This is a genomic window from Flavobacterium sp. Sr18 (assembly GCF_011064265.1).
GTDB lineage: Bacteria > Bacteroidota > Bacteroidia > Flavobacteriales > Flavobacteriaceae > Flavobacterium > Flavobacterium petrolei.
This window is the reverse complement of the sequence record NZ_CP049329.1, coordinates 346,029-461,371: the sequence shown is the minus strand read 5'-3', so window position 1 is coordinate 461,371 and position 115,343 is coordinate 346,029. Positions and strand designations below refer to the sequence as shown.

Here is a 115,343-nt window from a genome sequence, read left to right as displayed (position 1 = left end):
TGAAAACGATTGAGAATCCAAGAGAAGAGATGTTATTGGCACATTTTATTGTTATTTGGCAAATAAAAGACAATAAATTATTTCGAGGGTATCAAATGAGTCAATTATCATAATTTAGTGTCAAAAAACTGAATGCCGAAGATTGATTAGTGCTTACTATTTTATACTTTTGCATAACCATTTTAAAAACTACATAAAAAATATATCATGAGTGTTTTAGTTAATAAAGATTCCAAAATAATTGTTCAAGGTTTTACAGGAAGCGAAGGAACTTTCCATGCTTCTCAAATGATTGAGTACGGTACTAACGTTGTTGGTGGTGTAACTCCAGGAAAAGGGGGAACAACTCATTTAGACAGACCAGTTTTCAATACTGTAAAAGACGCTGTAGAACAAGCGGGTGCTGATACAACTATCATTTTTGTACCGCCGGCTTTTGCTGCAGATGCAATTATGGAAGCTGCAGATGCTGGTATAAAAGTGATTATTGCAATTACTGAAGGAATTCCTGTTGCTGACATGATAAAAGCAAATAGTTACGTTAAAGAAAGAAACGCAAGATTAATCGGTCCGAACTGTCCTGGAATTATTACTCCGGGTGAAGCTAAAGTTGGTATTATGCCAGGTTTTGTTTTTAAGAAAGGAACCGTTGGTATTGTTTCTAAATCTGGAACATTAACGTATGAAGCTGCTGACCAAGTTGTAAAACAAGGATTAGGAATCACTACTGCAATTGGTATTGGTGGAGATCCAATCATTGGAACTACTACAAAAGAAGCGGTTGAATTATTGATGAATGACCCAGAAACAGAATGTATCGTAATGATCGGTGAAATTGGTGGACAATTAGAAGCGGATGCTGCTCATTGGATTAAAGCTGATGGTAACCGTAAACCAGTTGTGGGTTTCATCGCAGGAGTTACGGCTCCTCCAGGACGTACAATGGGACATGCTGGTGCAATCGTTGGTGGATCTGATGATACTGCTGAAGCTAAAAAACAAATCATGAGAGAATGTGGAATTCACGTAGTAGATTCTCCAGCTGAAATTGGTAAAAAAGTAAAAGAAGTTTTAGGTTAATCTAAACTCCAATTAAATATTTTTAAAAGCCTCACAATTTGTGGGGCTTTTTTATTATTAATTGAATTAAAGAAATATCTTTGCACTTTATTAAATATTTCTGTTTTTGCAGATTCAATTGTAATAAGAACAAACATAAACGAATGGTTTCTAATGGACCTCACGATTTTGTGGGGTATTTTTTTGTCGAAACCAGTTCAAATAAAAATAAAATAATATGTACAAAGAGTTAAAAAATTTCAAGGTTACCAATCAGTTTTCATTTACTACAGAAGATAGTTTAGCAGAAGTTTGCAACGCATCAGAAGGTTCTGGAGTATTTTTAGTGTATTCAGTAGGTGATGAAAAAGAACTAATTATGGTTGGTTCTACTGGAACTGTTCAAAATAATGGAACTTTGAAAATTAAAAATGGTGGTTTGAACGATAAAATCGTTGAAGGACACCAATTTGCAAAAACAGGAAGAAAATATTCTTGGCCAGCACAAATGAAAATTGAAAATATCAGCACGCTAGAAGTAGTTTGGTATGAAACATTCAATGATGAAACTAAAGTGATTCCAACATTCGTAGAAGGACAAGTTTTACAAAACTTTCTTGATGAAAATGGAAGATTACCAAAATGGAATGTAGCTTTCTAAAAGTTAACAACTGTTTTTCAGTATTTTATATTTAAGCGCTACATTTTTATGTGGCGCTTTTTTTGTTTTATTATTTTTTTGAATGAAATTCAAAATATTTCATAAATAATTAATTACTTTTGCACCCGTTATCACGAATCCTTCAATAGGATAGCAACCTGCAACAACAAGCAAGGTGCTAAAACGATAAGCCAAATCCTTTGGAAAAAATGTTGTTTACATTCCCATATTTAGCTTTGTTTTTCGTCATAATTTTTAATTTAAAATTATTTTTATGACTTTATTTTCTAAAGAAAAAGGAAATGCCTTTGCCTTGATTCCTTTATTTGTTTTTATTTTTACTTTTTTAGGAGCGGGAATTATTTTGAATGATTTTTATGCTTTCCCATCTCCAGTAGCTGTTTTAGTTGGTATAATCGCCGCTTTTTTATTATTCAAATCCTCAACTGAGGATAAAGTTGAAACGTTAATCGCAGGTTGTGGCGAAAGTAAAATCATGACCATGTGTTTAATTTACTTGCTAGCGGGAGCGTTCGCAGTGGTAAGTAAAGCAATGGGCGGAGTTGACGCTGTGGTGAATCTTGGAATAAATACTATCGACGTTGCTTACTTTCCGTTAGGTATTTTCTTGATTGCTTCTTTTTTATCAACTGCTACAGGAACTTCAGTAGGTGCAATTGTAGCGATTGGTCCAATCGCTGTCGCATTAGCTGATAAAAGTGGCGCTTCATTACCGCTTATATCTGGCGCTTTATTAGGTGGTTCTATGCTTGGTGACAATCTTTCCATGATTTCTGATACTACTATTGCAGCAACGCAATCCTTAGGATGTGATCTAAAAGACAAGTTCAAAATCAACTTGTTTATTGCTTTTCCAGCTGCAGTTTTTACTATTCTGGTTTTCTTTTATCTTGGTTTGAACTCGGATATTGTGACTGTTGCCATTGCAAAAAGTGATTTTTCTTGGATTGCAATCGTACCTTATATTTTAGTAATCGTATTGGCTGTTGTGGGTGTTAATGTATTTTCAACATTGCTTATTGGTACTTTATTAGCAGGTATTATAGGATATTTTGGTGGTTCATTTACGCTGATGGAATTTACGCAAAAGATATATGAAGGTTTTACCAGTATGACCGATATTTTCTTATTGTCAATGCTAACGGGTGGTTTAGCTGCTATGGTAGATAAAGCGGGTGGAATAACGTATTTATTAGTTCAAATTAAAAAAAGAATTAAAAGTAAAAAATCAGCTCAAGCGGGAATTGGCGCTATAGTAGGTTTTGCTAATTTAGCTATAGCGAATAATACGGTTTCTATTGTAATTACAGGGCCAATTGCTAAAGAAATTAATGATGAGTACGAATTAAATCCTAAAAAAACGGCTGCAATTCTGGATATTTTCTCGTGTATAATTCAAGGGATTTTACCTTATGGCGCTCAAGTATTGCTTATATTGAGCTACGCTAACGGGAAATTAGATTTCTTTGACTTAATTAGTAATGCATGGTATCATCTATTTCTACTAGTTTTTACATTAGTGGCTATTTACAGTTCGTTTTGGGACAAATGGACAAAGCGATTCTTTAAAATTTAAGAGTTGAATTTTGACTGTTATTGCTTTTGAATTTTTTTTAAAAAGGGAATTATTATATATTTGACGGGTGTAAGATAGCCCTGATAGCAGTGAAAATCCTTTTATGTAAGCGATAGCGGTCATAAAAGATTGAAGCGGATAGCAGGAATAGCTCCAAATAAAATTTAAACTAATTTTTGAATATGAAATTACTAGAAGGAAAAGTTGCCATAATTACTGGTGCGAGTAGAGGAATTGGAAAAGGAATTGCTGAAGTTTTTGCAAAACATGGTGCAAATGTAGCCTTTACATATAGTTCATCAGTAGAATCTGCTTTGGCTCTTGAAAATGAATTGAATGCTCTTGGAATTAAAGCCAAAGGATATCAATCGAATGCAGCCGATTTTAATGAAGCGCAAACTCTTGTAGACGCGGTTATAGCTGAATTTGGAACGGTTGATATTCTTATAAACAATGCCGGAATTACCAAAGACAATCTTTTGATGCGTATGTCTGAAGGCGATTTTGATCAAGTAATTGATGTTAACTTGAAATCGGTTTTTAATATGACTAAAGCCATCCAACGTACTTTCTTGAAACAACGTTCTGGCTCAATTATCAATATGAGTTCTGTTGTGGGAGTAAAAGGAAATGCTGGACAAACGAATTATGCTGCTTCAAAAGCGGGAGTTATTGGTTTTTCTAAATCAGTAGCATTGGAATTAGGATCACGTAATATTCGTTGTAATGTAATTGCTCCAGGATTTATAGAAACAGAAATGACGGCTAAATTAAACGAAGATGTTGTAAAAGGGTGGAGAGATGGAATTCCGTTGAAACGTGGCGGAACGACTGAAGATGTGGCTAATGCATGTCTTTTCTTTGCTTCAGATATGAGCGCGTATGTAACTGGACAGGTTATGAATGTTTGTGGGGGAATGCTTACTTAAAAATTAATTGAAAGATTGTAAAATTCAAAGATTTAAAGATTTTTGAACTATGTAATTAATTTTTAATCATTAAATCCTTCAATCTTTTAATAAAGAATAAATGACAACAAACACGCTACTATTATTACTGCTTTCTTTACTAATAGCTGGCGGATTGTCGTTTTTTCAATACATCTACAAAGCCAAAAACAAATCGAAAATCGGTTGGTTTTTGGCTTTTTTGCGTTTTTCATCCATTTTTGGAATTTTATTGTTGTTGATTAATCCAATAGTAACTAAAAATACGCTTGAAACGGTAAAAACGCCTTTGCCTATTGTTGTTGATAATTCGAGTTCTATTTCTTTTTTGAATGCCAATGAAAAAGCATTAGAATTGTATAAAAAAATACAATCAAACTCTGATTTACAAGAGAAATTTGATGTGCAATCGTATCAGTTTTCCGATGACTTTGAACTTACAGAAGCTTTTGATTTTAAAGGAACTCAAACTAATATTGATGTTGTTGCCAAAAATCTAAAAAGCATTTATAAAAATACAACATATCCAACGGTTTTGATTACAGATGGAAATCAAACTTCGGGTAATGATTATGTCTACAGTTTTGATGCTGTAAATAAAGTATATCCTGTGATTGTAGGCGATACAACGACTTTTTTAGATTTCAAAATCAATCAACTAAACGTTAATAAATATGCTTTTCATAAGAATAAATTTCCTGTAGAAGCTTTTTTACAGTATTCAGGAACCAAAAGTGTAACTGCTGATTTTGTTATTTCACAGGGAAATTCGGTGTTTAGTAAACAATCAATTACTTTTTCTCCCTCTAAGAAAACAGCAACTGTAAACATACTTTTACCGGCTGATAAAATAGGATTGCAGGTTTTTAAAGCTACAATATTATCAAAAGAAAAAGAAAAAAACACGTATAATAACACTAAGAATTTTGCGGTTGAAGTCATAGACCAAAAAACAAATATTGCTATTATTTCAGCTATAAGTCATCCTGATTTAGGCGCGATGAAAAGAGCAATTGAATCGAATGTACAGCGTAAAGTAACGATTGTTAAACCAAATGAAATCAAATCATTACAAGATTATAATGTTTTGATTTTATACCAACCAACGACTGAATTCAAAACTATTTTTGAGAATAATAAAGTTGTCGGAATTAATACATTTATTATTACTGGAAACAACACTGATTTTAATTTTCTGAATCAGCAGCAAGATAATTTGAACTTTAAAATGAGCGGACAAAAAGAAGATTATTTGTCGGTTTTTAATGGGCAGTTTAATTTATTTGCAGCTGACAATATTGGGTTTGAAAATTTACCGCCTTTGCAAAATGCTTTTGGAACTGTAACTACAAAAGGAGTGGTGTCTGTTTTACTTTCGTCCAAAATCAGAGCTATAGATACTAATTCACCTTTGTTGGCTTTTGCCGAAAATCAGGGCAAAAGAGCCGCTTATCTTTTAGGAGAAAACAGTTGGAAATGGCGTTTACAAACCCATGTCAACAATCAATCCTTTGAAAAATATGATGTTTTCATCGATAAGATTATTCAATTTTTGGCTTCTAATAATTCTAAAAAATCACTGGTGGTTGAACATGAAAGCTTCTATAATTCAGGTGAAGCCATTGAAATAACCGCTCAATTTTTTAATAAAAATTATGAGTTCGATGAAAAAGCCCGTTTGACAATTGCGGTGACCAATACCAAAACGAAGCAAACTAAAAATTACGATTTATTAAAAGGAAATAATTCCTATAAAGTCAATCTTGATGGATTGAAAGCGGGTTCTTATGCGTTTACTGTCAAAGAATTGAATTCAAAAACGACCTATTCCAGTAATTTTGAAATTCTTGATTTTAATATCGAAAAGCAATTCGTCAATCCCGATGTGGAGAAATTGACACAATTAGCCACGCAAACGCAAGGAAAAGCTTTTTTCACAGACCAAGTTGATGTGTTGATTAAAACGCTTTTAGAAAATGACGAATACAAAGCGATAGAGAAGAACATTGTTACTAAAACTCCTTTGATAGATTGGATTTGGTTATTGGTTTTAATTTCATTTTTGTTGGCAACGGAATGGTTTGTTCGAAAATACAACGGATTACTCTAATACAATTAAACAACATGGATTTTAGACTGAAAGTATTTTATACTGTTGCAAATCGTTTGAGTTTTACAAAAGCCGCAACGGAATTGTTCATTACGCAACCTGCGATTTCCAAACATATTCAAGAGTTAGAAGAGCAATATAAAATCAAATTGTTTGACAGGAATGGTTCCAAAATCGCATTGACAATTGCTGGTGAAGTATTATTGAAACACACCAAAAATATTTTCGAACTATATCGCGAGATCGATTTTGATATGAGCACTCTTATTAATCAACGTTCCGGATTGTTGCGATTAGGCGCCAGTACGACAATTTCTCAGTACATAATTCCGCCACTTTTAGCCCGTTTCCATCAAAAATTGGAAGATGTAAAAGTGAGTTTACTTAATGGAAACACCGAACAAATAGAAAATGCTTTACTAAACCAGGAAATTGAAATAGGAATTGTTGAAGGGCAATCAAAAAATAAATCTATTAAATATACCGAGTTTTTAAAAGATGAATTGGTTCTAGTTTGTAAGAGTTCCAATCCGTTAGTAAGTCTTGATGAAGTGACTCAGGAAGATCTTAAAAACATGCATTTTTTAATGAGGGAACAGGGTTCTGGAACACTTGAAGTTATTGAACATGCGTTAAAACCATTTGAAATTAAACTATCAGAACTACAAATTGAAATGCAATTAGGAAGTACCGAAAGTATAAAATCCTATTTGATAAACTCTGACTGCGTGGCTTTTATATCCATTCATGCGATAAAAAAAGAACTTCAAAACAATGAATTGGCTATATTAGATATTAAAGATTTAGTTATAGAACGTTACTTTTACGTCATTACATTACAAGGAAAAACGGATTCGCTATCGGATTTGTTTATCCAGAATATTTCCAACCATTATAATTTAAAGTTATAGCAGATTATAATTTGCGATTGGCTTAAATAGATTTATCTGCTGACCTTTGTACTGTACTAATTCAACAACTTTACATTGGAAACGCATCAAAAAGTCATACAAAAAGAATCTTTTATTTTTTTTAAAGTAAATGCCCCTTTGCAGCAACTTATTTTTGTTGTCTTGCTATTGTTTTGTACCACAATTTTTGTTTCTCCGCCGATTGCTTTAGTATTAGGATTGATTGTCGCCAACCTTTTTGGGCATCCTTTTTTAGAGTTGAATCACAAAGCGACCAATTATCTATTGCAGTTTTCAGTAGTTGGTTTAGGCTTTGGAATGAATGTTCACAGTGCTGTTTCTGCAGGAAAAGAAGGCTTTTTGTTTACCATTATTTCTATTGTGAGTACTTTAATTTTAGGAACTTTTTTAGGAAAATGGTTTAAAACGGATAAGAAAACATCTCATTTAATTTCTTGTGGCACTGCAATTTGTGGAGGAAGTGCCATTGCTGCGATTGCTCCAGTAATTAAATCGAATGAAAAACAAACCTCAGTTGCTTTAGGAGTGATATTCATTCTGAATTCGGTGGCGCTGTTTTTATTTCCTGCCGTGGGTCATTGGTTGGATTTAACTCAAAAAGAGTTCGGATTATGGTGCGCTATTGCTATTCATGACACGAGTTCTGTGGTAGGAGCGGCGAGTAAATTTGGCCCCGAAGCCTTGCAAATTGCTACAACGGTAAAATTAGCCCGAGCGTTATGGATTATTCCTGTCGCACTGATTACAGCATTTATTTTTAAAAATAAATCAGGTAAATTAAAAATCCCTTATTTTATCGGATTGTTTATTTTGGCGATGATTGCCAATACTTATTTGCCACAAATGGAGAGTGTAGCGCCACACTTGGTTTCCGTTTCTAAAATAGGTTTGACAATAACTTTGTTTCTTATTGGAGCCGGACTAAATAGAAATGTATTGAAGTCAGTGGGATTAAAACCACTGGTGCAGGGTGTTTTGCTTTGGACATTCATTGCAATTGCGACTTTGATTTCGATTATTTATCTAAAATAGTTTTGTGACGGAAGGTTTTTCGTTTGATCACATGAAATTGCAATCGGATATAATCATACAAAAGCGCAAACAACAAAAAGGTTGCAGCAACAAAAAGTGTTTCCATTTCCAGTAAATTATAAAGAAAACCACCCAAAATACAGCCTAAAAAAAAGAAAATAATAATCGATAATCGGAGGTAAATACTGGTTTTTAATTTCTTATTCTCTTCGGGTTTTTTATAAAAGAACAACTGCGACAGTTCTATTCCTAAATCAGTAAAAAGCCCCGTTAAATGGGTTGTTCGGACAGTAGATTGAGAAATTTTAGTTACCAAAGAATTTTGTATTCCCATCGCGAAAAGCATTGCAAAAGCAATCCATTTCCCTTCAATACTGGATAATGCAGATTGTGCTCCGAAAATCCCAACACTAATCAAAATAATCATTTCCAAAGAAATAGGAATAACATGAGATAAATTGGGATGTTTTCTCGAAATTAATTCAGCTAAAAAATTAGAAGTAAAGGCGCCAAACAAAAAGAAAATAGTGAATACAAAAAAGGTGATTGCGGCTGCGTAATCTCGCTTCATGATTTCTTCTGCAAAATAGGCGAAATGTCCTGTAACATTTGTTGTCAATGTTTGTACTGATAAAACTCCCGTAACATTTACAATTCCGGCAACAAAAGATAATAAAGTGGCTAAACGAAGATTGTGAATAAAAGTTCTGTTTTTTCCTTGATGACGAAACATATTTGTTGTTTTCTTTTTTTAATTAACAGAATCTTAAACCCAATTTTTTCTAATAACGATTTAAAGAAATACATTTGTACTTCAAAAAAATAAATTTAATGAAAAATTTTAAAATTAGACCTACACTAATCACTTTATCTGCTCTAGGAGTTGCACTTTTTCTTTTGTCATGGGGAGTTATTGGTCATGAACGAATCAACAGAGCGGCAGTAATGGCACTTCCAAAACCATTGCAGACTTTCTTTTACAATCATATTGATTTTATAACTCAGGAATCTACCGTTCCGGATTTAAGAAGAAATGTTTTGAATGATAAAATGGAACCACCACGTCATTATTTTGATATGGAAAACTTTGGTGATGTGGCTACATTTCCTAAGACTATGGACGAAGCGAAGCTAAAATACGACGAAAAATTCTTGACCAAAAACGGAATTTTACCTTGGCATATTCAAGATTTAATGGTGAAACTTACCAAAGCATTTAAGGAAAAAAGGAAAAATGAAATACTATTTATTGCAGGTGATTTAGGACATTATATTGCTGATGGTCACATGCCATTGCACACATCTGATAATCACGATGGGCAAAATACCAACCAAAAAGGAATTCACTCTTTATGGGAAAGCCGTTTGCCGGAATTGTTTGCAAAGAATTATAAATTCAACGTACCTCAAGGCGTTTATCTTGAAAATGTAGAAAAAGCAACATGGGACATGATTTTTGACACGCATAGTTTAGTGGAACCTCTATTAGCGATAGATAAAAAATTGAGAACTGCAACACCTGAAAATAAAATATTTGTGACTGATGCTAGTTGGGAAATTGTAAAAAATAAATACGGAGGAACCATGTATTCTGATGAGTATGCCAAACAATTGCATGCTGATATGAACGGAATGGTTCAACAACAAATGAGAAAAGCCATTACAGTTACGGCAAGTTTTTGGTACACTGCCTGGGTTAATGCCGGTAAACCCGATTTAAGTAATCTTGATACTCCAGCGTTAACTAAGAGAAACGGCAAACTTCTAAAAAAAGATATGAAGACGTATGCTAAAGGAAATCTTTTTGGTTTGACAAACGAAAAAGAGTAACTATATATTTCCAATTAAAAAACGGGTGAAACTTCAATTTCACCCGTTTTTTTATGCTAATTAATTTTTTGATATTTCTTTTTCTTCAATATATCCGAGGCTGTTTGATAGTATGAAATCGTTTCGTTTACTAAATCCGTTCTTTCTTTTGTGAGCGGTATTTGATCGTAGAATATTTGAAAATCGGGAACTACTTTTTGGTTGGGTTTTAAAGTCAATTGAAATTGCTTGACGGTTTGTTTGGGTGAAATTATCGTCAAAACATTGTCCTTAATCAATCCTAAATCCTGATAAGTAGCAATTAAAGCTCGGGGTTTGTATTCTGGTTTTAAAACATCCTGACCAAAGAATTTACTTTGGTAATCAAAGTTCAATAACCCAAAAACGGTTGGCATTACATCAATTTGCGACATTAAATTATTGTATTTTCTAGGTTCAATAAAACCAGGACTGTAAATCATTGCCGGAATCCTGTATTTATCTGCTGGAAGTTCTGTTTTTCCTGCACTTGAAGCACAATGATCGGCTAGAATCACAAAAACTGTATTGTTAAACCAAGGCTGTTTTTTGGCCATTTCAAAGAATTTTCTCATCGCATAATCCGTGTACTTTACACCGCCATCACGAGATTTTGCATCACCTGGAATATCAATTTTCCCATTGGGATACGTAAATGGTCTGTGATTGCTCACGGTCATAATGTGATTGAAGAAAGACTTATTTGCCGCTGCTTCTTTGTTCATTTCTTTGATGGCTTTATTGTACATATCCTCATCGCAAACGCCCCAAATATTAGCAAAAGTAATTTCGTTGGGTTCAAATGTTTTTTTGTCTACAATTTCATAACCATTTCCAGAAAAGAAATCTCCCATGTTATCAAAAAAGGAATCGCCACCATACATGAATTTTACAGCATAGCCTTTTTGCTTAAAGATGCTTCCGGTAGAAAATTTATTTTTATTATCTTCTCGTTTTACCACACTTTCTCCTGCTGTAGGAGGAAAACACAAAGTAACGGCTTCAAGACCGCGAACCGTTCTGTTTCCCACGGCATAAAGGTTGGTGAAAACTAAACTTTTGTTTGCTAAACTATCAAGAAACGGAGTGATATTTCCCTCGTTTCCATACATTTTCATAAATTCAGCGCTGTAACTTTCAATAGTTATCAGAACAACATTTTTATGATTTTCGGCAGCTTCATTTTTTATTTGTCTTAAAGTCGTTTCACCTGAAATGGAAGAAATTTGTTGTTTTAATTGAGCAAACGCTTTGTTAGTAGGAACTGTTTTATAGAACTTAAAATAATCTAATTCACTTTTCATAAATGCCAAGTAAAACTTATAAAGTCCATTGGCTTGTAATTCATTGGCAAATATATTTTGGGAATTTTCTCTGGCAGATAAAGCGGGAACTGCTAATAATGATAATCCGAAAAGAAGCAGGTAAACTCCTGAAATTTGGATTTTTTGCACAAAAGCAGGAATGCTTTCAATATAGTTTTTTGATTTTTTTACAATGAAATAGGTAACAAGTCCTGCAATAATAAACAGCGCTGAAAACAACGGAATAACAGGATAGGATTCCATGATATTTCCGATAACTTCATTGGTGTAAACCAAGTAATTTACTGCAATAAAATTGTATCTCACCCCAAATTCGTTCCAAAAGAAATATTCGCTGATTGCGTTTTGCAGAATTAATACGACGTAAAGGAAAATGACGAAGGAAAATAACCAAAACCTGATTTGGTTTCTATATTTTGGTAAGAAAAGTAGCAGTCCAAATAATATCGTTTTTATGGAAAGAAAAGCGGTTATGATTTTAGGTAACGCACTGCCATATTCGTTAAGTATCGTGTTTCCAAATGCAACGTAAAGCAATAAGGCAATCAACAATCCAAAAATTAGATATCCGTAGGGCTTATAATATTTTGCATTGGATATAAAAATAAGATATAGCCATAAAAATCCACTAACTAAAACAAATATAAATATATCGGAAATTAACCCTAATACAAATAAAGACAGCGTATCAACCCAAATAAATGATGCTTGTGTTATGGGATGAAAGAAAAGAATAACTCTAACAATAAAACTTATGCTAATGTAAAACAGTAATAAGTAATAGAATGGAGAGACTTTTTGTAACAATTTCATAATTATAAATTTAAAACAAAAGTATATATAATTTTCATCGCTATTTTTTAAGAATTGCTTAATATTTTATCAAAATTAATATTAGCTTAAAATCAGAGAACAAGAGATTAAAATTGGCATAAAATGAATAATTTTACTTAAATTTAAAAAGGTAATGCAATGAAAAAAAATATTATAATTCTGTTTCTTTTCATGGGAACTTTAGGCTATTCTCAAAATTGGAAAACGAATTTTGAAGAAGCAAAAACGCAAGCCAATAAAGAAAATAAAAATATTCTTCTTGTTTTTTCAGGATCAGATTGGTGTGCGCCTTGTATTAAATTAGAAAATACCATTTGGAAATCAGAAGATTTTAAAAAAGAAGCAGAACAGAAATGGGTCATATACAAAGCTGACTTTCCTAAGAAAAAAGCAAATTTACTATCAGCAGAACTAACTGTTAGTAATAAAAAATTGGCAGAGCAATATAACAAATCAGGAAATTTTCCATTAGTGCTGCTTTTGGATCAATCAGGAAGTGTTTTAGGAATCACTGGTTACAAAAACGTAACTCCTCAAGCATACATTCAAATCATTCATTCCTTTGAGAAATAATGAAAAAAATACTCTTCATAACTTTGCTATTTGCAAGTGTAATCGCCACTTCACAGATTACGCACAAAAGAAGGTTGTTTATGTTAGGAAGTCCTTTTGAGGTTACTGCTGTTGCAAAAGACACTATAAAAGCCAATGAATATATTGATTTGGCTATAGTTGAAGTAAAACGAATTGAAAATTTAATTTCCGATTGGATCCCAACCACACAAATATCCGAAGTTAATCGCAATGCAGGAATAAAACCTGTAAAAGTCGATACCGAAGTTTTTGAATTGGTCGAAAGAGCGATAAAAATATCCCAAATTACCAATGGTGCCTTTGATATTTCTTATGCTTCGATGGACAAAATATGGAAGTTTGATGGTTCGATGAAAGTAATGCCAACTGAAGAAGCCATAAAGAAATCAGTAGCAAAAATTGGATACAAGAATATTATTCTAAATCCAAAACAACACACCATTTTTCTGAAATTAGAAGGAATGAAGTTAGGATTGGGTGGTATAGGACAAGGATATATAGCAGATAAAGTGAAAGATTTATTGTTTTCAAAAGGCTGTGTTTCTGGAATTATAAATGTTTCTGGCGATATAAATGCTTGGGGAAAACAACCGGATGGAAAACCTTGGACTGTAGGAATTGTAAATCCTTTGAACAAAAATAAAATTTTTGCCACTTTCCCAATAGAAGACAGCGCGGTGGAAACTTCTGGCAGTTATGAAAAATATGTGATTTTTAATGGAATCCGTTATTCACATATTATTGATCCTAGAACGGGCTATCCGGCAAAAGGTGTGGTCAGTGTCTCTGTTTTTGCTAAACAAACAGAAATCGCTGATGCGTTGGCCACTGGGATTTTTGTCCTTGGAGTAGATGTAGGCTTGGATCTTGTGAATCAAATTAAAGGTATTGAATGCATTATTGTTGATGATAAAGGCAAAATTCATTCTTCAAATGGAATTGATATCAAAAAATATAATTAATTAAAAAATACAATTATGAAAGAAAAAATAGCCTTTGTGTTTTTTACACTTTTGATTTTGCAATCGTGCAGCTCCGTAAAAGAATATGAAAAAGAGAAAATAAATGATCCTGATATGAAGCTTTCTGCCCGAACTGCGGAACGGTATGAAACGTCTTTTCAAGTATATCGTGAAGCTGCGGCAGGTGCTAATGGGGGAAAATCAGGTGGCGGTTGCGGTTGCAATTAATTTAAAGTATCAATTCAGATTGTAAATTTCAATCCATTAGAAAATGAAAATAAAAATTTTATCTCTTTTTATCCTAATTACGGTAACTGCTTTTTCTCAAGAAAACAGTAAAGAGCCAGTTTTCAAAAAAAGAGTGTTAGAAAGCACGGAAGTTGACTTTCTAGCCAGTTATTACAACCAAGACGGATCAAGATCAGCCGTTTCAGGTGGAATTGGTTCGGAGAAACTGACTGATGTAGCCTCCAATATTGTTGTTGCAATGCCTTTGAATGATGATGATGTTTTGACTATTGATTTAGGAATATCAGCCTATTCATCAGCATCTTCCAGTAACATAAATCCTTTTAATTCTACTGGAGCTTCTGGCGCAGGCGGAGATGATGATGATAGAATTGCTGGCGGTCAAAAAGCTGCGGCTACGGGACCTTACGGAACGCCTTGGCAAGCTTCTTCGGGTGCTTCTAAAAGTGATCAGCTGGTTTCTGTAGTTGCAAATTACAGTCATAGCAGTGATTCCAGGAATTTTATTTGGAATACCGATGTTTCTTTTTCAAATGAATACGATTATACTTCTGTTGGTTTTGGTGGAGGAATCGCGAGTCTTTTTAACGAAAAAAACACGGAATTGAGCTTGAAAGTAAATGCATATTTGGACCAATGGAGACCTATTTATCCTACTGAATTGCACGAATATTCAAAATATGGTTCTAATTTTTTAAATCAAGGCTATTTTAACGGAGTATCCGTTTTGGATCAAAATGGACAATCTACAACCAATTATTTACCTTCAGCATTTCAAACGGTAAACGCGGTTAACCGAAATTCTTTCTCTGCTTCTGTAGGGCTTTCTCAAGTTATAACTAAAAAATTACAAGTTTCTGTTTTCTTTGATGTATTGCAACAACAAGGATTATTGTCTTCTCCTTATCACCGTATTTATTTTGCCGACAAAGCCAATTTTTATATTGGACAACCGCAATATATAAGCAATTACGAAAGTTCAACCAATACCGGAGTTTACAAATTAGCAGATGATATCGAAAGATTGCCGGATTCACGTTTTAAACTTCCAGTTGGAGCGCGTTTGAATTATTACATCAATGAGCGTTTTATAGTGCGTACTTATTATCGTTTTTATTCTGATAACTGGGACATACAATCCCATACAGCCAGCATAGAACTTCCTGTGAAATTATCCGATAAGTTTACTGTTTTTCCAATGTATCGTTATTATACACAAACGGCTTCTAAATATTATGCACCTTACGAAACCCATTTGTCAACAGAAAAATTTTATACTTCGGATGCTGATTTAGCAACATTTGATGCAAACCAATACGGTTTTGGTGTAAATTACACCGATATTTTTACTGCGGGTAAAATCTGGAAATTTGGTTTGAAAAATATTGACTTTAGATTCAACCATTACAAACGAAGTGATAATCTGAATGCTAATATTGCTACAATCGCTTTCAAATTTATTATGCAATAATAACCTAAATTTACAAAAAAAAACGATAAAATGCACATATTAATTGTAGAAGATGAAGCCGGAATTGTTCAATTTCTGCAACAAGGATTAGAGGAAGAAGGATATACAATTACCAGTGCTTCGGATGGTTTGAAAGGGTTTGAGTTATCACAAAAGGAAAATTTTGATCTGATTTTATTGGATTGGATGTTACCAAAAATGACCGGATTGGAACTCTGTAAATCCATTCGATTAAAAAATACTACGACTCCAATCATTTTTCTGACAGCAAAAGATACCGTTCAAGAAACAATTGAAGGGTTAAAAGCGGGCGCCAATGATTACATCAAGAAGCCTTTTAGTTTTGATGAATTGGTGGAGCGCATCAAAATTCATTTCAGAAACCAAAATGAAGATGAAATTCTGACTCTTGGTACTATCAAAATTGATATTCCACAACACCGTGTTTTAGTAAATGAAGCTGAAGTGGCATTGACACAGCGTGAATTTGAACTATTAATGTATTTGGTAAAAAACAAAGGAAAAGTGTGTACCAGAACTCAGATTATTGAAGACGTTTGGGACATTCATTTTGAATATGACACAGGCGTTATTGATGTTTTTATCAATGCGATTCGCAAAAAATTAAATTTAAAAATTGAACAAGACTACATAAAAACGGTTCGTGGTGTAGGTTATATTGCTAACGATTAAATAAAAATGCAACAACTTTCCTTTAAAAATAGAATTGCTTCTAACTATATTTTTACCACAGCTTTATTGATTTTTGTGGTTTTCTGTATCATTTATTCTATTGTTAAATTCAGTGTATACAGTCATGTTAACAATGATATTACGAGTGAAGTTGACAAACATCTCAATGAAATTGTAATTGTTGGCGATAGTTTTCATTTGATTCATGAGGAAGAATGGAAGGAACGGGAACACAATACGCTAGACGTAAATCCCGTATTTATTCAGTTTGTAGATCACAATAGAAATGTGATTGAAAAATCGCCCAATCTTAAAAAATCTACTTTAATTTTTGATAAAGAAAATGCGGAGAACAAACTTTTTGATACCAAATTAGCGAATAACGCAATCCGTCAAATTCAAGTTCCTATTTATCAAAAAAACAAAAGAATTGGATATATCATGATTGCCATGTCACTGGAAGATGCAACGATGGTACTCAACAATTTATCGGAAGTATTGATAATTGCCTATCCTGTAATTCTGATATTGTTGTTTTTTATTGCACGTTTTTTCGCTGGAAAGAGTATAAAACCGATTAGTTCGATTATCACAACTTCTAATATTATTACCAAAGACAATCTTAGTTCCCGAATTCCGTTACCGCAAAATCGAGACGAATTGTTTGTATTATCGCAAACCATCAACAATTTATTAGACCGAATAGAAACTGCTGTTGAACGAGAAAAGCAGTTCACTTCCGATGCTTCGCATGAATTAAGAACGCCACTAACGGTAATCAAAGGAACTTTGGAAGTCTTGATTCGGAAACCCAGAGAACACGCTGAATATGAAGAAAAAATTAATTTTTGCGTTACAGAAGTCAATCGGTTGAATCATTTGGTAGATCAATTACTCTTATTGGCTCGATTTGAAAACCAAAAGCAAACCTTAAAAACGGAGAAAGTATATTTAAATGCTTTATTTTTAGATACAATTGCTAGATATTCTACTGTAATTCAATCCAAAAAAATCACTGTTTTGACTGAATTTGATCAGGATTATTACTTAGAAACTGATAATTATTTATTTTCGATAGTGATTAATAATTTGATATCGAATGCATTAAAATATTCGAATCAAAACGGGAATCTGGAAGTTACCATAAAAACTATGGATTCTAAAATTGAATGTCAGATCACTGATTCTGGAATTGGAATCCCTGCAGAGGACTTAGAAAAAATATTCAATCAATTTTACCGCTCAAAATCCACTAATCATCCAGAAATAAAAGGAACAGGTTTAGGATTGTCTATCGTAAAAAGATTGTGTTCTTTACTCAATATTGAAATTGCAATTAGCAGTAAAGAAAATAATGGAACCACTGTAATTTTAAGTTTATTTGAAGCAGACCTTAAGTAGTTCTTAAGGAAATCCTTATCTTTAAACTTTACTTTTGAAGTATAAATAAGATAAAAATGCTCGAAAAAATTATTGCTTTTAGCTTAAAAAACAAACTGATTGTCTTACTCTTTACTTTGGGAGTTTTCGGATTTGGTTTGTTTTCTGTTTTCCAAATATCCATTGGAGCAGTTCCTGATGTGACGAATAACCAAGTTCAGGTAATTACGACTTCTAGAAACCTTTCTACACAAGATATCGAACAGTTTATCACGTATCCTGTTGAGATTGAAATGGCGAATTTGCCAGGTGTCAAAGAAATTCGGTCTATTTCAAAATTTGGTTTATCTGTTGTCACGATTGTTTTTGATGAAAATTTAGGAACCTATCTTCCCAGACAACTTATTGCGGAGAAAATAAAAACTGCCTCGGAGAAGATTCCGCAGGGTTTTGGAACACCGGAAATGGGTCCAATCACTACAGGACTTGGAGAAATCTATCAATATACTTTAGAAGTTAAACCAGAATTTAAGAATAATTATTCCGTTACTGATTTACGAACCATACAGGATTGGGTCGTAAAACGTCAATTGTCAGGTATAAAAGGTGTTGTAGAAATTAATACTTGGGGTGGTTTTTTAAAACAATACGAAATTGCCATCAATCCTTCACGGTTGAAAGCGATGAATATCACAACAGCTGATGTTTTTACAGCGCTGGAAAAAAACAATAGTATTGCCGGTGGAGCTTACATCGAAAAAGTGAACCAAAGTTATTTTATCAGAGGCGAAGGAAAAGTAAATTCGCTGGAAGATATTGGGAATATTGTTGTTACAAATGCTAATGGATTGCCAGTTTATATCAAGAATGTAGCGCAAGTTCGTTTTGGTCATGCTAATCGTTTTGGTGCAATCACGGGTAACGGCGAAGGCGAAAAAGTCCTGGGACAAGTGATGATGCTCAAAGGTGGAAATTCTAAACAGGTAATTGATGATGTTAAGAATAGAGTTGCTGAAATCCAAAAAACATTACCTGATGGTGTTTACATTAATGGATTTTTGGAACGAAGCGAATTAGTGGGAAAAACGACTTTTACAGTTGCCGAAAACTTGATTTTAGGATGTTTAATCGTAATTTTTGTTGTCATTCTGTTATTAGGAAACTGGCGTTCCGGATTGGTCGTGGCTTCTGTGATTCCGTTGTGTTTATTATTCGCCATTTCGTTTATGAATATTTTTGGTATCGATGCCAATTTAATGAGTCTTGGTGCTATTGATTTTGGAATAATTATCGATGGTGCTGTAATTATTGTTGAGTTCATAGCTTTCCAAATCGCCAGTAAATCCGCTCATTTAGTAAATCTCAGCAAGGAAGAACGCCAGTTGGAAATTGACCAAATTACCTATAAAAGTGCTTCCAAAATGATGAATTCGGCTATTTTTGGACAATTGATTATCCTGATTGTTTTTATTCCAATTCTCTCCTTATCTGGAATTGAAGGTAAAATGTTCAAACCGATGGCGATGACGTTTAGTTTTGCATTATTAGGTGCGATGATCTTTTGTTTCACCTATGTTCCTGTCGTTTCTTCTTTATTTCTAAAACCAAAAGCAGAAAATCCAAATTCATTATCTAGTAAATTAATCCATAAACTGAATTCCTGGTATTTGCCTATTATTACCTGGGCGGTAAGCAATACCAAAAAAGTAATGTATGGCGCATTAGGATTATTATTGCTGGCCGTGGGATTATTTGCAACCATGGGAGGAGAATTTATTCCTACGCTTGACGAAGGTGATTTTGTGATTCAGCCGGTTTTAAAAACGGGAACATCTTTAACAAAAACAATAGCCATAACGACCAAAATAGAAAAAATTATCCTCAATAACTTCCCGGAGGTCACACAAGTTGTCAGCAGAATTGGAGCTGCCGAAGTGCCTACAGACCCAATGTCTATGGAAGAAAGTGATATTATTGTAAAATTGAAACCCAAATCAGAATGGACTTCAGCTTCCACCAAAGATGAATTGGCAGATAAAATAAAAGCAGCATTAGAAAAACAAATCCCGAATATGGAAATCGAATTTACGCAACCTATCGAAATGCGTTTTAACGAATTAATTTCTGGAACAAGATCTGATGTGGCGGTTAAAGTTTTTGGCGAAGACTTGAATATTTTGGCACAAAAAGCACACGAAATCAAAAATGCTATTGCAAAAGTAGAAGGCGCTTCGGATATTATTATCGAAAAAACTGAAGGTTTACCACAAATGTCAGTCGTTTATAATCGTTCGAAAATTGCCCGTTACGGTTTGAATATTGCTGATTTGAACGAAATGATTGCGCTGGGCTTTGCCGGAAAAACCGTTGGAAATGTTTTTGAAGGAGAAAAGCGTTTTGATATGGTAATCCGTTTGGATCAAGCAAACCGGCATGATATTGAAGATTTGCGTAATTTATATGTTCCAACGCCTAACGGAGAACAAATTCCGTTGAGTGAACTCGCTTCTATCGAATATACTGAAGGTCCCGCAAAAATTTCTAGAGACAATACTAATAGAAGAATTGTAGTGGGAATCAACGTTCGGAATCGCGATTTACAAAGTGTAGTTACCGATATCCAGAAAATTGTGGACACTCAAGTTAAATTGCCAGCTGGTTATTACGTGAAATACGGTGGACAATTTGAAAATTTACAAAGCGCCAAAGCCCGATTGATGATTGCAGTTCCTATCGCATTATTTTTGATTTTTATCCTTTTGTATTTTGCATTTGGCTCCGTAAAAGAAGCGTTAATGGTCTATTCAGCAATTCCGTTGTCTGCAGTTGGTGGCGTTTTGTTTTTATGGATGAGAGATTTGCCGTTTAGTATTTCGGCAGGCGTTGGATTCATAGCGCTTTTCGGAATTGCAGTATTGAACGGAATTGTACTAATCGAACATTTTAAAGAACTCAAACACCAAGGCATGAAAGATATTGATGCATTAATTTTAAAAGGAACTACGGATAGATTACGTCCCGTTTTATTAACTGCTTCGGCTGCTGCATTAGGATTTTTACCCATGGCAATTTCATCTTCGGCTGGGGCAGAAGTGCAACGACCATTAGCAACGGTAGTCATTGGCGGATTATTTACGGCAACTATTTTGACGATGATTGTGCTGCCTATTTTATATAAGGTTTTTGATAGTCAATCCTTCAAAAAAGCGAAGTTTAAGAAGCATCAAAGTTCCACTTATATCATTTTGTTATTGTTGAGTTCTTCGTTGGCTTTTTCCCAAAATGCTAATCCGGAATTGGATAGTTTATTGTCGAAAGCAATTCAAAATAATAAAGGAATTAAAGCGGCTCAATTGCAAGTGGATAAAACAAAAGCCAATATCAAAACGGCAAATACTTTTGATAAAACTAATATTTATTACAGTTACGATCAAAATAATTTGGCACTGAATAACGAGCCTTTACGAGTATTTGGTGTACAGCAACGTTTTTCTTTTCCAACGGTTTACGGAGCGCAGAAAAAAGTATTTTTTTCTGAATATGAAAGGGAAAAAGCCAATTTTGATATTCAAAAAAACAAACTTTCTTTAGCTGTTTCTAAATCGTATCAGCATATCATTTATTTGCAACATCAAGAAAAACTATATCAATATTTGGATAGTTTGTACCAAAATTTCTCCAAAGCAAGCGACAGACGTTTTGAATTAGGAGAAACCAACTATCTGGAAAAAATTACAGCTCAAGCTAAATTCAGACAAATTAGAACCAAGCTTTCGCAAATTGAGAATGACAAAAAAGCACAATACGAACTGTTGCAATCCTTGCTTCAAAACGATGAAATAATAGTAATAAATAGCAATTCAATTACGCCTCTAAATACTTTTACTGATGCAACAAGTAAAACATTTTATACTACTTATTTAGAAAGTGTTACTGAAAATTATAAAAATCAAATAAATCTTCAAAAACAACATTGGCTACCGGATATTAACTTGGATTATTTTCAAGGTAGAAATAACGGTTTATCACAATCGTTGTATGGTTTTCAAGTTGGTTTAGCAGTACCGATATTATTCTCCGGTAACGTTTCTAAAACTAAAGTAGCGCAGCTCGAATTACAAAGTTGGGAACAACAAAAGCAAAATGAAGAAGTAAAAATAGAGAAGTACATCAATCAGAAAAAGAATGAATTAGCGAAGCATCAGGAAGCGATAAATTACTACAATTTGTACGGGAAAAAATTATCGGATGAGATTATAAAAGTAGGAAACAATAGCTACAAACATGGTGAGATTGATTTCTTTCAATACATCCAAAGTTTAGAAAATGCTACAACCATTCAGGTGGATTATTTAGATACTATTTTACAATTCAACCAAACCCAATTAGATTTACAATACCTAAATTTTTAAAATACAACTAATGAAAAAATCTCTATATATAATCGCTTTATCCCTTGTTTTATTTTCTTGTAAAGAATCAAAAACAGAAGAGGTGGAACAAAAAGACAACGGTTTGACAACTGTAACTTCTGCTCAATTCAAATCTTCGGGAATGGAGATTGCCACTCCAACAGAACAGGATTTTGATGTTACGGTAAAAGCATCAGGGAAAATTGACGTACCGCCACAAAACAGAGCTAAAGTGAACACTTTTATGGGTGGTTATGTGAAATCCACAACGCTTTTGGTTGGAAATAAAGTCACAAAAGGACAGGCTTTGTTAACGCTACAAAACACCGAATTTCTTGATATTCAAAAAGATTATATGGAAGTGGCGGAGCAACTAAATTTTTTGAAATCGGAATATGACAGGCAAAAAACGTTGTATGATGAAAAAATAACTTCGCAGAAAAACTACCTGAAAGCAGAAAGTGAATACAGAAGAGCTAAGGCAATGCATCAAAGTTTACGTGCCAAATTAGTGCTTTTGAACATTAATCCTAGAAATGTAGAGAAAGGAATTTTGACTTCAACAATCACTATTTTTTCTCCAATAACGGGTGATATTGTAATCATGAATGCCAATGTGGGAATGTATGTAGCACCTTCGGATGTGATTCTTGAAATTGTAGATACGGATCACTTGCATTTAGAGTTGGCTGTTTTTGAAAAAGATATTTTGAATGTAAAAATTGGGCAAAAGATTATTTTTAAAGTTCCTGAAGCTTCAAAAGATGTTTTTAATGCCGAAGTACATTTGGTTGGAAAATCAATAGAAGGAAATGACAGAACGATTAATATTCACGGACATTTAGACGATGCCATAAAACAAAAACTGTTGACGGGAATGTTTGTAGAAGCTGAAATAATTATCGATTCTAAAAAAGGTTTAGCAATTCCTTCTGAAGCATTAGTTACTGAAAACAACAAAAATTTCGTACTTTTATTGGACAATGAAAAAAACGGGTATTCATTCAAGAAAGTAAGCGTTACAATAGGCGAGAAGTCTGAAAATTTTGTCGAAATACTTCCAAATACTGCAATTAACGCTTCTTCAAGAATTTTGACAAAAGGGGTATTCGATTTAGCTAATTAATTAAAAAGCAAATAAAATGGACTTGAAAAAACTTAAAGATCAGTTGCAAACAGAGGTTGATACTGCCTTTTTGTATGATAGCATTGCTGCTATTCAATCGGATGATAATCTTTCAAGAGTATTATTGAGTTTGGGTGAAATTGAGAAAGGACACGCGAAACACATGTTTGATAAAGTGTTGACTTTGGAACCAAATTATAAAATGCCTTCGCCTTCAGGAAGAGCAAAATTCCAATTAAAGTTGGGTAAAATCTTTGGTTACAGTTCTATTATTAGCAATCTTTCCAGTATAGAAAAGCAGTTTGCCGTAAATTCAATTAAAAATAAACTTAAAAGCGGAGAGAAACCAACAGGTTTTGAGCACAATCATCTTAATATTATTGAAGCCGTAAACAATAATGCTGCTTTGAATGTTTCCGGAGGCTTATTGTCTAAATTTGAAAGCAGGCATAAATCAGTAGGTGGGAATGCCTTGCGTGCCGCCGTTTTAGGTTCCAATGATGGATTGGTTTCTAATATGAGTTTGGTCATGGGAGTTGCCGGAGCAGCCGTTTCTAATGATACGATATTGTTAACCGGTATTGCAGGACTTTTAGCAGGAGCAATTTCAATGGCTTTGGGCGAATGGCTTTCGGTACAAAGTTCCAGAGAATTAAACCAGCGCCAAATTGATTTGGAAACAGAAGAATTAGAAGCTTCTCCCGAAGAAGAGAAAAAAGAATTAGTTTTATTATATCAGGCCAAAGGAATGAATGCTGTCGAGGCACAAAAACTGGCTGACAAAGCTTTTGAAAATCCGCAAACAGCGATTGATGCCATTATTACGGAGGAATTGGGAATTGATAAAGAAGAATTAGGAGGATCAGCTTGGGAAGCAGCAACAGCTTCGTTTGTGCTTTTTGCCATTGGAGCTATTATTCCATTATATCCATTTATGTTTTTAGATGGAAAAAATGCGATTTTATTAAGTGTCGGAAGCAGTGTTATTGGCCTTTTTGGAATAGGTGCCGCAATAACTTTATTGACAGGAAAAAGTATTTTATTTTCTGGATTTAGGCAAGTTTCTTTTGGACTGGTAGCAGCAGCGGTAACTTATGGAATTGGTTCCTTGATTGGAGTTTCATTATCAGGATAAAAAATTAACATAGTAGGGAATATTAAATACAATTTAACTTTAAATAAAAAATTATGAATGATGCCCATTTACACATGGTTGTAAACCATTTTCCAATTATTGGAACAATTCTTGGACTCGGAATTTTAATCGCAGGATTAGTACTCAAGAACAAGTCCGTACAAAACACAGCTTATGTATTATTTGTCATTGCAGCTGTTTTTGGCTTTTTTAGCATGTCTACTGGCGAAGGAGCAGAGGAAATTGTGGAAGATTTCCCTGGAATAGGAAAAGCAATTATTCATGAACACGAAGAAATGGCCGAAAAATTAGCAATTGTTTTATATGCGTTGGCAATTACATCGCTATTTGGTCTCTATTCTAATTGGAAAAACAAGCCAAAAGCAAAGCTAGTTTCTTATATCGCAACAGTAGTTGCAATCATCGCCGTGTTTTTTGCACAACAAACGGGCACAACTGGAGGCGAAGTTCGACATACTGAAATTAGAACCGACAGTACCGCAGTAGGTAGTAATGCAGAGCAAATTAGCCCTACAAAGGAGGAGGAAAAGGAATAAAAAAAGTATTTTAACAAAAAAACTATATTAAGTTAAAGTATTAATTGCTTTTTAATTAAAAAAGCTTTTATATTTGCAGAGAAAAATAAAACACATGTTTACAATACAATTACATCATCATCATTTTCATTATTGCTCTCAAGCGATGTGTTAATGGTATGTGTGTAAATCATCATATTCTAAAAACCCGTTTGAGTACATCAAACGGGTTTTTTATTACCCAATATTTGTACTCAATCAAATTATTTTAAACAAAAACAAAAACAAAAAAGACAAAATGAGTACATTAAAAATTGCAATTCAAAAATCAGGACGTTTAAACGAAGACAGCATTCAAATTTTGAAAGATGCAGGTATTTCAATAGATAACGGAATCGACCAATTAAAAGCCGAAGCATCCAACTTCCCTTTAGAGGTTTTATATTTAAGAAATTCGGATATTCCTCAATATTTGATTGATGGAGTTGTAGATATTGCTATCGTTGGGGATAATCTTTTAGTCGAAAAAGGCGGGGATATTGAAGTAATTCAAAAATTAGGTTTTTCAAAATGTAAAGTATCTGTTGCTGTCCCAAAAGCATTTGATTACAAATCTGTTCAAGATTTGAATGGTATGCGTATTGCGACTTCATACCCTAAAACAGTGCTTGATTTTTTTAATTCAAAAGGCGTAACAGTCGACATTCACCAAATTTCAGGTTCGGTAGAAATTGCTCCAAACATTGGTCTTGCCGATGCTATTGTTGATATTGTTTCCAGTGGAAGTACTTTATTCAAGAATAATCTAAAAGAGGTTGAAGTTATTTTTAAAAGTGAAGCGGTTTTAGCTGTTTCTCCAAAAGTAAGTCCTGAATCTCAAAAAATTATTGACACGTTAAAATTTAGAATCGAATCGGTTTTAAGAGCAAGAAAATCAAAATACATTTTGATGAATGTCCCAAATGACAAAATTGAAGCAGTTGGTAAAATTCTTCCTGTATTACGTAGTTTAACGGTTTTGCCTTTGGCACAAGAAGGATGGAGCAGTGTTCACTCTGTAATCGATAAAGATACTTTCTGGGATGTTATTGATCAATTGAAAGAAGCTGGTGCCGAAGGTATTTTAATTTGCCCAATTGAGAAAATGGTGCTTTAAGAATTTTAAATTATAAGTTGTGAATTATGAGTTTAAGAACGAAATAATTCTATTATTTAATCTTTGAATAAAATTAAAAATGAATAAAATATACAATCCAAAAGCAGAATCTTGGTCCTCAATTTTAGAGCGTCCTACCAAAACTATTGACGACATTGAAGCCACTGTAAAAGAAATTTTTAGTGAAGTTCAAAAGAAAGGTGATGTTGCTGTTGCAAAATACACGTCGCTTTTTGATGGCGCCAAAATCGATACCATTGAAGTTTCTAAAGCCGAAATTGATTTGGCAATTGCTTCCGTTTCCCCAGAGTTGAAAGAAGCTATCAAATTAGCCAAATCTAATATTTCAAAATTCCATATTGCGCAAAAAACGGATAGAGTTGTCGTAGAAACAATTGAAGGAGTGAACTGCTGGCAGGAAAAAAGACCTATTCAAAAAATAGGATTGTATATTCCTGGCGGAACTGCTCCATTATTTTCTACAGTATTGATGCTTGCTGTTCCTGCAGAAATTGCAGGTTGTAACGAAATTGTTTTATGTTCACCACCCGATAAAAATGGAGTTGTAAATCCTGCAATTTTGTATGCTGCAAATTTATGTGGTGTGACAAAAATATTAAAAGTAGGCGGGATTCAAGCGATTGCAGGAATGACTTTTGGAACTGAAACTATTCCGAAAGTATATAAAATTTTTGGGCCCGGAAATCAATTTGTAACTGTTGCTAAGCAGCTCGCGACTCAATTTGGGGTAGCTATCGATATGCCGGCTGGTCCATCGGAATTACTGATTGTTGCTGACGATACTGCAGTTCCGTCTTTTGTAGCTTCAGATTTGTTATCACAAGCGGAACACGGAGCGGACAGTCAGGTTATTTTAGTTTCTACTTCCAAAAAATTAATTGATGCTGTAGAGACTGAAATTCAAATGCAAATGGAAGCTTTACCAAGAAAAGCCATTGCAGAAAAAGCGATTGCGAATTCAAAGTTAATTTTTGTTGAAAATGACAAAATTGCTTTGAATTTAATTAATGAATATGGACCAGAACATTTTATTATTTGTTCGGAATTTGATGATTTTTATAGCAATGGTGTTCAAAACGCAGGTTCGGTATTCATAGGGAATTATACCCCTGAAAGTGCAGGTGATTATGCTTCCGGAACCAATCATACATTGCCAACAAATGGTTATGCAAAGAATTATAGCGGTGTAAATCTGGATAGTTTTACCAAAGCGATGACTTTTCAAAAAATAACTCAAAAAGGTATACAAAATATCGGTAGAGCTATCGAAATTATGGCAGAAGCTGAAGGATTACAAGCACACAAAAATGCAGTTACATTACGATTAAAAGCGATTGAAGATGGAAAATAATTTCGATATAAATAATTTGGTCAGAGAAAACGTTAAGGAAATGAAACCCTATTCTTCAGCACGCGATGAATTTGAGGATTTTGATACAGCTGATATGATTTTTTTGGATGCCAATGAAAATCCGTTTGAAAATGGCGTGAACAGGTATCCTGATCCACAACAAATGAGTGTAAAAGAGGTTTTGGCAAAACAAAGAAATGTCAAAACAAATCAAATTTTGCTAGGAAACGGAAGTGATGAAGTGTTAGATTTGTTATTTAGAGCTTTTTGCGAACCAAAAACGGACAATGTAGTTACTTTGCCACCAACCTATGGAATGTATGGCGTTTTAGCTAATATTAATGCTGTAGAAAACAAAGAAGTATTGCTTTCACAAGACTTTCAACCGCAAATTGAAAAAATCATGGAGGCTGTTGATGAAAACACTAAAATCATCTTTTTGTGTTCTCCAAATAATCCTACTGGAAACTCCTTTTCAGATGAAAGTGTGGCGTATCTTTTGCAAAATTTCAAAGGATTAGTGGTGATTGACGAAGCCTATATTGACTTTTCAAAGAAAGAAAGTTGGATCATTGAATTGGATGAATATCCAAATTTGGTAATTACCCAAACACTATCAAAGGCATATGGTTTAGCAGGTATTAGATTGGGAATTTGTTATGCCTCTGGAGAAGTAATTTCTGTTTTAAACAAAATTAAACCACCGTATAATGTGAATGAATTGACTCAGAAAAGAGCTTTGAAACGACTGGACAATTCGGAAAAAATAAAATCTGAAATTAACTCTATTATAATGCAAAGAGAGGATTTACTTAAAGTTCTACTTGATGTTAAATTTGTTGAAAAAATTTACCCAACTGAAGCTAATTTTATTTTGGTAAAAGTAGATGATGCTAATAAAAGATACGCTGAATTGATTGCAAAAGGAATTGTAATTCGAAACCGCACCACCCAACCATTATGCGATAATTGTTTGCGTTTTACTGTTGGAACTGAACAAGAAAATATGAAATTAATTGAGGTGTTAAAGCAACTTTAAACCTTAAACTTTAAACTTTTTTTAATGAAAAAAATACTTTTTATAGACCGTGACGGAACCATGGTTTTAGAACCACATGATTATCAGTTAGACAGCTTTGAAAAATTAGAATTTTATCCAAACGCTTTTCAATATCTTGGTAAAATAGCTAAAGAATTGGATTTTGAATTGGTAATGGTAACCAATCAAGATGGTTTGGGAACTGATTCTCACCCGGAAATCAACTTTTGGCCAGTACATAATTTAATCATGAAAGCTTTTGAAAATGAAGGTGTTGTTTTCAAAGAAGTTTTAATAGACAAAACATTTCCACACGAAAATGTGCCAACTCGCAAGCCTGGCACTGCTATGTTGACCAAATATCTTAATAATCCAGATTATGATTTAGAGAATTCATTCGTCATTGGAGACCGAATAACAGATGTAGAATTAGCCAAAAACTTAGGTTCAAAAGCGATTTTCATTAACAAAGATGAAGCTTTGGGAGGTGATGAAATATCGTCTAAAAGACACGAATTGGATTCGGTTATTGCCTTGCAAACTACTGATTGGAAAACCATTTACGAGTTTTTGAAATTAGAAGAACGCTCTGCAACCATTTTTAGAAAAACGAATGAAACGGATATTTTCATTAATTTAAATCTTGACGGAACAGGAAAAAGCAAAATTGAAACAGGTATTGCGTTCTTTGATCACATGCTGGACCAAATCGCGCGTCACGGACAAATGGACTTGGAAATTCTTGTAAAAGGTGATTTAGAAGTCGATGAACACCACACAATTGAAGATACAGCGATTGCACTTGGAGAAGTTTTTGCGAAAGTATTAGGGAATAAATTAGGAATAGAACGTTATGGTTTTTGTTTACCAATGGACGATTGTTTAGCGCAAGTGGCTATTGATTTTGGAGGTAGAAACTGGCTAGTTTGGGAAACCGAATTTAAACGCGAAATGGTTGGAAAAATGCCAACAGAGATGTTTTATCATTTCTTTAAATCATTTTCGGATGGTGCCAAAGCAAACATCAACATAAAAGCAGAAGGAACGAACGAGCATCACAAGATAGAAGCCATTTTTAAAGCTTTTGCAAAAGCTATAAAAGTAGCCGTAAAAAGGGATACGGAGAAGATGATTTTGCCAAGCACGAAAGGAATGTTGTAAAATTGTTTAAAGTTTAAAGTTTCAGGTTAACCCGAGCAACTTTAAACATTAAACTTGAAACAAAACTAAAATGAAAATAGTAATCATAAATTACGGCGCAGGAAATATTCAAAGCATAAAATTCGCTATTGAAAGGTTAGGTTTTGAGGCTGTTTTGAGTAATGATTGGACAGAAATTAAGGCTGCTGACCGAGTGATATTCCCAGGGGTTGGCGAAGCTAGTTTTGCAATGAAAATGCTTATCGACAGCGGTCTTGATGTGTTAATACCAACCTTGAAACAACCCGTTTTGGGAATTTGTTTGGGCATGCAATTGATGTGTAACAAATCAGAGGAAGGAAATACCATCGGTTTGGGTATTTTTGATGTTGATGTGATCAAATTCACGCCAAAAGTAAAAGTGCCTCAAATGGGATGGAACCAAATTTACAATTTGAAATCGGATTTGTTCAAAGGAATTAACGAAAACGAATACATGTATTTGGTTCATAGTTTTTATGCGCCAAATTGCCCAAAAGCCATTGCTACAACTGATTATGAAGTTGAATATGCTTCAGCTTTACAGCAAGATAATTTCTATGGAACACAATTTCATCCCGAAAAAAGCGGTGACGTTGGAGAACAAATTTTGGCGAATTTTTTAAAACTTTAAGTTAAGTCTTTAGGACTTTCGACTTTCAAACTTTAAGACTAATTATAATGAGAATAATACCAGCAATAGATATCATAGAAGGAAAATGTGTTCGCTTATCAAAAGGCGATTACAATGCCAAAATCATATACAACGAGAATCCACTCGAAGTGGCAAAATCATTTGAAGCACACGGAATTGAATATTTGCATTTGGTTGATTTAGATGGAGCAAAGTCGAGCCAAATTGTGAATTATAAAATACTGGAGCAAATAGCTACGCAAACCAAATTGAAAATTGATTTTGGTGGTGGATTAAAATCCGATTCCGATTTAAAAATTGCGTTTGAAAGTGGTGCGAATCAAATTACCGGTGGAAGTATTGCCGTTAAAAATAGAGAACTATTCGAAAAATGGATTGCAGAATATGGTTCTGATAAAATTATTTTAGGAGCAGATGCTAATAATGAAAAAGTAGCGGTTTCCGGTTGGTTAGAAGATTCAAATGAAGATTTGATTCCGTTTATACAAGACTACCAACATAAAGGAATTCAGTACGTTATTTGTACCGATATTGCCAAAGATGGTATGCTGGAAGGACCATCTTTTTATTTATATGCAAAAATTTTGGCTGAAGCCAAAGGAATAAAATTAATTGCTTCAGGAGGAATTTCTACTTTTGACGAGTTGCCAAGACTAGCCGAATTAGGTTGTGAAGGAACGATAATCGGAAAAGCAATTTACGAAGGACGAATTTCATTGAAACAATTGGAAAATTATATTTTAGAAAAATGTTAACAAAAAGAATTATTCCCTGTCTAGATATAAAAAACGGACGTACCGTCAAAGGTGTAAATTTTGTAGATTTGCGTGACGCCGGCGATCCCGTAGAATTAGCTAAAATCTATTCTGATGAAGGAGCAGACGAATTGGTGTTTTTAGACATTTCAGCAACCGAAGAACGACGCAAAACCTTAGTTGATTTGGTTCGTAAAGTCGCTTCAACTATTAATATTCCGTTCACTGTTGGCGGTGGAATTTCATCTGTAAAAGATGTCGAAGTTTTGTTGCAAAACGGAGCTGATAAAGTTTCTATTAATTCATCGGCAGTCAAAAAACCGCAGTTGATTAATGATTTGGCACAAAAATTTGGAAGCCAATGTGTAGTGGTTGCCATAGATGCAAAGCAAATTGACGGCCAATGGATTGTTCATTTAGTGGGCGGAAAAGTGGCTACCGAATTGAATTTATTTGATTGGGCAAAGGAAGTCGAAGAACGCGGTGCAGGTGAAATCTTATTCACATCAATGGATAATGACGGAACTAAAAACGGATTTGCTAATGAAGCTTTGGCTAGACTTTCGGAATTAGTAAATATTCCTATTATTGCTTCTGGTGGTGCGGGAAACATACAACATTTTGTAGATGCTTTTCAAAAAGGAAAAGCTGATGCAGCATTGGCCGCAAGTGTGTTTCATTTTAAAGAAATTGAAATCAAGACATTAAAAACAGCCCTTAAAAATAACAATATCGAAGTACGGATTTAAATTAAGGCATAAGTATTAAGTATGAGTTATTAAGTATTGAGTTGCTTATTTATCCATAAATCTTAATGCTTAAGACTTACAACTTAATACTTAAAAAACATGAACATAGATTTCTCAAAAAATACAGACGGATTAATTCCAGCCATCATTCAAGACAGCGAAACCAAAACGGTTTTGATGTTGGGTTTCATGAATGCTGAAGCGTATCAAAAAACGGTGGACACTAAAAAAGTAACTTTTTATAGTCGCACCAAACAAAGACTTTGGACAAAAGGCGAGGAAAGCGGCAACTTTTTGAATCTGATTGACATTAAAAACGACTGCGATAATGATACGTTGTTGATTCAGGTTAAACCAGAAGGGCCAACATGTCACAAAGGAACTGATACGTGCTGGAATGGCGAAAATAAAGGAAAATATGGTTTTATTTCAGATTTAGAAGATACCATCCAACTTCGAAGAGAAAATGCGGATTCTGAAAAAAGTTACGTGGCTTCCTTATTTAAATTGGGAATGAACAAAATTGCACAGAAAGTAGGAGAAGAAGCCATAGAAGTCATAATTGAAGCCAAAGATGACAACGACGATTTATTCTTGGGCGAAAGTGCCGATTTACTTTTTCATTATCTTATCTTACTGCAAGCCAAAGGTTTCAAACTAGATGATGTTGTGGAAGTTTTGAAAAGCCGCCAAAAGAAAAATTAGTATATTTTAATTTCCTTTATAAAAACCCAATAGCAAAATTGATTCGCTATTGGGTTTCCTTTTTTCTTTTATTTCCAAATGCAATCCACTATATTTACTATTATTTAAAAAAAAATTAAAGTAGCGCATGCAAGTAATGAATTCAGATAATACCACATTTAACCCTGATTTAAACAATTCCACAATAAATACCGGACTGCATATAATCCTGACTACTGATGAAGATGATGCGCGACCGGTTTATATTTCTGGAAATTTTAATAATTGGCGCACACAGGACAAAGATTTTCTGATGGAGAAAATAGGAAACAGTTCGTATCATTATAAATTTTCGCACGATTTTGATTACCCAATTGAGCTTTTATATAAATTTACAAAAGGGGATTGGAGTGAAGTAGAGATTGACAGCCATGGAAATCGAACCGAAAATCGCTCCACAATAGCGCATACTGGAATTCAAAACGAACACGTTGCGAGATGGAGAAAAAATTGGTTGCCTTTTAAGCAATCCTATTTGCCTCAAGTGCAGTTGATATCTGATGAATTTGAGATTCCGCAACTCAACAAAACCAGAAAAATTTGGGCACTTTTACCACATGATTATGACAATTCAAGTGAAAGTTATCCGGTGATGTATTTGCAGGATGCTCAAAATTTATTCAATGAAACTGCTGAATTTGGCAATTGGGAAATTGATAAGAAATTGGCAGTTATGTCAGAGTATAAAATTGGAAAAATTATAATAATTGCAATAGAACACGCCGAAGAAGATCGCATAAAAGAATACAATGTTGGGAAAACAGTTTTGGGAAAAGGGCAAGGCAAGAAATACATTCGCTTTGTAACGGACACATTAAAACCCTATGTAGACAGTCATTTTAGAACCAAAAAAGAACGAGAATTCACAGGAATTGGAGGAAGCTCGATGGGTGGATTAGTGAGCATTTTTAGTGGGTTGAGAAATCCTGAAGTGTATGGAAAATTAATGATTTTTTCCCCGTCATTGTGGGTTGTTCCCGAATTAAAAATTGACCCAAAGAAAGCGAATACTGCTGATACCAAAGTGTATTTATATGCTGGCGGTGATGAAAGTAAAACCATGATTGAGCATGTAAATAAGTTTCAGAATGATTTGATTTCAAGTGAATTTGTGAAAGAAAACTCGAACATTAATTTAAGTATAAACAGGCAAGGAAAACATAGTGAAACCTATTGGAGTGATGAATTTCCTAAAGCCATTGAATGGTTGTTTTTTAATACAAAAAATCCGTAGAGAAGTGATTTATTGAATATAAAACAAAAAAAGTATCAGGCAATGCTATTGCATTTAATCAGTTAGCTATAAAAAAACAAGAAAATGACAACAACGACAATTACAAATTCAGATAATTTTTCAGGCACAATTTTGATTCCAGTTTTTGAAACCTACTCAAAAAGTATCGTTCCCATTACATTCAATGGTTTGGAAATTTCTTCTAAAGTTTTTTATGGAAAAAAAGATTCTCACTATTTAGCTGAAGAAAATGATAATATGTATCTCTTCATTGGATTAGGAAAAACTATAGATTATAAATCTTTGAAAACTACTTTTCGCCGCATTTCATCGAAACAAAAAGATAATTTCAGTTCGAATGTAGCTTTAGTTATACCGCAGGAATTCGTTGAAAACCACATTGAAGCTATGGTTTCAGGTTTGCTTTTGGGTACTTATGATTTAGGTCATTTTAAATTAGACAAAAAAACACATCCATTTATAGAACCCGATTTTAATTTGAGTTTGATTTCAGAAAAAGATCATTTGGCTGCAGCCAAAAAAGGAATTAAAATTGCCAAAGCACAATTAGCAACCTACAGCTTAGTCGATTTGCCGCCTAACACTGTTAATCCAAAATATTTAGCAAAATGGGCCAAAGAAACAGGAGATCAATATGGATTTGAAGTTGAAGTTCTGGGCTACGCTGCCTCAAAAATAGTTGGATTGGGTGCTTTTTTAGCGGTAGGAAAAGGAAGTGAAAATGAGCCTCAGTTCATTATCATGAATTATACTCCTAAACAAGAAGTCCCACTTCTAAAACATGTTGGATTGGTAGGAAAAGGAATCACTTTTGATACTGGAGGATTGAATATCAAAACGGCAGGGATGCTTCACATGAAATGTGATATGGCTGGCGGTGGCGCTGTTTTTGGTGCGATGCAACTAATTGCTGATTTGCAATTACCTGTAAAAGTAACCGCAATTGTACCTTGTGCCGAAAATGCTGTGGACGCAAAATCATTTTTGCCCAGTGATGTAATCCACAGTTACAGCGGACATTCTATAGAAATAATCGATACAGATGCTGAAGGCCGACTTGTTTTAGCCGATGGATTGTCGTATTTGATTAAAAATTTCGAACCGGAATATATTGTTGATATTGCAACATTGACAGGAAGCAGCGTGGCTACACTTGGTTTTGAATGCGGTGCTTTGTTTACCAATAACGAAGAAATGGCTAAGAAATTACAAGAAAACGGAGATGCAATTGGGGAGCGTTTGTGGCCATTACCGCTTTGGGATGTATATAAATCAGATATAGAAAGTGATATTGCCGATGTCAAGAACTTTAGTGGAAAAGCCGTTGCTGGAGCCATAAGTGCGGCTAAATTTTTAGAATATTTTACGCAAGAACATAAAGCTTGGGCACATTTGGATGTGGCTGGAGTAGCATTTGGCGATGATGAATTTGCTAAAAGTAAGCATGCAACAGCATTTGGTGTCCATTTATTAACTAAATTCATTGAAAATTTATAATCTATGGAAAATTCTAAAACGTTTCTTTGTATTTCAAATTATTTCAAAGGGTCCGATTTTTTAATTAATTTAAAAAAGTCAGGCAACAAAGTCTATTTAGTGACTAGCGAAAAACTGAGGGATAAACCATGGCCACATCAATATCTTGATGAGATTTTTTATATGGAAGGGCAGGATGTTGATTGGAATTTAGAACATCTGTTGTTAGTTGTTGGTAATTTTATGAAGTCAACTAAAATTGATGCCATTGTAGCTTTGGACGATTATGATGTTGAAAAAGCTACGTATCTCAGGGAAAATCTTCGTATTGATGGAATGGGACAAACTACGGGACGTTATTTTAGAGATAAACTGGCCATGCGAATGAGAGCTAAAAGTTGTGGAATTCCTATTCCGGCTTTTTGTTCGTTATTTAATGATCATGACATCAACACTTTTGCGGATACAATTCCGGCTCCATGGGTTCTGAAACCACGCTCTGAAGCATCGGCATCAGGGATTATAAAAGTGTTTGATAAAGAGAGTTTGTGGATTCACATCAATGAAATGGGGAATAACAGGTTCAAATATTTAATCGAACAATTCAAACCAGGCGATGTATATCACTGTGATAGTTTGATTTCGGAAAGTAAAGTAATCTTTAGTTTGACTTCAAAATATTTGGCAACACCAATGGAAATTTCACAAGTAGGCGGTGTTTTCCGCTCTGCTAATATCAAATACAATTCTGATGATGACAAAGCGATAAAAAAACTAAATGAGCAAGTGATGAAAGGCTTTGGCTTGAAACATGGTGCTGCGCATACGGAGTTTATAAAAAGTAATGATGATGGTCAGATTTACTTTTTGGAAACATCCTCAAGAGTAGGAGGAGCGCATTTGGCCGAAATGGTTGCTGAAGCTTCCAATATCAATTTATGGAAAGAATGGGCAGCAATTGAAAATGGATTGGTCAAAGAATCTAAATACATTTTACCAAAAGTAAAAAAAGGATATGCCGGTATCGTTTTGACATTGTCAAAATTCCAACATCCTAATTTAACATCGTTTTCAGATCCGGAAGTTTGCTTTAAAGTTCCACTAGAATATCATGCTGGATTGATAGTGAAATCAGATAAACAAGAAAGAGTTTTAGAATTGCTAGAGGATTATGGGAATCGTTTAGCAACTGATTTTACCGCTGTAGTTGAACAAAGTAAAGTGACAAACCTTCATTAATTTTTGGTTTAAAATCTAGAAGAAAAGCGACTATTTCCATAAGAATAGTCGCTTTTTTATTAAACTTTACTTAAAATTGAACTGAACTGATTATTTATATCTTCGTAGCAAATTTAGAATTTAAACATATTTTATAAAAATACTACATGAAAAAAACACTTTTTATTTTTGGTTTTTTGGTCTTTATTGGTTGCAAAACGCAGGATACAAAATCCACTATTATAACTGAAAAACCGGTTCAAAATACTTTCTTAACGGTTGCTTTCGGTTCATGCGACGACCAGAAAATTAAGAATGAACTTTGGCCAGCGATAGATGAAAATCATCCGTCCGTTTGGATTTGGGGAGGTGATAATGTATATTCGGATACTGAGGATATGCAGGTTCTTAAAAAAAATTATGAAATTCAGAAACAGGATGCTGATTATCTGAAATTTATAAAAAACAAAATCGTTCTAGGAACTTGGGACGATCACGATTTTGGTGCAAATGACGGCGGAGAAGAATATACTTTTAAAAGAGAAAGTCAGCAGCTTTTGTTGGATTTTTTAGGCACTCCAAAAAGTGATCCTGAGCGAAAAAGAGATGGCGTTTATACTGCCAAAACTATTGTAGTAAATGGAAATAAAGTCAAAATAATTGTATTGGATTCCCGTTTTTTTAGAACTAAACTAACGAAAGCCACCGATTCTAAAAAACGTTTTGAACCCAATAAATACGGTGAAGGAACGGTGTTAGGAAATGCACAGTGGAAATGGGTGGAAAAAGAACTTCAAACTTCTGATGCACAATTTAATGTAATTGTCAGCAGTATTCAATTTCTTTCCGATAAACACGGTTTTGAAGCTTGGGGGAATTTTCCTCATGAGATAGAAAAATTGGAGCAATTAATCGTTTCTACCAAAGCTAAAGGTACTTTTATAATCTCCGGCGACCGCCATATTGCTACATTTTCTTCTAAAAATGTAAGTGGTTTGTCGTATCCTTTAATTGATTTTACTTCAAGTGGATTAACGCATACCTACGCTTCTTTTTCAGGTGAAGAAAATCCTTATGTGAAAGGAGAAGTTATCAAAGATATTAATTTTGGGTTGTTGAAGTTTGATTTTAAAAACAACAAGGTAATCATGGAAATTAGAGGAAAACAAAATAAGTTGTTGCAAGAATATGTCCAAATCTATCCTGAAAAATAAATTTCAGGAAGTTTATTTCTAAAATTTTAAAGTTTATTTTTGTCCAAAGTACATTTACTATGAAAAAACAATTCTATCTTATTTTTATCTCTTTCGTTATTTTTAATGGAGCAAAAGCGCAAGGACTTTTGGAAAAAAAAGAGGAAATATTCACCAGACAAGATACTTTGCGCGGAAGTATCACAAAAGAAAGAGCATGGTGGGACGTAAAAAACTACCATCTTGATATAAAGGTAAATCCTGCTGATAGCAGTATTTCAGGTTCCAACACTATAAAATATCAAGTTGTTCAGGAATACAATACTATGCAAATTGATTTGCAAAATCCAATGCAAATTTATAAAGTAATTCAAGATGGTAAGGTTTTAAAATACAGCAGAGAAGGAAATGCTTTTTTTGTCGAATTAATTGCTCCTCAAACCAAAGGTGCCATAAAAGAATTGATAGTTTTTTACGGAGGTAAACCAAAAGTTGCTGTAAATCCGCCTTGGGACGGAGGAATCACTTGGAAAAAAGACAATAACGGCAACCCTTTTATTGCTTCTTCTTGTCAAGGGTTGGGAGCGAGTGTTTGGTGGCCGAACAAAGATCACATGTATGACGAAGTGGAGAATATGTTGATTAGTGTCAATGTTCCTAAAAATTTGACAAATGTATCGAATGGACGTTTGCTAAGTGTCAAGCAAATAAAGGATGGAACCAAAACCTACAATTGGTATGTTTCTAATCCAATCAATAATTATGGAGTAAATATAAATGTAGGGGATTATGTTTCGTTTTCAGAAAAGTATAAAGGAGAAAAAGGAGATTTAGATTGTACCTATTACGTTTTACGAGACAATTTGGCGAAAGCCAAAAAACAATTTCAGGATGTCCCAAAGATGTTGAAAGCTTTTGAACACTGGTTTGGACCATATCCATTTTATGAAGACAGTTATAAATTAGTTGAAGCTCCGTATTTAGGAATGGAACATCAAAGTTCAGTGACCTATGGAAATAAATTTCAAAACGGATATTTAGGACGCGATTTAAGTGGGACGGGTTGGGGATTAAAATTTGATTTTATCATTATCCATGAATCTGGACATGAATGGTTTGCTAATAATATCACGTATAAAGATATTGCTGATATGTGGATTCACGAGAGTTTCACCAACTATTCTGAAAGTCTTTTTCTAGAATATTATTATGGTAAAGAAGCAGGATTTGAGTACGTAAGAGGAACAAGAAAAAACATTGATAATGACAAACCAATAATCGGAAACTATGATGTGAACAATGAAGGTTCAGGCGATATGTATCCAAAAGGTGCAAATATGCTGCATACTATACGTCAATTGGTAAATGATGATGAAAAATGGAGAGGAATATTGAGAGGCTTGAACAGTACGTTTTATCACCAAACGGTAACTACTAAACAAATTGAAGATTATTTAAGTCAGCAAGTTGGAATCGATTTGTCAACCGTTTTTAATCAGTATTTAAGAGATACTAGAATTCCAACATTAGAATATTTTTTCAAGGATAATAAGTTTGGATATCGATGGACGAATTGTGTTGCTGGATTTAATATGCCTGTGAAAGTAACGCTGAATGGAAAAGAAGAATTACTGCAACCAGAAATTGAGTGGAAACTCGATCCAGCAAATACTCAAAATTCAATACTGGAAATAGATAAAAACTTTTATGTAGCCAGTTTTAATATTACCGAGTAAGTTTCAGAATAAATGATAAAAAAAGGGATACTTATCGTATCCCTTTTTTTATTCTATTTTTCTAAAAATATTTAGATCAAGTTTTTCTTAATGTAATTAAAACTTGTTGCAGCAGATTCTATTGGATTTGGTTTATAGTTGGATTCGTGTTCCAAAAAGAAACGTTTCATTCCGGATAGTTTAGCCTCTGCAAAAATCGATTTGAAATCAATAGTTCCCGTTCCTATTTCAGCATTCCAATCCGGATTTCCTTTATCCATATCCTTTACATGCCACATTGTGAAACGCCCTGGATATTTTTTGAATAATTGTAACGGATCATTTCCTGAACGGACTACCCAGTATAAATCCAATTCAAAATCAACTAAATTTTTATCCGTTTCATTTAATAAAATCTCATATCCATTAGTTGAACCAAATTTTGTAAATTCAAAATCATGATTATGATATGCTAATTTTAAGCCACCAGCTTTACAAAGTTCACCCACTTTATTGATTTGTAATGCTAATTTTTTATAGGCATCACCTGTAGTTCCTCTCAATTCGGAAACTATATAAGGTACTGTTACATACTCGCTACCTAATAAATTAGCAGTTTCTATGTAATTTTGAACTAAATCAGTAGAACCATCTTTGATCATCGAATTAAAATCGAAGTGATTACTTGTAGCTTTTAAATCGTTATCATCCAATATCATTTTAAAATCACGAACTGAAGTTCCAAAAAAACCTTTATCAGCTGAGTAACCAAAAGTTTCTACTTCACAAAATCCAGCTTTAGCAACTTGTGATAAAACTCCTTTGACATCTTTTGGTAATGTATCTCGTAATGTCCATAACTGAATTCCGATAGCTCTCTTTTTTGATTCAAATGCAAATGAAGGAGCAATGGCTAATGCGCCTAAAGCTAAACCAGTATTTATTAAAAATTCTCTTCTTTTTATCATGGGTTATTTTTTAGATTAGTTAAATATCACAAATTGCAATGGCCTGTTTCAATGAAGCTAGTTTGTCTGGGTTTTTAGGAATAAATTCTTGTCCTACAAAACCTTTAAAACCAGTTTTTGCAATTGCTTTCATAATTGCAACATAATTTAATTCTTGTGTGTCATCAATTTCATTTCGTCCGGGAACTCCGGCCGTATGATAATGAGCAATATATTGATGATTGTCTCTTATATTTCTAATCACATCACCTTCATCAATTTGCATGTGATAAATATCGTAAAGCAATTTAAAGTTTTCGGAGTTTAAACGTTTTGCTAATTCTACTCCCCATGATGTTCGGTCACATTGATAATCTTTATGGTCAATTTTACTGTTTAACAATTCCATTACTAAAATCACATTATGCTTTTCAGCAAGTGGAAGCAGTTTCTGTAAACCAACAACGCAATTATTCCAACCTTCCTCATCTGTTATTCCTCTTCTGCTTCCGCTAAAACAAATTAGATTTTTATAACCGGCTTTTGCCACGAGCGGAATCATTTCAGTATAATTTTTTAGGAGTGTTTCATGGAATTTCAAATCATTAAAACCATCCACTAAATTAATCTCAGCACCATTACACATTGTAGAAACTAAATCATATTTTTTCAATGTGGGCCAAGAAGCTGGACCTACTAAATCAATACCGGTAATTCCAATTTTCTTAGCTTCAATGCACAATGTATCCAAATCAAGACTATCAAAACACCAGCGAGAAACGGAATGATTAATATTTCCTTTCAGTAAACCTACAGGAATTTCTGAATCATTTTTTGGCAAAGCCAAAGCAGAAAATCCAGATGGAATTCCCAAAACAGCTGTTCCGGCTAATATTCCTTTTATGGCAGATCTCCTATTTACGTTAGTACTCATTTTTTATTTTTATACAGCAGAAGAAATTTCTTTTGCTTTGTTTTTATCATTGAATAAAAGAGCAAAAAGTAGGAACACAACGATAGCTATTCCAGCAGGAATAATCCATACCATTTGCCAGTTTACAGCACCGTCAGCCATTTTGTAATTGTCCGTTATCCAGCCTGCAACAGCAAAACCAATTAACATTCCAATGCCGTAAGTGGCTAAAGTGATCAAACCCTGAGCAGCACTTTTGTATTTTTCTCCTGCTTTTGAATTGGTGTAAATTTGCCCTGAAACAAAAAAGAAATCATAACAAATACCGTGCAGCGCAATACCTATGATAAGCATAAAACTTAAATCATCTCCATTACCATAAGCAAATAAAACGTAACGAATAGCCCATGCTAACATCCCGATTAAAATCGTTTTTTTGAAACCAAAACGGGTAAAAAATACGGGAATCAATAATAGGAATAAGGCTTCAGATATTTGACCAATAGCCATTTTTCCGGTAGGATTTTCAACTCCAACTTCCGTTAAAAAGAGGTTTGCATTTTGATAATAAAAAGCAAGAGGAATACAAATTAGAATAGATGAAACAAAAAAGATAGCGAAATTTCTGTCTTTTAATAATTTTAAAGCATCTAGACCTATTATATCTCCGATTTTTATTTTTTCATCACTCACTTTTGGTGGTGTTTTTGGTAATGAAAAACTAAATAAACCTAATATAAATGCAGCAATACCAGCTAATAAAAAGGTGTTTTTAAGTAAACCTGAACTTATTCCTTCAGCAGAATCCCAATGAAAGAAATAACTGATTGATAAACCTGCAATAATCCAACCTATAGTTCCCCAAACTCTAATATTTGCGAACTCTTTCTCCGGATCTTTCATTTGATTAAAAGAAACTGAATTTACTAATGCTAATGTTGGCATATATAAAATCATGTAACTTAAAACGTACGTGTAGAACATTCCAACTTCTACGGACTGATACATTTGGTACATCAAAAATGCACCGATAAGATGAAGTATTCCTAAAATTTTCTCCGCATTAAAATATCGGTCGGCTATTAATCCTATAATGAAAGGAGCAATAATGGCACCCCATGATTGTGTCGAAAAAACGGCAGCAGTTTCTGAACCTGATGCTTTTAAATTATTTCCCAGAAATGTTCCAAGAGTTACAAACCATGCGCCCCAGATAAAAAATTCAAGGAACATCATTATGGATAATTTAATTCGGGTAGTACTATTCATTGGTTGGTTGGTTTTTTATTTTTTGGTTTTGGTTATTTTTTATTTTCAAATATTAATTACATTCCGGCTTCACATCCAGTTGTAATTTTCATGGTATTCCATTCTTTAATCATAATGTTTCTGAACCAAACATTATCTCCATGATCTTGTAGTGCAATTTTACCTTTTTTGAATGCTGCAAAACCTGGCCAAGTAGCGAATTTACTTCCAGCTACTATAGTTTTAAAATTATCATCCCAAAGTGTTGTTTCAACTACTTTTACACCATTCAGCAACATCGTCAGTTTTCCGAATTTACATACAATATCAACAGAATTCCATTCTCCAACTGGTTTTACGGGTTCTGATGTACTTTTGATTAAATCATACAAATCACCAGCTCTGTGTTTTTCAATTTTTGCATCTGGATGGCCATTGTTGTCCAATACTTGCATTTCTAAACCAGTTTCATAAGTGTTTTTGAATTTTGTCAAATCCTCATTCACATAAAAAATGATTCCGCTATTGGCATTAGCTGCAACTTTCCATTCTAATTTCAAATGAAAATTCTCGTATTCTACATCAGTTACCAAATCGCCTCCTTGTCCATTTTGGGCTGCAGTTGGATCAAAATGCAATACACCATCTTCAACTTTCCAACCAGAACCAGCCGTTTTTTTTCCGTATGTATGCCATCCAGTTGTTGATTGTCCGTCAAATATTGATTTAAATCCTTTTGGTACGGGCGCTTGTTGCGCATTTGCAGTTTGAATCAATATCATAACAATTAATGAAGTACAAATATTTTTAATCATTTTTAAATTTTTGAATTAATAATTAATCTTGCTTATAAAGTTAAAGCTTTCCAACCTTGACGATAATCACGTTTCACAAATTGATTTACTTCATCAAAATTTGTAATTCTCATAGCGTCATTATCCCATAATAATTTTGCAGAACGTCCTGGATACACTTCTTCTCCAAGCTCTTCTCGCATGACATCGTATCCTCTGATTGCAAGATTTGCCATTAACAAAGCTTCAGTTAAAGGTCCGGCAATTTCAAAAGGAGAACTTAATTCTTTTTTCCCGTAACCTGCAATTGCGGCTTCAACCCATTGTCTGTAATGACCTTCGGCGCCGTCTTTTACTCTGTTATATTTTTGAGCAACTTTTAGATTTTCATTTTTACTAAGAGGAAGCAAACGAGGATTTAAACCATACGTATCGCACATCATTTTTCCTTTAGTTCCAGTGAATAATGTTCCATTTCCACCATCACCAAAAATTTCATTAGGTCCTAGTTCAGAAGGTCTTTCAGGTTGAATTCCTCCATCCATCCAGTGTACTGCAATGTCACCGTTTGTTTTTTCAGTTTTTGGAAAAGTTAAGGTTACGTGACTTGAAGGAGGACAACTCTCAGGGAAATACCCTCTTTGAAATTCATCTACATAAACAGAACCTACGCTACATTGAACATCTTTTGCATATTTTAAGTTCAATACACTAAAAGGAGCTTCTAATAAATGGCAACCCATATCTCCTAATGCGCCAGTACCGTAATCCCACCAACCGCGCCAGTTGAAAGGCACTAATTTGTTTACATAGTCTTTATAAGGAGCAGTTCCTAACCATAAATCCCAATCTAATTCTTTTGGAATATCGGCTTTATTGGCTGACCAAGGAATACCTTGAGGCCACACCGGACGGTCTGTCCAAGCATGAATAGTATGAACATCTCCAATTAAACCCGCTTCATACCATTCTTTCATTATTCTGGTACCATCATTTGAGGCACCTTGATTTCCCATTTGGGTCACTACTTTATATTTTTTTGCAGCTTGAGTCAAAATACGAGCTTCGTAAATATCATGTGCCATAGGTTTTTGAACATAAACATGTTTACCTAATTGCATGGCGGCAAGGGCTTGAATAGCATGATTATGATCTGGAGTAGAAACAGAAACAGCATCGAAATTTTTATGCTCTTTGTCTAACATTTCACGCCAATCTTTGTAAAATTTAGCTTTAGGGAAAGCATTTACACTTGCAGCGGCTCTTCTGGTATCAACATCACATAAAAATGAAATATCAGCTTTTCCACTGCTTGCAAACATAGCAATATCAGATTTTCCTTTTCCACCTACACCAATACTTGCTATTGATAAACGATCACTTGGTGCAACAAATCCTCGACCTAAAACATGGCGAGGAACAATCATAAAAGCTGCTGCTGCTATTGCAGTTGTTTTTATAAAATCACGACGGTTATTTATGATTTTATTTTCGTCTTCTTTTTGTTTCATTTATTTTTAATACGGTTAGTTAATAGAAATAAAAAATATTTTGAGAAATGGTTTATTTTGAATAATCTACAGGGATGAAGAATTTACAAACACCTGTACTATTATTTTTTCAGCGATAAAATATACTTTGCCATCGATGTTGCATCATTCTTTTTCAAAGATGCATGCGCTGACATAGGAATTGTTCCCCAAACTCCAGAACCTCCTTTTATAATTTTCCCAGATAAATAAGCTACATTTTTATCATTAGATGGATATTTTTTTGCAATGTCTAAATAGGAGGGACCTATCAGTTTTTTGTCTAATTTATGACATCCAATACAATCCGATTTAGCAATAAGTTTTTCACCTTCTGATGCTTGAAAAACAGTATTTGTTCTTTTACTTGCAGTAGTATATTTTGTGTCTAAATTATCATTAGAAAATGAGGTTAAGCCAATTAAAGCAACCCCAAAAAGCAAATATTTTAATTTCATTTTCATTTCAATTTAAGTTTTATAATCCTAAGTTTTTTCTATTAAAAGCTTTATTCGTTTCCACAGCAGCAAAATCATCAAATGCTTTGTCGGTAACTTTTATAATATGATTTTTTATAAATTCGGCACCTTCTCGTGCTCCATCTTCTTGGTTTTTAATGCAACATTCCCATTCCATAACTGCCCAACCCTTGAAATCGTATTGTGCCAGTTTGCTGAAAATAGTTTTAAAATCAATTTGGCCATCTCCGGGAGAGCGATAACGCCCGGCACGGTTTACCCAACTTTGATATCCTCCAAAAGTTCCTTGCTTTCCTGTTGGATTAAACTCGGCATCCTTTACGTGAAACGCTTTGATTCTTTCATGATAAAAATCAATGTATTGAATGTAGTCTAATTGTTGCAATACAAAATGTGATGGATCATATAACAAGCAAGCTCTAGAATGGTTATTTACAGCCTTCAAAAACATTTCATAGGTTTCCCCATCAAACAAATCTTCTCCTGGATGAATTTCATAACAAAGATCGATCCCATTTTGATCAAACTCATTTAAAATTGGTAACCAACGTTTTGCCAATTCAGCAAAACCGTCTTCAACTAAGCCAGGAGGTCTTTGTGGCCAAGGGTGAAAATATTGCCAAAGTAATGAACCACTGAAAGTCGCGTGTGCATTTAATCCTAAATTTTGGGATGCTTTTGCAGCATATTTCAATTGCTGAACGGCCCATTCTTGTCTTGCTTTTGGTTTCCCATGAACATTTTTCGGTGCAAAAGCGTCAAAAAAATCATCGTAAGCAGGATGAACAGCTACTAACTGACCTTGCAAATGAGTTGATAATTCAGTAATTTCTAATCCGTAAGAAGCAATTGTACCTTTAAGTTCCTCTGCGTAGGTTTTGCTTTCTGCAGCCTTTTGCAAATCAATAAATCGAGTATCTAATGTTGGCATTTGGATACCTTTAAAACCTAAATCAGCTGCCCAATTACAAATTCCGTCTAAGGAATTAAAAGGAGCTTCATCACTGATAAATTGTGCTAAAAATACTGCAGGACCTTGTATTGTTGTCATATTTTATTTTGTCTAAAACTTTTATGAATTCCTAATTTATTATAAAACATAAGGAGTCCATTTTTTATCCGATTGAGATGATGCTACTACATTATCTATAAATGCCATTCCTCTCACTCCATCTTCTACAGAAGGGAAGTCTAGCATTTCAGGAGTAGGTTCGATACCATCTAATTTACAGCCAACTGTTAAAGCAAAGTTGCGATAAATATTAGCAAATGCTTCTAAATAACCTTCTGGATGTCCACCAGGAGTTCGGCAATTATGAGTAGCAAAAGATGATAAATGGCTATAATTAGATCCAGCTCTTAAAATTTGCGCTGGTTCATTTAGCCATCTAACCGTTAAAGTGTTTGGATCATGTTGAAACCATTCGATTCCACCTTTTTCACCATATACTCTGATTTTTAAGGCATTTTCTTCTCCAGCTGCAACTTGTGATGCTATTAAAACTCCTTTAGCACCATTGTCAAATTTTAACAATACAGCACCATCATCATCCATCAAACGACCTTCAACTAAGGTGTTTAATTCTGCACAAACATCGGTAATTTTAGCACCAGTAATATATTCAGCTAAATGTGAGGCATGAGTTCCAATATCGCCCATTACAGAACTTTTTCCAGATTTTTTAGGATCCGTTCTCCAAGCTGCTTGCGCGTTTCCTTCTCTCTCTGAAAGTGTGCTCAGCCAACCTTGAGGATATTCAACTAAAACTTTTCTAATCTTACCCAGTTTACCTTCTCGAACCATTGCTTTCGCTTGTTTGACCATTGGATACCCAGAGTAGGTATGTGTTAGACAAAGTATTAATCCAGTCTCTTCCACTTTTTCTTTCAATAGTTTTGCTTCTTCCAATGAAAAAGTCATTGGTTTTTCAATTACAACATTAAAACCATGTTCTAAAGCCATCATTGCAGGTGCAAAATGTGCAAAATTTGGAGTAACTATAGTAACAAAATCGATTTTTTCATCAGCTGGCAATGCCGCTTCTGCTTTAATCATTTCTTCATAAGTCAAATATATTCTTGATTCAGGAAGAAATAAAGCCTTTCCGGATGCAAGAGCAGTTTCTGGTTTTATGCTTAATGCACCACAACTTAATTCTATAAGTCCATCCATATTGGCGGCTAAGCGGTGAATTGCGCCTATGAAGGCATCTTGACCACCACCAACCATTCCCATTCTTAATTTTCTCATAATGATGAACCTAAATATTTCCTTTTTTTAATTCTTTTACTGCGTAATCACAGGCTCTTGCCGTTAAAGCCATAAATGTTAATGATGGATTTTGACAAGCGATAGAAGGCATGCAAGAACCATCGGTAACAAAAACATTACTTACTTCATGCATTTGATTCCATTTATTTAAAACAGAATCTTTAGGATCGTTCCCCATTCTGGCAGTACCCATTTCGTGTATAGCCATTCCAGGATAGCAATCATTATCGTATGTTTTTACATTTTTGATTCCAGAAGCTTCAAGCATTTCAGCAGCATCATTCATCATATCCTCACGCATTTTAGCTTCATTCTCTTTGTATTCACAATCAATAGCCAAAACAGGTTGTCCCCATTTGTCTTTTTTGTTGTGATCGATATACACTTTGTTTTCGTAATATGGCAACATTTCTCCAAATCCACCTAATCCCATGCTCCAAGAATCAGCAGGTAATGACATGGTAGCTTTAAAGTTTTCACCAAAAGCTAATTCGGCAACTTCTTTATGCCATAATCCTCTGCTGGCACCACCTTGATATCCAAAACCTCTTAAATAATCTCTTTTATCATTTCCAACATTTTGATACCTTGGAATATAAATTCCGTTGGCTCTTCTTCCGTAAGTGTATTTATCTTCAAAACCTTCAGCACTTCCTTCAGCACCGCAACGGAAATGATGATCCATTAGATTATGTCCTAATTGACCACTAGCGTTACCCATCCCATTTGGATGTGCCTCTGAAGTAGAATTCAATAAGATGAATGTTGATCCTAAGGTTGAACCATTTACAAAAACAATTTTGGCATAAAACTCCATAGTTTCATTTGTTTCTGCATCAATAACCATTACTCCTTTCGCCTTTTTGGTGTCTTTATCATAAATGATATGATTCACGATAGAGTAGGGTCTTACGGTAAGCCTATTCGTTGCCATAGCAGCAGGCAATGTTGATGATTGTGTGCTGAAATATGCTCCAAACGGACAACCACGGCTGCATAAATTTCTATATTGACAACTACCACGTCCTTTATGAGGTACAGTTAAGTTTGCTGTACGGCCAATAGTCAGAATACGTGTTTTGTTATAATGTTTTTCAAGTCTTTCCTTAACTGATTTTTCAACGCAATTTAAATCCATTGGAGGCAAAAATTTACCATCGGGTAATAATGGCCAGTTTTCTGCTTGCCCACTGATTCCTACAAATTTCTCCACATAATCGTACCATTTAGTAAGGTCTTTATAACGAATAGGCCAGTCATTACCATGACCATCTTTAGCATTGTCCTCAAAATTATGGTCACTAAAACGGTAACTTTGGCGACCCCACATTAACGATTTTCCACCCACATGAAATCCTCTGTACCAGTCAAAACGTTTGTCTTCTGTGTATGGACATTCTAAATCATTAACCCACCATTTTTCGGTAGCTTCATTGTATGGATAATCTCTTGTCTGAACTGGATGTGTTCGTTTTTGTTCTTCTGTAAGTTTACCTGCATGTTCAAATTCCCATGGAGCTTTCATTGCAGATTCATAATCTGTAATGTGTTCAATATTCATTCCGCGTTCTAACATCAAAACTTTTAAACCTTTTTCGGTAAGTTCTTTTGCAGCCCAACCACCACTAATTCCTGATCCTACTACAATAGCATCGTATGTATTTTCCGCTTTTAAATTGGTATTTATATTCACGTTTAGTTTTTTTATTTATTTAAATAGTTTAAGATAATAGCAAACAATTAATTGGTAGCCCAAGCTTTTTGTCCTAGTGTATAAGTTGCGCTTCCATCATAACGTCCAGGAACAGGTAAATATTCGCGCGCTTGTGTGCAACCTATTTCAGAAGAGTAATACCCAAGAAGAGTTAAATCTCTAGCTAATAAAAAGAATGAAGGAGCTCTATTGCTGGCAATTGCCTCATCACGCAATGAAGTCATTAGTTTTTGACGTTCTTCAACTGACATTGACAAGAAATCTTTACCAAAATCTTTAGAACATTGGTATTGCATTGCCTTTAATCCAGAAGCAAAAATTTCTTGCAGTTTTGCAGGATAACAATCTTTAATCATCATTGGAATAAAAGCACCCAGTCCTGCAGCCTTAGCTCCTGGCGAAGAGGCTGTGGTTGGTATAATGATGTCTGCGAATTCAGCCAAAATTTCCTCATCCGTAGCAGAAAAAGACACGTGATTTTTTTCTTGTTCGGGCAAAGTAAAACTTTCAAATAAAACGCCCATTGTAGTTGCTGAGATTGCGCTTCCCATCAAAAACGCAACGCTTTTAAGTGCTTCTCTTCTATTCATTTGCTAATTATTAAAATTGTTGATTATTCTTAAATTATTATAACTATACAATAATAAAGAAAAAAAAAACAGCTTAGTTTTTTTTATGTTAAAATATTGAATAATTCCATATTTTTCAAATTATTAAGGGAATCTCTTTAAAAAATTCAGTAAACACTATCTGGAATCTATTATTACGATAAAAAATATATTTTTTACAAGTCGGAAATGATTTAAAATTCTTTTTTTTGTCGTTTTTATTTCTAATATATAAGTTTTAACTGATAAAATTTTCATTAATTTTTATTTTCAGGATTTTCAATGCGTTAAAATGACATTATCATCAATAATACTACTTAAAAAAGAACTGTAAATTACGTCGTGAAATTCTGTGTTGCTAAAATCGGAAATATTATTGCTTTACAAACAAATAAAAGTTCAAATAAATAATACGTAGAAGCTGTTAAAAAGTGAAAATTCATTAAAAAGAGTTGCTAAAATGAAGATGTAACAAAGCTGTTAAGTTGGCAAAAATATTTTTAGGTATAATTACTAAAAATTTAAATTAATCTTAGATAGTATAATTGATTTACATTTCAATTTGCCACAGGACAAGATGAAAAAGAGACAAAAATAAGAAAGCTAAAATTTGTTTTAATCAAAGCTCTTATTCTCAGGTAAAATGGAAAATTGTCTCAATTTTTTTGAGTTTTTACTTAAGAAAGAGATGAATATTTGTTTAAAAATAACAAAATGAGGTCCCTCGAAAATAATCACAGAATATTTTACCTTTCAAATAATCCAAGTGTTCCGCCAACCCAATCTTTATCTTGGTTGAATTTTACACCTATCATTTCACCTCGGCTTAATCGTACTAAGTTGCAGACTAGAGTAGGAGCAGCATCCTCTTTTTTCCAAATGCAAAGTAAGCGAACTTCTGCTTTGACTTTTCCTTCAGGAGATTGTACAATAGGAAGGTAGTTCACCTTTTTTTGAAGAATATAATGCTCTTTTTCAACTACAGATTCGATATCTTCTTTTGTAACATGAAAAATAACGCCTGTCCCTGAAAATGAAAATAGTGGTTTTAGAACATAGTTTTCTAAATCCTTGGGGATTTCCTTAAGTTCGCTTAAAAGAGTCGTTTCAATAAAGTATTTCCCTTTTAAAAAAGGTAAAATAAATTTACTGATTCTGAAAAACCAATTAGGATGTCCTGCCCATTCCACATCAAGTTCATCAGAAAAATGGAAATTTAATTTTAAATCTGTTCGCAAATCCAATTCATCAAAAATAACCCGATTATAGATTCTTTTTACGAGAATTTCCTCTCCGATCGCATTTTTATAGAATAATTGTTTGCCTTTTTTGATCAAGTCGGTAACGCATACAATTGAAATTCCGATATCTCTTTTACAATAATAAAAATCAATCTTGGTATTTTGTTTTTCAGGTTCTATTTCAAGCAGAATAACATTTTCTTTTGGATGATGATTGCAAATTGCTTCTTCCAAAATATCCATATATTCTTGTGGCTGAATATTATTTATAAAAGGAGTCAATTCACTAAGAAAAGGGAAATGGTTCTGGAACTTTTCATATAAATTAAACTGATAATTGTACAAAGAAGGAAATCCTTGTACTTCGATTAGTTTAGGAATAATTTGACCATCTTCTTCACAAATTCCAAAATCAATCGCTAAAAAAGTAGTGTGATTGTCCTCATTTGGAACTTTAGGGTTAAGCTCTAATGATTTGTTTGTAAGTAACTTAAAGTCTTCTCTCTGAATAAAATCTATAACATCATTACAACCTTCAATTAGTTGTTCTTTTAACTCTTTCGAAATAAAAAAAGGGGTTTCAGCTAAGCGGAAAGTAGGCAAATAATTAAAATCGGAAGCAATATCATTTTTGAATTCCTGATATTTACTTTCTGTAAACTGAGTATTAAATAACTCCCGATATTTTGTAATCATTTGGAATATATTAAGTTAATTTGAGAATGTTTTTTTAGTTTTCATCAAGTCATTAATTGCTATTCGCAGAAAATTAGGAATCAAAGTTTCATTTGTTCTGTAAATCTTGTCATCATCTAATAAATCTTCCAGCATATTTCTGAATTTCTTTTTCCCTTTCATTTCCTTAATTTTTTCCTTTGCTTCTTTATTTCTTAGATGGGTTACAAAGCTTATCGGATCTGCTTCAGGATGAAATTGTGTACCTACAAAATAATCGGTAAAACGAACTGCCATGATCGCACGTTCGTATTGAACATGATCTCTGATTTTTTCTAATGAAATAATCTTGGCGCCTTTTTTCGCAAAAACACTTAACTTAGGTTGTACAACTTGGTAGTCTCTGGAATCAATCGCGTAAAAAGGATCTGCTAAACCCTCAAATAAAGGATCTGTTTTCCCTTCATTCGTTTTATGCATGGTCATCACTCCAAAAGAAGTATCATTTCTTTTGGTCACCGTTGCCAGTCCAAAATGCAGGCAGGCCATTTGAAAAGAATGACAAATAAATAAAACATGTTTTTTAACTGGGTTTTCAGCATTCCATTTGTTCAGCGAATCAATAAATTCATAGTATTTTACATCCCAATTTCCATCTCCAATTAAAGGGTTTCCAGGACCACCGGTTGAAATATAAATATCAAAGGATTTTATATCAGGTAACTCGCTTTTTAGTCGAACATCAAATATTTTAAAACTCACCACCGGACTAAATCTGTTGATAATTTCAATAATACAACGCATTCCCTGATTAGGTTCTCCATTGTACATATCTAAAAGGGCGATTTTTATGATTTTATTGGACATAATCTATTTTTAAAAACAATGTGCAAAGGTAACTTATATTTTATGACGGCCTGCAAAACATACTAAGCGTTTTATTTTTATAATCCTTTAGTAAATTCACTAGTTATAAAGTCAACCACTCTGGACAAATCTCCCGTTTCTTGAAAAATTGCGAGTTGCTTATCAGCTCCGGTTCCATTTTTCAGAATTTCATGAACGTAATTTATATCGGAACGACTTCCCAATTCGTCCACAACATCATCAATGAAATCAAGCAATTCCAGAATAAGCATTTTAGTTTCAACTTCTTTTTGTAAACCAAAATCAATCATGTTATTTTCAATCCCGTAACGTGCTGCACGAAATTTATTTTCTTTTATCAAAGCGAGTCTGTACACATTAAAACTGGTGTTATTCATATTCAATTTATAAAGTTTAGCTACAATTGCTTGAATAATTGCGACAATACAAATGGTTTCATCTACAGTCAAAGACATATCACAAATCCTGAATTCAATCGTATTGTAAAAAGGATGTAATCGTAAATCCCACCAAATCTTCTTAGGGTTATCAATACAATTCGTCTTTACCAAAGTTTCCAGATAATTATCATACGAACTAACTGAATCAAAATATTCCGGCAGACCCGTTCTTGGAAATTTATCAAAAACCTTTGTTCTAAAGGATTTATAGCCTGTTTGTCTTCCTTCCCAAAATGGGGAATTAGTCGAAAGCGCAAAGATATGCGGCAAGAAATAAGTGGCCTGATTCATCAATTGTAAGCCAATATCACGATTTTCAATACCTACATGACAATGCATTCCAAAAATCAAATTTGAACGCGCTGCATCCTGCAATTCATTTACAATATCGTGGTATCGGGGATCATCCGTAATGGGCTGATCTTGCCATTTTGAGAATGGATGCGTTCCCGCTCCGCCCACAATAAGATCTTGTTTGTCTGCCAATTCAACGATTTTCGAACGTAAAAACCGAATCTCATTTTTGGCATCATTTACATTATTGCAAATATTAGTGCCCACTTCAACCACAGATTGATGCATTTCAGCCTTAACCTGCTCATTCAAAATTATCTTTGCACCATCCACAATTTTGGATAAATGCGACCGTAAATCTCTAGTTTCAGGATCTATAATTTGATATTCTTCTTCTACACCAAGTGTAAAAACAGGTAATTTCTTTAACATAATTATTTTTTTAGTGTTCAGTCGCAGTCGCAGTTTTCAGTCTGTTTACTGAATACCGTGACTGAAAACTATTTTACTGCATCTTTGATAAAAGTACCCCATGTCAGGTTCATTTTTCCAGATTTTTGTTTTTTTGCAGCAGCGATTGCCATTTTCGCAGCTTCTTCCACAACCCACTCAAAATTTTCAGCACCTACAGAAGTCAACTCGGCATCAGGAGCTGGATTTCCAAAGTCTATCGCATAAGGGATTCCATCTCTGACGGCAAATTCTACTGTATTAAAATCGTATCCCAAACCTTTACATAGTCTTAAAGTATAATCTTTTATGGTGGCCAACAATTTTTTATCTACTGGAGGACCATCAATTACATAACGTAAATGATGCGGATTTCTTGGTTCATATTGCATAATCCTAACGGCCTTACAACCCAAACAATATACTCTGAAGTATTCCGTAAAAACGATTTCCTCTTGCAACATCATCACTAACTGTCCCGTTTCCTGATGTTTTTCCCAAAACTCTTCAATGTTTTCCAAGCGGTAAACGTTTTTCCAACCACCGCCAGCATAAGGTTTCATGTAGGCCGGAAAGCCAATATATTCAAATATTCCTTCCCAATCCATTGGGTATTTTAAGTTTCGGAATGATTTTCCGGTCGTGTCCGTAGGATGTTCCGCCGAAGGAAGAATCACTGTGTTGGGAAGTGGAACTCCAAGTGTGTCAGCTAATGCATTATTAAAAAATTTATCATCAGCACTCCACCAGAAAGGGTTGTTAATTACATTTGTTCCTGTTAAAGCAGCGTTTTTTAAATAGGCGCGATAAAAAGGGACGTCTTGTGAAATACGGTCAATAATTACAGCATATTCTCCATCTTTATTCTGAACTACCTTATCTATAGCTACTGCTTCCGCAATGATTCCCTTTTCGTTTTTTGAATTGACACGATCAATAAATGCTTGTGGAAAAGTGTCTTCCATTCCAAATAAAATTCCAATTTTTTTCATCTTGATACGTTTATAAATTACTTAATTTTATTTTTTTTCTTTTGGTATTGGAATCTAAAAAAATCTGATTCTTGATAAGTAGTGCGGAAACATTTCTTTCCAAACCGGCCAGTCGTGTTTGTGTTCCTGACGAATATCTAGCCAGTGATGCATATTTCTATCGCTTAAAACTTTACTTAATTTTAGATTGGCATCAAAACAAATATCCCAGTTTGAAGTTCCAAGGACAATATCCATATTCCATAATTCTGGATCATTAAGACCATAGAGATAATCTTCCGGACTGTTATAAAAAACGTCATCATTATGAAAACCATCCAAAAAACTCTTGATATTGAAAGCGCCGCTCATAGAAAATAAGTGACTCACATAACCCGGATGTCTAAATGCAAAATTTGCGGCATGATAACCACCAAAACTGCAACCTGCCATAGCTACTTTGCCTGAGGGCGTATTGTTTTTTACCCTCTCAACTAGTTCATGGCAAATCATTTTGTCATATCTGACATGATTTTCTATACGGTGAACGGGATGGATATTTTTATTGTAAAAACTGTCTTTGTCAATACTATCCGGACAAAATATTTGGATTAAACCTTGCTCAAGGTACCATTTTGCGGATTCTATCAATCCCATATCTTTATTTTCATGGTAACTTCCCATAGAAGTTGGAAATAAGATTACAGGATATCCCGCATGTCCAAAAACCAACATTTCAATATCTCTATTTAAATTTGGGGAATGCCATTTGAAATATTCTTCCTTCATAAAATTACTTTTAACAATTATAATGAAAAAAATTATACAAATTTCAGATAAAAACTAACTTAACTGATAATTATTATAAAAAAGATTAGGATTGTGAAATTAGAAAGAAATAGTAATATTTACATTAAGAAGCAGCAAATTTTTAAATTATAAACAATAAATGAAGTTGTTTTAACATTGTGGAGTTTTAAATCCAAAGCGAATTTCATTTTCAAATCACGGATAAATATCTCCTAAAATTACTATTTGAAATAGATTCATCAATTATACACGTAACGAAATATTGCCTTTAACAGCTTTTTTAAATCTCAAACAGCTGCACTTGGCTTTTTAATCGTTCTACCAGCATACTCATCATTCTTTTGTTGATATTTGAAGAGTTTTTTACATAAACAGCATATTCATCGGCGGTGAATAACCCGATAATCATTCCCTTCAAAGCGTTTCTGAACTTGATGTCTTTTTGGATTGCTTTTTCTATAATAGTTGACTTTTTATCAGCAGAATTACTGTAAAAATCAACTTTATTTTTGCTTATATAATTAGTAAATGACGCTATAAACAAATCATTTTGTAGCTTTAAAATGGGACGAAGCACTTCATTTTGAAATGATTCTTCCGTAGTAGATTGTGTGGTTACGGAACCGATTGTCTGTCCTCGAAATTCTTTTAAAAAAGTATCGCGTGTGTTCATTTTTTTTTCTTTAAAATTAAAACAAAATGAAATAGGAATAGCTTATTTTTACATTTATATATAAAAAATTTATGAGATTTCATACTAGAAAATGGGTAAAACCAGAAGACTTAAATCCAAATGGAACTTTATTTGGAGGTAAATTATTAGCTTGGATTGATGAAGAATTGGCTTTATACACAATTATTCAATTAGAAAACACCAGAATTGTCACCAAGTACATGTCTGAGATCAATTTTAGAAGTTCGGCAAGACAAGGTGATATTATCGAAATTGGAATTGATGTTATAAAATTTGGGAATACTTCACTCACGCTCAAGTGCGAGGCGAGAAATATGATGACCCGCGAAACAATAATTACAATAGATCATACTACAATGGTCAATTTGGATGCCGATGGAAAACCAAAAGCGCATGGCAAAACAGCAATTGAATATGTAAAAGATCGTTTGTAGTTTTTGAAAATTTGATTAGAAACGTCTTTGTAATTTTAATTGAAAAAACACTATCAACTAGGAAATTCGTTTTCTGTGGCTGTCTCGAAAATTTCTAAGTCAAAATATCCTACTGAAGCAATGATGTGGTCAAATATATCCGACATAATGTACTCGTAATTTTCAAATCGTTTGTCATGTGAAAATGCGTAAACCTCAAGCGGAACACCGTGTGACGTAGATTGCAACTGGCGACAAAGCATCATCATGTCCTTGTTTAATTCCGGATAATTAAACAGGTATTCCGTAATATACTTTCGAAATAATCCTAAATTAGTCAAATTTCTTCCATTGATAGCAATTGATTTATCAATTTTATTGGTGGAATTATATTCGTCTATTTCTAATTTTCGGGTATCGATATAGTCTGATATAAGATGAATTTTTTTCAAGTCATTCAATTCGGCTTCTTCTAAAAACCGAATACTGCTTGTTTTGATCAGAATGTGTCTTTTGATGCGTCGCCCGTCAGAATTGAGCATTCCTCGCCAGTTTTGAAACGAATCAGAACTTAAACTATAGGTGGGAATTGTAGTTGTAGTATTGTCAAAATTTCGAACTTTTACCGTAGCCAAATTGATTTCAATCACATCTCCATCAGCTCCAAATTTATCCATTGTAATCCAGTCACCAATTCGAACCATATCATTAATAGAAACCTGAACACTGGAAACAAAACCTAAAATAGTGTCCCTAAAAATCAAGATTATCACCGCGGAAACCGCTCCTAAAATGGTTAAAAGCTCCTTTTGATCAATATCAAATAACTTAGAAATAATTAAGGTTATTCCAATTACCCATAGCATTATCATGATTACCTGAATAAAACTGTCGATTGGTTTGTCGCTAAATCTCGGTTTTAGTTTTAAATAATCGCGTAAAGCATTGAATATCGTACGTATAATCCATAAAACCAGAATGATGATGTAGATTCCAACCAATTTTCCAAAAAAACCTTCCCAATATTCAAATCGATCTAAAATAATTGGAACTGATTTGTAAATAAACAACAGCGGAATTAAGTGAGCGATGTATTTCGCCGTTTTGTTGGTTACCAGTAAATCATCAAATTTAGTTTTGGTTTTTTGGGCAATAACGGCCATAATGGTAACCAAAATAAGCCTGAAAATCACGTATATCACATACGCCATTACACACAAAAAAATAATGTTTAGCACTAAGCTAATATAGGAAGCTGAACTGCTACCTAATCCCCATTTTCGAAATACAGGATATAGAAAAGTGAATATTTTTTCTATGTATTTATACATTTTTCAGGTATTTTCTTTCTATGTAAAAAGTACCAAATGGAGGAATTGAAGCAATACAAATTATAAAATATTTTTTAAAATCCCACTTTTCTTTAAATTTTAAAATTGTTGCAAGAACTATGTATAAAGTAAATAATATCCCATGCACCATACCAATATGTTTAACATAAAAAGGATCATTATAAATATATTTCATTGGCATTGCAAAGAAAAACAATAGTAAAGCAGATATTCCCTCTATTATTGCAGTAATTTTAAAAATCTTAAGCATTTGAATTTATTTAAATTTAATGTGCAAAAATAAGTATTAAGTTTGATTTTTAGCGCATTGATTCCTAAAGTAAATTACTTTTGTATCCTTAAACTTTGATAATGAGTAAACGCGATTTAAAAAAATACTTAGCCGAACTAAATAAGGAGCAACTCGAAGAACAAATTATCGAATTGTACGAGAAATTCAGTCCCGTAAAAGTCTATTATAATTTTGTTTTTAATCCAAAGGAAGAAACGCTTTTACAGGAATGCAAACTCAAAATTTCCAATGAATATTATCCGTTCAAAAAGGCGGGAAGACGCAGCAAACCAAAAATGCGTCGCTCTGTTGCTCAAAAATATATCAAGCATTTCCTTCTTTTGGGAGTAGATCCCTTTGTAATTGCTGATGTCATGCTGTACAATATTGAAATTGCGCAAACATTCTCATCCGAACATGATATAAAACAAGATTTGTTTTTCAAAAGTATGTTCAATTCTTTTGAACAAGCAGTAATTTTCTTGATTTCAAACGGAATTTTGAATGACTTTAAACTAAGAATAACTGCGATTCATGACGAAACTATCAAACAAAAATGGTATAACGAACCTGAATTTAATGCTATTATAGAGCGATTTGAATATTAATATCCTGCATAATTCAATTTTATTTAATCAATCGCATTTTTTTTATTTAAAATTGACAATTAAACTGTTTTTTAGGCGTATTTTTGCAAAAATCCAACAATAAGCAATGTCCCAAAACACTTTAGAAATAGAAATCGAAGACAAAAAAGAACTTTATGCGTACCAAAAAGGCGATATCGATGCCATATTTGAACGCATTGATAATGCACCACCACAGCATCATTTGTTATACCAATTGCCGACAGGCGGTGGAAAAACAGTAGTTTTTTCTGAAATCGTACGACGTTATTTGTCTCAACACGATAAAAAAGTAGTTGTTTTAACACACCGAATTGAGTTGTGTAAGCAAACTTCAAAAATGTTGAAAGGTTTTGATGTGAAAAACAAAATCATCAACAGTAAAGTAAAAGAACTTCCGGACCAAAACGATTATTCTTGTTTTGTGGCCATGGTCGAGACTTTGAAAAACCGTATCAATGATGAAAAATTACATTTGGATAATGTAGGATTAGTAATCATCGATGAGGCACATTACAATTCATTCCGAAAATTATTAAGCTCTTTCAAAAATGCCTTTATATTAGGAGTAACAGCTACACCTTTGAGTTCCAATATTAAATTGCCAATGCACGAAAGCTACGATGAGTTAATCGTAGGCGACACCATTAGTTCTTTGATTGCAAATGGATTTTTGGCAAAAGCGGTTACGTATAGCTATGATGTTGGTTTAACCTCGCTAAAAGTAGGTATCAACGGGGATTACACTGTTAAATCATCAGATGATTTATATACGAATATGGCCATGCAGGAAAAATTGTTGCATGCTTATACGGAAAAATCTTTGGGCAAGAAAACCTTAATTTTCAATAATGGTATCAATACGTCTTTATATGTGTATGAAACATTTAGAGAAGCCGGTTATGCCATCCGCCACTTAGATAATACCAGCAATAACGAAGAAAGAAAAGATATTTTGCATTGGTTCAAGCACACGCCGGATGCTATTTTGACTTCAGTTGGAATTCTTACCACCGGATTTGATGAGCCAACCGTAGAAACAATTATTCTGAACAGAGCAACAAAATCACTGACATTATATTATCAAATGATTGGTCGTGGTTCTCGAAAATTACCTAATAAAGATACTTTCAACGTTATCGATTTAGGAAATAATGCTGCCCGATTTGGATTGTGGAGCGAGCCTGTAAACTGGCAGCACATTTTTAAATCACCAGAATTTTACCTTGAAAATTTACGTGACGATACAGAAATTGAATTGTATTTTAAATACAGTATGCCTCCTGAAATCCGTGCAAAATTCAGTAAAACCGAAGTAGTAAATTTTGATGTCGATGAAGAGCACAAACTCATTATCAAACAAAATCTGCGCTCTAAAGAAGTTTTGGAAAAATCATTGGAGCAACACGCTGCCATGTGTGTAGACAATTCGGATACATTACAAGAAGCAAAAGCATTAGGAAAACTGCTGGATGACGATATCGATTGTCGCATCAAGCGCTATTCAAAATGTTTGAGTCAGTGTAGTAAAAATTACCGCGAATGGCTTGTTGACGATTACAAACTGAAACTCGTATTGTTAACAGGGAAAAAATATCGTGAGAAAATCATGAACGAACCGGACGAAGATTAATATTTCTTTTTCAAGGAGCTAATCCTGCTATTCGTTGCAAATAAAATTCACTGAACTCTGATTAAAATAAAAGTAGTGTGAAGTAATCTTTTCCTTTTTGAAGAAAAAAAGGAAAAGCATCTCCACTGCTATCAGGGCTAAAAATTACGTTTACAAAACAACTATTTTATAAAATATAAAATTCAAAAATATGCCAAAACAATTCTCTGATTTAGGAATTTCAGCACCAATAGTAAAAGCGATTACCGAATTGAAAATTGTTGTCCCAACAGAAATTCAACAAAAAGCAATTCCGTTACTTTTATCAAATACTACGGATTTAGTTGGTCTTGCTAAAACGGGTACAGGAAAAACAGCAGCTTTTGGATTGCCTATTTTACAATTAATTGATACTAATTTACCAGTGATACAAGCTGTTATTTTAGTTCCAACACGTGAATTAGGGCATCAGATTTTTTCTAATTTAGAAAGTTTTGCAAAATATTTACCTGAAGTTTCTATTGCGGCAACTTGTGGAGGAATTCCAATTAAACCACAAATAGAGCGACTTTCATTGCCAACACATATTGTTGTGGCAACTCCTGGCAGATTGATTGATTTGATTCAGCGCAAAGCTATCAACTTAAAAGAAACCAAATTCCTTGTGCTCGACGAAGCCGATGAAATGGTTACAATATTAAAAGAAAGCTTAGACGAAATCATCGCTGAGTTACCTGTGGCGCATAAGACTTTTTTGTTTTCGGCAACTATGCCTGGAACTATCAAACAATTGATTCAAAACTATTTGAACAAAAATGTGGTGCAAGTTAGTGCGAACATGGAAACGATAGGAAATCAAGGAATTGACCACGAATATATAGTAGTTGATCCTATCGAAAAACTGGATGTTTTAATGCATTTCTTGAATTCTAAAGAAGGAGAACGCGGAATTATCTTTTGTAAAACGAAAGCAGCTGTCAATAAATTAGCAAAAAATCTGGCAATCAATAGGTTCTCATCAGGTGCATTACACGGCAGTTTATCCCAAGGAATTAGAGATAGAATCATGGAGCAATTCCGTGAAGGACATATCAATATATTAGTAGCGACAGATTTAGCAGCGAGAGGAATTGACGTAAAGGAAATTTCTTATGTGGTGAATTATCATTTGCCAGATGTTTATGAAGCATACGTACATCGTAGTGGTAGAACGGCAAGAGCAGGAGCAAAGGGACTTTCTTTAACGGTTTTGCAACCCGAAGAAGTAGTTGAAATCGCTGATTTCGAAAAAGAATTAGGAATAAAATTTACTCAGTTCAAAAAACCAACCGTTGCCAGTATCGAAGAAAACAATACTTTGTTATGGGCGAAGCAAATTTTCAAGACAAAACCCAATCATGATGTTGCTCTGGAATTAAAAGAAAAAATAAAAACGGTTTTTCATCATTTGACTAAAGATGAGTTAATTGAAAAATTATTGGCTAATTATATATTGCAAAATAAAAATGAACCAACAGAAAAACCGGTTAAAAGACAAAAAATGAAGTAAAATTTATAAGTTTTTTAATACTTGTATATTTAATCACATCCATAAATAGCTTATATTTATGGATGTTTTTTTTTGATTGAATATTAAATAATACTTTATGGAAATTGTAATAATAGGTGGAGGATTTGCGGGAATTAATCTTGCTAAAGAACTAGTAAACGAAAAAGGTATCAACGTAACGCTCGTAGATAAAAACAATTATAATTTCTTTGCTCCGCTTATATATCAGGTTGCAACGGCTTTTTTAGAACCGTCCAGTATCAGTTATCCATTTCGAAAATTTTTCTCAGGGAAAAAAAATCTACAATTCCGTCTTGGAAATTTATTAAAAGTAAATCCTTCCGAAAATAAAATCATCCTCAACAATGGAGAATTAACATACGATTACCTAGTTTTTGCCACTGGTGCCGAAACAAGTTATTTTGGAATGGAAAACGTAAAGAAAAATGCTATTCCAATGAAAACGCTGAATGATGCAATCGTGATGCGTAATACCTTGTTGAAAAATTTAGAAAAAGCAGCCATTTGCAAAGACATTCGCGAACGCCGAAAATTATTAACCATTGTTGTGGCTGGCGGCGGTCCAACAGGAGTGGAAGTTTCTGGAATGTTTGCTGAAATGCGTAAAAGTATTTTGTTGAAAGAATATCCGGAATTAAGTACTACCGCAAGCAATATTTATCTGGTTGACGGCGCAAATGCCGTATTATCACCTATGAGTAAAGCATCGCAGGAAGACACACTGGATGCATTGACGAAATTGGGCGTTGTAGTAAAATTAAATACTACTGTGGTGGATTATATTGATGACACCGTGTATTTTGGAAATGGCGAAACCATTCAAACCAAGAACTTGATTTGGGCCGCAGGAGTTTCTGCAAAAATATTTGAAGGAATTCCGGCTGAGAGTTATGGTCGTGGAAAAAGAATGGCTACTGATGCCTTCAATAAAGTGAATGGTACCGAAAATATCTATGCAATAGGCGATACTTGTATTCAACTTACAGATACCGATTTTCCCAATGGTCATCCGCAAGTGGCTCAGGTTGCGATTCAGCAAGGGATAAATTTGGCAAATAATTTTAAAAGAATGAGTCAAAAAAAGCCATTAAAACCCTTTAAATATAATGATAAAGGATCTATGGCTATTATTGGAAAAAATAAGGCTGTAGTGGATCTACCAAAACCAAAAATGCATTTCAAAGGCTTTTTTGCCTGGATTATATGGCTGTTTATTCATCTCATCTCATTGATTACTTATCGCAACAGAGTGAAAACATTCTTTAACTGGATGATTGCTTATTTCGCTAAAGATCAATCACTTCGAATGATTATCAGACCCGATAAAAAGATAAAGGCAGAAGTAAAATAATACTGAATCGAATCTATATTTAATGAACTATTACAATTTCTTCATCACCTGAAGTTGTAATAGTTTTTTTTATGTTTCGTTTTCCAAAAATTAAAATAATCAGTGCCAGAATTGTAGAAACTGTCATAATCCAAACCATTGGCAACATAGAATTTTTTACAAAAACGCCCACTGCAAAAGATGCTAAAGCACCTAAACCTAATTGAATCGCACCCATCAATGCGGAGGCACTACCGGCATTTCTTGAAAATGGAGCAAGGGTAAGTCCCGCAGTATTGGGATTTGAGATGCCTAAACACGCCAGAAATAAAAACAACATTGCAATGGTTTCATATAAACCTAAAAGATCATTCATTGCCAAAATCAGAAATAAAACACTAATTCCTGCCTGTGAAACTAATGCACCTAGAATCATTTGTTCACTGTTGAACTTTCTTAATAACAATGAATTTAATTGGCTGGCACTTATAAAACTTAACGACATAAAGGCAAATATCCAGCCATACGTTTTTGCATCAACTTCAAAAATATCCATAAATAAAATAGGAGAAGCCGCAACATAAGTAAACAATCCGGAGAAAGCAATCGCACCAGCAAAAGCGTACGTATAAAATTGAGGTTCTTTCAGAATGCTAATAAAGTTGCTGATAATAGGTTTTGGTTTTAAAGAAATAGAAGTATCAGGCAAATAACTGTTTGGTAAAACGATTTGGGCAGCTATAAGAATTACAATTCCCATGCACATCAATATAAAAAATACGGTATGCCAACCATAATCTGCGGTAACGTAACCACCAATAGTCGGCGCCAGCATTGGCGAAAGCCCAACAACTAACATTAATAAAGAAAATACTTTTGGAATATCTTTTACTGGAAACAAATCCCGAACCATAGAAACAGAAGCTACTGTAGCAGCACAACTACCAACAGCTTGAATAAATCGTAATCCAATAAAAGTATCAATATCAGTTACAAAAACGCAACCTAATGATGCTAATATGTAAACTAACAATCCTATAAATAAAGGTTTTTTTCGACCAAAACGGTCTAATAATGGTCCGTAAAGCAATTGTCCTGCGGAAATTCCGATAAAATAACTGGATAAAGTCATCGAGACATTGGCAACAGAAGTATTCAAATCTTTAGCAATTCCTGCAAAACCAGGCAAATACATGTCTATTGAAAAAGGACCTAAAGCTGTTAATGAGCCTAAAATCAGGATCAATTTGATATATCTTGTTTTTGTCATTTCGGAATCGCTCATGAAAATTGGGATTTTTTAATTTTTTGCAAAGGTAAATAATTAACATCCGAATCGAGACACTTTCCTGCTATAAATAACAAATTGAAATCAATCAATCTTAAAAAAAAAACAGCAATTTAAATATTGATTAAATAAGATTCCTTATAAATTTTCTGATACACATCCTTGCTGAACATAAAGAGTTGGGATGGTCTTTTTGAAACACCTACTTGTTTTTCATCCAAGGCAATAATATACTTTTTCGTCAGCAGTTTTCTTCTGAAATTTCGATTATCCATTTCATTTCCCAGTATAGATTCATACGTATCCTGCAATTCATTGAAAGTGAATTTATCCGGCAAAAGTTCAAAAATAATAGGTTTATATAGTGCTTTTTCCTTTAAATCAGCATAGGCTTCATTGATAATATCTTTGTGATCAAATCCTAATTCCGGTAAATTACTGACAGGAAACCACTGTGCTTCATGTTTGTTATTTTCTAAATTTACTTCTTGAGTTTTCAATAAAAAATAATACGCAATTGTTATGGTACGTTGGTTGAAATTTTCATTTTGGGCCCAAATAATATCTTTTTCATTCATCAAACGATTTGGATCTCCAAAAACTTTAAACTGTTTTTTATAAACATTATCAAGCCCTGTTAACTCCTTCAAAACTCTGGTTGCAGTTTCATCTATGGTTTCCTGCTCAAATGTATGGTAGCCCGTAAGAACATAATCGTTAACCAACGGTTTGTGATTTTCCTTAGATTCTAAATAGCGTTTTATCAATAATACGTTAAGTGATTTGGTAGTGCCGTCAAAACCAAAAACGACGCAGTCTACAGATATATTTGGAATTATTTTAGACATAATAAAGAGTGAGAATATAAATAATTTTTCAAAGAGGCAATGTTACGCAACATCTTTTCCTACTACAAAACTAATGATTTATTTATAATTAAATATTTTCTAAAATATGAATTACTTTTGTAATTAAACGTCACTATTACGTTATATGTATTTTATAAAAAATTAATTCATATTTATTAAAAAAGTACATTATTATGCTAATATTTGTCATATATAAATAATTTTTAAGTTTTTTTTATTGCTAATTAAAAAAAAATAATACATTTGAAAAATAATAATCAAAATGACGCTTAATATTAAAAAGCTTTTATAATATTGTAAAACTAAATTTTTGACCTGAAATAGATTCAAGTATTTGATATATTAAGAGCATAAAAAAATAAAATTTAAGTATATAATAGTTACCGTTCATAAAATTTATAACCACCAAAAACTTATTTGAGCCATTTTTTAAAATAAAACTTCTATGCAAAAAGCACTTTTTATATTCCTATTTTCAATACTGTTCATTCCAATTTATTCACAGGTGGTTATAACTAATTCGAATTTTTCATTAGGCACAACGGGTCGAATCGGGGTTGGGCTTTCGCCAAATGGTGAAGGAAACATGTGGAAACCTTTGAATCTTTCCGGCCAAGGATCATTAGGCGGACGTTTAGAACAAACGGATTACATCGATATCTTACCTGCCATACACTTTTCTCCAAAAATTGACGGTAAAGACAGCACAAACGTAACGTTCCAAATGCGTTTGGGAATGTATTCTGGCAATGGTCAGTTTGTGGGAAATGTAAGCTCCCGTTCTAATAATGGGTTGACTTTTATTCTTCCCGAAGCTTATATTGAAGCCAGAAATATCATGGGAAGTAAATGGTCTGCGTGGGCAGGGTCTCGTTTTCGTCGCTATGATGACATTCATATCAGTGATTATTTTTATTTTGATGATCATTCCGCACAAGGTTTTGGCGTAAGCCATAAAAACACAGAACTAACCATGTTAATGCCAGCTTCTGCTGATTCAACAAATGTGTATCCTTATAATTATGAAGTTACCGTTGCCGGCGCAACAAATCCTGCTATTCGCCAACGCATGGTTTGGATTGGGGAACATAGTTTTCATTTGAAAAATGATAATGTCATCAAACTTTTGGGGGAGTTTCATTATGTTGCTGACAACTCAAAAAATGCTTCTAAAAACTATCCATCGGATAACGGCTGGGTCGCTGGAATTAAATACAATAATCCATTTAAAACTGCTTTACCGGGTTCGTTCAATCAGCTTTCGGTACGATATGGTTCCGGTATTGCAAATGGGGGCGATAACGGAAACACTTTTACTTGGGCAACTTACGGAGCGCCAGATTCTGAAGGAAAATACATAAATGCGTATTCCTTTTCCATGGTGGAGCATTTTCTGCTAAACCTTTCGCAGAAATTCAGTATCAACGGATATGGCGTTTTCACAAAAAGCAAAGGTGGTTCTGCCAATACGAATACGGACGAGTATTTTAATGGTAATCAATTATATAATCAAAAAACGGATTTCGTAGTTGGTTTCAGAAGCTTCTTTTATGTAACGAAGTGGTTGCACTTGATTGAAGAAGTGCATTTTGCCGTACGAAAAGATGGTGATAATCCAGAAGCCAATATGTGGAAATTTTCTTTTGTTCCCACCATTGTGCCCTTAGGAAAAAAAGACCCTTGGAGCCGTCCACACATCAGACTTATAGCCACGTTAGCACACTACAACGATTACGCCAGTAATAATAACTATTCGCCTTTTTTACAAGTGAACCAAAAACGTTGGGGCTCTTTTATTGGAGTAAAAACGGAATGGTGGTTATTTTAAGAAATAAATTTAAAATTATATAGATATGCCAATTTTTGGAACAACAATTTTATCATTTATCCCCGGATGGACTGCTGAAGGAGGCCGTTTTGCAATAGAAAAGACCGCGGAATATGGTTTTGATATGCTTGAAATTATCCTACCAAGTTCATTAGATTTCGATGCTAAAACAACAAAAAAACTACTTGACGACAACCGTATTACCGGTCGTTGCACATTGAATTTACCCGCAAACTGTCACATTCCTTTATATCCTGAACAAGCAACTTCGCTTATAAAATCAGCTCTTGACAAAGTAGCCGAAATGGAAGGTGATTTTTTAGGAGGGGTTTTGCATTCCGCCATTGGAACGTTTACCGGAAATCCTTGTACTAAAGAAGAAAGAATAATCATTCAGCAAGTATTTACGGAAGTTGCTGATTATGCCAACAAAAGAAATATCACTATTGCTCCCGAACCTATTAATCGGTATGAAAGTTACGTTTTTACTGCTGCAGATGAAGTGCTTGATATGATTGAATCTATCGGAAAACCTAACATAGGTTTGCACCTGGATACTTTTCACATGAATATTGAAGAGCGAAATTTCTATGATCCCATTATTCGTGCAGGAAACAGATTAAAACATATACATATAACGGAAAGTGATCGCGGTATGACCGGCGAAGGAAACGTTCATTGGGATGATTTTTTCAAAGCTTTGGCAGCCATTAACTATCAAGGTCCGCTAGTTTTGGAGAATTTTTCTTCAGAAATTACAGCATTAGTTGGACCAACTTCCTTGTGGAGACCTTCAAAATACAACTCAGAAGATCTCGCCAAAGGTAGTCTTGCTTTTATGAAGAAAATGATAGACAAATGTTATACCAATCAACTATAAATAAACCTAAAAAAAAGTAATTGTTCAATGCTTTTTTACAATAAAAATCAAAAAAATGAAAAAGAAATTAAACGGTGTTTGTTTTGGAGAAATCCTTTTTGATGTATTTCTCGAGCACAAAAAAATTGGTGGAGCTCCGCTAAATGTGGCTTCAAGATTAAATTCGCTAGGAGGGGAGGTTTCCGTTATTAGTGGAGTAGGAAACGATTTAAACGGAAAAGAATTAATAGAGTATTTGAATGTTTCAGGAATTAACACTGATGCTGTTCAAGTAAAGGATAATTATCCAACGGGTTTAGTCAATGTTATTTTGAATGAAAAAGGAAATGCTTCGTATGATATCAATTATCCTTCAGCGTGGGACAAAATTGAAATTTCAAATGAGAATATTTCTATTGTTGAAAAAGCAGACTTTTTTGTTTACGGAAGTTTATCTTCTAGAGATTTAGTTTCCAGAAAAACATTGGAACAACTTTTAGCGGTAGCAAAATATAAAATATTTGATGTGAATTTAAGAGTGCCACATTACACCAAGAAAAATGTTTTGGATTTATTGCATGCAGCTGATTTTATTAAGTTTAACGATGATGAGTTAAATGAAATTTGCGAAGATTTAAATTCAAATAAAAGGTCATTGGAGCAAAATATCAAATTCATTGCAAAGGAAACCAACACTGATACTGTTTGTGTTACTCTTGGATCTCATGGCGCAGTTTTATATTGTAATGATACTTTTTATCACAATTGCGGTTTCAAAGTAAATGTTGTTGATACTGTGGGCTCCGGGGATTCTTTTTTAGCTTCCTTAATCATAATGTTACTAAATGGGGAAGATCCTCAATACGCCATTAACTTTGCCAGTGCCGTAGGCGCAATTGTGGCTCAAAATGAAGGCGCAAACCCTGTGATTTCATCCTCGGAAATCGATGATTTCTTATCTGGATTTGATAAAATAGAAGCGAAAATCAAGGAATCAGCAACTATTCATAACTAACCAATTAAACCAACCCAACAATGAATCAATTCAAAAAAATCCCTGTAGTCAGTAAGGAATTCGCTTTTCAATTTATCATCATAACCATATTATTTGCGCTGTGGGGAATTGCCAATGATTTAACAACTCCGATGGTTTCTACTTTCAAAAAAGTGATGCCGGAACTTTCGAATACACAAGCATCATTAGTACAATTTGCATTTTATTTTGGCTATTTCTTCATGGCATTGCCGGCTGCATTATTCATTAGAAAATACAGCTATAAATCGGGAATAATTTTGGGTCTTATTTTATATGCAACGGGTGCTTTTTTATTCTATCCGGCAGCACATTACCAAAGTTATACATTTTTTCTTATTTCATTATGGGTGATTACTTGTGGATTAGCATTTCTGGAAACCACTTCAAACCCTTTGATTTTATTCCTTGGAAATAAAGAAACCGCAACGCAACGTTTGAATTTAGCGCAGGCATTTAACCCAATTGGAGCGATAACTGGATTGGTGATGGCGCAGTTTTTAGTTATTAAAGAAATAAAATCAGATGACTATACACAAGAAGCGTATAAAGCTTTAACTTCAAGTGAGTTGGCCAGTATTCGTGAAAATGATTTAGATATTATTAGTATCCCGTACATTGGATTAGGAATTTTTGTCTTAGTAATTTTAATCATTATTATTTTAACAAAAATGCCTAAAACGGCACAAGAAGATAAAATGTCAGTATCTGAATCATTTAAAAAGTTATTTGCCAATAAAAATTATAAACACGGCGTAATTGCGCAAGCTTTTTATGTTGGTGCACAAATTATGTGTTGGACCTTTATTTTTCAATATGTAGACAACATCAACAAAACATTTGGATTAGAATTAACAGCCACATATTACAACATAGCGGCCATGATTTTATTTTTAATGGGCCGATGGATTGGAACTGGTTTAATGAAAACCATAAATCCTTCAAAAATATTAATGATTTTTGGTATTGGAGGAGTAATTTGTTCAGCCGGAGCGATTGTATTACAAGGAATGCCTGGATTAATTTCGCTAGTTTGTATTTCTATTTTCATGTCCGTTATGTTTCCAACAATTTATGGAATAGCACTAAAAGATATGGGAGATGAAGCAAAAATTGGGTCTGCAGGTTTAGTTATGGCAATCGTTGGTGGCGCATTGATGCCGGTTATGCAAGGAAGTATTTTGGATTTAGGCGGTTCTGGTTTTGCTGATATTAAATTATTTGGCTTTATTCCAGAAGTGAATTTTTCCTTTGTTTTACCATTGATATGTTTGGCTGTAGTTGCGTATTATGGGTATAGCACGCTTAAAGCATATAAGAATATATAGTTACATTTTAAATTAAAAAAAGACACGAATAATGTATTATCATTATTCGTGTTTTTTTGTTTTAAATAGATACTTCATGGATAAGAGTTTATTTAAAGTACATTATAAAGTTATAATATTGCAATCTATTTAAATGAACTATAATTTATATTATGTAAAATAGAATTTATAAAAAATCATCATATGTACCATAAAAAAACAGCATCTACTATTGCAGATGCTGTTTATGAAATTATAAAAACCTATCAACTTACTTTACTGAAAATGGTATCATCAAATTATCCCAATTTAACGAAACCGTATTTTTTTCGATAATGTAAACTAATTTTTCAGTTTTCGATTTAGCAACTTCTTGCTTAACCGTAACTCTTAATTGATCTTCATTTTCTTTATATTTATAAGCTCCCCATTGTTTGGCTTCTTTATTGAAAATTATTGTACATTCTTTGTCATTTGGAATTATGAAGAAAGAATATTTACCAGCTGGCAATTTAGCACCTTCTATCATAACCTCTTTATCGGTTTCAAAAGTTGTAGCATCATTGGCTCCAGCACGCCAAACTTGATTAAATGGAACCAATTTTCCCCAAATCTCTCTACCTTTTACCGAAGGACTTCCATAATTAATGGTGATTGTGGCTCCATCAATTTTACCTGTTACAACTTCCTTTGTTGATGTGGGTTTTTCCTGCGCATTAATAAAATTCACAATCAATAATGCAATAAGAGAAAAATGTATTTTTCTAAATAATTTCATAATTTAAATGTATTGGTTAAGGTATAAAAGTAAAAAAAGTTGACATAATTCATCATATTGCTCTTTTAATTTATGAAAAAATTAAGTAATGTATAATTTAACTATTTTGCCTTATTATTGGTAGTGTTATAATTTTTAAATTTGTTATTTTTACAGAAATATAGATTATTTATTTGTTACACTATGAATACAATTGCTGAACACATTGCTGATTTTTTAAAGGAATATCCACCATTTAATCACTTGACATTTGAAGAGTTATCTGAAATTGCAATCAGCATTCGCGTTGTAAATTTGGAAAAACACAAAATATTATTTCAAATCAATGATCTATTGCATGATAGCTTTTATGTAGTAGCTTCGGGAGTGATTAATTTATCTGTTATAGCTGATGCTGAGGAAACATTATTAAACAAATGTAACGAAGGAGATATTTTTGGATTACGCCCGTTTTTTGCCAAAAACAATTATATGATGACCGCTAAAGCGAGAGAAGAAACTATTGTTTACGCTATTCCCATAGCTACTTTTCGCCCTTTTGTAGCCAATAATTCTGAAGTTTTAAATTTCTTATTGGAAAGTTTTGCCGTTAACACCCGTAATCCAAAAGACAAAGAAAATCTAATAGGAAAATTGATTTCTGATAATGTGTTCTATTCGGATCAGCAATCGGAAATGCAATATTTTCAATCATTATCCTATAATACTTCCCCTTTAAAAACAATGGGAACAGCACTTGTAAAAGACGTTGCGCAATTAATGACCGAATCATTAAAAAATAATATCGTAGTATGCGATAATAATATCCCTTTGGGGATCATTACCGATACGGATATGCGTTCTAAAATAGCCACTGGTAGATATCCAGTAACTGTTTCAGTGGATAAAATCATGTCATCACCAGTGATCACAGTAGTTGAAAATGTTTCTCTTGCGGAAGCTCAATTGTTGATGTTAAAGCACAATGTGACTCATTTGTGTGTAACTCATGATGGAACTGACAAATCAGAAGTGAAAGGAATTATATCAGAGCACGATTTAATAGTGGCTCAAGCCAATAATCCAGGGGTTTTGATCAAAGAAATAAAACGTTGCCAGTCACCAAAAGAACTAAAACAAATTCGGGAACGCCTCACTGATTTAATTCAGACTTCAATTTCTAAAAATATTCCGCTTTCCCATATTTTCAATGTTGCCAGCGAGATTAATTTAGCTATCATTAAACGCTCCGTTGAATTATCTATTTTGGATTTAGGCTCTCCTCCTGCCCGTTTTGCGTGGTTAAGTATAGGAAGTCAAGGAAGAAAAGAACAATTACTGTTAACGGATCAGGACAGTATCTTAATTTTTGAAGATGTTGCTGCTGAAAAATATCGTGAAGTAAAAGATTATTTCCTTAGACTTGGAAAAAAGACAACTGCAACACTAGAAAAAATAGGTTATGAATTATGTCCAAACGGACACATGGGAAGCAATATGCTTTGGTGTAAATCCTTGACTGATTGGACAAAACAATATGACAGTTGGATGAATACTCCAGGTGAAAACAGTACTGATTTAAGTAGTATTTTCTTTGATTACGAAATTACTTTTGGCGAACAAAAAATTGAAGATGCCATAGGAAATGTTGTTTTTAAAAATGCCAAAAACAATACGCTCTTTTTTGATTTCTTTGGTAATGATGCTTTGAGAAAAAATTCACCATTGACTTTTTTCAAGAATTTTATTGTGGAAGAAGAAGGTTCTAACAAAGATAAATTTGATATCAAAACTCGTGCTTTGATGCCTCTGATTGATGGTGCACGTTTATTTATTTTAAATTTTGATATCCGAGGAATCAATAACACTTTTCAAAGGTTCAAACAATTATCCATTACGGATCCAAAACATGCTGAAATTTATCTAAATTGTGCGGAAGCATTTTTAATTTTATCCAAATTTAGAACTCTCGAAGGTTTAAAGAATGATAACTCCGGTCAATTTATAAATTTGAATGAACTTTCAAAAATTGATAGAGAAAAATTGAAAAATGCCTTGGCTCCAATGAAGGAATTAGAAGAATTAATTAAAAGTAAATTTCAACTGACTCAATTTTCATAATTATGTTAGACTGGCTAAAAAATATTAACAAAGAATATCCTGAATTTTGGAAAACCTATGTTTCTAAATTTGATAAAAAATCCACTCGATTTGTTGTTTTCTCCACTGAAACTTCGGGATTAAATCCTGATAAAGATGTCATTATGTCTATTGGATCATTTGCTGTTACTAATGATAGTATTGCTATTGGTGATAGTTTTGAAGCAGTTTTATTACAATATAAATTCTTTCATGATAACGGTCTTTCTAATGAATTTTTAGTAGAAAGTAAAATGAAAAAATTGGGGGAGCCTGATGCTATAAAATCCTTTGTTGAATTTATCGGAAACTCTATTTTGGTAGGACACCATATAGATTTTGATGTTGAAATGATCAATGCAGCCCTGGAACGATTAGATTGCGGTCGTTTGAAAAACGAAGCTCTGGATGTTGATGTTATGCATCGGAAACTTAATGATATTAATGACAAACAATTTTCACTAGATGAACTTTGTGCAGTTTATAATATTCCTAAAAGTGACCGAAATTCTTCAGCTGAAGATGCTTATAAAACGGCTTTATTGTTTTTGAAATTGAAATCCAGATTGGGTATAAAGTAATATTTTCTTTAATCCATCAGCGTTATTCCTTTCCAAAATCTTCCGTGATGAGTTATGGAAACTGGTTTTTTTATTTTTGAAGTAGAATCAATTATAAAAGGTATTCCGTTATTTTTATAGATTTCATCGGAAGAACTAATATTTTCAATCTTGTCGAAATGTTTTTTTTCTGCAACGGCAATTGTATAGATTGAATCGTTTTCAATTTGACTTTGAGTGAAATATATTTTCTTTTTTATGGAAACGCTTCCCAAAGTTGCGTTTTCGAAAGAACATTCCAGTTGTAAAGGAAAAAAACCTCGAATACCAGTTTCACGATTGTAGATTTTATAAGCTGCTTCCTTTCGGGACCATAAATTCCAAACCATGATTTCTGGTTTCGCATCATTCAAAATCATTTGTTGCTCGTTTTTAGTAAATATTTTATCTAAAAATCGGTTGCGTTGCCAGTTACTTTCTTTTTTGGCTAAAGCCAAATCTACTATGTCGTTTCCAATCATTTTTTACTGACTTTTTTACTGCTAACTCACGAATTTTTCTCTGATAATTTATTCTCGATAATTTCCATTGCTGCTTTTACATTAATCATGCGTTCCATAGCCTCATTATCAATTACAATGTCATATTTCTCTTCGATATCTAAAATCACATCTACTAAATTAGCAGAATTGATTTTCAGATCATTTATAAAATCAGTATCTTCTGTAAGGCCATCAAAAGCTTCTTGGTTTTGAATATACGGCTTTACTATGTTTTTTAATTCTTCAATTGTTTGTTCTTTATTCATAATTTTTTTCTTTTTGTTACTGTTTTCAATTCGAGATTAGCTTTAAAATTTTGATTAATTGTATTTCTTAAAAATCACACATCCATTCACATCTCCAAAACCAAAACTGGCCTTTGCAATTATATTCAATTCCTTTTCAATCAGCTGTTGTGGTATTCTCGATTCATCAATAATTGCTGTAATTTCAGGATGTAAATCGGCACAATTGATGTTCGGAAAAACAAATCCGTGATGCAATTGCAATACCGAAGCCACACTTTCTATACTTCCCGCACCGGACAAACAATGACCTACCATTGATTTCAAAGAGTTTATGTATGGGAAATCTTTTCCATTTCGTGCTAAAGCTTCGCTCCAATTCTGAATTTCTAAACTGTCTTTGGAAGTGGCTGTCAAATGTCCGTTGATTGCATCGATATCATTGGCAGTAATTCCTGCATTTGCCAAAGCATTTTGAATGCATTTCTGCACAGCAATAGGATTTGGCGCAGTCATCGTTCCTAAACCGCGTTGCCCGCCAGAATTTACATTTCCTCCCAAAACTTCAGCATAGATTGTAGCACCTCTGTTCAATGCGCTTTCTAAATCTTCCAAAACCAAAGCCCCTGCTCCACTTCCGGGAACAAATCCTGAAGCACTTGCTGACATTGGTCTTGAGCCTTGTTCCGGATTTTCATTATGTTTAAAAGTACAGACTTTCATCGCATCAAAGCCACCCCAAATATAAGGACCTGAATCGCTTGTGCTTCCTGCCAAAATGCGTTTGGCCAGACCGGATTTTATCCTTTCATACGCCATCAAAATACTCTCCGTTCCTGTTGTACAGGCCGACGAATTAGTAGACACTTGATTTCCTAGTCCTAATTTCCCTCCCAGATATGCACTCACGCCACTATTCATGGTTTGAGCTACGGCAGTACTGCCCAATCTTCTCGTTTGAAAATCATCTATTTTATAAATGCTTTCCCGAAATTTATCAATTCCTGATGTTCCTGTACCAAAAATAGTTCCGCTATCCCAATCCGGTTCTTCATTTATTTCCAAAGATAATCCTGCATCTTTCCAAGCGTCAATTCCAGCAATTACACCGTATAAAATCCCCGTAGAATTAAAGTTTCTTAACTCTAACTCAGAAAAATATTTTAAAGCTAATTCAGTAGAAATGGCTGGTTTTCCAGCTATTTGACATGAAAACTGCAATCGTTCCAACTCAGCGTCGTGCTTAATCCCCGAAATTCCATTTTTGATGGCATGTGTAAACGCATCAAGTCCTACTCCATTCGGAGCAACAACACCAAGACCCGTTATAACTACTCTTTTATTCATATAAAATTTAATTTCAATGACATTTTCGACAGATTATTTTAATCCAATTTCGGCTCCCTCTCCTTTGGAGAGGGCTGGGGAGAGGATCATTCCGGCAATTGTTCCTGTACAAACCTCTTCTCCGTTTTCGTTTTTCATAATGACTTTACATTTTAATTTTCCGAATCTAAAGTATACTTTTTTTGAAATTACGGTCACTTTTTCTTTAGGAAAAACAGGTTTTAAAAACTCTATTTCTGTTGATGTTAAGGCGATTGAAGTGTTTTTATTAAATGAATAATTCAATAAAAAAATACCTAAACAAACCAAACCAATTTGCGCCATAACTTCCGTTAAAATAACTCCTGGAGTTACTGGATATTCTTTAAAATGTCCTTTGTAAAAATCAAGATTTTCATCAAAAGTATAGGTTCCTTCTACCCCATTTTCATTGATTTGAAGAATTTCGTCTGCAAACAAAAACGGTTTAGAATACGGTAATTTTGATATAATTTCTTGGTTAGTCATATTTTTGAATACTGATTTAAAACTGCAATAAAACGCGTTGGGCTGAAAAACCCGGACCAAAACTCAGCATTAACCCTTTTTCTCCTTTTTTAGGCTGCTCGTCCATTATTCGCTCTAAAACATATAAAACCGTTGCGCTTGACATATTTCCATACAAACGCAAAACTTCTTTAGTATCGTCTATATTTTTACCTAAACTAGAAAACAAACTTTCAACAGTTTGGACAATTTTCTTTCCTCCTGGATGAAAAATCAAATGATCAATATCTTCTATTTTTAAATTGTTTTTTTCTAAAAATGGATGAATAATATCGGGAAAATGAGAAGCAATCGTTTCTGGAACTTCAATATCCAAAACCATTTGCAAACCAGAATTGGTAAGTTTAAAACCCATCATGTGGATATTATCATAGAAATGATACATCTCCTCTGATACAATTTCCGGTCCCTCATCATCTTCATGTGAAGAAAGTAAAACGCAGGCTGCTCCATCACCAAAAATAGCAGCACTTACTATATTTGCCATCGAGAAATCATCTAATTGAAAGGTTGCCGTGGGGCTTTCTACTGCAATCACAGCAGCACGTTTTCCAGGATTGGCCTGCAAAAAGTTTTTAGCATAAATGATCCCCGAAATCCCGGCAGCACAACCCATTTCAGTAACGGGAAGCCGAACGATATCCTGACGCAATTTTAACTTGTTAATAAGATAAGCATCCAATGAAGGAATCATGATTCCAGTACAACTTACTGTAATGATGTAATCTAAATCTTCAGGGTTCCAACTGGCTTTTTCTAACGCTTTTTCCAATACTTTTTCGCCTAAATCAATCACTTCACGAACATAAATATCGTTTCTTTCTTCAAATGAAGTTTTGGTAAATACTTCAATTGGATCCATAATGGAATACCGTTTATCAACTGCTGCACCTTCAAAAATTTTCTTTACTTTTCTAATGAAACGCTCGTCTTGTCCAACGAGCCAAGCATCCAAAAAAGGAATAATTTCATCTGTATTTCGGGAATATTTAGGTAACTGTTTAGTAACGGTTTTGATTTTTACACTCATATTTTTGAAATTATCCATTGGTAACGAAAAGCCCATTTCCAATGAATTTTATAGTTTTTAAAATTTAATTTTTCCGAGAACTCTATCAATTCCTCTTTTTTAAAACCTCTTAAAATTGAAGTTAATCCGTCTTCTCGAGACATATCATTCAATTGAAATACGAAACATAAAGCTTGAAATAAACGATAGGCAATTATACTTCGATGCAAATCATTGATTACAATTCCGATGGATGCATTATTATGAAAAACATTCAATAACTGCATGATTTCATCGTCTTTGAAATGATGTAATGTCAAAGTACATAAAACAATATCATATTTCAATTCCTTAAATGATTCATTAAAAATATCTTCACAACGATAACTAATATTAGCGTATTTATTTGATAATTTCCGTGCATGCGAAATTGTAAAATTGTTGGCATCGATACCTATCAACCGAAAATTAAGATTGTTTTTAAGTCCAAAATCAGCTAAAGTCCGCAACATATCGCCATTGCCACAACCTACGTCCACGATTACAATTGCTTTTGATTTGGAATTCTGAATCAGTTCTTGTACTCCTTTTAGAGTTAATTGATTTCCGCCTAAAAGCTGATTGATTTTGGCTATTTTATCCAAAGCATCGCGTAAGATCTCACCTTCCATGGCAAAATCATCCATGATTTCCGGTTTATCAGTTCTATATTTCGTATTTATCGCCATTTATGAGTCGAGAATGATTGGTTTTCCGTGAGTTTTTTTGATGATTTTAGGCAATAAAAACGGAAATATAATTAATATACGCATCAATACGGATGAAAGTTTTTGCTTTTGTAATAGATTCGATAATAATCGACCAATTTTAAGTCTTTTTCTAAAGTTTACATTCCATTCATGAATGTATTTTTCTTCCAGTTCATTTCTGGATTTGATTTCATTGGTATAATATTTCTGCACTAATTCTGAAACAATTTTGGCACTATGAATTGCCATTGCCATTCCATTACCGCACAAAGGATGAATTAATCCTGCGGTATCGCCAATCATTAAAATATGATTTTCAACTGTTTGTTTTCTTTCGAAAGATATTTGGCTTATGGTTAAAGGCTTTTCAAAAAGCAAACTACTGTCTTCGAAAATTACTCTTAAATGAGGGTTTTCAGAAACGATACTGTTCTGATATTCTTCTATATTTTTGAACTGTTTAAAAGTTTTATAATCGGCTAAATAACAGATGTTAATCCTATTATTTTCTACTTTAGAAACACCACAATATCCGCCTTTGAAATTATGTAGTCCAACTACATCATTTGGAAAATCTCCAGAATAATGTGCTTTGACCGCTAACCAATATGATTTTTTAGTTATAAAATCCCGATTCATTTTTTGATCTACATTGGAACGTTTGCCAAAAGCGCCAATAACTATTTCTGATTTTAAAATGCTATTATTAGTAGTAACTATAAATTGATTGTCATTAAATAGTATATTTTCAACATTGTCTTGAATAATTTTACATCCGTTTTCAAGAGCTTTTTTATACAAATATTCATCTAAAGTAAAACGACTGATTCCAAAACCACCAAGTGGTAGATTACTTTTAATTGTTTTTCCGCTTGCTGTTGAAAACTCAAGTTTTGTAATATTTGTAGGTTTTAAATCGCTTATTTTTAAATCCAACCAATTAAGATACGGTAAAACCTCATTAGAAATATATTCGCCACAAACTTTATGTTTTGGATAACTATTTTTTTCGATAATCGTTACTTGAAGTCCAATTTTGGACAAATGAATCGCCGCAGTCAATCCTGCTAAACCACCACCAATAATTAAAACTTCTTTATTTTTCATATAGAAGTAAATTTATGGATTTGTTCGAGAAAGCAACTATATTATTTCATATAAAACTTACATAATTATTTGATATTGAATAAGTCCTAAATTATCTGTTAATATTTCTAAAGTCTTTTCCTGTGGGTTCTTCAAAAACCTCCAATTCAAACTCCGAAGTAATGGTAAATAGATGATCAAAGATATCGGATATAATATTTTCATACTTTAGCCATTCTTTTTCTGCGCTAAAGCAATAAATTTCTAATGGTAGTCCCTTTGAAGTAGATTCTAGCTGGCGCACCATTATAGTCATGTCTTTATTAATATCAGGATGGGCAGTAATATATTTTTCAGCATAGATTCTAAAAACACCTATATTGGTAAATCTTCGAAGGTTTACAGAATCTATTTCATTGTCAATTATTTTAGAATTAAATTTTTGAACATCATCTCCTTTCTTAGTGATATAATCTTGAATTAGTTTATATTTTTTGAACTGGGAAAGCATTTTTTCATCACAAAACTGAAAACTGCTAACTTTTAAATAAATCGCTCGTTTTATTCGTCTTCCGCCAGAGTCACTCATACCACGCCAGTTCTTAAAAGAATCCGTTATAAATGCATATGTGGGTATTGTAGTAATTGTTTTATCCCAATTCTGAATTTTTACAGTATTTAAATTGATTGACAATACATCACCGTCCGCGTCATATTTTGGCATCGAAATCCAGTCTCCGACTCGGACCATATCATAGACGGACATTTGAATACTGGCTACAAACCCCAAAATGGTGTCTTTGAAAATTAAAAGCAAAATAGCGGTCATGGCTCCCATTGCGCCTAGAAAATAGAAAGGACTTTTTCCTAAAACTAAAGATAAAACCAGAATTCCTCCAATAAAATAGACTACAATTTTAAGTACTTGAATGTAGCTGGTAATAGGTTTGTCTTTTAAAATTATGATCTTGGATAGAATTTCATCAAAGACTGATAGTACGGTGATAGCTAAATTAATTAGTACTAAAATTATAAAGATATTGGATAGAAGTACTACAAAATCAGTTAACGTTGGGAAATCTGCAAAAATAGAAGGAGAAATTAAAACAACGATGAAAGCAGGTATCAAGTAAGCTATTTTTTCAAAAACTCTTTTTTCTATGAAAACATCATCCCAAATTACTTCTGTTTTTAATAAAAATTTATGTAAAAAACGAACAATAACTATTTTCGTAAAATACCAAGATAAAAAGCATATTATAGCTAGCACCAAGATTAGTGTCAAAAGTTTTAAATATAAGGCTGGGACTGGTTCTAAACCAAAATCGTCAATAAATAATTTGTCTAACCAGAGTGCGATGTTGTATTTTTTTTCGATTTGAATCATTGGTAATTTAACTTTAAATGTAAATATAGCTTTCCTATTTTAAGCAGTCAAAAACAACAGCTGCATTGGGTTTACATTAACATTTTATATTTTTATCTGTATTAGTTTTCATATCTTCAAATTGTATTAGAATCTTGATATATGGGTTTTTAGAACTAAAAACCCTTTCAAAATTTGATTATTTGAAAGGGTTTTATATTAAAAATGGGATCTTTATAAAAAGGTTGTTCTAAACTGTTTTTTTATTTAAAATGCTATGTTACAACTTTCCTTCTTTTATTTCCTCTACAATCTCAGGATTTAATAACGTTGATATATCTCCAAAGTTCGAATAGTCTCCTTCTGCAATCTTTCGCAGAATTCGTCTCATGATTTTTCCAGAGCGGGTTTTAGGTAAACCAGAAACAAACTGAATTTTATCTAATTTCGCTATTGGCCCAATATGATCCGAAATGTGTTGATTAATTTCTTTGGCCAGATTTTCTTTATTTCTGGTTTCTCCAGTTTCTTTAAGAATTACAAAACCATACAAAGCATTTCCTTTGATATCGTGCGGGAAACCTACGATTGCTGATTCAGCCACAGCTGGATGCTCATTAATTGCGTCTTCGATAGGTGCTGTTCCCAGATTATGACCTGAAACAATTACCACATCATCCACACGTCCTGTAATTCTATAATATCCTACTTCATCACGCAAGGCTCCGTCTCCAGTGAAATATTTACCAGGAAAAGCAGTGAAATACGTGTCTTTATAACGTTGATGATCGCCCCAAATAGTTCTGGCAATTCCAGGCCAAGGAAATTTAATACACAAACTTCCTGTGACTTGATTCCCTTCAATTTCGTTGCGCTTTTCATCCATCAAAACAGGCTGAACTCCCGGTAATGGTAAAGATGCGTATGTTGGTTTTGTTGGAGTTACAAAAGCAATTGGCGAAATCATAATTCCTCCTGTTTCTGTTTGCCACCAAGTATCTACAACAGGACATCTTTTATCTCCAACGTGGTCATTATACCAGTGCCAAGCTTCTTCATTGATTGGTTCACCTACTGATCCAATTACTTTAAGCGACTTTAATGGATATTTTTGTACAAATTTTATATTTTCTTTTGCTAAAGCACGAATAGCAGTTGGTGCTGTGTAAAACTGTGTGACTTTGTGTTTTTCAATAACTTCCCAAAAACGACTAAAGTCAGGATAAGAAGGAACTCCTTCAAAAATTACTGTCGTTGCACCGTTCAATAATGGTCCATAAAGAATATACGAATGTCCGGTAATCCAACCGATATCGGCAGTACACCAAAAAACATCATTTTCTTCATAATTGAAAACATTTTTAAAAGTATAAGCCGTGTACACCATATAACCTGCTGTAGTATGCACCATTCCCTTTGGTTTTCCAGTAGAACCGGAAGTGTACAGTATAAATAATGGATCCTCAGCATCCATGATTTCAGCAACATTATTATCTGAAGCTTGATCTAATAGCGGTTGCAACCATTGGTCACGACCTTCTTTCATATTAATATCTGTGTGAATTCTTTTGGCCACTAAAACTTTTTCGACACAAGGACATTTTTCTAATGCTTCATCAATTATTCCTTTTAAGTCAATCGTTTTATTTCCACGAAAACCGCCATCTGAGGTGATAACCATTTTACATTCACTGTCATTGATGCGACTTGCTACTGCTGTGGATGAAAATCCTGCAAAAACTACAGAATGTATAGCACCAATTCTAGCACAAGCTAATACAGAAACGGCTAATTCTGGAATCATTGGTAAATAAATACAAACTCTATCTCCTTTTTTTATGCCTTGTTCACGCAATACGTTTGCCATTTTGCAAACACGTTGGTGCAATTCATTATAAGTAATATGTAGTGCAGTTTCTGTTGGATCATTTGGTTCAAAAATAATTGCTGTTTTTTCTCCTCTTTTGGCAAGATGCCTGTCGATACAATTTTTGACAATATTAACTTTTGCTTCGGTAAACCATTTGATATCGGCTTCAGCCATATTAAACTCAACAACTTTATCCCATTGTTGGTACCAAGTGAAATTTTCTTCTGCAATTTTACCCCAAAATTTTCTAGGTTCACGAACTGATTTATTGTAATGTTTAAAATATTGTTCTAGATTTTCAATTTTGTAGTAGCTCATGTTATAATTTTTTATAAAAGTATTAAATCTCTCGCTATTCTTATAACTATTTAAATTATTAATACTTACAAAAAAAAATAGATTTGCAAATAAAAAAGCACTTTTAATACTAATTTGTTTAAATTTTGCTGTTTTTAGAAAAATAAGTAAAACACAAAAAGGCGAGATAGAATTAAATCCACCTCACCTTCTGTATCAACAAAATTTAACAACAATTATTTTAGTACTATAAACGATGATTTTTGAACAATAATCAACCAAAACTATTTCGTTCCAATCAAGGATTTCTACTACTAATTTTTTAGCATGAAATATTAGAAATCAAACATAATATTTCTTCTACTTCCCATTTTTTTTAATAGGGACTACTTCACTTAACTTCAAGCTCGTTTAAAGTTAAGTGAATGTACAAGCATCCATATCCATTTATCTTTTATTAATAAGTTTTAACTAATTCAAAATATTATGAAATCAAATGATATAGTGCTAATCCCTGCACACCCTCATGTGTGGTAATTCCTGTTTTATTATCCTATTTTTTTCATAGCGGTCATCGATTCTCTCAACCATTCCCCTACTTCCTCAATTGGATGTTGACGAATACTTTTGTTCACCGCAATAAGAACCGCATTATCTACTCCATTTGAAGTTGAAAAAGGTTTACCTATAACATTAGTATCTACCGTTTTCATGAAATCAGTTAATAACGGTTTACAAGCATGGTCAAATAAATAACAACCATATTCTGCCGTGTCGGAAATGATTCTGTTCATTTCATATAATTTTTTTCTCGCTACTGTATTAGCAATCAAAGGCAATTCGTGTAACGATTCATAATAGGCAGATTCTTCAATGATTCCTGTTTGCGTCATGGTTTCAAAAGCCAATTCTACACCTGCTTTTACCATTGCAATCATCAAAACACCATTGTCAAAATACTCTTGCTCCGAAATATCGGCTGTTGTAGGAGCAGTTTTTTCGAAGTTAGTTTCTGCAGTTGCAGCTCTCCAAGTCAACAAGTTGATGTCATCATTAGCCCAGTCAATCATCATATTTCTTGAAAATTCACCAGAAATAATATCATCCATATGTTTTTGAAACAACGGACGCATGATGTCTTTTAATTCATCTGCTAATTCATACGCTTCAATTTTTGCAGGATTTGACAAACGATCCATCATGTTTGTAATTCCACCATGTTTCAAGGCTTCAGTTACTGTTTCCCAACCATACTGAATTAATTTTGAAGCATAAGCAGGCTCGATTCCTTTTTCAACCATTTTATCAAAACATAAAATAGAACCTGTTTGTAACATTCCACAAAGAATGGTTTGCTCTCCCATTAAATCCGATTTTACTTCGGCTACAAATGAAGAGTTCAATACTCCAGCTTTGTGACCACCGGTAGCAACTGCATAGGCTTTAGCTTGTTCAAAACCTTCTCCGTTTGGATTATTTTCTGGGTGAACCGCGATTAAAGTTGGTACACCAAAACCTCTTTTATATTCTTCACGTACTTCAGATCCTGGACATTTAGGCGCACACATAATTACAGTGATGTCTTTACGAATTTGCATTCCTTCCTCGACAATATTAAAACCGTGAGAATAAGCCAAAGTTGATCCGTTTTTCATCAAAGGCATGATTGCGGTAACTACAGCAGTATGTTGCTTGTCTGGCGTAAGGTTACAAACCAAATCAGCTGTTGGGATTAATTCTTCATACGTTCCCACTTTGAATCCATTATCAGAAGCATTTTTGAAAGAAGCTCTTTGCTCTGAAATTGCATCAGCGCGCAATGCATAAGAAATATCCAATCCAGAATCTCTCATGTTCAATCCTTGGTTCAAACCTTGTGCTCCACATCCTACAATAACTACTTTTTTTCCTTCTAAAGCTTTTATTCCATTTACAAATTCAGATTGATCCATGAATTCGCAAACGCCTAATTGTTCTAATTGTAATCTAAGTGGTAATGAATTGAAATAATTTGCCATTTTTTATTATTTAATGATTGTAAATTTTATAGTTGATAAGTTTAATTATTGAAAACTAAACCGGTTCTTGTTTAAGTTCTTCTAATAATGTTGAAATTTCCATTTTTGCTTTGGAAACCGATATTCTTCCGGAGCGCACAAATTGCATGATTCCAAAAGGTTTCAATTTTTCATATAACGATTCTATTTCAGCACGTTGTCCTGATTTTGAAATCACAAAAAAGTCTCTCGCAACCGTAACTATTTCAGAGTGACTTTCTTTAATTATATTCTGAATTTGTTTTTCATCAAAAAGCAAGCTCGACTCAATTTTGAATAATGCATTTTCCAAGAAAATAGTTTCTTCATCAATATGATAAAATGCTTTAATTACTTCGATTTGTTTTTCGATTTGTCCTACTATATTTTGCACCCATTTTTCGGTTGTATTAACCACAATGATAAATCTGGAAACATTTTCAATTTCAGATTCGGATACATTTAAACTCAAAATATTGATATGGCGTTTCAAGAATATTCCAGATATTCTGTTTAGTAAGCCAACGTTGTTTTCTGAATAAACAGAAATGGTGAATGTTTTATTTTCCATTTTTTTATGTTTAAAGTTTTATCGTTTAAAGTTTAAAGTTGCGCAACATTATTTTCGGGTTCCAACAACTTTAAACCTTAAACTTTAAACTATTTTAGGACAAACGAATGTCCGAAACCGATGCTCCTGTAGGAATCATTGGGAATACGTTATTTTCTTTTTCTACCATAACTTCAAGAAAATAAGATTCTTTTGAAGCCATCATTTCGGCAACGGCAGCATCAAGATCTTCTCTTTTAGTTACTTTTTTCGCTTTGATATAATAGCCTTCAGCAATGGCTATAAAATTAGGATTGATCATTTCCGTAGAAGCGTATCTTTTGTCAAAAAACAATTGTTGCCACTGACGTACCATTCCTAAAAATTCATTGTTCAAGACCACAATTTTCACAGGAACTTTTGTCTGAAAAATAGTTCCTAATTCCTGAATAGTCATTTGAAAACCTCCATCACCAATTATGGCTACCACTTCACGATTTGGCATTCCCATTTTGGCTCCAATTGCAGCCGGTAAAGCAAATCCCATAGTTCCTAAACCACCTGATGTTACATTACTTTTTGTCGAATTGAATTTGGCATAACGACACGCAAACATTTGGTGTTGTCCCACATCCGAAACCATAATGGCATCTCCTTTAGAATGTTTGTTAATCATTTCAATCGTTTCTCCCATAGAAATTCCTTCTCTCTTTGGTTTTAACTCGTCATTGATTACCGCTTCTAATTCTATTTCATATTTCTCTTTAAATTCATTCTGCCAAGCTTCATGAGAGTTACTTTCAATTAAAGGAAGTAAAGCTGTTAAAGACTCTTTTAAGTCAGCCAAAACTGCTACAGTAGTTTTTACGTTCTTATCTACTTCGGCAGGATCAATTTCAAAATGAATTACTTTGGCTTGTTTTGCATACGTAGATAAATTTCCCGTAACACGATCGTCAAAACGCATTCCAAGCGCAATTAAAACATCACATTCATTCGTCAAAACATTTGGTCCGTAATTTCCGTGCATACCCACCATTCCTACATTTAATGGATGATCTGTTGGCATTGCCGAAAGTCCTAAAATAGTCCAAGCTGCCGGAATTCCTGATTTTTCAACCAAAGCTTTTAACTCAGCTTCCGCTTCACTAAGAATTACTCCTTGACCAAATATGATAAATGGTTTTTTAGCAGTATTAATTATTTCAGCTGCTTCCTTAACCTTATCAAGATTTAAAACTGGTTTCGGATTGTAACTTCTAATACTGGTACATTTTTTATAGCTGAATTCAATTTCGTCAAACTGAGCATTTTTTGTAATATCAATTAAAACTGGACCTGGACGACCTGATTTAGCGATGTAAAATGCTTTTGCCATGATTTCAGGAATTTCTGAAGCTTCGGTAATTTGATAATTCCATTTGGTTACAGGAGTCGAAATTCCAATGATATCTGTTTCTTGAAAAGCATCAGACCCTAGTAAATGCTTTCCTACTTGTCCTGTAATACAAACCATAGGAGTCGAATCAATTTGAGCATCAGCAATTCCAGTAACTAAATTTGTGGCTCCCGGCCCCGAAGTTGCAATCGCCACTCCCACTTTTCCTGTTGCTCTTGCAAAACCTTGTGCAGCATGTGTAGCTCCTTGTTCATGACGCACTAAAACGTGGTGTAACTGGTCTTTAAATTTATATAATTCGTCGTAAACTGGCATTATAGCTCCACCTGGATAGCCATAAACCAAATCTACTCCTTCTTCTAATAAGCATCTAATAACGGCTTCGGCGCCGGATATTTTATTTGTTCCCATGGGTACGTTTATTATTTTTCCTCCCCCCTTACCCCCTCCGAAGGAGGGAGAGCCGAAACTGGCATAGGGGAATTTATAGTTATTATTTGTTGCTCAACTCCCACCCCTTTGGGGAGGGCTTGGATGGGGATTATTTATCGGTTACACATCCTTCAGAGGCACTTGTGACCGAACGAATATATTTAAGTAACACTCCTTGTTTAATTGGTGATTCTGGTTTTTTCCAATTGGCTTTACGTTTTATGAATTCTTCGTCAGATATTTTCATATTGATAGTATTTTTCACAGCATCAATTGAAATCACATCTCCGTTTTCTATTAAAGCAATTCCTCCGCCTTCATAGGCTTCTGGTGTAACGTGTCCTACTACGAAACCGTGCGAACCTCCAGAAAAACGTCCGTCAGTAATTAAAGCAACAGTACTTCCTAAGCCAGCTCCCATAATTGCGGATGTTGGTTTAAGCATTTCAGGCATTCCCGGACCTCCTTTTGGACCACAATATCTAATAACAACCACATTTCCTGGTTTTACTTCGCCTCCTCTAATTCCTTTAATCACATCATGCTCGTTTTCAAAAACTACTGCTGTACCTTCAAAAAACTCACCTTCTTTGCCGCTAATTTTAGCCACACAACCTTCCGAAGCAATGTTTCCGTATAAAATTTGAATATTTCCAGTAGCTTTTAATGCTTTTTGGATTTCATGAATCACTTGTTGTCCATCATTCAAATCAGGAACAGAAGCTAAGTTTTCAGCAATTGTTTTTCCGGTTACCGTTAAACAATCTCCATGTAAGAAACCTTCTTTCAATAAATATTTCATTACTCCTGGAACACCACCAACATTATGCAGGTCTTCCATCAAGTATTTACCGCTTGGCTTCAAGTCAGCAAGTAATGGAGTTTTATCACTAATATCTTGGAAATCTTTTAAGGTAAGATCAACACCTACTGAATGTGCCATTGCAATTAAGTGCATAACCGCATTAGTAGAACCTCCTAAGACAGCCACAATTGTAATTGCATTTTCGAATGCTTTTCGAGTCATAATGTCTCGAGGCTTGATATCTTTTTCTAATAATATTCTGATGGCTTTTCCAGCATCAGCACATTCTTGTTTCTTTTCTGGACTCAAAGCAGGATTAGAAGAGCTGTAGGGCAAACTCATTCCTAAAGCTTCAATCGCAGATGACATGGTATTAGCAGTATACATTCCACCACAAGCACCTGCACCTGGACAAGCATTTTGAATCACACCTTTAAAATCTTCAGGTGTAATAGTGTTATTGAATTTTTTTCCTAATGCTTCAAAAGCAGAAACAATATTCAAATCTTCACCTTTCCATTTACCTGGGTGAATAGAACCTCCATAAACCATAATAGAAGGACGATTGACTCTACCCATAGCCATTAAAGCTCCTGGCATATTTTTATCACAACCCGGAACAGCAATCATTCCGTCGTACCATTGTGCTCCCATAACTGTTTCAATAGAATCTGCAATTACATCACGAGAAACCAAAGAAAAACGCATTCCATCATTACCATTTGAAATACCGTCACTGACACCAATAGTATTGAAAATCAAACCAACTAAATCTACTGCCCAGACGCCAGTCTTAATATCTTTAGCCAAATCATTTAAGTGCATATTGCAAGGGTTTCCATCATAACCCATACTCACAATTCCTACCTGCGCTTTTTTAAGATCTTCTTCAGTTAATCCAATTCCGTACAACATGGCCTGAGAGGCTGGTTGTGTTTCATCTTGAGTAATAGTCTTGCTGTATTTATTTAATTCCATTATGTGTTAGTTTGTAGGTAATATGTTTTTCTGAAAAATTACAGTTAATATCAATTATTTATTTTTAAACTATTGTCGATTGGCCTATATAGACATTGTCACTTTTAAAATATAAGTCGTCTTTACTTAAAATGTAATTTGAAATAAAGTCTCCCACTTCATTGGTACCAAATTTTGAATACGGATTCAAATCGGCAGTGACGACATTTAATTCGATTGCTTTATGGACCGCTTCGTATACTTTTTGAGATTCGATATGAAGACCGAAATGTTCCAAAAGCATTGCAGCACAAACTATCGAAGCAATAGGATTCGCAATATTCTTTCTTTTGGCTTCCGGATAAGAGCCGTGAATAGGCTCAAAAAGCGCACTTGAGTTTCCTAAGGATGCGGATGGCAGTAATCCAATTGAACCTGTAATTACACTCGCTTCGTCCGATAAAATGTCACCAAATAAATTTTCGGTCAAAATGACATCAAATTGTTTTGGATTAATGATGATTTGCATCGCAGCATTATCAACTAAAAGAAATTCTAGAGTTACATCAGGATATCCTTCCGCAATTTCTGTTACTACTTTTCTCCACAATCTTGACGTTTCAAGGATACTGGCTTTATCAACCAAGGTCACTTTTTTCTTTCTTTTTTGAGCTGTCCTGAAAGCCAAATGACTGATTCGAATAATTTCTTCTTCTGAATATTCACATAAATCAGAGGCTAAAGTTCCTTGTTCATTGGTCTTTTTTTCGCTGAAATAAGATCCTCCAGAAATTTCTCTGAAAATTATAAAATCAGCACCTTCGATAATTTTTCTTTTTAAAGGAGACAAATCTAATAAGTCGTTGTATGGTTTAATAGGTCTTATATTGGCATACAATCCTAACGCTTGTCTCAATTTTAATAATCCTTGTATAGGACGCAATTTAGAATCTGAAACAGCATCATATTTTGAGTCATCAACAGCTCCAAATAATATGGCATCTGTATTTAAACAAAGATTTAATGTTTGCTCTGGTAATGGTGTTCCGGTCTTTTCAACAGCAATGGCGCCAATTAAAGCATCTTCAAAAACAAACTCATGATCAAACACCACACCTACTGCATACAATGCTTTTTTTGCTTGTAAGATTACCTCCGGACCTATTCCGTCTCCTGAAAGTACTGCTATTTTTAAGTTCATACTTGTACGATTTAGATTTTAATAAAAATTAAAATATCTTAGTTAAGGAGTAATTCCTTGTTCATTTTACAGGCTTCAATTATTTGATGAATGTCATCATCAATAACTTCCTTTTTAATATCAGCAAACTTTAAAAATTCGACATAAACCACATCTAATTGTACTTTTGTAAGTTCATATCCAACTTTTTTGGCTCTGTAGGCCAATGCTGCCCTACCACTTCTGGCAGTTAACACTATTGAAGATTCATTTACACCTACTTCTAAAGGATCCATGATTTCATAAGTTGCTCTGTTTTTTATCACACCATCCTGATGAATTCCGGAGCTGTGTGCAAAAGCATTAGCACCAACAATCGCTTTATTGGGTTGAACCATCATTCCCATACTTTCAGAAACCAATCGGCTCATTTCATTCAGCTGACGAGTATTGATATTCGTATCTAAATTCAAATACGGATGTTGTTTGAAAATCATCACCACTTCTTCAAGAGCAGTATTTCCGGCTCTTTCACCTATTCCATTTATCGTACATTCTATTTGTCTGGCTCCATTCACTGCTCCTGCAATTGAATTTGCTGTAGCCATTCCTAAATCATTATGACAGTGACATGATAGGATTACGTTTTCAATCCCTTTGACGTTTTCTTTTAAATACTTAATTTTTGCACCATATTCTTCCGGCAAGCAATATCCTGTTGTATCCGGAATATTAAGTACAGTTGCACCTGATTTAATCACTTCTTCACAGACTCGAGCCAAAAATTCATTGTCCGTTCTACCGGCATCTTCAGCATAAAATTCTACATCTTCAACATACGATTTGGCATGGGAAACGGCAAATTTTGCTCTGGCAATTATATCTTCTCTTGTTGTATTTAATTTGTGGACAATATGTGATTCCGAAGTTCCTATTCCAGTATGTATACGAGGTCTTTTTGCATATTTTAATGCCTGAGCCGCAACATCAATATCATTTTTCACTGCTCTTGTTAATCCGCAAACAATAGCATTTTTAACAACCTTACTTATTTCTGAAACAGATAAAAAATCACCTGGACTTGACACAGGAAAACCAGCTTCGATGATGTCAACACCCATTTCGTCCAGTCGATTTGCTATAACGAGTTTTTGATTGGTATCTAACTTACATCCTGGGACCTGTTCGCCATCTCTCAAAGTGGTATCAAAAATTTGAACTTTCTCTCTATTCATTTTCATTTATTTAATGTAATTTCACAACTTGATAACAAAAATATCTTTCATTACTTTATTATAAAACTCAATTTAATGAAATATACTGCTTATAAAGCAAACAATAACTTTACAACTATTTGATTAACAGTAAATTAAGTTACTATATTCTACAATGGCTAACCATCAAAAAGATTTCTTATTTGTATTAATAAAATCACTTTCAAAATCTGAAAAAAGACAATTCAAGATTTTTGCAAGCCGATTAGAAACAAGTTCGAATACAAAATTCATCGAATTATTCAATATTTTAGACAAATCAGAAGTCTATGATGAGAAACTTATTCTGAAAAGCGGTATCATTAAAAAAGTACAATTATCGAATCTAAAATCATATTTGTACAAACAAATTTTAGTGAGCATCCGATTGAATATTCCCAGCCAGAACATTCGGTATCAACTGAGAGAACAAATTGATTTTGCTGCCATATTGTACAATAAAGGGTTGTACAAGCAGAGTTTAAAAATCTTGGATAAAACAAAAATTTTAGCTTTAGAGAATGATGAAAAACTCATGGCCTATGAAATTGTAGAATTCGAAAAACTTATCGAATCACAATACATAACACGAAGTATTCAAGGACGAGCAGATGAATTGGTTATTCAGGCCAAAGAACTCAATTATCGCAATACCATTTCCAGTAAATTATCTAACTTATCCCTTCAATTATATGGGATAATGCTTAAAACCGGTTATGTGAAAAGTGATGAGGAATACAAATATATAGACGATTATTTCCATAAACACATTTCTAAATTTGATGAGAAAAAATTCGGATTTAGGGAGAAATACTGGTTTTATAACGCCAATCTTTGGAGAAGTTTTCTGGTACAGGATTTTCTTTCCTGCTATAAATATTCTTTAAAATGGGTGACGCTGTTTTATGATAATCCAAGTATGATCCATTTAAATCCTGTGTTTTTCCTAAAAGGAAACCATTATTTATTAGAATCTTTATACATGTTGAAATACAAATCTAAATTTAAAAAGTATTTAGAGTTGCTGGAAGATACTATTAAAGATTCCCATTTCCCGGTGAATGATAACATTGCGTCTTTATCATTTTTATATGTCTATAATAATAAATTGAATTACCATATTCTGGAAGGTACTTTTGCAGAAAGCGAATACTTAATTCCCGAAGTATTAAGTAAATTAAAAATTCACACGGACCATCTTGATGAACATCACGAAATGTTGTTCTATTATAAATTTGCGTCAATTTATTTTGGGAACGAAAAATATGCGGAGTGTATCTTTTATTTAGAGAAAATCATAAACAACAAAAATCTTTCGATGCGAGAAGATTTGATGTGTTTCGCCAGAATACTCTGTTTGATTGCGCATTATGAATTAGGGAAAGATTATTATCTGGAAAATCAGTTGAAGAACACCTATAAATTCCTAATCAAAATGAATGATTTACATGAAGTGCAAAAAGAAATCATTAAGTTTTTAAAGAATTTAAACTCCATTTATCCAACAGATATCAAAAAGGAATTTGTAAAAATGAGAGCGCGCTTTATAGAATTGGAAAAAAACACATACGAAAAAAGAGCTTTCCTTTATCTCGATATTATTTCTTGGCTCGAAAGCAAAATTGAAAACCGAAAAATCAGTACCATTATTAAGGAAAAAGCAAAATTGATTAATCGATAAGACTTTATATGACTAAAGGAGGTTCAAAACCTCCTTTTTGTTAATTTATATTTTTTAAAAATTGTTATATCAAAGAATAATACCCTCAATTATTACGCTAATTTGTCCGTTCTAAAAACAATTGGAGTTTCTTGCAACAATGTTTTTGCTTTTTCAAAAAAAGATTGAATGTAAGATTGCTGATTGTGGCTATCCAAACCGTTTTGATTTTCCCAAATCTCATGAAAAATAAAAGTATTAGCATCATCACAATTTTGATGCAAATCGTATTGTTTGCAAGCCGCTTCTTGAGTTGATTTTTCAACTAATTCCAGTAATAGCGATTTTACTGTAGCTGTATTTTCCGGTTTACTTTTAAGAATAACTGTTAGATTGATTGCCATAATTAATTTAAAAATAGTTGTGTTAAATGGTTTTGATACACTTTAAGATCATTTTCAACATTTGCATTTTTTTCAATGTCATGAAAGTGAATACTTTGTAACGGTTTCATACCTGTAAAAGCATTCATTCTGTGAAAACCAAATAATGGTCCTTCATCCACACTGTGCTGATTGAAAAATTCTCCCGGTAAAGTAAAAGCTTCTTTTGGAGCATTCCAAGAGGTGGTTAACATATATTTTTTGCCATAAAGCATTCCTCCTGTTCCGTAATTGATTGTCGGATTTTCCGATGAACGACCGTCACTTTTGTAAATCCCTTTGGCATGACCTTCAGTAAAAACAACATCAATGTATTTTTTAAATCCATGTGGCAACTGGAACCACCATATTGGCGTATGATAAATAATTACATCAGCCCAAACAAATTTCTCCACTTCTGCAGCAGGAATATAATCATCATTGATGTTCGTTGTTTGTACTTCAAAACCGCTATTATTTTTGAAAAAATTCAAAGTTTCATTCGAAATGGTTTCATTAAATCGTCCTCCGGAATGGCCAAATTTTTGTCCGCCATTGATTATAAATATTTTTGTCATGATTTGTATTTTTAATTTGATGATGCAAAGTTAGAACGAGAATTTCTATTATTAAAATAACATAATTCATACCTTTGTATCATAATTATAATAGTTATGGTGAATTTAGAATGGTATCGAACGTTTAAAGCAGTTTACAAAACAGGAACTTTAACAAGTGCTGCGGAAGAATTATTTATTTCACAGCCTGGTGTGAGTCTGCATTTGAGTTCCTTGGAAACTTATGTAGGCTATAAATTATTTGACCGAACAAGTCGAAAAATGGTTCCCACCGAAAAAGGAAAAGTGCTCTACAATTTCATCATTGAAGCATTAACCAAACTGGAAGAGGCCGAGAAAAATTTTCAAAGAAGCACAGAGAAAAATACGCCAACCATAAGTGTGGGAATGTGTTTTGAAACATTCCAAATCACACTGGAACAGTATATTTCGACGTTACCATTTAATGTGATTATTCAATTTGGAGAATATCCTGAAATGGTAGAAAATCTTGAAAAAGGAATTCTCGATTTAATTATCACTCCCCAAATGGTCGTTAAAAACGCCATTGAATATCAGGCATTTTCATCCGAAACTATTGTACTTGTTGGTGGAAGCGAAATTGACGATTTAGAATTCAATTCGATAGCAAAAAAGGGAGATATTCAAGCAATTGAACTTTGGCTAAAGCACCAAAAATGGTACGGAACTACCGGAGATATGGAACATTTGCGTCGTTTCTGGCAATTAAATTTCAATAAACATCCTGATTTCAGACCTAATTATATAGTTCCAAATCTAAATTCTATTATACGTTGTTTGAGCAGTGGTAAAGGATTGGCTGTTGTTCCTGATTTTCTTTGCCGAAAAGAAATTGATAAGGGAACGATCAAACTGATTTGGGAAGGGAAAACACCACTAAAAAACACGCTCTATTTTGCAACCAGAAAAAAAACAATGTATGAGGAAGAAATCGCTTTGATTAAGAAAATTTTCATCGATTTGAACTAAAATTTGTTATTCTGGAAATATAGTTTAATTTTATAAATCATTAAATTTTAAACTTATGAATGGATTTTTCAAAACAATATTAGCAGGTTACGGAGCCAAAAAACTAGGCGGTGGCTGTTTTGGCACAATTCTAATTTTTATTATTATCTATTGGATATTAGGTTATTTTTAGAATTAAAACCCTAAAAATAACCCAATTATTAACTTATAAATTAATATGACAAAAGTTCCTTCAGATCATTTTCGAAACGACCTTTTGGCAAATATTGATCCTCCAATGCTTTTGTAAATGGAATCGGAGTATCTAAACTTGCCACTCTTTTTACTGGCGCATCAAGGTATTTGAAACAGTTTTCCATTATCATAGCCGAAATGTCGCTGGCAATTCCTCCGAACATGCTGTCTTCTTGATAAATAATTACTCTTCCCGTTTTCTTTACCGATGCAAAAATAGCTTCAGTATCCAAAGGTTGTAAAGTTCTCAAATCCAACAAATCAGCCGAAATTTCAGGATTTTTTGATAAAGTATGCAAAGCCCAATGTACTGCTGCACCAAAAGAGATAATTGTAACCTGATTTCCTTCTTTCAACAAAGCCGCTTTTCCTAATGGAATTGTATAATAATTTTTTGGAACATCTTGGTAAACGCTTCTGTACAATTGTTTGTGCTCAAAGAATAAAACAGGATTCGGGTCGTTTACGGAAGTATTCAACAATCCTTTCGCATCATAAGGAAATGCTGGGTAAACCACTTTTAGTCCCGGAGTTTTAGTAAACCAAGCTTCATTGGTTTGCGAATGAAAAGGTCCCGCTTGGGTTCCGCCGCCGCAAGGCATTCGGACTACAACATCTGCTTTTTCCAACCAACGGTAATGAGATTTGGCTAATAAATTGACAATTGGATTAAATCCTGTGGAAACAAAATCGGCAAACTGCATTTCCACAATCGCTTTGTATCCATTGATTGATAATCCCATTCCAGCCGAAACCACGGCACTTTCACAAATTGGCGTATTGATAACACGTTCTTTACCAAACTGCGCTAAAAAACCATCAGTAATTTTGAAAGCACCACCATATTCAGCAATATCCTGCCCCATGATTACAGAGTTCTCATGGCGTTCCATTGATTGCCTCAAACTGGTAGAAATCGCATCTATAAAACGAATATTTTCTTTTTCTTCAGATGGTTTAATGTGTTCAAATGCATACGGTTTATAAACATCATTTAACTCTTCACTTAATGATGCTTCTATCTCCGATTCAGCATTGGCCATAGCCAGACTTTCATCAATATCCTTCTTTATTTCAGCATGTAAAGTCGCATCAAAATCTTCAGTAAGAACTCCGTTTTCGGCCAAATACTTTCTATAATTTTCTACTGGATCTTTAATTGCCCACATGTCCATTAATTCCTGTGGAACGTATTTAGTTCCACTCGCCTCTTCATGCCCACGCATTCGGAAGGTTTTGAATTCCAATAAAACCGGACGTGGATTTTCTTTCATCGAAGCCTTTAATTCGGATAACAAGTTAAATACTTCAAGAATATTATTTCCATCAACAATATGACTTTCCATTCCGTAGCCTTTCCCTTTATCGGCAAGGTTTTCACAACGGTATTGCTCGTTTGTAGGAGTTGATAATCCATAACCATTATTTTCGATGACAAACATCACGGGCAATTCCCAAACCGAAGCAATATTCAACGCTTCGTGAAAATCGCCTTCGCTTGTTGCTCCTTCACCAGTAAAAACTGCTGTAACTTTTCCGTTTTTCTTAAGTTTATTGGCCAATGCGATTCCGTCAGCAACGCCTAATTGCGGACCTAAATGCGAAATCATTCCAATAATCTTGTATTGTTGGGTTCCAAAGTGAAAACTGCGATCACGACCTTTAGTAAAACCATTGGCTTTGCCTTGCCATTGTGAAAAAAGACGGTACAACGGAATGTCTCTTCCGGTGAAAACACCAAGGTTTCTATGCATTGGTAAAATGTACTCATCCGAATCTAAAACTGCTGTGACACCAACAGAAATAGCCTCTTGACCAATTCCAGAAAACCATTTTGATACTTTTCCCTGACGAATAAGTATCAACATTTTCTCTTCAATAAGCCTTGGTTTCAGTATTCTTTTATATAAATCTAATAATTGATTGTCAGTAAGATTTTTTCTATCGAAGATCATTTTTTCAGTTTTAATGTATGGTTCAAAGATAAAAAAATATAACAGTTTAGTATTATTTTGTTATATTTTTTTATATTGTTTGTAAGTTTTAAAATTCAGATATAAAATTATTCTTTACATTTGTATCTGCAAGGTTTTTGACCTTCAAGTTATTAAAAAATATTTAAAAGTATGCAAAACATTCCTAGTGTTGACTTGCGTGATTTCCTTTCGGACGACCCGAAACGTAAACAAAAATTTGTAAATGAAATCGGAAGTGCATTTGAAGATATTGGCTTCGTAGCACTCAAAGGGCATTTTTTAAACGACCAGTTGGTTGATGAATTGTATGGTGAAATCAGAAATTTTTTCGCTTTACCTTTAGAAACAAAACACAGTTATGAAATCCCTGGAATTGGCGGACAAAGAGGGTATGTTTCTTTTGGAACAGAGCATGCCAAAGGCAGAAAAGAAGGGGATTTGAAGGAGTTTTGGCACTTCGGACAATATGTGTCTGAAGATTCAAAATATGCTTCAGAGTATCCTGAAAATGTTGAAGTTAAAGAACTTCCCCGTTTTAATGTGGTAGGTAAAGAAGCGTACCAAATGCTGGAAAAAACAGGAGTTTATGTTTTGAGAGCTTTGGCTTTACACCTTGGTTTGGATGAATTTTATTTTGACCAATATGCTAAAGACGGAAATTCAATCTTAAGACCTATTCATTACCCACCAATCACATCTGAACCAGCAAACGCAATTCGTGCAGCTGCTCACGGTGATATCAACTTGATTACTTTGTTGATGGGTGCGCAAGGAAAAGGATTGCAAGTACAAAATCACAACGGAGAATGGATTGATGCCATTGCTGAACCGGATGAATTAGTTATTAATGTGGGTGATATGTTATCCCGTCATACGAATAACAAATTGAAATCTACGATTCATCAAGTGGTAAACCCACCAAGAGAACTATGGGGAACTTCACGTTATTCTATTCCGTTTTTTATGCATCCGGTGAGTGATATGAAATTGGATTGTTTGGAAAACTGTATTGATGCAGAAAATCCAAAAAAATTCGAAGATATTACAGCAGGAGCATATTTATATGAGCGTTTAGTAGATTTAGGGCTTATTAAAAAGTAAACTTAATTTACGTCAAATACTAAAAGACATTAAGTTTATGCTTAATGTCTTTTGTTTTTTACCAATTTAAATTTGCATTATCCGTATTCAAAATATATAAAGTTATGGACTTACAAGACCAATTAAAAAACCTTTTTCCAGATCACGAACCATCGCCTGAAGAGCAAATTGAAGAAGTCGCGCACGAATTATACGTTCAAAAAGAACCTATGATTTGTAAATTCGAAAAGCGAAAAGGAAAAGCGACTACCATAATTGAAGGTTATGAAGGTACTGACGAGGATTTTAAAATTCTTGCCAAGGAAATCAAAACCAAATTGAGTGTTGGCGGCACTTTTAAAGACGATTCTATTATTATTCAAGGTGATTATCGTGATAAAATAATGGCTATTTTAAAAGAAAAAGGCTTTAAAGTAAAACGTGTTGGAGGTTAATCCCCTCCTGACCTCCCCGAAGGGGAGGAACCAAACCAAAATAAAAAATACAATCTAAATCAGGAACTGGCTCCCTTTCCTTTGGAGAGGGCTGGGGAGAGGAAAAAAATATAAAAATAATGATACAATCATCAGAATTAATATTAAATCCAGACGGTAGCGTTTATCATTTGAATTTAAAACCAGAACATATTGCACACGATATCATCTTTGTAGGTGATCAAAATCGCGTGGAGAAAATCACACAATTTTTTGACAGCATTGAATTTTCGACACAAAAAAGAGAATTCAAAACCCAAACCGGGATTTTCAAAGGCAAACGAATTACTGTAATGTCTACAGGAATTGGTCCTGACAATATTGATATCGTTATCAACGAACTGGATGCTTTGGTTAATATTGATTTGAAAACCCGTCAGCCAAAAGAAAAACTGACTTCTTTAAACATCATCCGTATTGGAACCTCAGGTTCTTTGCAAGCAGATATTCCTGTGGATAGTTTTGTACTATCAAAATTTGGTTTAGGATTGGACAACATGCTCCGCTCCTATCTAATTGACGAAGTTTCAAATCTTGAGATGGAAGATGCTTTTGTGAATCACACCAATTGGGATTTAAGAAAAGGAAAACCATACGTAATCGCTTGTTCCGAAAAACTGGAAAAAATAATAGAAAGCGACAAAATGCACAAAGGAATTACCGCAACTGCCGGTGGTTTTTACGGTCCACAAGGTCGAGTGTTGCGTTTGAATATTCAAGATGAAGAATTGAATTCTAAAATGGATAATTTTAAATTTGGTGACAACCAAATCACAAACTTAGAGATGGAAACCGCAGCAATTTATGGACTTTCAGCACTTTTAGGACACAACGCATTATCTTTAAATGCTATAATTGCCAATCGTGCTTCGGGAACTTTTAGCGAAGATCCATACAAAGCAGTTGATGAATTGATTGCATATACATTAGAAAAAATTGCTTTAGGATAGAGAAATTAATTTTCAAAACCGTACCCATTTGTAGTTTTAAAAAAGTGCTTTTAATTTTTTTAAAACTACATTTGTTTTTAGAACAAAACGATTATGAAAATAATACTTACGGGTGCAACAGGAGTTCTGGGATCTCATATTATGTATGAAATTCTGGAGCTTTTCATCACTACTAAAATTGATGGTAAACTTTTTATAATTGCTCGAAATAAAGGCAAAAAATCCGCTTTAGATCGCATCAATGAACTTTTATCCAGCAGTTATACGCCAAAAATTATAAAAGACAAAGGCATCGCAAAACTGCACGAATACATTGAAATCATTGATACTGATTTGGCTGAAATTCAGGACACTTTTTCAAGCCAAATAAAAGGTGCTTATTTCATTCATTCAGCTGGATTCGTAAATTTATCTACTGATGAAGAACAACGCGAAAAGATTTTTGACGAAAACACCAAAATCACAAAAACGCTTTTCAATCTCTTTCATCCTTTTATAAAAAAGTTTGTTTACATCGGAACTGCTTTTTCATCGGGAAACCGGAAAGGATTAATTGACAATGATTTTCATAGTTTAGGATTCGAACCGGAGCATCGCAATGCTTATGAGAATGCTAAATTCCACTCGGAAAATTTTATAGCCCAAGAATGTAAAAAAATAAATTTGCCTTTTCAAATTTTACGTCCAAGTGTGATTGGAGGCAAAATGTTAGGAACAGAAAATCCGTATTTTATTTCAAAATATATGGTTTTTTATCTTTTGGCTAAATTCTTTCACTTCACTTCCCAACGAAAAGGAGATCAAGAAAATGTGCGTTTTATTGTCAATGAAGACACCGTTTTGAATATTATTCCTGTCGATTATGTCGCAAAAGTGATTGTAAATATATTTCAAAGAGAAGATATTGAACAGCTTAATATTGTACATAATAAGAGTTTCAATATGGTAAATGGATTGCGATTGATTATGAAGGAAGTTGGCTATACTAATTTTACTTTAATACAAAATTCACTCGATTTTGCATATAAAAACACTATCGAAAAATTGTATTATGAAAGTATTGGAAAACACTTAAGTCCTTATTTCACAACTGCTGCGAATGAATACGACACCACTTTGTTGGACTCCATTCTGGAAATACCAAAACTGGATGAGGAGGCGTTTACTAATATGATTCGGTATGCAAAATTGAATAATTTTAAAGATATTAATGTGTAATTTTAGGAGCTATTTCCTGCTATACGTTGCAAATGAAATTCACTGACCTCAAATAAAAATAAAAGTATGGTGAAGTAATCTTTTACTTTTTAAAGAAAAAAGAAAAAAGAAAAAGGATTTTCACTGCTATCAGGGCTAAATCGTTCAACATCAAATTTTCAATATAAACATGAATCTTATTTTAGAAACCGACCGATTAATTTTAAGAGAAATGCTCGCTTCAGACGACGAAGCTTTATTTGAAATGGACAGTAATCCTAAAGTTCATCAATATCTTTGGAACAAACCATTAACGGATATCAGCGAAGTACATTCGTATATCGAATCTGTTAGAACACAGTATGTTCAAAATAAAATTGGAAGATTTGTTGTTATTTTGAAAGAAACCGAAAAATTAATTGGTTGGGCCGGATTAAAATATAACACCGAAATGGTCAATAACAAAATTCATTTCTACGATATTGGCTATCGGTTAAACGAAAAATTCTGGGGAAAAGGATATGCCAGTGAGGCCAGTTTTGCTTGGTTGGATTATGGTTTTAATGTAATGAAAGTAGAAATCATGGAAGCTGCAGCACACACAGAAAATATCGCTTCAAACACAATATTACAAAAAATTGGACTGAAAATGACTGAAAAATATCTGGAAGATGGTGTTTCTTGGAATTGGTACGAATTAAAAAATCCTAACTTATAATGAAAACAATAAAAATAGCTGGAGTTCCAGAACATTTCAATCTTCCTTGGCATTTAGCCATAGAAAACGGAGATTTCGAAAAACAAAATATCGATTTACAATGGACCGATGTTCCTGAAGGAACTGGAAAAATGTGCCAAATGCTTCGTGATGGTGAAACTGATATTGCGGTAATCCTAACCGAAGGAATTGTAAAAGATATCGTTGCAGGAAATTCAAGCAAAATAGTTCAGGTGTATGTGGAAAGCCCATTAATTTGGGGAATTCACGTAGCGGCAAACTCTAATTATAAGACGTTAGCTGATTTAGAAAACAAAAAAGTTGCCATTTCCAGATTGGGTTCTGGTTCTCAATTAATGGCTTATGTCAATGCTGACAATCAAGGATGGAAAACTGATAATCTGGAATTTGAAATTGTAAATACTATCGACGGCGCTGTTGAAGCGTTGACAAATGGAACGGCTGATTATTTCATGTGGGAACGCTTCATGACCAAACCATTAGTCGATAAAGGTATTTTCAGAAGAATTGCTGATAGCCCTACTCCTTGGCCTTGTTTTGTAATAGCAGTTCGAGAAGAAGTTTTGGAAAACAATCCAGTTCTTATTTCAAAAATTCTGGAGATCATTAATCAAACTACAGAAGATTTTAAAGAAATTCCAAGTATTGATAAAACGTTAGCTTCAAATTACCATCAAAAAATAGAAGATATTCAAGAATGGATTTCTTTAACACAATGGTCACAAAAGGCTTTATCAACTGAAATGTTAAACAAAGTTCAAAATCAACTTTTTCAACTTAAAATTATCGATAAAAAAGGTACTTTTGAGGATATTGTAAAAACAGTCTAGATTACTGTTTTTATTTTTACTATGATAAAAATAAAAGAAATTAATTTTCAGGGTATAAAACAGCGATTCCAGGTCAAAAAACCTTGGGACGACGTTATTATTTTTGTTCTGAACATATTAATTGCCATTCCGGTTTTTATCATCTTGCATCAAAACTTAATCAACCCAAATTGGCCTCTTAATATTGACAGGGTAGTGCTGTTTTTGGTGATGATTGTAATAATTCAAATCATCCTTCGGTTCTTGCGAACGATTATCCTCTTTTGTATTATTTTGTATTTATTGGTTTTAGTGTACGGTTCTACAATTGGAAACTATGGATTTAACAGCGTTTTTGAAGATTATAATTCGATAATGTATACGATGTCTGACAATCCATATCCACAAGATATTATTATTGCAAAGTTGCTTCCGTTTCCCAATAAATCAAAAATTATCAATGCCATAGAATATCAAAATCCTAAAATCAGGAATTTTGCAGTTATGGCTACTACAAAACATTTTAAAGACATAAAAGGATATTCTGATTACAGAACCATCATTCAATGCTTCGCCGTTTTTAAAGAAATAAATAGCCGATGGAACTACGTAAGCGATCCAAAAGCACGAGATTATATTGCTACGGCTACAGAATCACTGCTTTATTTTTCTGGAGATTGTGATGATCATTCGATATTAATGGCTGCTGCAATTAAATCTATTGGTGGAACTCCCCGATTAATTCATACCACTGGACATATTTATCCAGAAATACTGATAGGTTCTCTCACTGATTTAGAAAAAGTCAATTTTCTAATCAAAAATGTACTATTTGTCAATGAAAGTAATGAAAATAAACTTCATTATCACGTTGATGAACGTGGCCAAATCTGGATGAATCTGGATTATACGGCTAAGTATCCCGGTGGACCTTTCATGTCCGAAGAAATTCTTGGAGCTTTGACATTGGATTAATTTTCATGCCATTTTTTGTTAAAAAACCGGATCTTATTCCCTTCCAAATTTTCAAGTATAGCAATATTCCTCACTTTTAGTCAATAAATTTCCTATCTTAACCAAACTGAAATTATTATTTTAATTAAAGTTTACTATGGAAAATTCAAAATTAAAGGCCTTTATCCCATTTTTTTATCTCGTTTGGTCGGATGACCTTTTATCTCAAAAAGAATTCGTTACGTTACAAGAATTTATAGGTTTACAGCATTGGATTTCCGAAAAAGAACAAGAATTTCTTCTTTCAAAAGTAGCGATATTTGTTCCGCCTTCCCGAGCACAACTTGCTGAATGGAAAGGTGAAATTGATACTGTTATTCATCAAAATCCTTTGCTGAAATCTATATTTGAGGTTTCGATGGTGCTTGCTGAAAACGATTCTTTTATCAAAGACCACATAGCTGATTTTCTTCAATTGGAGAATGATTTGGGAATTTTAGGAGAAGAAGCAATTGGAAATTTTAAAACAAGGTCAAAAACCTTTACTTCAAATTATCAATCTGCCAATACATTCGAAATTGAAAAACTGACCCAAATTCTGGACGGAGAACAGTCCACAATTATTAAGAAGGTAAAATCAATCATCAGCAGACCTAAATTTGCTTATGAAACTTCGACTGATACTGCCATATATCGTGAAAAAGTATATGACTGGTGTAAAATCCTTGCAGACGAAAACTTAGGAAACATGGCGTATCCAAAACAATACGGTGGTGGCGAAAACATAGCCGATTATTTTGCGATAATGGAAACGCTGAGCTATCATGATTTAAGTTTGGTAATTAAATTTGGTGTACAATTCGGGCTTTGGGGAATGAGCATACAATCACTTGGAACCGAAAAACACTATTGCAAATATCTAAAAGATATTGGTTCGCTCCAGTTACCTGGCTGTTTTGCGATGACGGAAACCAATCACGGTTCGAATGTAAAAGGATTAGAAACAACTGCAACATACAATCATAATAACCAAACTTTTACCATTCATACACCGCATGAAATGGCGCAGAAAGAATACATTGGTAACGCAGCAGTACATGGTCAGATGGCGACGGTTTTTGCCAAATTAATTATTGATGAAATAGATTACGGTGTGAATGCTTTTATTGTTCCAATACGGGATACAAACAGCAAAATCTTGGAAAGAATCACTATTGGTGATTGCGGACTTAAAATGGGACTTAATGGCGTTGATAACGGGACCATTCGTTTTGAAAATGTGGTTATTCCAAAAGAAAACATGCTGGATCGATTTGCCTCGGTAAACGAAGAAGGAAAATTTGAAAGTCCGATTCCAAGTGACAATCGACGGTTTTTTACGATGCTGGGTACTTTAGTCGGTGGTCGAATTGGGATTCCGAGATCAGCTTTGGCCGCAGCCAAATCAGGATTGACAATCGCGATCCAATATAGCGACAAACGCAGGCAATTTGGCCCTGAAGGAGGCTCAGAAGTTCCAATCTTGAATTATCGAATGCATCAACGAAGATTAATTCCATTGTTGGCAAAAACGTATGCCATTCATTTTGCATTGCAACACGTGACGAATCGTTATATTGCTAGAACAGAATCGGAAATGCCAGAAATTGAAGCTTTGGCAGCCGGAATGAAAGCCTACTCAACGTGGAGTACTACGGATGTTTTACAAGAATGTCGCGAAGCCTGCGGTGGTAAAGGATATTTATCCGAAAATAGAATCGATGCGCTGAAAAATGATACCGAAATCTACACTACTTTTGAAGGTGACAATACCGTCTTAATGCAATTAGTTGCTAAAAATCGCTTGTCAGAATTTCGCAAGGCATTTGGTGAAATGGATGCTATGGGAATAATTAACTACGTTTTTGAAAATGCCAAAACTGCGATTTCTGAAAAAAATCCAATTGTAACGCGCAAAACTGAGGAAACTCATTTATTAGATGATGAATTTCACTTGAGCGCTTTCCAATATCGAGAAAAAACAATATTGGCATCGGCAGCAAAGCGATTAAAAAAACTAATTGATAGCGGACTTGAACCTTACGATGCTTTTAATGTGGTGCAACACCAAATGATTGATGTAGCTGAGGCGTATCTCGAACGAATTGTTCTAGAGCAATTTCAAAAAGCCACAGAAGCTATCGAGGACAAGAAAAGTAAGGAAATAATGACTAATTTATGTCAATTGTATGCCCTCTCACAAATGGAAAAAAATAAAGGATGGTATCTAGAAGATGGTTATATGGAAGCTGCAAAAACGAAAGCCATTCGTAAGATGGTAAATCAGCTTTGCTGGGAAATCAGGCCGGATGCCGTTTCATTAGTAAAAGCATTTGACATTCCGGATAGTTGTCTTGCAGCTCCAATTGCTTTAGATTGATGTATGCTTTATTTAAAAAGTACCTCTTGAAATGATTTAAGCATTTAAAACAAACTAAAAATTCACAGCAATGGCAACAATAGATTTTGAACAATTAAAAGAGCGTTCTTTAAAAATAAGAAAACGCTACCACGAATTAGAACGTATGCACCACGGTAGCGAATGGACCGTAGAAGAAGATGCCTTGGCTTTCCTTACCGATGCAGGTTTGGTAGGAAGACTTACAATGTCACAGCAAGGAAGATGGCCTAAAGAAAATACTCAAGAAGAACTCAAACACAAATTAGGAGAATCGATCTGGTGGCTCACAGTACTGGCTGAGAGAATGAATATTAATATTGAAGAAGCCACAGAAAAATTTTTAACTAAAACCGAAAAATTAATAGAAGGATAAATAAAGGATTTTATTGATTTTAAAGTTAAAAATTTCTAACAATAAGATATACTACACTATTTATAATGGAGTTTTTTGAGGTTGTGCAGAACTATTTTCGAATTATTCTATGCAGTATCTAAATAAAATTCGAATAATATAGCGCTGAGAAATCCTTTCTGTTTTAAATTGAAATAAGTAATTTTGCAACACTATTTCGTCCTAAAGTTACGCAACAACAAAGAGCAATAAAATGCTGAAATATAAATTGTATCGGCTATGTTTTTTCTTTTAAAGAAAAGCAATAAAAAAGTTTAAATAAAACAGGAAGTAAAAAAATTGGAAAATAAAGAATCAAGCTGGACTATGTGCCTAGAATGTCAAGGAAGAGGCAAGAAAAGTCGAGGACTAACTAAGAAAGCGCGACTCCACTACCAGATGGCATTAGACCAATTTAAAATTACGAATAGTGAAGGGACCATTCCGGTTCCTCCTAAAGGACACCTTCGCTCCTGTACGAAATGTTCTGGATCAGGACTGCTTCGTTCTGCCAGTCCTCCTATAGCAGATAAAGAGAACTATCCACATCTTGCCATTATTGGTGGAGGTATTGGAGGCGTAGCTCTTGCTGTGGCCTGTTTGCACCGCGGAATTCCTTTTACCCTTTATGAACGCGATGCTAATTTCGAGGCCAGATCTCAGGGATATGGACTTACATTGCAACAAGCTAGTAAAGCAATTGAAGGATTGGGTATTTTCTCATTAGAAGAAGGGGTAATTTCAACAAGACATTTGGTTCATACTACCGATGGAAAAGTTATTGGCGAATGGGGAATCAGAAAGTGGATACAGTCAGATGCGAAAATTTTTCAAAAACGTACTAATATCCATATCGCACGACAATCTTTACGCTTAGCATTGCTTCAACAACTCGGCGGAAAGGATTCGGTGCAGTGGGGACATCAGTTGGTAGATTTTAAGGAATGCGAGGGCAAAGGTGTTGATCTAAGCTTTCAAGTAGATGGGAAAATCAAGAATGCTAAAGCAGATCTAGTAGTTGGAGCCGATGGCATTCGCAGTTCAGTTCGGAGATTATTAATAGGTGATTATAGTAGTCCTTTGCGCTATCTCGGTTGTATAGTGATATTAGGCATCTGTCCTTTGAAAGCACTCGAAGGTCTTAATAGTCCATTACTGGATTCGGCCACTGTATTTCAAACTGCCAATGGCAATGAGCGAATCTACATCATGCCTTATGCTTCAGACTCTGTAATGTGGCAATTGAGTTTCCCAATGCCAGAAGAAGATGCTAAGGCGTTAAGTGCTCAAGGACCTCAAGCACTCAAGGAAGAAGCCCGTCGTAGAACTCTGTGGCACAATCCTGTTCCTCAGATTTTAGAGGCGACTCTGGAAGCTCAGATTTCTGGCTATCCTGTGTATGACCGGGAATTACTAGAGCCAGAGCTATTGGCAAAAGCACAGAAAGTAACTCTGATTGGAGATGCAGCTCACCCAATGAGTCCATTTAAAGGACAAGGTGCAAATCAAGCGCTGCTGGACGCTCTATCGTTGGCTCGCATTATTTCAAGAGGATGCAGACCTTCATCTCAATGGAGAAAAGTCGGAATAAGGAAAAGTGTATTAACAGAGTTTGAATCAGAAATGTTAGAACGCAGTGCTACAAAAGTGAATGACTCTGCTGCTGCCGCAGAGTTTCTACATTCTGAAATTGTGCTTTATGAGGGTGATGAACCAAGGGGTCGGCGTTTGAAAAATAAGTAAATAGTAACCGCAAAGTTGGAAATGAAAGGAAAATAAAAAGTTCACAAAGTATAAAGAACAAAACTTTCGCATACTTTTGATTAATTTATATTACATAAAAAACCTCCAATATCAAATGACTTTAGAGGTTTGTAATTTATGGTGGTTTTCTTTTAAAACTATTTATTAGTAATCAACTCTGAAGAGTACTGAGACTTTTCTACAGTATTATTTTGAGATATTTTGTGAATATCTACAAGCATATCAATATCATTTTTAAAAATTATATTTAATAAATCAATAATTTCTTCCGAAGTAATGTCATTAGAATATCCAACAAATTGAATTAGTTTATCATTTCTTTGATGCATTTTAAAACCTGCTATAGACAATTTTGACAAACGATTAGAGATATCGATATTATTGATTTTTATGTTTGATTTTGTAAAAAAAACAATTGGATTTCTAGCTTCTAAATCAATTAAAAAAGGAACACCATTTTCTATTTTTAAACTACAAAAATCTCCTGTTCTATAACGTACTAATGGTAAAAAAGGATTATTACCTCCCGTAATCACTAATTCGCCTCTTTCACCATAAGGAAGTTTTATATCTTCATGTTCATCAAAAATTTCTAAGTATAAATCGGGACGAATCGCTTTATGCCCAATCTCCGAAGCGTAAGCTATATTCCTGCATTCCGTCATCGAATATAGATCTATGACAGGGCATCTAAAATAATTTTCTAATTTATTTTTTGTGCCTTTTGTCAACTTCATAGCAGAAGATACCAGCGCCTTTGGATTCAATTGAGGCTTTAAATCCAACAATGCCATAAAAGCTATTGGATCACCAGTAAGGATTTGTGGATTGTATTTCTCAAGATATTTTTTGGCATCATCAGGCTGATTCCACTCTGACGGATTGAGATTTATTTTTAAAATGCCAGCTCCCTCTAAATAAGTTGATAAAGAGGCGTATGTCAATGTTTTTTCTTGGGCACAAATCAAAGCAATGGCTGTTGTGTTTTTATTTTCTGTTATTGAAATATCAAAATCTTTAAGTACAGACTCTATTTGTGGCAACCAACTGGCTTGAGAAACGGCGTCAAAGAGAACGTCTAACTTCGGTCCCGTAGAACCCGAAGTATAATACACCAATAGCTCCTCTAAATTAGCTTCATTAGATACAAATAAATGAGGATATTTTCTGATATCTTCTCTAGAAATGGTTGGAAACGAATCTAAAGCAATATCTTTATTTTTGTAAAACGGTACTGTTGTATGGCACCATTTTAAATAGTCATTTAGCCAAATAGGAGTTTGTCCTTCATTCCAAAATATTTTTTTATCATAATATTTATTTTTATAAGACTTAACTTTTGAAAGATGTACTGCATTTAATCGATCTCCACTTTTAAAATTAAATTTTGGGGCAAACGGATCTTGTTTAAGTGCATTTAAAAAACTTAAATCGTCAAGCAACGGAAAACGTTCCGCGTCTGTTAATGCTATATGTGGATCACTATTCTCGTCCATACGTATTTGCAGCTTCTCGGGCCTTTTTTTCGGCCATCTCTCTTTTGATATTCATTATTCTTTCATGTGCTTCGTACGATTGTTTTAAAACTTTCTGTCGATCTGCACTACTTAAAGAGGATAATTTATCCGCTGCTTCATCCTGATTTTCGCCATCAGGAATAATTTCACAACAGTCTAATAACAAGCGTACCATTTCTTCCGCACGCTCATCGTCACTAATCCATTCCTTAAATTTTACATATAACGAAGCTTCACTTAATTCTTCAAACCAAAAATTATATAATTTATCTTCTATTAATGCACTATTTATAAAGTTTCGATGACTCAGTAACCATATCGAAATATGAATTGCACGCCAATGGTTATCGCCGATATACGCTAAATTAAAATCGCTCGGTTTCTTAAATTCTTTTTTCAAAAAATCGTTGCACACAATTCTATAGGTATCACAAACTAAAGCAATCGAATTTAATCCTTCATTTTCAATAAGAGAAGAAGGTTCTAAATAAATATCCGGACATTTTCTTAAATGAGTCACTAACTCAAAAACATCATATTTAGACATAGGCATAATTTTGTTGTGAAAATTCAGATGCAAACCTTAAAAGTTCCGTTTCATTTGTAACATAGTATACCTTCCAGCCCATTTTTTTTAATCGAATTACAAAATCTTTGTTGTAATCTGGATGAGAATGTAAGACCATAGTTCCATGACCGCCTGCATTTTTTAATGCTAGTTCGGCCAATTCCCAATTTGTTTGTTTGGTTTGCGTATCAGAATCCAACATACTAAATATATCATTGTCCGTAACGATTACAATATGCGATTTTTTAGTAGATTCTTGTTCAAATGGTTTTCGCAATCGTTCAATTCCGTAGGCATAGCCCGTACCTAAATAAGAGGTTAAGGTTGTTAGTAAATCTGTTTCGTCTGTAATAAAACCATCCGTTTCCAAATAATCTCCAGGCTCACCAGAAAGACATCCCATTACGGATGCTCCGGCACGCAAAGCAGATAATCCAATTATGGTGGCTGCCAAAACAGGCCATGAAAAATTTTGCTTTGGATTCATCATCGATCCTGAACAATCAATCCCAATGTAAACATTTAAAGGATTTTCTGCAATGCTGTTGTCAGAATCTGAGCCGTAGGTTCTCTTTTGAGTAGTTAATCCTGGAATAAGAGCGGGCGATAAAATAGCAGATTGCAACCAATCTACTTCTTCAATGGGGTCGCCAATATCCCAAGTTTCCAATCCTTCGGGTAAATCTAGGGACACATTTTCAGAAATTTCCACAGGAAAATCTATTAAATGAGGCAAAGCAATTTCTTTATAATAGGCATTGATTAAACGCTGTTCGTCCGCTTTTGGATTGACCTGTTTCATCAAGTCAATATAATTCCCCGGATCCATATATCCGTTCCTTGGTCCTTGACCACCCAATTCATTTTTTTCTGAACCTAAACTGTCACTTTTAACACCTTCGCCTTCTTGTAGCCCCAAAGCTTCTTTTCGCATATCGATTACCTCATCGTAGCCTTCTAAATCCAGTTCGGTCATACCAGAAATATCCATAACACCCGCACCTGCATCTTCTGCGTCGAGTAGTATTAAAATCTTTTTACGTGCATCTTGAAAGGTTTTGTCATCCATTAAATACGGATATACCATCACGGCAAAGCGACCACCACCGTGAATCCAGTTCTTAGAGTAACTTCTGACCAAAGAGGCTAATAATGAAGCATCGGCATCTATTTTTTTACTGTGAAAAGATAAATTTGTTGCTAATTCGCCCCGATTTAAACGCCATAAATATTCATAGGTACGCATCATCAGTGTCCAAAACTCAGAAAAATTATCCTCTGAATTAATTGCTTGATACACTTTTGACATTCTTAATTTATTGATGCGTTGTAATTTATCATTTATTAAAAAATCTGCATATAAATTGGATACCATAGGTGCTCTATCTTCAATACCCGGCAGCGCAAAACGAATTCGATTCAATAAAATAGCATTATCATATAAATTTGCTGGTGTAAAAATATGATGACCAATTTCGTGTGCCAATATTTCAATCGCATAATCTGAAATACCGCGTTCTACAATTTCTTCTAAATTAATCACGATGCGATGATCAGTTAATCGAATCATTGCAAAACTGCCTGAAAGTCCTTCTTTTTTGGCGTCCTGATGGGATAAACACCAAATAGGTTCTTGCAAACGCAACAAAGGATTCCACTCCAACTTTGCCTGCTTCCAATATGATCTCCACAACGCTAATGTTTGTTCTATTTCGGTATGATTATGCATTTTCAAGACTGAATAAGTATAAAAAATAGGAGTTTTGCAACGTAAAAACCAAGGTTTCTTTTGTTGTCACAACAGATGAAATAGTGCTTACATCCATTTCCGCATTGATTTTTTCAATCCATTTTTCCGAGGTTTCTAATTGCTTAGAATTTGATACAATGTATGTTGCATCAACAGAATAGGCTGGAATTAAAACCTTGCCAAATTGGTCTGCAAAAAGTGCATAACTACTTTTTGAATCGGTTACAAATATATGTTCTCCTATTTGTGCCAGCATTGGCGGATGTTCAAAAAAGCCAGTTGTACCTTTAAAACCACCTTGTACGCCTTCAAATTTGGTGTTTGTATTTGGCCATGGTTTTTCAAAAAAATCGTAGGTATTTTTATCTGAACCTAAGTTGTGTAAAATGTTTTGTTGTAGATTTTCAGAAAGCTCGGCAAAATCTGCTTTTAAACGAGCTCTTAAATGTGCCAAACCACATTTCCATGCATACATACGACCCGCAATTTTAAAATCTTCTATAGTTTTAATCTCTACACTACTGGACTCGATAAGTTTGCACCAATACATGGTTTTTTCTGGAGCATACATATGAAGGTTTAAAAGTACATCATTCAACAATGAAATGGTTTTTGTTGGAAATTTCACTACTAAGTTGGGCATTTGTGCCATTAACAACCAAGCCGCTTTGTATTCATCTTCATAACGGATTGCCAACCCACTTCCAATTAACTTCAATGATTCCAGATAAAACGCTTTTACTACTTCATGAATTTTTTCTGGGGCCGAATTTAGGGCAACAGTTGCTTCCACAATAGGCTCTACAACTTCTACCATCCAACGGGCAATAGTTTGAGAAGGCAAATTACCGTATTTCATTTCGCTCTCCTTGTACCATTGATTGTACAACGCACTATTATCGCTTAATTCTACAATAAGTTGTGGAAGACTTATTTTCTCCATTGCAGCCATCTTTTGTAATTGGTATAACGTTGATGCAGATACTTTAATTTCAAAATATCATCTGCTCTGTAGCCGTACAACTTTTTCTCTTCCGACCATTTCTGTAGTTGCTTCTCAATATTTAAAAGGCGACTATCAATTTCTTTAGAGGATATGTTTTCAAGTCCTTTTTTAAATTCCGTCTCAAATGCATCAACCGGATCATTTCGATCTAAATCTTGACTCACATATTCATCACACGATAAATCGAACAAATTTCGTAGCCATACAATTCGATCGACTCTATACACTTCATTACCCACTTGATCAAAAAAGGGTGATTCAAGATGTGGTGTTAAACTATCGTGTAAAACGAATGGTAAAACTTGTCTAATATCTTCTAATTCTACTTTTTTATTACCTCTAAAATAGGCCAATGCTTTAGAAAACATCAATAAAGTCATTATTTTTCTAACCGATAAACCGTTTTTCGCTTGCGAACCTAAATCTTTAATTGGATCCTTTCCAGTTTCTTTTCTAAAAAGCGAACGCATATCCATACCGGACAATTTTGCGGTGTCTTTGGTCATATATTCCAATCGATTGGATGCAGGCTCAAAAAATTCAAACTGGCGACAAAAAAACTCGATGCGTTTGCGTAATTGAGGCTCAATTTTTATACCTCTAATCTGCTTATTTATGGTAGTTAACTCCTCTTCTGTAAATATAATTTCTTCAGGAATTATAGCTTCTGGTTTAAAATTGAGTTCAATACGTTGCAATAAATCGTCAATAAACCGCGTATTAAAATGCATTGCTCTAATCACGATATCAATCCTGTCTTTTAAGGCTTCAATAACTTGATAGGTTCCTCCACCTGCATCATCGTTGGCGGTGAGATACCAAGCGCCATCTGGACATTCATAAATCTGATCGAATATTTCAGCATAATTATCTGCCAAGACCGTTAATAGCGCTGATTGCGTTCTCGTTGGAATTCGATTGTATTCATCAATGATTTTTACCCGCATGCCCAACCATTTTCGCCATGCAATTCTAATGTCGGAAGTTTTTTCGGCCTTCACCATATCTGAAGGTAATGGATGCCCTAATAAATCTGAAATTGTCATTTGAGGTTGGCCGTGTTGAATGGCACGCAATACGTCCTTGTTATCATATCCCGCTAACAATCCCATCAATACCGAAGTAGCTGTTTTTCCACGACCAGGCCCGCCCACAATGAGACATTTTCCTCTTGCTGCTAAGTTCAGTAAAGGCATTAGAACAAAACTAGAGTAGCTTTGGTCGGTAGGTAAGTAAACAGGTACTTTACTGTCTCCAAATAAAAACTTTTTAGGATCACCGTCATTGAATTCGATATCATAATACGGACTAATGATGGCTGTGTTCGTGATCCAAAAATACGCTTGACGCAATTTTTCATCAAGGGCAATTGAATCGTTAGATTCATTTTGAGGAGCATCGCTGGAATACAGATCTTCTATTCTAAATTTAGTATTGCCATTATGAGCATCTTGCGGATTCGTAGGTGATTCTGGGACTTTCTTAAAAAATCCCATGGTTCTATTTATTAAATCAGACATGGTTCTATTTTGTTCTAAGTTACTTAAAATTTACTATTTTCTCTAGCAGACAATACTTTTGACACTTGTTCAATTCTTTCATCAACGGTGCCTTTAAGCATATAATATTGAAGATTTCTAGTGTTTAAATCTTCAATAATTTTTTGTTGAAATATTTTTCTTTTTACATCACCAGATCTATCCCACGTATCGTCATAAGGAATGTCTGTATCACAAACAAAAATAATATCGTGCCTGCTTTCAGCAACTTTTGCTAAATTTTTCAACTCATCAAGGGCATTTCCATGGTAATCCAGTGAAAATAAATAGGTAGTAATGGCATTAGTATCAGAGAACAAAAATTGATTTGATTGTAACACCAAAGCATCTTCTCTTTCGCTGTGAATCTCAGCTATTTTTAATAAATCTTCTAAGGTCAGTCTTTTATTTACTTGATGATTTTCCC

At 33.9% G+C, this 115,343-nt stretch carries 102 protein-coding genes and 1 riboswitch (2 of these 103 cut by a window edge); of the genes, 55 read left to right on the top strand and 47 right to left on the bottom strand.

The genetic code is table 11. From position 1 onward, the window contains the following. From G7A72_RS02135 to G7A72_RS02100, 8 genes are all read left to right on the top strand, one after another. Positions 1-113 carry the end of a hypothetical protein gene (locus G7A72_RS02135; RefSeq protein WP_091169631.1) on the top strand. The gene continues 250 nt to the left of window position 1, outside the view, so 113 of the gene's 363 nt are visible here — the last part of the coding sequence; the start codon falls outside the window, past its left edge; the stop codon is at positions 111-113. Positions 114-207: 94 nt separating this feature from the next. Then, complete coding sequence (gene sucD, locus G7A72_RS02130; RefSeq protein WP_035672307.1) at positions 208-1,080, top strand: succinate--CoA ligase subunit alpha; 873 nt, start codon at positions 208-210, stop codon at positions 1,078-1,080. A gap of 217 nt (positions 1,081-1,297) precedes the next feature. Next, positions 1,298-1,720 (top strand): hypothetical protein, encoded by a 423-nt coding sequence (locus tag G7A72_RS02125; RefSeq protein WP_091169635.1) that lies wholly within the window; start codon positions 1,298-1,300, stop codon positions 1,718-1,720. 123 nt (positions 1,721-1,843) lie between these two features. Continuing rightward, positions 1,844-1,940, top strand: a riboswitch (SAM-I-IV-variant riboswitch). A 54-nt stretch (positions 1,941-1,994) separates the two neighbouring features. Next, complete coding sequence (locus tag G7A72_RS02120) at positions 1,995-3,317, top strand: Na+/H+ antiporter NhaC family protein (RefSeq protein ID WP_165151247.1); 1,323 nt, start codon at positions 1,995-1,997, stop codon at positions 3,315-3,317. 182 nt (positions 3,318-3,499) lie between these two features. Next, entirely contained in the window at positions 3,500-4,246 is a 747-nt protein-coding gene (gene fabG, locus G7A72_RS02115) for a 3-oxoacyl-[acyl-carrier-protein] reductase (protein WP_113633871.1), read from the top strand. Positions 4,247-4,346: 100 nt separating this feature from the next. Continuing rightward, positions 4,347-6,374, top strand: a complete 2,028-nt coding sequence (locus G7A72_RS02110) for a hypothetical protein (protein WP_165151246.1) — start codon at positions 4,347-4,349, stop codon at positions 6,372-6,374. A gap of 14 nt (positions 6,375-6,388) precedes the next feature. After that, the gene (locus G7A72_RS02105) at positions 6,389-7,285 is read left to right on the top strand and encodes a LysR family transcriptional regulator (protein WP_165151245.1); all 897 of its coding nucleotides are present in this window, start codon (positions 6,389-6,391) and stop codon (positions 7,283-7,285) included. A 138-nt stretch (positions 7,286-7,423) separates the two neighbouring features. Next, complete coding sequence (locus G7A72_RS02100) at positions 7,424-8,338, top strand: YeiH family protein (RefSeq protein ID WP_371807564.1); 915 nt, start codon at positions 7,424-7,426, stop codon at positions 8,336-8,338. On the opposite strand, the gene G7A72_RS02095 is transcribed toward G7A72_RS02100, so the two are convergent. Further along, the gene (locus tag G7A72_RS02095; RefSeq protein ID WP_165151244.1) at positions 8,322-9,071 is read right to left on the bottom strand and encodes a YoaK family protein; all 750 of its coding nucleotides are present in this window, start codon (positions 9,069-9,071) and stop codon (positions 8,322-8,324) included. The genes G7A72_RS02100 and G7A72_RS02095 overlap by 17 nt on opposite strands. 98 nt (positions 9,072-9,169) lie before the next feature. Between G7A72_RS02095 and G7A72_RS02090 the strand changes: the two genes are divergently transcribed. Further along, positions 9,170-10,168 (top strand): zinc dependent phospholipase C family protein, encoded by a 999-nt coding sequence (locus tag G7A72_RS02090; protein ID WP_165151243.1) that lies wholly within the window; start codon positions 9,170-9,172, stop codon positions 10,166-10,168. Positions 10,169-10,224: 56 nt separating this feature from the next. Here the strand turns inward: G7A72_RS02090 and G7A72_RS02085 are convergent, their stop codons facing one another. Beyond that, positions 10,225-12,324 carry an LTA synthase family protein gene (locus G7A72_RS02085; protein ID WP_165151242.1) on the bottom strand — a complete coding sequence of 700 codons (2,100 nt, stop codon included), beginning with the start codon at positions 12,322-12,324 and terminating at the stop codon, positions 10,225-10,227. Between the two features lie 159 nt (positions 12,325-12,483). Here G7A72_RS02085 and G7A72_RS02080 point away from each other — a divergent pair, with 159 nt between their 5' ends. The 23 genes from G7A72_RS02080 to G7A72_RS01970 all read left to right on the top strand — a co-directional run bounded on the left by G7A72_RS02080 (position 12,484) and on the right by G7A72_RS01970 (position 39,430). Further along, the gene (locus G7A72_RS02080) at positions 12,484-12,918 is read left to right on the top strand and encodes a thioredoxin family protein (protein ID WP_165151241.1); all 435 of its coding nucleotides are present in this window, start codon (positions 12,484-12,486) and stop codon (positions 12,916-12,918) included. Continuing rightward, positions 12,918-13,901, top strand: coding sequence for an FAD:protein FMN transferase (locus G7A72_RS02075; RefSeq protein ID WP_165151240.1), 984 nt, complete (start codon positions 12,918-12,920; stop codon positions 13,899-13,901). Before G7A72_RS02080 ends, G7A72_RS02075 begins: the two co-directional genes overlap by 1 nt. A 15-nt stretch (positions 13,902-13,916) precedes the next feature. Then, positions 13,917-14,129 (top strand): DUF4266 domain-containing protein, encoded by a 213-nt coding sequence (locus G7A72_RS02070; protein WP_206531523.1) that lies wholly within the window; start codon positions 13,917-13,919, stop codon positions 14,127-14,129. A gap of 43 nt (positions 14,130-14,172) precedes the next feature. Further along, the gene (locus tag G7A72_RS02065) at positions 14,173-15,621 is read left to right on the top strand and encodes a DUF3570 domain-containing protein (RefSeq protein WP_165151239.1); all 1,449 of its coding nucleotides are present in this window, start codon (positions 14,173-14,175) and stop codon (positions 15,619-15,621) included. A gap of 30 nt (positions 15,622-15,651) precedes the next feature. Continuing rightward, positions 15,652-16,314 (top strand): response regulator transcription factor, encoded by a 663-nt coding sequence (locus tag G7A72_RS02060; protein ID WP_165151238.1) that lies wholly within the window; start codon positions 15,652-15,654, stop codon positions 16,312-16,314. 6 nt (positions 16,315-16,320) lie between these two features. Further along, positions 16,321-17,715, top strand: coding sequence for a HAMP domain-containing sensor histidine kinase (locus tag G7A72_RS02055; protein WP_165151237.1), 1,395 nt, complete (start codon positions 16,321-16,323; stop codon positions 17,713-17,715). A 56-nt stretch (positions 17,716-17,771) separates the two neighbouring features. Further along, positions 17,772-22,106: a CusA/CzcA family heavy metal efflux RND transporter gene (locus G7A72_RS02050; RefSeq protein WP_165151236.1), complete on the top strand. Its 4,335-nt coding sequence runs from the start codon at positions 17,772-17,774 to the stop codon at positions 22,104-22,106. 10 nt (positions 22,107-22,116) lie between these two features. Next, positions 22,117-23,232 (top strand): efflux RND transporter periplasmic adaptor subunit, encoded by a 1,116-nt coding sequence (locus G7A72_RS02045; RefSeq protein WP_165151235.1) that lies wholly within the window; start codon positions 22,117-22,119, stop codon positions 23,230-23,232. A gap of 16 nt (positions 23,233-23,248) precedes the next feature. Beyond that, positions 23,249-24,367: a VIT1/CCC1 transporter family protein gene (locus G7A72_RS02040; RefSeq protein ID WP_165151234.1), complete on the top strand. Its 1,119-nt coding sequence runs from the start codon at positions 23,249-23,251 to the stop codon at positions 24,365-24,367. Positions 24,368-24,420: 53 nt separating this feature from the next. Beyond that, positions 24,421-24,924, top strand: coding sequence for a hypothetical protein (locus G7A72_RS02035; protein WP_165151233.1), 504 nt, complete (start codon positions 24,421-24,423; stop codon positions 24,922-24,924). A gap of 277 nt (positions 24,925-25,201) precedes the next feature. Next, complete coding sequence (gene hisG / locus G7A72_RS02030) at positions 25,202-26,059, top strand: ATP phosphoribosyltransferase (RefSeq protein ID WP_165151232.1); 858 nt, start codon at positions 25,202-25,204, stop codon at positions 26,057-26,059. A gap of 79 nt (positions 26,060-26,138) precedes the next feature. Next, positions 26,139-27,431, top strand: coding sequence for a histidinol dehydrogenase (gene hisD / locus G7A72_RS02025; RefSeq protein WP_165151231.1), 1,293 nt, complete (start codon positions 26,139-26,141; stop codon positions 27,429-27,431). Next, positions 27,421-28,470: a histidinol-phosphate transaminase gene (gene hisC, locus G7A72_RS02020; RefSeq protein WP_165151230.1), complete on the top strand. Its 1,050-nt coding sequence runs from the start codon at positions 27,421-27,423 to the stop codon at positions 28,468-28,470. Before hisD ends, hisC begins: the two co-directional genes overlap by 11 nt. Positions 28,471-28,494: 24 nt before the next feature. After that, positions 28,495-29,631, top strand: a complete 1,137-nt coding sequence (gene hisB, locus G7A72_RS02015) for a bifunctional histidinol-phosphatase/imidazoleglycerol-phosphate dehydratase HisB (protein WP_165151229.1) — start codon at positions 28,495-28,497, stop codon at positions 29,629-29,631. A 70-nt stretch (positions 29,632-29,701) separates the two neighbouring features. Continuing rightward, positions 29,702-30,283 carry an imidazole glycerol phosphate synthase subunit HisH gene (hisH, locus tag G7A72_RS02010; RefSeq protein WP_165151228.1) on the top strand — a complete coding sequence of 194 codons (582 nt, stop codon included), beginning with the start codon at positions 29,702-29,704 and terminating at the stop codon, positions 30,281-30,283. 47 nt (positions 30,284-30,330) lie between these two features. Further along, complete coding sequence (gene hisA / locus G7A72_RS02005) at positions 30,331-31,059, top strand: 1-(5-phosphoribosyl)-5-[(5-phosphoribosylamino)methylideneamino]imidazole-4-carboxamide isomerase (RefSeq protein WP_165151227.1); 729 nt, start codon at positions 30,331-30,333, stop codon at positions 31,057-31,059. Continuing rightward, positions 31,053-31,808: an imidazole glycerol phosphate synthase subunit HisF gene (hisF, locus tag G7A72_RS02000; RefSeq protein WP_165151226.1), complete on the top strand. Its 756-nt coding sequence runs from the start codon at positions 31,053-31,055 to the stop codon at positions 31,806-31,808. Before hisA ends, hisF begins: the two co-directional genes overlap by 7 nt. Positions 31,809-31,907: 99 nt before the next feature. Continuing rightward, positions 31,908-32,513 (top strand): bifunctional phosphoribosyl-AMP cyclohydrolase/phosphoribosyl-ATP diphosphatase HisIE, encoded by a 606-nt coding sequence (hisIE, locus tag G7A72_RS01995; protein WP_165151225.1) that lies wholly within the window; start codon positions 31,908-31,910, stop codon positions 32,511-32,513. 127 nt (positions 32,514-32,640) lie between these two features. Beyond that, positions 32,641-33,786 (top strand): alpha/beta hydrolase, encoded by a 1,146-nt coding sequence (locus tag G7A72_RS01990; RefSeq protein ID WP_371807555.1) that lies wholly within the window; start codon positions 32,641-32,643, stop codon positions 33,784-33,786. A gap of 84 nt (positions 33,787-33,870) precedes the next feature. Then, positions 33,871-35,304 (top strand): M17 family metallopeptidase, encoded by a 1,434-nt coding sequence (locus G7A72_RS01985; protein ID WP_165151224.1) that lies wholly within the window; start codon positions 33,871-33,873, stop codon positions 35,302-35,304. Positions 35,305-35,307: 3 nt separating this feature from the next. After that, complete coding sequence (locus tag G7A72_RS01980) at positions 35,308-36,522, top strand: acetyl-CoA carboxylase biotin carboxylase subunit family protein (protein ID WP_165151223.1); 1,215 nt, start codon at positions 35,308-35,310, stop codon at positions 36,520-36,522. Between the two features lie 146 nt (positions 36,523-36,668). Continuing rightward, the gene (locus G7A72_RS01975; RefSeq protein ID WP_165151222.1) at positions 36,669-37,715 is read left to right on the top strand and encodes an alkaline phosphatase D family protein; all 1,047 of its coding nucleotides are present in this window, start codon (positions 36,669-36,671) and stop codon (positions 37,713-37,715) included. A 59-nt stretch (positions 37,716-37,774) separates the two neighbouring features. Continuing rightward, entirely contained in the window at positions 37,775-39,430 is a 1,656-nt protein-coding gene (locus G7A72_RS01970) for a M1 family metallopeptidase (protein WP_165151221.1), read from the top strand. A 71-nt stretch (positions 39,431-39,501) separates the two neighbouring features. Here the strand turns inward: G7A72_RS01970 and G7A72_RS01965 are convergent, their stop codons facing one another. The 16 genes from G7A72_RS01965 to G7A72_RS01890 all read right to left on the bottom strand — a co-directional run bounded on the left by G7A72_RS01965 (position 39,502) and on the right by G7A72_RS01890 (position 56,355). Continuing rightward, positions 39,502-40,377: a sugar phosphate isomerase/epimerase gene (locus tag G7A72_RS01965; RefSeq protein WP_165151220.1), complete on the bottom strand. Its 876-nt coding sequence runs from the start codon at positions 40,375-40,377 to the stop codon at positions 39,502-39,504. Between the two features lie 19 nt (positions 40,378-40,396). Beyond that, entirely contained in the window at positions 40,397-41,290 is an 894-nt protein-coding gene (locus G7A72_RS01960) for a hydroxypyruvate isomerase family protein (protein ID WP_165151219.1), read from the bottom strand. A 9-nt stretch (positions 41,291-41,299) separates the two neighbouring features. Further along, positions 41,300-42,538 (bottom strand): nucleoside permease, encoded by a 1,239-nt coding sequence (locus G7A72_RS01955; protein WP_165151218.1) that lies wholly within the window; start codon positions 42,536-42,538, stop codon positions 41,300-41,302. Positions 42,539-42,594: 56 nt separating this feature from the next. Further along, a complete protein-coding gene (locus G7A72_RS01950; protein ID WP_165151217.1) occupies positions 42,595-43,332 on the bottom strand; it encodes a DUF1080 domain-containing protein in 738 nt (245 codons plus the stop codon). A gap of 32 nt (positions 43,333-43,364) precedes the next feature. Continuing rightward, entirely contained in the window at positions 43,365-44,822 is a 1,458-nt protein-coding gene (locus G7A72_RS01945; protein WP_165151216.1) for a Gfo/Idh/MocA family protein, read from the bottom strand. A 101-nt stretch (positions 44,823-44,923) separates the two neighbouring features. Beyond that, entirely contained in the window at positions 44,924-45,298 is a 375-nt protein-coding gene (locus tag G7A72_RS01940; RefSeq protein WP_113633950.1) for a c-type cytochrome, read from the bottom strand. A gap of 19 nt (positions 45,299-45,317) precedes the next feature. Next, a complete protein-coding gene (locus tag G7A72_RS01935) occupies positions 45,318-46,370 on the bottom strand; it encodes a sugar phosphate isomerase/epimerase (protein ID WP_165151215.1) in 1,053 nt (350 codons plus the stop codon). A gap of 39 nt (positions 46,371-46,409) precedes the next feature. After that, positions 46,410-47,570 carry a Gfo/Idh/MocA family protein gene (locus G7A72_RS01930; RefSeq protein ID WP_241258562.1) on the bottom strand — a complete coding sequence of 387 codons (1,161 nt, stop codon included), beginning with the start codon at positions 47,568-47,570 and terminating at the stop codon, positions 46,410-46,412. A gap of 10 nt (positions 47,571-47,580) precedes the next feature. Next, complete coding sequence (locus G7A72_RS01925) at positions 47,581-49,284, bottom strand: GMC oxidoreductase (RefSeq protein WP_165151214.1); 1,704 nt, start codon at positions 49,282-49,284, stop codon at positions 47,581-47,583. A 47-nt stretch (positions 49,285-49,331) separates the two neighbouring features. After that, positions 49,332-49,895: a gluconate 2-dehydrogenase subunit 3 family protein gene (locus G7A72_RS01920; protein ID WP_165151213.1), complete on the bottom strand. Its 564-nt coding sequence runs from the start codon at positions 49,893-49,895 to the stop codon at positions 49,332-49,334. A 764-nt stretch (positions 49,896-50,659) separates the two neighbouring features. After that, on the bottom strand, positions 50,660-51,850 hold the full coding sequence (locus tag G7A72_RS01915) for a hypothetical protein (RefSeq protein ID WP_165151212.1): 1,191 nt from the start codon (positions 51,848-51,850) through the stop codon (positions 50,660-50,662). A 15-nt stretch (positions 51,851-51,865) separates the two neighbouring features. Further along, positions 51,866-52,696, bottom strand: a complete 831-nt coding sequence (locus G7A72_RS01910; protein ID WP_206531522.1) for a type 1 glutamine amidotransferase — start codon at positions 52,694-52,696, stop codon at positions 51,866-51,868. Between the two features lie 77 nt (positions 52,697-52,773). Further along, the gene (locus G7A72_RS01905; protein WP_113665769.1) at positions 52,774-53,883 is read right to left on the bottom strand and encodes a carboxylate-amine ligase; all 1,110 of its coding nucleotides are present in this window, start codon (positions 53,881-53,883) and stop codon (positions 52,774-52,776) included. A gap of 68 nt (positions 53,884-53,951) precedes the next feature. Continuing rightward, positions 53,952-54,893, bottom strand: a complete 942-nt coding sequence (locus G7A72_RS01900) for a RimK family alpha-L-glutamate ligase (protein ID WP_165151211.1) — start codon at positions 54,891-54,893, stop codon at positions 53,952-53,954. 54 nt (positions 54,894-54,947) lie between these two features. Continuing rightward, positions 54,948-55,661 carry an esterase family protein gene (locus G7A72_RS01895; RefSeq protein ID WP_113665771.1) on the bottom strand — a complete coding sequence of 238 codons (714 nt, stop codon included), beginning with the start codon at positions 55,659-55,661 and terminating at the stop codon, positions 54,948-54,950. A gap of 301 nt (positions 55,662-55,962) precedes the next feature. After that, positions 55,963-56,355: a glyoxalase gene (locus tag G7A72_RS01890; protein ID WP_113665772.1), complete on the bottom strand. Its 393-nt coding sequence runs from the start codon at positions 56,353-56,355 to the stop codon at positions 55,963-55,965. A 71-nt stretch (positions 56,356-56,426) separates the two neighbouring features. Between G7A72_RS01890 and G7A72_RS01885 the strand changes: the two genes are divergently transcribed. Continuing rightward, positions 56,427-56,810, top strand: a complete 384-nt coding sequence (locus G7A72_RS01885) for an acyl-CoA thioesterase (RefSeq protein WP_091169740.1) — start codon at positions 56,427-56,429, stop codon at positions 56,808-56,810. A 53-nt stretch (positions 56,811-56,863) separates the two neighbouring features. Here the strand turns inward: G7A72_RS01885 and G7A72_RS01880 are convergent, their stop codons facing one another. Together G7A72_RS01880 and G7A72_RS01875 are read right to left on the bottom strand one after the other, a co-directional pair. Next, on the bottom strand, positions 56,864-58,120 hold the full coding sequence (locus G7A72_RS01880) for a mechanosensitive ion channel family protein (protein ID WP_165151210.1): 1,257 nt from the start codon (positions 58,118-58,120) through the stop codon (positions 56,864-56,866). Further along, entirely contained in the window at positions 58,113-58,391 is a 279-nt protein-coding gene (locus tag G7A72_RS01875; RefSeq protein WP_113665774.1) for a DUF3817 domain-containing protein, read from the bottom strand. Before G7A72_RS01875 ends, G7A72_RS01880 begins: the two co-directional genes overlap by 8 nt. A 101-nt stretch (positions 58,392-58,492) precedes the next feature. Here G7A72_RS01875 and G7A72_RS01870 point away from each other — a divergent pair, with 101 nt between their 5' ends. The 4 genes from G7A72_RS01870 (at position 58,493) to G7A72_RS01855 (ending at position 63,571) form a co-directional block, all read left to right on the top strand. Further along, positions 58,493-59,020 carry a DUF6155 family protein gene (locus G7A72_RS01870; protein WP_165151209.1) on the top strand — a complete coding sequence of 176 codons (528 nt, stop codon included), beginning with the start codon at positions 58,493-58,495 and terminating at the stop codon, positions 59,018-59,020. A gap of 106 nt (positions 59,021-59,126) precedes the next feature. Then, on the top strand, positions 59,127-60,671 hold the full coding sequence (locus tag G7A72_RS01865; RefSeq protein ID WP_113665776.1) for a DEAD/DEAH box helicase: 1,545 nt from the start codon (positions 59,127-59,129) through the stop codon (positions 60,669-60,671). Between the two features lie 190 nt (positions 60,672-60,861). Beyond that, positions 60,862-62,199 (top strand): DEAD/DEAH box helicase, encoded by a 1,338-nt coding sequence (locus tag G7A72_RS01860; RefSeq protein ID WP_165151208.1) that lies wholly within the window; start codon positions 60,862-60,864, stop codon positions 62,197-62,199. Positions 62,200-62,296: 97 nt separating this feature from the next. Further along, a complete protein-coding gene (locus G7A72_RS01855) occupies positions 62,297-63,571 on the top strand; it encodes an NAD(P)/FAD-dependent oxidoreductase (protein WP_165151207.1) in 1,275 nt (424 codons plus the stop codon). A gap of 19 nt (positions 63,572-63,590) precedes the next feature. Here G7A72_RS01855 and G7A72_RS01850 read toward each other — a convergent pair whose 3' ends face one another. Both G7A72_RS01850 and G7A72_RS01845 read right to left on the bottom strand, forming a co-directional pair. Next, on the bottom strand, positions 63,591-64,820 hold the full coding sequence (locus G7A72_RS01850; protein WP_165153587.1) for a multidrug effflux MFS transporter: 1,230 nt from the start codon (positions 64,818-64,820) through the stop codon (positions 63,591-63,593). Between the two features lie 131 nt (positions 64,821-64,951). After that, positions 64,952-65,686, bottom strand: coding sequence for an NUDIX domain-containing protein (locus G7A72_RS01845; RefSeq protein WP_241258561.1), 735 nt, complete (start codon positions 65,684-65,686; stop codon positions 64,952-64,954). 466 nt (positions 65,687-66,152) lie between these two features. On the opposite strand from G7A72_RS01845, the gene G7A72_RS01840 reads away from it, so the two are divergent. Genes G7A72_RS01840 through fucP form a run of 4 tightly spaced genes read left to right on the top strand, consistent with a single transcriptional unit; the run spans position 66,153 to position 70,755 of the window. Next, positions 66,153-67,535 carry a carbohydrate porin gene (locus G7A72_RS01840; protein ID WP_165151206.1) on the top strand — a complete coding sequence of 461 codons (1,383 nt, stop codon included), beginning with the start codon at positions 66,153-66,155 and terminating at the stop codon, positions 67,533-67,535. A 25-nt stretch (positions 67,536-67,560) separates the two neighbouring features. Further along, complete coding sequence (locus G7A72_RS01835) at positions 67,561-68,415, top strand: sugar phosphate isomerase/epimerase (protein WP_165151205.1); 855 nt, start codon at positions 67,561-67,563, stop codon at positions 68,413-68,415. A gap of 55 nt (positions 68,416-68,470) precedes the next feature. Further along, complete coding sequence (locus tag G7A72_RS01830) at positions 68,471-69,409, top strand: carbohydrate kinase (RefSeq protein ID WP_165151204.1); 939 nt, start codon at positions 68,471-68,473, stop codon at positions 69,407-69,409. Positions 69,410-69,429: 20 nt separating this feature from the next. Next, positions 69,430-70,755: an L-fucose:H+ symporter permease gene (gene fucP / locus G7A72_RS01825; RefSeq protein ID WP_165151203.1), complete on the top strand. Its 1,326-nt coding sequence runs from the start codon at positions 69,430-69,432 to the stop codon at positions 70,753-70,755. 250 nt (positions 70,756-71,005) lie between these two features. Here fucP and G7A72_RS01820 read toward each other — a convergent pair whose 3' ends face one another. Beyond that, complete coding sequence (locus G7A72_RS01820; RefSeq protein WP_165151202.1) at positions 71,006-71,512, bottom strand: DUF2911 domain-containing protein; 507 nt, start codon at positions 71,510-71,512, stop codon at positions 71,006-71,008. A gap of 183 nt (positions 71,513-71,695) precedes the next feature. Here G7A72_RS01820 and G7A72_RS01815 point away from each other — a divergent pair, with 183 nt between their 5' ends. Further along, entirely contained in the window at positions 71,696-73,612 is a 1,917-nt protein-coding gene (locus G7A72_RS01815; protein ID WP_165151201.1) for a DUF294 nucleotidyltransferase-like domain-containing protein, read from the top strand. A gap of 2 nt (positions 73,613-73,614) precedes the next feature. Further along, positions 73,615-74,211, top strand: a complete 597-nt coding sequence (locus G7A72_RS01810) for a PolC-type DNA polymerase III (protein WP_113665786.1) — start codon at positions 73,615-73,617, stop codon at positions 74,209-74,211. An 8-nt stretch (positions 74,212-74,219) separates the two neighbouring features. Here G7A72_RS01810 and G7A72_RS01805 read toward each other — a convergent pair whose 3' ends face one another. From G7A72_RS01805 to G7A72_RS01735, 15 genes are all read right to left on the bottom strand, one after another. Then, entirely contained in the window at positions 74,220-74,711 is a 492-nt protein-coding gene (locus G7A72_RS01805; RefSeq protein WP_165151200.1) for a 4'-phosphopantetheinyl transferase superfamily protein, read from the bottom strand. Positions 74,712-74,737: 26 nt separating this feature from the next. Further along, positions 74,738-74,998: an acyl carrier protein gene (locus G7A72_RS01800; protein WP_113665788.1), complete on the bottom strand. Its 261-nt coding sequence runs from the start codon at positions 74,996-74,998 to the stop codon at positions 74,738-74,740. 54 nt (positions 74,999-75,052) lie between these two features. Beyond that, complete coding sequence (locus tag G7A72_RS01795) at positions 75,053-76,324, bottom strand: beta-ketoacyl synthase (protein ID WP_165151199.1); 1,272 nt, start codon at positions 76,322-76,324, stop codon at positions 75,053-75,055. A gap of 33 nt (positions 76,325-76,357) precedes the next feature. Further along, complete coding sequence (locus tag G7A72_RS01790) at positions 76,358-76,831, bottom strand: 3-hydroxyacyl-ACP dehydratase FabZ family protein (protein WP_165151198.1); 474 nt, start codon at positions 76,829-76,831, stop codon at positions 76,358-76,360. Between the two features lie 16 nt (positions 76,832-76,847). Then, positions 76,848-77,900: a type III polyketide synthase gene (locus G7A72_RS01785; RefSeq protein WP_165153586.1), complete on the bottom strand. Its 1,053-nt coding sequence runs from the start codon at positions 77,898-77,900 to the stop codon at positions 76,848-76,850. Further along, the gene (locus G7A72_RS01780; RefSeq protein ID WP_165151197.1) at positions 77,897-78,607 is read right to left on the bottom strand and encodes a methyltransferase domain-containing protein; all 711 of its coding nucleotides are present in this window, start codon (positions 78,605-78,607) and stop codon (positions 77,897-77,899) included. The genes G7A72_RS01785 and G7A72_RS01780 overlap by 4 nt, the downstream gene beginning before the upstream one ends. Beyond that, positions 78,608-79,735 carry an NAD(P)/FAD-dependent oxidoreductase gene (locus G7A72_RS01775; protein ID WP_165151196.1) on the bottom strand — a complete coding sequence of 376 codons (1,128 nt, stop codon included), beginning with the start codon at positions 79,733-79,735 and terminating at the stop codon, positions 78,608-78,610. Between the two features lie 91 nt (positions 79,736-79,826). Continuing rightward, positions 79,827-81,101, bottom strand: coding sequence for a mechanosensitive ion channel family protein (locus G7A72_RS01770; RefSeq protein WP_165151195.1), 1,275 nt, complete (start codon positions 81,099-81,101; stop codon positions 79,827-79,829). A 259-nt stretch (positions 81,102-81,360) separates the two neighbouring features. Beyond that, positions 81,361-83,268, bottom strand: coding sequence for an acetate--CoA ligase (gene acs, locus G7A72_RS01765; RefSeq protein ID WP_165151194.1), 1,908 nt, complete (start codon positions 83,266-83,268; stop codon positions 81,361-81,363). 527 nt (positions 83,269-83,795) lie between these two features. Next, entirely contained in the window at positions 83,796-85,265 is a 1,470-nt protein-coding gene (gene ilvC / locus G7A72_RS01760; RefSeq protein WP_113665795.1) for a ketol-acid reductoisomerase, read from the bottom strand. Positions 85,266-85,320: 55 nt separating this feature from the next. Next, on the bottom strand, positions 85,321-85,854 hold the full coding sequence (gene ilvN, locus G7A72_RS01755; protein WP_121365410.1) for an acetolactate synthase small subunit: 534 nt from the start codon (positions 85,852-85,854) through the stop codon (positions 85,321-85,323). A 94-nt stretch (positions 85,855-85,948) separates the two neighbouring features. Continuing rightward, positions 85,949-87,643 carry a biosynthetic-type acetolactate synthase large subunit gene (ilvB, locus tag G7A72_RS01750; protein WP_165151193.1) on the bottom strand — a complete coding sequence of 565 codons (1,695 nt, stop codon included), beginning with the start codon at positions 87,641-87,643 and terminating at the stop codon, positions 85,949-85,951. Positions 87,644-87,773: 130 nt separating this feature from the next. Then, entirely contained in the window at positions 87,774-89,447 is a 1,674-nt protein-coding gene (gene ilvD, locus G7A72_RS01745) for a dihydroxy-acid dehydratase (protein WP_165151192.1), read from the bottom strand. A gap of 64 nt (positions 89,448-89,511) precedes the next feature. After that, the gene (gene leuB, locus G7A72_RS01740) at positions 89,512-90,627 is read right to left on the bottom strand and encodes a 3-isopropylmalate dehydrogenase (protein WP_165151191.1); all 1,116 of its coding nucleotides are present in this window, start codon (positions 90,625-90,627) and stop codon (positions 89,512-89,514) included. 38 nt (positions 90,628-90,665) lie between these two features. Further along, the gene (locus G7A72_RS01735; protein WP_113666057.1) at positions 90,666-91,841 is read right to left on the bottom strand and encodes a 2-isopropylmalate synthase; all 1,176 of its coding nucleotides are present in this window, start codon (positions 91,839-91,841) and stop codon (positions 90,666-90,668) included. A 154-nt stretch (positions 91,842-91,995) separates the two neighbouring features. Here G7A72_RS01735 and G7A72_RS01730 point away from each other — a divergent pair, with 154 nt between their 5' ends. Then, positions 91,996-93,540: a hypothetical protein gene (locus tag G7A72_RS01730; RefSeq protein ID WP_165151190.1), complete on the top strand. Its 1,545-nt coding sequence runs from the start codon at positions 91,996-91,998 to the stop codon at positions 93,538-93,540. Positions 93,541-93,632: 92 nt separating this feature from the next. Here the strand turns inward: G7A72_RS01730 and G7A72_RS01725 are convergent, their stop codons facing one another. Together G7A72_RS01725 and G7A72_RS01720 are read right to left on the bottom strand one after the other, a co-directional pair. Continuing rightward, on the bottom strand, positions 93,633-93,923 hold the full coding sequence (locus G7A72_RS01725) for a putative quinol monooxygenase (RefSeq protein WP_165151189.1): 291 nt from the start codon (positions 93,921-93,923) through the stop codon (positions 93,633-93,635). Positions 93,924-93,925: 2 nt separating this feature from the next. Further along, on the bottom strand, positions 93,926-94,519 hold the full coding sequence (locus G7A72_RS01720) for an NAD(P)H-dependent oxidoreductase (protein ID WP_165151188.1): 594 nt from the start codon (positions 94,517-94,519) through the stop codon (positions 93,926-93,928). 96 nt (positions 94,520-94,615) lie between these two features. Here G7A72_RS01720 and G7A72_RS01715 point away from each other — a divergent pair, with 96 nt between their 5' ends. Continuing rightward, entirely contained in the window at positions 94,616-95,509 is an 894-nt protein-coding gene (locus G7A72_RS01715) for a LysR family transcriptional regulator (RefSeq protein WP_165151187.1), read from the top strand. A 212-nt stretch (positions 95,510-95,721) separates the two neighbouring features. On the opposite strand, the gene G7A72_RS01710 is transcribed toward G7A72_RS01715, so the two are convergent. Then, a complete protein-coding gene (locus tag G7A72_RS01710) occupies positions 95,722-97,698 on the bottom strand; it encodes a thiamine pyrophosphate-dependent enzyme (protein WP_165151186.1) in 1,977 nt (658 codons plus the stop codon). A 171-nt stretch (positions 97,699-97,869) separates the two neighbouring features. Between G7A72_RS01710 and G7A72_RS01705 the strand changes: the two genes are divergently transcribed. From G7A72_RS01705 to G7A72_RS01660, 10 genes are all read left to right on the top strand, one after another. Further along, a complete protein-coding gene (locus G7A72_RS01705; RefSeq protein WP_165151185.1) occupies positions 97,870-98,820 on the top strand; it encodes an isopenicillin N synthase family oxygenase in 951 nt (316 codons plus the stop codon). A 104-nt stretch (positions 98,821-98,924) separates the two neighbouring features. Then, positions 98,925-99,254, top strand: a complete 330-nt coding sequence (locus G7A72_RS01700) for a translation initiation factor (RefSeq protein ID WP_165151184.1) — start codon at positions 98,925-98,927, stop codon at positions 99,252-99,254. 119 nt (positions 99,255-99,373) lie between these two features. Then, complete coding sequence (locus G7A72_RS01695; RefSeq protein ID WP_165151183.1) at positions 99,374-100,243, top strand: nucleoside phosphorylase; 870 nt, start codon at positions 99,374-99,376, stop codon at positions 100,241-100,243. Between the two features lie 93 nt (positions 100,244-100,336). Then, complete coding sequence (locus tag G7A72_RS01690; RefSeq protein ID WP_165151182.1) at positions 100,337-101,461, top strand: SDR family oxidoreductase; 1,125 nt, start codon at positions 100,337-100,339, stop codon at positions 101,459-101,461. 169 nt (positions 101,462-101,630) lie between these two features. Then, positions 101,631-102,158, top strand: a complete 528-nt coding sequence (locus G7A72_RS01685; protein ID WP_165151181.1) for a GNAT family N-acetyltransferase — start codon at positions 101,631-101,633, stop codon at positions 102,156-102,158. After that, the gene (locus tag G7A72_RS01680) at positions 102,158-103,009 is read left to right on the top strand and encodes a substrate-binding domain-containing protein (RefSeq protein ID WP_165151180.1); all 852 of its coding nucleotides are present in this window, start codon (positions 102,158-102,160) and stop codon (positions 103,007-103,009) included. The genes G7A72_RS01685 and G7A72_RS01680 overlap by 1 nt, the downstream gene beginning before the upstream one ends. 21 nt (positions 103,010-103,030) lie before the next feature. After that, the gene (locus tag G7A72_RS01675) at positions 103,031-103,963 is read left to right on the top strand and encodes a transglutaminase (protein WP_165151179.1); all 933 of its coding nucleotides are present in this window, start codon (positions 103,031-103,033) and stop codon (positions 103,961-103,963) included. A 136-nt stretch (positions 103,964-104,099) separates the two neighbouring features. Then, entirely contained in the window at positions 104,100-106,361 is a 2,262-nt protein-coding gene (locus G7A72_RS01670; RefSeq protein ID WP_165151178.1) for an acyl-CoA dehydrogenase, read from the top strand. Positions 106,362-106,431: 70 nt separating this feature from the next. Further along, positions 106,432-106,755 (top strand): MazG-like protein, encoded by a 324-nt coding sequence (locus G7A72_RS01665; protein ID WP_165151177.1) that lies wholly within the window; start codon positions 106,432-106,434, stop codon positions 106,753-106,755. A gap of 345 nt (positions 106,756-107,100) precedes the next feature. Next, positions 107,101-108,516 carry an NAD(P)/FAD-dependent oxidoreductase gene (locus G7A72_RS01660; protein WP_165153585.1) on the top strand — a complete coding sequence of 472 codons (1,416 nt, stop codon included), beginning with the start codon at positions 107,101-107,103 and terminating at the stop codon, positions 108,514-108,516. A gap of 158 nt (positions 108,517-108,674) precedes the next feature. Here G7A72_RS01660 and G7A72_RS01655 read toward each other — a convergent pair whose 3' ends face one another. The 6 genes in view from G7A72_RS01655 to G7A72_RS01630 are tightly spaced (at most 23 nt apart) and all read right to left on the bottom strand, a layout consistent with a single transcriptional unit that may run on beyond the window. After that, entirely contained in the window at positions 108,675-110,033 is a 1,359-nt protein-coding gene (locus G7A72_RS01655) for an AMP-binding protein (RefSeq protein WP_165151176.1), read from the bottom strand. After that, entirely contained in the window at positions 110,020-110,607 is a 588-nt protein-coding gene (locus G7A72_RS01650; RefSeq protein ID WP_165151175.1) for a hypothetical protein, read from the bottom strand. Before G7A72_RS01650 ends, G7A72_RS01655 begins: the two co-directional genes overlap by 14 nt. Then, complete coding sequence (locus tag G7A72_RS01645; protein WP_165151174.1) at positions 110,594-112,351, bottom strand: hypothetical protein; 1,758 nt, start codon at positions 112,349-112,351, stop codon at positions 110,594-110,596. The genes G7A72_RS01650 and G7A72_RS01645 overlap by 14 nt, the downstream gene beginning before the upstream one ends. After that, on the bottom strand, positions 112,344-113,315 hold the full coding sequence (locus G7A72_RS01640; protein WP_165151173.1) for a hypothetical protein: 972 nt from the start codon (positions 113,313-113,315) through the stop codon (positions 112,344-112,346). The genes G7A72_RS01645 and G7A72_RS01640 overlap by 8 nt, the downstream gene beginning before the upstream one ends. Beyond that, on the bottom strand, positions 113,303-114,898 hold the full coding sequence (locus G7A72_RS01635) for an AAA family ATPase (RefSeq protein ID WP_206531521.1): 1,596 nt from the start codon (positions 114,896-114,898) through the stop codon (positions 113,303-113,305). The genes G7A72_RS01640 and G7A72_RS01635 overlap by 13 nt, the downstream gene beginning before the upstream one ends. 23 nt (positions 114,899-114,921) lie before the next feature. Then, positions 114,922-115,343, bottom strand: partial view of an AAA family ATPase gene (locus tag G7A72_RS01630; RefSeq protein ID WP_206531520.1) — the end only. The gene runs 592 nt beyond the window's last position; the window shows 422 of its 1,014 coding nt (coding positions 593-1,014); the start codon falls outside the window, past its right edge — the gene reads right to left on this strand; its stop codon occupies positions 114,922-114,924.

Bases quoted from the DNA above. Each gene is read 5' to 3' on its own strand.
- G7A72_RS01730 (WP_165151190.1), top strand. From the start codon at position 91,996: ATGGCTAACCATCAAAAAGATTTCTTATTTGTATTAATAAAATCACTT.
- G7A72_RS01845 (WP_241258561.1), bottom strand. From the start codon at position 65,686: ATGTCTAAAATAATTCCAAATATATCTGTAGACTGCGTCGTTTTTGGT.
- G7A72_RS01675 (WP_165151179.1), top strand. From the start codon at position 103,031: ATGATAAAAATAAAAGAAATTAATTTTCAGGGTATAAAACAGCGATTC.
- G7A72_RS01955 (WP_165151218.1), bottom strand. From the start codon at position 42,538: ATGAATAGTACTACCCGAATTAAATTATCCATAATGATGTTCCTTGAA.
- G7A72_RS01700 (WP_165151184.1), top strand. From the start codon at position 98,925: ATGGACTTACAAGACCAATTAAAAAACCTTTTTCCAGATCACGAACCA.
- G7A72_RS02055 (WP_165151237.1), top strand. From the start codon at position 16,321: ATGCAACAACTTTCCTTTAAAAATAGAATTGCTTCTAACTATATTTTT.
- G7A72_RS01860 (WP_165151208.1), top strand. From the start codon at position 60,862: ATGCCAAAACAATTCTCTGATTTAGGAATTTCAGCACCAATAGTAAAA.
- G7A72_RS01975 (WP_165151222.1), top strand. From the start codon at position 36,669: ATGAAAAAAACACTTTTTATTTTTGGTTTTTTGGTCTTTATTGGTTGC.
- G7A72_RS01670 (WP_165151178.1), top strand. From the start codon at position 104,100: ATGGAAAATTCAAAATTAAAGGCCTTTATCCCATTTTTTTATCTCGTT.
- G7A72_RS01855 (WP_165151207.1), top strand. From the start codon at position 62,297: ATGGAAATTGTAATAATAGGTGGAGGATTTGCGGGAATTAATCTTGCT.
- G7A72_RS02040 (WP_165151234.1), top strand. From the start codon at position 23,249: ATGGACTTGAAAAAACTTAAAGATCAGTTGCAAACAGAGGTTGATACT.
- G7A72_RS02080 (WP_165151241.1), top strand. From the start codon at position 12,484: ATGAAAAAAAATATTATAATTCTGTTTCTTTTCATGGGAACTTTAGGC.
- G7A72_RS02070 (WP_206531523.1), top strand. From the start codon at position 13,917: ATGAAAGAAAAAATAGCCTTTGTGTTTTTTACACTTTTGATTTTGCAA.
- ilvN (WP_121365410.1), bottom strand. From the start codon at position 85,854: ATGGAAAATAAAACATTCACCATTTCTGTTTATTCAGAAAACAACGTT.
- hisB (WP_165151229.1), top strand. From the start codon at position 28,495: ATGAAAAAAATACTTTTTATAGACCGTGACGGAACCATGGTTTTAGAA.
- G7A72_RS01685 (WP_165151181.1), top strand. From the start codon at position 101,631: ATGAATCTTATTTTAGAAACCGACCGATTAATTTTAAGAGAAATGCTC.
- G7A72_RS01885 (WP_091169740.1), top strand. From the start codon at position 56,427: ATGAGATTTCATACTAGAAAATGGGTAAAACCAGAAGACTTAAATCCA.
- G7A72_RS01790 (WP_165151198.1), bottom strand. From the start codon at position 76,831: ATGACTAACCAAGAAATTATATCAAAATTACCGTATTCTAAACCGTTT.
- G7A72_RS01695 (WP_165151183.1), top strand. From the start codon at position 99,374: ATGATACAATCATCAGAATTAATATTAAATCCAGACGGTAGCGTTTAT.
- G7A72_RS01850 (WP_165153587.1), bottom strand. From the start codon at position 64,820: ATGACAAAAACAAGATATATCAAATTGATCCTGATTTTAGGCTCATTA.
- G7A72_RS01865 (WP_113665776.1), top strand. From the start codon at position 59,127: ATGTCCCAAAACACTTTAGAAATAGAAATCGAAGACAAAAAAGAACTT.
- ilvD (WP_165151192.1), bottom strand. From the start codon at position 89,447: ATGGAATTAAATAAATACAGCAAGACTATTACTCAAGATGAAACACAA.
- G7A72_RS01910 (WP_206531522.1), bottom strand. From the start codon at position 52,696: ATGTCCAATAAAATCATAAAAATCGCCCTTTTAGATATGTACAATGGA.
- G7A72_RS01810 (WP_113665786.1), top strand. From the start codon at position 73,615: ATGTTAGACTGGCTAAAAAATATTAACAAAGAATATCCTGAATTTTGG.
- G7A72_RS01880 (WP_165151210.1), bottom strand. From the start codon at position 58,120: ATGTATAAATACATAGAAAAAATATTCACTTTTCTATATCCTGTATTT.
- G7A72_RS02060 (WP_165151238.1), top strand. From the start codon at position 15,652: ATGCACATATTAATTGTAGAAGATGAAGCCGGAATTGTTCAATTTCTG.
- ilvC (WP_113665795.1), bottom strand. From the start codon at position 85,265: ATGGCAAATTATTTCAATTCATTACCACTTAGATTACAATTAGAACAA.
- G7A72_RS01990 (WP_371807555.1), top strand. From the start codon at position 32,641: ATGCAAGTAATGAATTCAGATAATACCACATTTAACCCTGATTTAAAC.
- G7A72_RS01800 (WP_113665788.1), bottom strand. From the start codon at position 74,998: ATGAATAAAGAACAAACAATTGAAGAATTAAAAAACATAGTAAAGCCG.
- G7A72_RS01795 (WP_165151199.1), bottom strand. From the start codon at position 76,324: ATGAATAAAAGAGTAGTTATAACGGGTCTTGGTGTTGTTGCTCCGAAT.
- G7A72_RS01980 (WP_165151223.1), top strand. From the start codon at position 35,308: ATGGAAAATTCTAAAACGTTTCTTTGTATTTCAAATTATTTCAAAGGG.
- G7A72_RS01830 (WP_165151204.1), top strand. From the start codon at position 68,471: ATGAAAAAGAAATTAAACGGTGTTTGTTTTGGAGAAATCCTTTTTGAT.
- G7A72_RS01735 (WP_113666057.1), bottom strand. From the start codon at position 91,841: ATGAATAGAGAGAAAGTTCAAATTTTTGATACCACTTTGAGAGATGGC.
- fucP (WP_165151203.1), top strand. From the start codon at position 69,430: ATGAATCAATTCAAAAAAATCCCTGTAGTCAGTAAGGAATTCGCTTTT.
- G7A72_RS01725 (WP_165151189.1), bottom strand. From the start codon at position 93,923: ATGGCAATCAATCTAACAGTTATTCTTAAAAGTAAACCGGAAAATACA.
- G7A72_RS01660 (WP_165153585.1), top strand. From the start codon at position 107,101: ATGTGCCTAGAATGTCAAGGAAGAGGCAAGAAAAGTCGAGGACTAACT.
- G7A72_RS01815 (WP_165151201.1), top strand. From the start codon at position 71,696: ATGAATACAATTGCTGAACACATTGCTGATTTTTTAAAGGAATATCCA.
- G7A72_RS01805 (WP_165151200.1), bottom strand. From the start codon at position 74,711: ATGATTGGAAACGACATAGTAGATTTGGCTTTAGCCAAAAAAGAAAGT.
- hisF (WP_165151226.1), top strand. From the start codon at position 31,053: ATGTTAACAAAAAGAATTATTCCCTGTCTAGATATAAAAAACGGACGT.
- hisG (WP_165151232.1), top strand. From the start codon at position 25,202: ATGAGTACATTAAAAATTGCAATTCAAAAATCAGGACGTTTAAACGAA.
- sucD (WP_035672307.1), top strand. From the start codon at position 208: ATGAGTGTTTTAGTTAATAAAGATTCCAAAATAATTGTTCAAGGTTTT.
- fabG (WP_113633871.1), top strand. From the start codon at position 3,500: ATGAAATTACTAGAAGGAAAAGTTGCCATAATTACTGGTGCGAGTAGA.
- G7A72_RS02035 (WP_165151233.1), top strand. From the start codon at position 24,421: ATGAATGATGCCCATTTACACATGGTTGTAAACCATTTTCCAATTATT.
- G7A72_RS01775 (WP_165151196.1), bottom strand. From the start codon at position 79,735: ATGAAAAATAAAGAAGTTTTAATTATTGGTGGTGGTTTAGCAGGATTG.
- G7A72_RS01900 (WP_165151211.1), bottom strand. From the start codon at position 54,893: ATGAAAAAAATTGGAATTTTATTTGGAATGGAAGACACTTTTCCACAA.
- G7A72_RS02075 (WP_165151240.1), top strand. From the start codon at position 12,918: ATGAAAAAAATACTCTTCATAACTTTGCTATTTGCAAGTGTAATCGCC.
- G7A72_RS01840 (WP_165151206.1), top strand. From the start codon at position 66,153: ATGCAAAAAGCACTTTTTATATTCCTATTTTCAATACTGTTCATTCCA.
- G7A72_RS01655 (WP_165151176.1), bottom strand. From the start codon at position 110,033: ATGGACGAGAATAGTGATCCACATATAGCATTAACAGACGCGGAACGT.
- G7A72_RS01645 (WP_165151174.1), bottom strand. From the start codon at position 112,351: ATGCATAATCATACCGAAATAGAACAAACATTAGCGTTGTGGAGATCA.
- G7A72_RS01635 (WP_206531521.1), bottom strand. From the start codon at position 114,898: ATGTCTGATTTAATAAATAGAACCATGGGATTTTTTAAGAAAGTCCCA.
- G7A72_RS02085 (WP_165151242.1), bottom strand. From the start codon at position 12,324: ATGAAATTGTTACAAAAAGTCTCTCCATTCTATTACTTATTACTGTTT.
- hisA (WP_165151227.1), top strand. From the start codon at position 30,331: ATGAGAATAATACCAGCAATAGATATCATAGAAGGAAAATGTGTTCGC.
- G7A72_RS01960 (WP_165151219.1), bottom strand. From the start codon at position 41,290: ATGAGTACTAACGTAAATAGGAGATCTGCCATAAAAGGAATATTAGCC.
- G7A72_RS01965 (WP_165151220.1), bottom strand. From the start codon at position 40,377: ATGATAAAAAGAAGAGAATTTTTAATAAATACTGGTTTAGCTTTAGGC.
- G7A72_RS01650 (WP_165151175.1), bottom strand. From the start codon at position 110,607: ATGCCTATGTCTAAATATGATGTTTTTGAGTTAGTGACTCATTTAAGA.
- G7A72_RS01915 (WP_165151212.1), bottom strand. From the start codon at position 51,850: ATGATTACAAAATATCGGGAGTTATTTAATACTCAGTTTACAGAAAGT.
- G7A72_RS01720 (WP_165151188.1), bottom strand. From the start codon at position 94,519: ATGACAAAAATATTTATAATCAATGGCGGACAAAAATTTGGCCATTCC.
- G7A72_RS01945 (WP_165151216.1), bottom strand. From the start codon at position 44,822: ATGAAACAAAAAGAAGACGAAAATAAAATCATAAATAACCGTCGTGAT.
- G7A72_RS01930 (WP_241258562.1), bottom strand. From the start codon at position 47,570: ATGAGAAAATTAAGAATGGGAATGGTTGGTGGTGGTCAAGATGCCTTC.
- G7A72_RS01665 (WP_165151177.1), top strand. From the start codon at position 106,432: ATGGCAACAATAGATTTTGAACAATTAAAAGAGCGTTCTTTAAAAATA.
- G7A72_RS01940 (WP_113633950.1), bottom strand. From the start codon at position 45,298: ATGAAATTAAAATATTTGCTTTTTGGGGTTGCTTTAATTGGCTTAACC.
- G7A72_RS02120 (WP_165151247.1), top strand. From the start codon at position 1,995: ATGACTTTATTTTCTAAAGAAAAAGGAAATGCCTTTGCCTTGATTCCT.
- G7A72_RS01690 (WP_165151182.1), top strand. From the start codon at position 100,337: ATGAAAATAATACTTACGGGTGCAACAGGAGTTCTGGGATCTCATATT.
- hisD (WP_165151231.1), top strand. From the start codon at position 26,139: ATGAATAAAATATACAATCCAAAAGCAGAATCTTGGTCCTCAATTTTA.
- G7A72_RS01780 (WP_165151197.1), bottom strand. From the start codon at position 78,607: ATGGCGATAAATACGAAATATAGAACTGATAAACCGGAAATCATGGAT.
- hisIE (WP_165151225.1), top strand. From the start codon at position 31,908: ATGAACATAGATTTCTCAAAAAATACAGACGGATTAATTCCAGCCATC.
- G7A72_RS02065 (WP_165151239.1), top strand. From the start codon at position 14,173: ATGAAAATAAAAATTTTATCTCTTTTTATCCTAATTACGGTAACTGCT.
- G7A72_RS01875 (WP_113665774.1), bottom strand. From the start codon at position 58,391: ATGCTTAAGATTTTTAAAATTACTGCAATAATAGAGGGAATATCTGCT.
- G7A72_RS01870 (WP_165151209.1), top strand. From the start codon at position 58,493: ATGAGTAAACGCGATTTAAAAAAATACTTAGCCGAACTAAATAAGGAG.
- G7A72_RS01835 (WP_165151205.1), top strand. From the start codon at position 67,561: ATGCCAATTTTTGGAACAACAATTTTATCATTTATCCCCGGATGGACT.
- G7A72_RS01705 (WP_165151185.1), top strand. From the start codon at position 97,870: ATGCAAAACATTCCTAGTGTTGACTTGCGTGATTTCCTTTCGGACGAC.
- G7A72_RS01890 (WP_113665772.1), bottom strand. From the start codon at position 56,355: ATGAACACACGCGATACTTTTTTAAAAGAATTTCGAGGACAGACAATC.
- G7A72_RS02095 (WP_165151244.1), bottom strand. From the start codon at position 9,071: ATGTTTCGTCATCAAGGAAAAAACAGAACTTTTATTCACAATCTTCGT.
- G7A72_RS01640 (WP_165151173.1), bottom strand. From the start codon at position 113,315: ATGGAGAAAATAAGTCTTCCACAACTTATTGTAGAATTAAGCGATAAT.
- G7A72_RS01680 (WP_165151180.1), top strand. From the start codon at position 102,158: ATGAAAACAATAAAAATAGCTGGAGTTCCAGAACATTTCAATCTTCCT.
- G7A72_RS01950 (WP_165151217.1), bottom strand. From the start codon at position 43,332: ATGATTAAAAATATTTGTACTTCATTAATTGTTATGATATTGATTCAA.
- G7A72_RS01715 (WP_165151187.1), top strand. From the start codon at position 94,616: ATGGTGAATTTAGAATGGTATCGAACGTTTAAAGCAGTTTACAAAACA.
- G7A72_RS01895 (WP_113665771.1), bottom strand. From the start codon at position 55,661: ATGAAGGAAGAATATTTCAAATGGCATTCCCCAAATTTAAATAGAGAT.
- leuB (WP_165151191.1), bottom strand. From the start codon at position 90,627: ATGAACTTAAAAATAGCAGTACTTTCAGGAGACGGAATAGGTCCGGAG.
- acs (WP_165151194.1), bottom strand. From the start codon at position 83,268: ATGAGCTACTACAAAATTGAAAATCTAGAACAATATTTTAAACATTAC.
- G7A72_RS01820 (WP_165151202.1), bottom strand. From the start codon at position 71,512: ATGAAATTATTTAGAAAAATACATTTTTCTCTTATTGCATTATTGATT.
- G7A72_RS02125 (WP_091169635.1), top strand. From the start codon at position 1,298: ATGTACAAAGAGTTAAAAAATTTCAAGGTTACCAATCAGTTTTCATTT.
- G7A72_RS02090 (WP_165151243.1), top strand. From the start codon at position 9,170: ATGAAAAATTTTAAAATTAGACCTACACTAATCACTTTATCTGCTCTA.
- G7A72_RS01770 (WP_165151195.1), bottom strand. From the start codon at position 81,101: ATGATTCAAATCGAAAAAAAATACAACATCGCACTCTGGTTAGACAAA.
- G7A72_RS02050 (WP_165151236.1), top strand. From the start codon at position 17,772: ATGCTCGAAAAAATTATTGCTTTTAGCTTAAAAAACAAACTGATTGTC.
- hisC (WP_165151230.1), top strand. From the start codon at position 27,421: ATGGAAAATAATTTCGATATAAATAATTTGGTCAGAGAAAACGTTAAG.
- G7A72_RS01970 (WP_165151221.1), top strand. From the start codon at position 37,775: ATGAAAAAACAATTCTATCTTATTTTTATCTCTTTCGTTATTTTTAAT.
- G7A72_RS01710 (WP_165151186.1), bottom strand. From the start codon at position 97,698: ATGATCTTCGATAGAAAAAATCTTACTGACAATCAATTATTAGATTTA.
- G7A72_RS01985 (WP_165151224.1), top strand. From the start codon at position 33,871: ATGACAACAACGACAATTACAAATTCAGATAATTTTTCAGGCACAATT.
- G7A72_RS02105 (WP_165151245.1), top strand. From the start codon at position 6,389: ATGGATTTTAGACTGAAAGTATTTTATACTGTTGCAAATCGTTTGAGT.
- G7A72_RS01920 (WP_165151213.1), bottom strand. From the start codon at position 49,895: ATGAATAGAAGAGAAGCACTTAAAAGCGTTGCGTTTTTGATGGGAAGC.
- G7A72_RS01935 (WP_165151215.1), bottom strand. From the start codon at position 46,370: ATGACAACAATACAAGGTCCTGCAGTATTTTTAGCACAATTTATCAGT.
- G7A72_RS01905 (WP_113665769.1), bottom strand. From the start codon at position 53,883: ATGTTAAAGAAATTACCTGTTTTTACACTTGGTGTAGAAGAAGAATAT.
- G7A72_RS02110 (WP_165151246.1), top strand. From the start codon at position 4,347: ATGACAACAAACACGCTACTATTATTACTGCTTTCTTTACTAATAGCT.
- ilvB (WP_165151193.1), bottom strand. From the start codon at position 87,643: ATGGGAACAAATAAAATATCCGGCGCCGAAGCCGTTATTAGATGCTTA.
- G7A72_RS01785 (WP_165153586.1), bottom strand. From the start codon at position 77,900: ATGAGTGTAAAAATCAAAACCGTTACTAAACAGTTACCTAAATATTCC.
- hisH (WP_165151228.1), top strand. From the start codon at position 29,702: ATGAAAATAGTAATCATAAATTACGGCGCAGGAAATATTCAAAGCATA.
- G7A72_RS02045 (WP_165151235.1), top strand. From the start codon at position 22,117: ATGAAAAAATCTCTATATATAATCGCTTTATCCCTTGTTTTATTTTCT.